Here is a 114313-nt window from a genome sequence, read left to right as displayed (position 1 = left end):
TCTCGGTGTGGAAGGGCTGGCCGTTCGCCTTCCTCATGCTGATGGCGGGCCTGCAGAACATCCCGCGTGAGCTGTACGAGGCCGCCTCGATCGACGGCGCCGGCGTCTGGCAGCAGATCCGCAAGATCACGCTGCCGTCGCTGCGCCCGGTCAACCAGGTGCTGGTCCTCGTGCTCTTCCTGTGGACGTTCAACGACTTCAACACGCCGTACGTCCTGTTCGGAAGATCGGCGCCGGAGAACGCGGACCTCATCTCGATCCATATCTACCAGTCCTCGTTCGTCACCTGGAACTTCGGCACCGGCTCGGCGATGTCCGTCCTGCTGCTGCTCTTCCTGCTGCTGGTGACGGCCGTCTACCTCATCCTCACCTCGCGCGGAAGGAAGGGCGCCGATGTCTAGCCTCACGCGGACCCCGGGCACGGCCCGCTCGCACTCCCGCTCCCCCATGGCCGCGCCGCAGTCCTTCCTGTGGACCCGCCGCATCGTCCTCACGCTGCTGGCCGGCTTCGTCCTGCTGCCGGTCTACGTCATGGTCAGCAGCTCGCTGAAGCCGCTCCAGGACGTGTCGGGGAAGTTCCAGTGGATCCCGTCGACCCTGACGGTCCAGCCGTACTTCGACATCTGGAAGACCGTTCCGCTCGCCAAGTACTTCGTCAACTCGCTGATCGTGGCGAGTTCGGCGACGGTGCTCTCGGTGACGATCGCGGTGTTCTCCGCCTATGCGGTGAGCCGCTACAAGTTCCAGGGCAAGCGGGTCTTCACCGTCACGGTGCTGTCCACGCAGATGTTCCCGGGCATCCTCTTCCTGCTGCCGCTGTTCCTCATCTTCGTCAACATCGGCAGCTCCACCGGCGTCGCCCTCTATGGTTCACGCGGCGGCCTGATACTCACCTATCTGACGTTCTCGCTGCCGTTCTCCATATGGATGCTAATCGGGTACTTCGACTCCATCCCTAAGGACCTCGACGAGGCCGCTCTGGTGGACGGCTGCGGACCGGTCGGCGCCCTCTTCCGGGTCGTCGTGCCGGCCGCCGTGCCGGGCATCGTCGCCGTCTCCGTCTACTCGTTCATGACGGCCTGGGGCGAAGTCCTTTTCGCCTCCGTCATGACCAACGACGCGACCCGGACCCTCTCCGTCGGCCTCCAGGGGTACGCGACGCAGAACGACGTCTACTGGAACCAGGTCATGGCCGCCTCGCTCGTCGTCAGCGTGCCGATCGTCGCCGGATTCCTCCTCCTCCAGCGCTACCTGGTCGCCGGACTCACCGCGGGAGCCGTCAAGTGACCTCCGCAGAAAGGCAGCACGTGACCGAGCTCAACGCCTTCCCGGCCGACTTCACCTGGGGCGTCGCCACCGCCGCGTACCAGATCGAGGGAGCGGTCACCGAGGACGGCCGCTCGCCGTCCATCTGGGACACGTTCTCGCACACGCCCGGCAAGGTGGACGGCGGTGACACGGGTGACACCGCCTGCGACCACTACCACCGGACCGGCGAGGACATCGGCCTGATCAAGCAGGTCGGCGCGGACGCCTACCGGTTCTCCATCGCCTGGCCGCGCGTCGTGCCGGGCGGCGACGGACCGGTCAACAAGGCGGGCCTGGACTTCTACGACCGGCTGGTGGACGGGCTCCTGGAGGCCGGGGTCACGCCGTTCGCCACGCTCTACCACTGGGACCTGCCGCAGGTGCTCCAGGACCGGGGCGGCTGGACGGTACGGGAGACCTCGGAGCACTTCGCCGCGTACGCCTCCCAGGTCGTCGAGCGGATCGGCGACCGGGTCAAGGACTGGGCGACGCTGAACGAGCCGCTCTGCTCGGCGTGGATCGGGCACCTGGAGGGCCGGATGGCCCCGGGCCTCACCGACCTCACCGCCGCCGTCCGCGCCTCGTACCACCTGCACCTGGGCCACGGTCTCGCCGTGCAGGCGATCCGCGCGGCCTCCTCGGACGCGCGCGTCGGCATCGTGAACAACCTCAGCCCGATCGAGCCGGCGAGCGCGAGCGAGGCCGACCTCGCCGCCGCGCGCCGCGCCGACGGGCACATCAACCGCTGGTGGCTGGACCCGGTCCTGGGCCGCGGCTACCCGCAGGACATGGTCGAGCTGTACGGAGTCGAGCTGCCGGTGCGGCCGGGCGACCTGGAGACCATCGCCGCGCCGCTGGACTGGCTGGGCCTGAATTACTACTTCCGCCAGATCGTCACGGCCGACCCGTCCGGGCCGGCACCGGGGTTCACGCAGGTCCCGGTGGCCGGCGCGCGCCACACGTACATGGACTGGGAGGTGTACGCGGACGGGCTGGAGCAGTTGCTGCTGCGGCTGACCGAGGAGTACGGCGTGGAGCGCGTCTACGTCACCGAGAACGGCTCGGCCTACCAGGACACCGTCGCGGCGGACGGCTCGGTCCACGACCCGGAGCGCGTCCGGTACCTGGAGGAGCACCTCGCCGCCTGCGCCTCCGCGGTCGCCAAGGGCGCGCCGCTGGCCGGGTACTTCGCCTGGTCGCTGCTGGACAACTTCGAGTGGGCGTACGGCTACGACAAGCGGTTCGGCCTGGTCCACGTGGACTACGCGACCCAGCGCCGTACGGTCAAGAGCAGCGGCCGCCGGTACGCGGAGCTGATCCGGGAGCACGCGGAGCGCCACGCGGGACTGGTCGTCTGAGCGCCTCCTCCTTGCCTACGGGCTCCCGGCCGTGGTGGTTCGCCACCACGGCCGGGAGCTTTCTCGTACGGGACGTGGAAAGTCCGCGGCGGCCACGGATGTCCGTGGCCGCCGCGGACCGTCCCGCCGCACCGGCAGCGGGGAGAAACGGTGCGGCAGGTCTCGCCGTGCGGCAGGTCAGCCGCGGTAGACGCCGAACTCGTGGAGCGAGTTGCCCCACGGAGTGCCGCGCTCGGAGATGTTCACCCGGACGTAGCGGCCGCGCCCGACGGCCTCGATGTCGTCGATGCCGCCGTTTCCGGCCGTCTCGGTGTGGACGGTGGTCCAGTCCTGGCCGGTCGTAGAGGTCTGGACCGTGTAGCTCTTGGCGTAGGCGGTCTCCCAGGCCAGTTGTACGTGGTCGAAGGAGGCGGTGGAGCCCAGGTCGACCTGGATCCACTCCTGGTCGGACCAGTCACTGGCCCAGCGGGTGTCGAAGGCCCCGTCGACGGCGTTGGCCGCCGGGCAGGGGCAGCCGACGCTGTCCGGCTGGAAGGACGAGGCCGTGGCGGTCCTCCCGAGCGCCAGGTTGGTTCCGTCGACAGGAGGCGGCACGACCTTGAAGGACGTGGTCTCGATGCCGACGTTGCCTTGTCCGTCGGTCGACTTGAGGTAGACCTTCCAGACGCCGAGCCGGTCCGGCGCGGTCACGTCGAAGGTGCCGTCGCCGCGGTCGGTGAACTCCGCCGCCGTCAGGCTGCCGTTGTCGTCGACGTACTTGGAGCTGAACAGCACCTGGTGGCTGAGCGCGTCGCCGTCCGGGTCCGTGACGGAGGCGCTGACCCGGAACGTGCGGCCGGCCGGCACGGCGGTGGCGTTGTCGGCGCTGAACTCGCTGATGACCGGCGGGGTGTTGTCACCGGAGGTGGAGGCGCCGAACGCCTCCTTCACCGCGTAGTACGAGAGCCGCTTCTGGCCCGCCGGAAGCAGGTTGAACCAGACGCCGCCGAAGTCGTCCTCGGTGCCGTAATGGAAGAGCGTCGCCCCGAGCGAGACTCCCGGGTGGCCCTGGACACAGTCCCAGGCACTCTTGTATCCGGCCGCCTTCGCCACGTCCGTGGGCTCCTCCGGTACGCCGTTGGCGTCGTCCGGCACCTCCCACTCACCGGCCGGCCCGCCCTCGGTGACGATGTACGGCTTGTCGTAACCGCCCTGCTCCCACGTGGAGCGGATGTCGCAGACGGCGTCGTAGGAGTTGACGGCGTACAGGTCGAGGTCCGGCGCGTTCTTCTTGTAGTACGGCCAGGCCCCGGTCCAGGCGTCGGTGGAGGTGACCGGGTGGTTCGGGTCGACCTCGTGGATCTTCCTGGCGATCTCGTTGACGAACGAGGTGTACGCGTCGCGCTGCTGCTCCAGGGCCTCGCCGCTGTAGCAGTTCTGCAGGCCGAGCACGGACTCGTTGCCGACGTTCCACATGAGGACGCCCTCATGGTCCTTGTAGGTCTCCACCCACTTCGGGAACTCGGCGAGCGTGTCGTTCTTGTACGCGGTGTCCGTCAGGTAGTTCACACAGCCGCCGCTGCCGGGGCCGCCGCCGGGCTGGAGCCAAAATCCGGCGATCACCTTGATGCCATTGGCCGCCGCGGTGTCCAGCAGAGGCTTCGTGGCGGCGTCGGTGCCCCACGTACGGATCGTGTTGACGCCCATCGACTTCACATCGGGCATGTACCGCTCGGCGTCCGCGACGGACGGGCCCCAGGTCAGGCCCTTCACGGTGTACGGCGCGCCGTCCACGGTCAGCTGCCAGTCGCCCTGGGATCCGGTCACCTCGACGACGCTGCCCGCCGCGTGAGCGGCGGGCACCGGGAGGACGGCCACCGCACCGGCGAGCAGCGCGGCGGCGGCGAGGCGTGCGGTGGCTCGACGCCTTGTGTGGGGTGAGCGTCGGAGAAGAGGGAGTTTCATGGGGGGAGGACTCCTCGGAGGGGTGGGGGGAGGAAGAGGATCAGGGAGAGCGCTCTCCCTCTTGGGCGGGGTGCGCCCAGGAGGGAGAGCGCTCCGGGTGGGTCAGGTCAGGCGGCCACGCCGGTCAGCGCCGCAGCCGGTAGTTCTCGTCCAGAACGGATCCCCGGCCCGGGTTGTTCTGGTCGTATCCGCGGGGGTCGCACTGGAGACCGCCGACGACACAGTGGTCGACCATGGCCTTCAGCGTGGCGTCGTCCCAGGCGTTGAAGAAGTCGTAGTGGAAGGAGTGGCCGGTCCCGCTGGCCAGTCTCACTTTCGACATGTCTCCGTTGACCGGCCACGCCATCTTGAACTCGATCATCGGCAGGGCGACCGGGTGGCTCGCCGGGCAGACGTCCTGGTTGGCGCCCATCACGATCGGATAGGCCATGTGGGCCTTGTGGTCCGGGGTGTCCAGGTACTTCCCGTCCCAGCAACTGGGCGCCTGCATCCGCAGGTTGAGCTGAGTGTCCCGGCTGGTGGGGCAGGTCGCCGGGATGTCGTAGTTGCGGAAGCTCTCACCGCACTCGTACCCCTCGACCGTGCCGGGGTGGTCGCGGAACTGCTCCTTGGTCTGGGTCGGGCTGCCGACGACGAACCGCAGCCCCTTGGGGAAGGGCCGGACCGTGCGGTAGTCGGTGACGCCGGCCTTGTAGTAGATGACCTGCGGTCCGGTCGGGCGGATCTCCTGGTTGCCGTTGTAGAGGGTCGGCATCCAGTACGCGGAGAGGTCACCCGGCGCCAGGCAGGCCGTGCCGCCCGCACCGAGCGAGGCGGTGGTGCTGCTCGCGTTCGTGGTGTCGTTCCCCATGAACGTGTGGTCGTGCGACGCACCGGCCCGGCCGGGATAGACGATCGGGTCGTCCGGAGCGGTGTGGGTGACCGAACAGTTCGCCTGGAACTCGTGGAAGTAGCGGTGCGGCGGGATCTCCTGGGACGGTGTCACACCGGTGACCGGCGGATTCGCGGGAATGTAGCCGTCGCCGTCGGGGTCGTCCCCGAAGGCCACGGGCTTGGCGGGCGCCATCTTGTGCCCCTGCATCACATGCGCCGCAGCGGCCGGGGCGGCCGCGGACCGAGGGGCGGCGGCCGTGGTGGCCCCGGCGTTCGTGATCGCGGTGAGTCCCAGAGCCACCAGGGCCAGGGCGGTCGCCACGATCAGCGCGGACACCAGGGTCGTTCTGCTGAATCTTGTCGTCATGCGGACCTCCATGCCGCTCTGCATCCATGCACGTCGGGTGCACGGTGGGGGGAGAGTTGAGCTGGGCGGTGCAGCCGGGGAGAGGCTCCGCCCCTGTGCGTCCAGGAGGCCGGGAAACCGCCGGAGACTGACTGGGAGAGCGCTCTCCAAGGCGGTGTCAGTGTTGCGTCGAGGCTGAGAGGGTGTCAATAGCTCGTGAACGATGGGCCGCGCAAAGGGCGTTGAGGTAACGGGCGGATGCCACGGTGGATACCGGATTGCCCGGGAAGGGAGACCGTGACGCGCAGGAGCAACTGGCACACAGAAGCGGCCCCGCCCGTGGGCGGAGCCGCTGACGCACCTGTCGTACGTGATCACCGTCGGGAGTCGGCCGCCCCGCCGGACGGCCGACTCCCGCGGATCACGCGGTGTGCAGCCTCAGCCCGTACCGGTTGAGGATCTCGTTGATCGGCTGGTACCAGGTCTCGCCGCCGCTGGAGCAGTTGCCCCAGCCGCCCGAGGTGACGCCCTGGGCCTGGTCGCCGCTGATGAATGAGCCGCCGGAGTCGCCGCCTTGGGCGCAGACGCTGGTCTTGGTCATCTGGTGCACGGCACCCTGGCTGTAGTTGACGGTCTCGTTCTTGGCGAGGACGCGGCCGCAGTGCCAGCGGGTGGTGGAGCCGGACCGGCAGATCGAGGCGCCGATCGGGGCCTCGTTCGAGCCACGGACCAGCTGGTCCGGGACGGTGCCCCAGCCGAGGACGACCGGGACGGTCCACCAGCCGCTGCCGACGTTTACCCAGGCGTAGTCGTCACCGGGGAAGGACGAGCCCTGGAAGTTGCCGATGTAGGAGTTGTCCCAGCCGCGGACCTGCTGGCCGGTCCCGCCGCAGTGCCCGGCGGTGACGAAGCCGCCGTGGACGGAGAAGCCGATCGAGCAGCGGACGTTGCCGGTGTAGTACGGGTCGCCGCCGACGGTCCCGGCGGCGAAGGTCTGCGGGGCCTTCGCCGTCCGCTCCACCGTGACGGGCCCGGCCTTGCGGGCCTTGGCCACGAAGGCGCGGACATCGTTGTCACCGTGTGCGGACCCGACGACGTTCACGACGACCCTGCTGGTGGCGGGGTCGACGCGCCAACTGGCCACACCGTCCGGGGCGGTCAGCGCGTCGATGCGCTTCATGGTGGCGTCGAGCTGAGCGGCCGAGTGCTCGACGATCCGGGCCTGCGCGCCGGCGGCCCGTACGGCACCGGCCTTGCCGGCGTCGGTGACCGCCACGGTCAGCCTGCCGGTCGCGGGGTCGAACCAGGACCCGCCGTAGGCGGAGCCCGCGGCGCGCTGCGCCTTCGGTTCCAGGGCCGTCGCCGCCTTCTCGTCGGCCAGCCGCGTACGGGCCTGGGCCTCGGTGAGGCCGAGGTCGCGCTGCATGGCGGAGAGGAGGGCCGCCGAGGCGGGGAGTTCCGCGGCGGAGGTGGCGGAGTCGGTCGGGGCGGCGGTGGCGGTCGCCGGGCCGACGGCGGTCCAGGCACCGACGACCAGAAGCGCGGACAGGGCGGTCCGCAGGGCGGTTGCGTGTCTCAAGGGAGTGACCCTTCCTGTTGTTCCAACGACGTGGGGGTGGAACGGGAGGCATCCGGGAGCACATCCGGATCGAGACTTTGAGAGCGCTCTCAGATGCGTCGTCCCGGACTGTAGCGGAGTTCCATAGTCAGGTCCATGCCAATGACGGGAGGTGTGCGGAGGCGGTTCCGGCCGGCCGCGGAGGCGTTCCGTACCGGGTTTGAGTAGGCGTACTCATCCGGCGGAGCGGCGGCCGGCCCTACTGTCACAGGAACGCGGTGGAGCACCAGATGGAGGAGCGGACCATGGCCGGATCACGACGCAGGCGGTTGCGGACCGCCGCCACCTGTGTGCTGGCGGGTTCGCTGGTGGCGCTGCTCGGCGCGTGCGGGGTGGTCACCACGAAGGAGGACCGCCGAGCGGCGGAGGAACTGGCTGGCAAGCACCTTCCCGGTCAGCTCGAGGCCATCGGCGCACGCACCCTCTTTCCCGGTACGGGAGGCTCCGAGGTCACCTTCGCGGTGGCCGACGACCCAGATGCCGTGGTCCGGCTGCGCATCGACGCGGACAAGGGCACCTGCGACCGGAAGCCGTGCGCCGGAGTGCTGACGGAGGCGCTGGCGCGCGGCCGGGCCGACGCGGCGGCGTTCCGTACGCTGCGGGACGCGTTCGACACATGCGGCTACGAGGTCATCGCCCTGGGCCGGCCCGGCACACCGCCGTACGTGGTGGCCGAACTGACGAACGGCACGGTGGAGAAGGTCCTCGGCGACATCGGAGGCTGTGTCCAGCGGTGGGTCACCGCGAGCCCGGCCGACAGCCCGCTCGCGCAGGCGAAGGCCTCGTACGTGAACATCGTCTCCCCCGCCGTCGCCGCCGAGCGCGACCGCGGCAAGGACGCCTGGCCCACCGTGATGCGCCTGACCCGCGGCAACCTGCTCGGCTCACTCACCAAGCACACCTACCACTCGGCCAGTTACGACATCGAGGCGGGCCGGGTCGACACGGCGGGCCGCGCCCGCGTGGTCCGCCCGTTCAAGCAGAGCCAGGAGTTCGGCAGGACGGTGCGGAAGGCGGTGGCGGACGAGCTCCGCGCCACGTACCCGGACGTGGTCGTGAGCTCCTACCAGTGGGTGTGGCGCCTGGAGCCGGGCCGGGTCGACCGGCAGACCGGCTATCTGCTCTTCTGCCCGGAGCCGGACGAACGGGGACGCTGCGTCAACAGCGACGACGCGGTCCTGGTGACGACGGACGGGCGTGGCAACCCGGTGGAGAGAATCCGGGTCGTGCACGACGTGCGCGACGGCACGGGGACGCTCCGGCTGCCGCCGTACTAGGGTCGGTCGCGCGGGCCAGGGCAGCAGGACGCCGACAGCAAGGCGGCGGCCCGACGGCACGTCACATCCCGGCCACACCTGGTGGGACGACCAGGAGTGCCGCTCGCCTCGCGTGCCACCCGGCGGCACACCAGCCTCAACTCCCCCGCCCGGAACGGCCGGATCGCCGCCTGTCGCACCCGACGCCCCTTACGGACCCTTGCACTCATGGGGGACGCAGAGAACACCTCACCCTGCTCCGACGACGGTCCCGACCACCTCGACGACATCTTCCACGCCCTCCAGGAGGGCGCCACCGCGCCACGTCCTCCCGAGCCGCCCGACTGCCCGTACTGCGATCTCCGGCAGGACCGGTACCCGACGGCGTACACCGGACACTGGATCCTCCTCGAACCCCGCATCCGCGTTCCCGCCCACACCGTCCCGCCGCGCCTGCGGTGGATCGTCACCTCCGACGGGACCGCGCTGAACCTGTGGGACGCGGAACCGCTCCCCGGCACGCTGTGCCGTGTCCCCCACCGCATCGCCTGCCCCACCCTCCGGCCGGAGGACCACTGGCCCTGGATGACCGCTCTGCGGCACCACAACGGGCAGCGGGCGCAACGGCTGTTCAGCCTGCCGGAGGAGGATCTCCCGAACACCGGATGACCGTCGGCGCCGCTTCGCTCATGGAGGCCTCAGGGGGACAGCAGAGGCAGGCCGGCCGCGCGCCACAGGTCGCGGAACGGTCCGGTCTCCCGAGGCTCCTCTCCGGTCGTACGCCACACCCGTACCGCCGCTCCGTCCTCCTCCCCGCCGCCGCCGCTCAGAGCCGCCCAGCCCGGGTCACCGTTCGTGGCGAAGTCGGCCCAGGCGCCGGCCATGCGATGCGACAGCTCGTGGTCGGCCGGACCGGGCGGGCCGCCGGTCAGGAAGTGGAGGTTCTCCTCGTGGAGGTTCCCGAAGGCGAAGGGGATGTCCGCGCAGTGCCAGGCCCGGACCCGCCCGCCGTCCGCGCCGCGTCGGCGGTCGAAGCGGGAGAGGAAGGTACGTCCGCCGGTCCGGGCGTGGGCCTCGGCGAGCCTGGTGCTGTATTCGGCGAAGAGGAGGTCTCCGTACAGGGCCAGGTAGACGTCGAGCACCCGCGCCTGCGGCAGGCGGCTGCGGCAGGCGTGGACGAGCTCCGGAGGCAGCCCGAAGTCCGCGGCGAACGTGGCGAGTTGTCGTTCGGTGGTGACCTTGGCGCTGCTGCCCACGGCGTCCAGGAGCCAGTACTCCTCCGTCGCATGGCAGACCAGCAGCTCCACCTCCGCGCCCGCTCCGGCAGCCGCCGCCTCCAGTGGGTCGGACGGCAGGAGAACGCCGTCGACGACCGGACCGTAGATCGCCGGATCGTAGTGGCGCTGCCCGGAGCCCGGGTCCTGTCGGTACCGGTCGACGACCTGGTCGGACGCGCGCACCAGTGTTTGCGGTGGTGCGGCGAGCAGCCCGGCGCGGGTGGCGGGCACTCCGGCCGCGGCCGCGACCTCGGCGGTGGTGCGGGCGGCTCCGTCGAGCGTGGCGCAGGCGTTGACGGCGCTGTGCACGATGGCGCGGCGCAGCAGCCCGCGCGCCCGGTCGCTCACCATCAGGCAGGCCACGGAGGTGGCGCCGGAGGACTGTCCGGCCACGGTGACGCGCTCGGGCGAGCCACCGAAGGCGGCGATGTTGTCCCGTACCCACTCCAGAGCGGCGACCTGGTCGAGGAGGCCCCGGTTGTCGGGACAGGCAGGCTCCTCACCGTCGTCGGGAACGTGGCCGAACCCCTCAAAACCCAGGCGGTAGTTGAGCGTGACGACGACGAGTCCCCGGGCGGCGAGCGCGGTGCCGTCGAAGTCGGGCTGGGCGGAGGAGCCGAAGACGTATGCGCCGCCATGGATCCAGACGAGCACAGGCAGGCCCCCGGGCCCGTCCGCCGGTGCCCAGATGTTCAGCGTGAGGATGTCCTCGTCGCCGGGCGACCAGACCGGTGAGCCGGGCAGTTCGGCGGACTGCGGCGCCACGGGACCGAACGCGGTGCACTCCCGTACGCCGTCCGAGGGCTCCGCAGGACGCGGCTCCCGGAACCGGTCGGCGCCGAACGGCGGTGCTGCGTAAGGCAGTCCGCGTACGGTGACGATCCCCGGATCCCGCTCGGAGCGCCGGCCCCGTACCTGACCCGCCTCCGTGCTGAACACCTCCACGCCTCCCGCTCCCTCGCCCGGCTCCGCCCGCCCGGCGATCGGGTGCGCGGCCGGCAGCATGCCAGCGGGACCGCGCCGCGCACCACCACGTTTCCGCAGGTGAGCGGGGAGGGGCGGACGGTCTACCGGGCGATCAGTTCGCGGACGGTGGCCATGTCGCTGAAGGGCAGCAGTTCGTCACCGACGATCTGGTGGGGCTCGCTGCCCTTGCCCGCGATGAGCACGATGTCGGCCGGTCCCGCCGAGGCGAGGGCGGAGGCGATGGCCGCGCGGCGGTCCGTGAACCGTTCGAACGGCGTTCCGGTCGCCGCGATGCCCGGCGCGATCTGGTCGAGGATCGCCTCCGGGTCCTCGTACCGGGGATTGTCCGAGGTGAGGACGCACAGGTCGGAGTGGGTGCCGGCGATGGTGCCCATCTCCACGCGCTTGGTGGTGTCGCGGTCGCCGCCGCAGCCGAAGACAGTGATGACCCGGCCCTTGGCGTAGCCGCGGATCGTGGTCAGGACCTTGTTGAGGGAGTCCGGCGAGTGCGCGTAGTCCACGATCACCGAGGTGCCGCCGGGCAGGTGGAGGCGCTCGAAGCGGCCGGGGATCTGCGGCATGCGCTCCAGCGCGTCGACGAGCCCGGCCAGGCCGTGGCCGAGGAGGTGACAGGCGGCCACCGTCGCCAAGGCGTTGGAGACCGAGAACCTCCCGGGCGACGGGATGGCCGCCGGGTACTTCCGGCCGCCGTGGTGCAGGGTGAACCGGGTCCCCGAGGCGTCCACCGTCAGGTCGGTGGCACGGTAGTCTGCCGGGCCGTCCAGCGCGTAGGTGGTCACCGCGTCGGGCATCAGCTCCCGGATGCCGGCGCCGACCGGGTCGTCCGCGTTGACGACCGCGCGCCGGCACAGCCCTTGGAAGAGGCGGAGTTTGGCGTCCCGGTAGTGCTCCATGGTGCCGTGGTCGTCGAGGTGGTCCTGCGACAGGTTGGTGAAGACGCCCACGTCGATGAAGGTTTGGTCCAGACGGTGGGTCAGCAGGCCCATCGAGGTGGCCTCCAGGACGACGCTGCCGGCCGCGCTGTCGCGCATGCGGCTCAGCAGGTACTGGAGGTCGGGTGATTCGGGGGTGGAGAGGGCCGAGGGCGGCATCGGGACCGGTTCGTCCCCGATCCGGCTCCCCGCCGTGCCGATCACCCCGACCCTGGCGCCCTCGGCGAGCCGCAGGACCGACTCGACCATGTACGAGACCGAGGTCTTGCCGTTGGTCCCGGTGATGGCGATCAGGTCCATCGCGCGGCCCGGCTCACCGAAGTAACGCGAGGCGATGACGGCCGCGGCCTTGCGGGTGTCCGGCACCCGGATCACGCACACGTCGCCCGCCGCCACAGAGAGGGGTGGAGCCTGGGCGTCCACGACGACGGCCGCCGCGCCGCGGGCGACGGCCGGTGCGACGGCCTCCGGACCGCCGGCCGCGTGGCCGGGTACCGCGACGAAGACGCAGCCGGGCGTGACCCGGTCCGCGTCGAACGTCGTGCCGGCCGTGATCCTGGTGCGCTCGGGGCTTCCCTGCAGCACGTGGTGGTCCTGCCCGGCCAGTAGGTCGCTCAGCTTCACGATGGTCCCTTCGAATGCGGCTCGGCCCGTCTCTGCGGCCGTCGCCGGGCGGCGGCACGGGCGGTGCGCCGTGTGCCGCGTGATGCGTGATGCGTGATGCGTGATGCGTGATGCGTGACGTGATCAGTTGTGGTGGGTGCGATCAGTCGTACGTGGTGGTGGGAGCCGGTGGCCGAGGCGCGGGTCAAGCGCGCGCCGGGGAGCGACAGCCCTTCCGGCACCGGGAGGCCGGAGTCGTTCGTTAGATGGGGCGGCGGACCGGGTAGTCCGGCCCAGGCTTGTGGACGCCGGAGGCCGCTAGCCGTGGCCGCGCAGCGCGGTACGGCCCGTTCCGGGCGCCGCGTCGGCGGGGGCCGGTGCGGCGGCGGGGGCCGCGACCGGGGGCAGCGCGGAGGAGGCCCGGTGCGGGCTCTTCCCCAGTTCGGCGCTACGACCCATGAGCCGAGTGTACGTCCCGCCCCGGCTCGCCCCGGCCCACCCGGAGCAGGCAGGGGCACGTCAGGGCCGGTGCGGCGCCGTTCCGGACGGCGTGCGCGCAGGTTCTTGCCGGAAGCCCTGTGTTCCGGCTCCCGCCCTCGTACGGCAGGGCCGTGACCTCCGCACAGACCCGTCGGCGCACCACGGCGGAGCGCCGGATTCCGATCTTCCCTTTGCGGCCGGAGCGGGACCGGAGTGGAATTGCGTACAGGGGACAGTGGTTCTCCCGAGGAAAGGATGCGCCATGAGCGACACCGACTGGGGGGACGACGTCTACCAACCCCAGGAGCCGGAGGCTTCCGACCCCGACGAACAGCTCGGTTCCGAGGACACGCTGCTCGACCCCTCCGGCACCGGCGACCCTCTGGACGAGGGCTACTCACCGCCGGACCGGCCCTGGGTGGTCGAGGGCCTCGGCACGACGGCCGCCGAAGGTCATACCGGTGAGTCACTGGAGACCCGGCTGACCAGGGAAGTTCCCGAGACGCCCGGTTTCACCGGCGACGGCGTGGGCGATCTGGTGGGCGGGGACGGCGAGCTGTGGGACGGCAAGGTCGGCGTCGCCCGCGCCGGCCGGCTGACCCAGCAGGCCGACGGCAGTGTCCCGGTAACGCTCACCGCCAGCGATGTGGGCATCGACGGCGCGGCGGCGTCGGCCGAGGAAGCGGCGATGCATGTGCTTCCCGAGGTCGGGGACGACGAGACGCTGCTGGACGGTTCGCTGCCGGACGGTGCGTCCGTCGACGGCGCTGCGGCTCGTGGATCGCGCTCCGACGGTGCTTCCGGCGGCCGTACGGCCGCCGACGGCTCGGCCGCCGACGACTCCTGAACGCCGCCGTCCCCCACCCCGTACTCCCCTGTCCGAACGAACACCCCGGAACCGCAGGAGCACAGATGAGCGGCACTGCCCAGATCGGCGTCACCGGACTCGCGGTGATGGGCCGCAACCTGGCCCGGAACTTCGCCCGCAACGGCTTCACCGTCGCCGTGCACAACCGCACGGGCTCACGGACGGACACGCTGGTGAAGGAGTTCGGCGACGAGGGCACGTTCGTCGCCGCGCACACGCCCGAGGAGTTCGTCGCCGCTCTGGAGCGGCCCCGGCGGCTGGTCATCATGGTGAAGGCCGGTGATCCCACGGACGCGGTGATCCAGGAGTTCGCACCGCTCCTGGAGGACGGCGACGTCATCATCGACGGCGGCAACGCCCACTTCGAGGACACCCGCCGCCGCGAGAAGGAGCTGCGGGAGCGTGGGATCCACTTCGTCGGCGCGGGCGTCTCCGGCGGCGAGGAGGGCGCGCTCCACGGTCCGAGCATCATGCCGGGCGGATCGGCGGAGTCCTACGAGTCGCTCGGCCCGATGCTGGAGAGGATCGCCGCCAAGGCGAAGGACGGCACGCCGTGCACCGCGCACATCGGTCCTGACGGGGCCGGGCACTTCGTGAAGATGGTGCACAACGGCATCGAGTACGCGGACATGCAGCTGATCGCCGAGGCGTACGACCTGCTGCGCAGGATCGCCGGGTACTCACCGGCGCAGATCGCCGACACCTTCCGGAGCTGGAACACCGGGCGGCTGGACTCGTACCTCATCGAGATCACCGCCGAGGTCCTGGCCCATACGGACGAGGCTTCCGGCAAGCCGTTCGTCGACGTCGTGCAGGACCGCGCGGAGCAGAAGGGCACCGGGCGGTGGACGGTGCAGATCGCGCTGGACCTGGGCGTTCCGGTCTCCGGGATCGCGGAGGCCGTCTTCGCCCGCTCGCTCTCGGGCCACGCGGACCTGCGCGAGGCGTCACGGGAGCTGCCGGGGCCGGTGGCGGAGCCGCTGGAGGGTGCGGAGGCGGCGGCGTTCGCGGACCGGGTCGAGCAGGCCCTGTATGCCTCGAAGATCGTCTCGTACACGCAGGGCTTCCACCAGATCCGGGCCGGCAGCGAGGCGTACGACTGGTCCATCGACCTCGGTTCGGTGGCGGCGATCTGGCGTGCGGGCTGCATCATCCGCGCGGCGTTCCTGGACCGCATCCGGGCCGCCTACGACGCGCAGCCGGAGCTGGTGAGCCTGCTGTCGGACGAGGAGTTCGGGCGCGAGATCGGAGCGGCGCAGGACGACTGGCGCGCGGTGGTGGCGGAGGCGGCGCGCCAGGGCGTGCCGACGCCTGGTTTCGCCGCCGCGCTGTCGTACTACGACGGCCTGCGCGCGGACCGGCTGCCGGCGGCGCTCACGCAGGGACAGCGGGACTTCTTCGGGGCGCACACCTACCGGCGTACGGACCGGGAGGGCTCGTTCCACACGTTGTGGGGCGGGGACCGGTCCGAGGTCGACGCGGGCTGAACCGGTTGATAGGTGACCTGGGCGGCCCTCCCTCGCCCGGGTCACCCCGGGTGCGGCCTCCCGGCGGGCGTGGCTGAGTGGGGTGCGAGCCCTGTTCACGTGGTCCCGGCGACCGCCGGAGTGTCACGTGGCGTCCCCGATGCCTGGAGCACGCGCATGCCCGACGCCGTCCCCGATCCCGTCGCGGTCCAGCCGGTCGTGGCTCCGCTGACCAGCGCGGCGCTCTTCCTGGTCGGCACGATCGAGCCGGGCGGCGAGGACGCCGTACGGGAGGTGCTGCCGGATCTGGCGGCCGTCGCCCGATCGCTCGGCTTCCGCTATCCGGACGCCGGTCTGGCCTGCGTGGCGGGTTTCGGCTCCGCCGCCTGGGACCGCCTGTTCGGCGGCGGGCGGCCCGCTCACCTCCATCCGTTCCAGGAGCTGCGCGGCCGGCTCCACCACGCTCCGGCGACGCCGGGCGATGTGCTGCTGCACATCCGGGCCGAGCGGATGGACGTCTGCTTCGCGTGGGCGGCACAGCTGCTCACCAAGCTCGGCGGTGCGCTGCGGATCGTGGACGAGACGCACGGCTTCCGCTACCTCGACCACCGGGACCTGCTCGGCTTCGTGGACGGTACGGAGAACCCGGTGGGCGACGACGCCCGCGCGGCCGCGATCGTCGGCGCGGAGGACCCGGAGTTCGAAGGCGGCAGCTATGTCGTCGTACAGAAGTACCTGCACGACCTGACCTCCTGGAACGCGCTCTCCGTGGAGGAGCAGGAACGGGTCATCGGGCGCACGAAGCTTGACGACGTGGAGTTCCCGGACGACCAGAAGCCCGCCGACTCGCACCTCGCGCTCAACACGATCACCGACCCGGACGGCACCGAGCGCGACATCCTGCGGGCGAACATGCCGTTCGGGAACTTCGGTCAGGGCGAGTTCGGCACGTACTTCATCGGGTACGCGGCCGATCCGGACGTGACCGAGCGCATGCTCCGCAACATGTTCCTCGGCGACCCGGCCGGTACGCACGACCGCATCCTCGACTTCTCCACGGCGGTCACCGGAAGCCTGTTCTTCGCTCCTCGCGCCGAGTTCCTCGACGACCCGCCGCCCCCGCCCGCCCTGATCCAGTCCGGGGACCGGCCGGAACCGGTGTCCGCACCGGTCCGGCAGGAGCCCGTCGCGGCCGGGCCGGACCATGGTTCGCTGCGCATCGGCAGCCTGCAGGAAAGCGCCCAGTGATGAACAATCTGCACCGCGAACTCGCACCGGTCACTCCTGCCGCCTGGGACGAGATCGAGGAGGAGGCCCGGCGGACGTTCCGCCGCCATGTCGCGGGCCGCCGCGTCGTCGACGTCTCCGATCCGGACGGCCCCACGCTGGCCGCGGTCGGTGACGGCCATCTGCGCGACATCGACCCGCCGACGCCGGACGTGGTGGCCCGCGCGCGTACGTCGATGCCGGTCATCGAGTGGCGGGTGCCGTTCACGGTGTCGCGGCAGGCGGTGGACGACGTGGAGCGCGGCTCGGCCGACAGCGACTGGCAGCCCGTCAAGGACGCGGCCCGTACCTGCGCGTACGCCGAGGACATGGCGGTCATCGACGGCTACGCGGCGGCCGGGATCACCGGTCTGCGCGACGGCTCCTCGCACGACCCGTTGCCGCTGCCCGCCGACGCGCGGGACTATCCGGTGGCGGTCAGCCAGGCGGTGACGCGGCTGCGGCTGGCCGGCGTCGACGGACCGTACCGGCTGCTGCTCGGCGCGGACGCGTTCACCGAGGCCGCCGAGACGTCCGACCACGGGTATCCGGTCAAGACCCACCTCAGCCGTATCGTGGACGACGAGATCCTCTGGGCGCCGGCGGTCAGGGGCGGGGTGCTGCTCTCGGCCCGTGGCGGCGACTTCGAACTCTGCCTGGGCCAGGATCTGTCGATCGGGTACGCGGACCATGACGCCACCGGCGTCCACCTCTACTTCCGGCAGGCGTTCACCTTCCGGATGCTGACGCCGGAGGCGGTGGTCGGACTCATCGCCTGAGCGGCGGAGCGCTCCCGAGCCGTCCGCCGAAAAGCCGAGGAACAGAGGAGCCGAGACCTGTGGGGGCAGCCATCACCGACTCCGGCCGTACGACACAGACATCCGCACCATCCTTCGCGCGCCCGGCCGTCCGCTTCGACGCGGCCCGTCCGGGCGGCCGTCGGGCAGGGGGTGCTCAGCGAGTCGCGGCCGGTGGCCGGGTTCGTCGACACGGACGGGGTGCGCTCGTCCGTCGCCGAGCTGCGGGAGGCGTTCGCCCACAGCCCCGGCGTGCTGCACACCTTCGCGGCCAAGGCCTCCTCGCTCGTGCCGGTCCTGCGGCTGCTCGCCGACTGCGGGATGGGGTGCGAGGTGGCGAGCCCGGGCGAGCTGCGGCTCGCCGTCGAGGCCGGTTTCGCACCGGCGACGATCGTCCTGGACTCCCCCGCCAAGACCCGTGAGGAGATCCGCCTGGCGCTCGCCCTCGGGGTGGCCGTCAACGCCGACAGCATCGCCGAGCTCCACCGTATCGACGCACTGCGGCACCGGGACGCTCCCTCCGTCCTCGGGCTGCGGGTCAATCCGCAGGTGGGCGGCGGGGCGATCGGCCCGATGTCCACGGCGACGGACACCTCGAAGTTCGGCGTCGCGCTGCGCGACCCGGGTGCCCGAGAGGCGGTCGTACAAGCCTTCCAGGCGCGTCCGTGGCTGACCCGTCTGCACGCCCATGTCGGCTCCCAGGGCTGCCCGTTGGAGCTGATCGCGGCGGGCGTGGCACGCACGTACGAGCTGGCCGAGGAGATCAACGAACGCCTCGGCACCCGCCAGGTGACCAGCCTGGACATCGGCGGCGGGCTCCCGGTCAACTTCACGGACGACACCACGCAACCGACCTACTCCGCGTACGTGGACGCGCTGACGGCGGCCGCTCCGGGCCTCTTCTCCGGCCGGTACGGACTCGTGACGGAGTTCGGCCGGTCGCTGCTGGCGAAGAACGGCTTCATCGGGGCGCGGGTGGAGTACACGAAGGACGCGGGCGGCCGCCGGATCGCGCTCACCCACGCAGGAGCGCAGACCGCCACCCGTACCGTCTTCATGCCCGACTCCTGGCCGCTGCGGATCGGAGCGTTCACCGCGGACGGCGCTCCCAGGGGAGGTCCGGAGCTGGCGCAGGACATCGCGGGGCCGTGCTGCTTCGCGGGCGATGTGGTGGCGCACGGCCGGAAGCTGCCGGAGCTGGCCGAGGGCGACTTCGTGGTGCTGTACGACACGGGGGCGTATTACTTCTCCACGCCGTGGGCGTACAACAGCCTGCCGCGCCCGGCGGTGTACGGGTTCCGCTCCTCGGCGCCGGACGGCGAGGTGGTGTTCGCGACGGTGCGGGAGGCGCAGACGATGGACGCGATCGCCGCGGAGAGCGGCCTGGCGTACGCGGACGCGCTGAGGACGCTGGGCTGAGTGGGGTCTCCGTACGTACGGAGACCCCACTGCCCCTTACGCCTCTACGACCCGGCGGGCTCGGGCTGCGGCTCCGGGTCCGGTACGGGGTCGGGGCCGGGCGCCGGCGGGATCGGGTCCGGGGCCGGGCCGGGCGGCACCGGCGCGGGACCCGGCGGCACGGGCGGCGGGCTCGGCACAGGTGTCGGCGGACCCGGCACGGGCGGAGGCGTCGGCGACGGCGGTACGGGGTCGGGGTACGGGTGGGTCATTTCGATCCTCCACAACGGCACGAAACGGACAGATGGAGCTTTCCTCCACCGTCTCCCGGTGCGGCTGCCCGCGCCTGTCGAGTCCACACGTGCGACGTGTGAGGGAGTACGGATTCCGGGTCGGCCGAGTCGGCCCACGCGGGTATCCTGCTGCGGCAGTTGCAGGTCACGGGGACGGGACAGACACGGGTGGACCCGGGGTGTGAGGCTCCGGCCCCACCGGACCGACAGGAAGGCGTCCACCATGTCCCTGCCGAGCGTGCTCGCCGTCCACGCCCACCCGGACGACGAGTCCCTCTTCTCGGGCGGCGTACTGGCCCGGCACGCGGCGGCCGGCGCGCGGACGGCGGTGGTCACCGCGACCTGGGTGGAGGGAAGCCACCGGGCCGCCGAGCTCACACGGGCCCTGGAGATCCTGGGCGCGGGAGCGCCCCGGCTCCTCGGCTACGCGGACGCGCGCGTACCGGAGTCGGCCCCTGGCCGGCCCCGGTTCATGGACGCGCCACTGGACGAGGCGGTAGGCGCCGTGGTGGCCCACATCCGCGCTGTCCGGCCGCAGGTGGTGGTCGCGCCGGACGCCTACGGAGGCATGACCGGCCACCCCGACCACGTACACGCCCACCGCGTCACCGCTCTGGCCGTCCGGGCGGCGGGACTGGCCCGGCTCTTCCCGGAGGCCGGTGAACCGTGGCAGCCGAGCGCCCTCTACCTGGCCACGCACCCGCGTTCGGCCGCCGAGGAGGTGGGCAGGCGTCTGGGCCGGCCGGGCACGCCCACCGACGCGTTCCACGTCTCGGACGACGCGTGGATCACCACGACGGTCGATGTCGCGCCCTGGCTCCCGCAGAAGCTCGCGGCGATCCTCGCCCACCGCAGCGAGGTGGAACGAGGCGCCGCACCGGGCCGGATCGCCGCTCTGCCGCCGGAGGTTCAGCACCAGGTGCTGAGCACCGAGTGGTACATCCGCCAGGACCTCTCACCCCGGGGCGCGGCGGACACGTCTTTGACCGCGTGAGGCGACGGGCGCCCGCCGCTCCTCAGAACAGCTCGGGATGGTCCTTGAGCTGCCGCCGCGCCTCCCGTACGAGCTCCTCCGGAGCCGCGGGCGCCTCGTCCGGATGGCGCCGCGCCCACTTCGCCGCGTACGGGCACAGCGGCACGACGGGGACGCCCTCCTGCGCGGCGAGGCCGTAGAACTTCCGGACGAGCGCACCGGCGATGCCCTGGCCCTCGTGCTCGGGCCGGACCACCGTATGGACGGCCACGAGCGCGCCCGGAGCGGGCTCCATGACGAAGTAGGCGATCGTCCCGGCGACCTTCCCGTCCACCTGGGCCGTGAGCGTGCCGCGCTCCCGGTCGTCGCTGATCTCTACAGCAGCGTTCTCCGTCATGGGCCTCTGCTCTCCTCGTTCCGTGGGACTCGTTCCGTGGGACTCGTTCCGTGGGACTCGTTCCGTGGGACTCGTTCCGTACGGATCGTTCCGTGGGACTCGTTCCGTTGGGTGCGGACGGCCGTGTCAGCCGCCCGCGACCACCGCCTGCGGGCTCCGCTCCGCACGGCTCCTGGGCACCGGCGCCGACGCGTCGCTGCCGAGCGCCACGATCCGGTTGTCCGCGTCGACGTGGACGACCTTCGGCGTGAGCGCGCGGGCCTCCGCGTCCTCGACCTGGGCGTAACTGATCAGGATGACCAAGTCACCGGGGTGCACGAGGTGTGCGGCGGCGCCGTTGATCCCGATGACACCGGAGCCGCGCTCGCCTTCGATGACGTACGTCTCCAAGCGGGCGCCGTTGTCGATGTCAACGATATGGACCAGCTCGCCGGGCAGCAGGTCGGCGGCGTCCATCATGTCGGCGTCGATCGTCACGGAACCGACGTAATGCAGGTCGGCCTGGGTGACGGTGGCTCGGTGGATCTTGGACTTGAACATGGTGCGCAGCATTCAGGACTCCTCCGAGATGGCTCCCTGCCTGCTTTGTGCAGGTCAAGGGCGGCCTCGACCTTACACCGGCACACGCCGAACGATGTTTGTGAAGAACATCGCTACGGTCCACGGAACGCGGCCCCTCTGGATCCGGTGCCGCACGCCGCGGATCTCCTCGTCCACCCGGTCTCGATCCCCGAACCGGCCGGGGGTCAGCTCTGAACCGGGAGCCCACCCCGCTCCTGGCCGCATGATCCCGTGGCTCCTCCGCCCCGGCGAGGTGTGCGAATCCAGGCGGTCCACACAGCCAGTCTCCTCACTTGCCGCATTCGTCACTCGTGACACATCGAAAAGAAGTCAGCAGCGACTGCCGTACGGAGTTTTCCAGCCAATATTGTGCTGCACACCGGGACGAACCGGGCACATAACCGCCGAAACGGGTTGCTGAATAGAGGGCAATCCATCGCCACTGATCAGACCCGGTCAGGATGTCTGGGTTTCCCGCGATCAATTGACCGGGCCGGGGCGGAGCCATCATCGACTGGACCCCCACTTTCGAGCCTAGGAGTCGCTATCAGGCCATCGATCACCTCACCGGCGCCCTGTTTCGCCAACGGATGTTTGGGGCGTTGCCCAATCCTCGACCGGCGATATACCGATACACCTGCGCTCGCATACCTGTTCCAAACCGCATGACGAGATTCTAGGAAACTGCCATTCCTGATGAGGGAGATGTCATGGAGTCTGCAATCACGCGAGCCGTCGTTCAAGTGATCGCCAACATGCATCACAACTTCAGAGAAGATCTGACGATCGATGGCATAGCCCAGGCGGCCGGCTTCAGCAGGTTCCACTTGTCGCGGGAGTTCACCCACCTGATCGGGGTCTCCCCCAGACGCTTCCTCAGAGCGCTCCGCTTCGAGGAAGCGAAGCGGCTTCTCTCCGAAGGCCGGCTCAACGTCGCGGAGATCAGCCACGTGGTCGGATACAGCAGCGTCGGCACCTTCAGCACCTGTTTCAAGTCCTGCACGGGCCTCACCCCGTCCGCGTACCGACTGCTCCGCTCGGCGACCCCCCTTGCCGCGACCGGGGACCGGTTGAGCACGGTCGACCCGACCGCGCCGACACAGCTCCACGGAAACGTGCAGGCACCCGCCGACGATCAGTCCGGAGTGGTATTCGTAGGCCTCTTCCCCGCCCCCTTCCCCCAGGGGCACCCCGTGCGCTGCACGGTGCTGAACCGCCCAGGGGCATTCGCTCTCGACAATGTCCCCACGGGACGTTGGCACGTGCTGGCCCGCTCCGTCATGCACCGGACGGACGGCGGGCGTCGGGGCCGTCACACCCCCATGGTGGGCGGCTTCGGACCGATCACCACCTCGACGGACCACGCGCTGGAACCGGTCGTGATTCACCTCTCCCGGGAGAACCTGGCCACCCTCCGTCTCATCGCGACGGCTCCTGCGCCCTGAGGCCGGGCTCCCGAAACCGTCCCCGGAAGTACAACAGAGCGTCCTCGGTGGCCTCGTCCCTCCCGGACTCCGGATCCAGCCCCGGCGACCGACTCCAGCCGACCACCCCACCGACGAGGATCGTGTGATCGCCGCCGTCGTAAGCGCGCCACTTCTCGCATTCGAAGCGCGCCAACGCTCCATCGATGAGAGGCACGGAGGTGGCCGCGCCGGGGGACCAGCCGACTGCGTCGAACTGCTGCAGGCCCACGGGGCGGGAATTGTCGGCGAAGTGCCGGGCCACAGCCTCCTGCCCGGCACTGAGCACCGACACCCCGAAGTGCCGCGCCGGGTGGAGAGCCCGGCGCATGACGGCGTCGTTGTGGACGCAGACGAGCAGCAGCGGCGGGCTCAGGGAGACCGAGGAGAAGGAATTCGCCGTCATTCCGCGCGCAAAGGGTCCGCCCACGGTCACCACGGTGACCCCCGTGGCGAATTCCGCGAACGCACGACGCAGATCCTTCCCGTCCGTCTCCCCCGGTACAGGCAGCGGGCGGGCGGTCTCGCGGGGGCCGGTCACACGCTCGACCGGGGCCGGGGCGATGGGGCATAAGCCTCCAGGGCACGAACCAAGGCTTCGGGCACGGGAGTCGGGACCGTGGCCGTGTTCGGGCCTCGCATGAACGCGACCCGCTGCCTGCCCCGGGCCACCAGCCGCTCCGCCCCCCCGGCGTCGAGGCGGACATAGTCGAAGGTGAACTCCAGTTGCGTCTGGCGGAGTTCGGCCAGCCTCATTCTGACGGACAGCTCGTCGAAGACACTGATCTCGGCGAAGAACTCGCAGTCGACCTTCAAAGTGAACAGCTTGAGATCCCCGAGGACGTCGGCGAGCACCTCCGGGGCATGGGCTCTCAGGAACAACTCACGGCACCTCCCCTGCCAGCGGAGGTAGTTGACGTAGTACACATTGCCGACGAGGTTGGTCTCCTCGAACCCGACGATATGCCGGTACTCGAAGTGGTCCGCCACGGTCCTCTCCCTTCCTTCGGAACGGTGCGGAGCCTGCCGCGGGCCTGCGGCAGGTGCGTGTGGGTCCGGGGTGGCCGTCACGGGCGTGGTTCCGCCGTGACGAGTACCGCTGCCGCCACCGGATCCGGCAGGCCCTTGAGCCGGGTCACCAGAACCGCCACGCGCACGCCGCCCGAGGCGAACACCGTCCAGTCGTCGACGGTGCGCGGTGTCAGCGAAAGCGGGGCGTGCGTGGTGAGCCCGGCCTTCTGCATGCACTCGAGGGCGGTCCACACGACCGTGGCCGCGGTGTCGAAGCCGGCTCCCGTCTGACTCGCGATCGACGCGGCCAGCGGGGCGTGATCGCCGAGCAGCCCTTCCCATGCGGCTGTCGGCCTGGCCACGACGGGTTCGATGTCACAACCCACGGCGGCCGCGTCAGCCACCGCGCACAGCGTCCAGCCGGCCGTGTGCGAGGCCGACATGACCAGGTCTTCCGCAACAAGCTCCGGCCGGCCGTCCGGCCGATAGGTGACGGCCGCGGGAGCGCCCAGAGCACGACCCGCGGCCCGCGCCGTCAGCGAACGCCGCGCAGCGGCTCCCGCCGATGCCTCGGCCGGTGGGTGCTCGTCGGGCGGTTCCACCGCCAGGGCGACCCGTCGCCCGGTCAGTTCCTCCACGGTCCGCTCCATGTGGGACGCGAGCAGCGGTCCGGCCCACGGACCGCTGCGCGCCCCTCGGCGCACCGCTGTCAGGCGCAGCCCCTCCCAACGTTCCACAACGCGTCCGTCGGGGGCGCGGGCGGCGACGTCGTAGACGTACGTCCGGCCGTCGCGCTCCCGCTCGACCGCCACGTAGCGGAGCTCCTTGGGGACATCGGCCCCCGCAGCGAGCGGGTACAGCCGGTCGATGCCCGACGGCAGCAGAGTGGCGTCGGGGACGCATACCTGATTACCGTGCATCAGCGCGTCCCGCATACCGGGATCGGCCAGAAGCAGCCCGCCCGGGAGGTAGGCAGCGAACCAGTCCGCCACCTCGTCCACCGACAGCTCCGCGTCCACGTGCCGAGCCGAGACGCGGTGGAAACGGCGCAACCGCCGGAAGCGGTCGCCCTGGAAGAGCACGTCGCCGTACAGGTCCGCCACCGGGTCCAGCGGGACGTCCCCGAGGCCCGGCCCGCCGGCTACGGGAGGACCTTCGGGCACCGGCAGGCCGGAGAACACCAGCCGTGCCCGGAAGTGTTCGGCGACGAATCCGGACTCCTCCGCGTGCAGGACGACCTCCACCGTGTCGGCGGCCGTGACGGTGGCGGCGATCCGCACCCGGGCCGAGCCGTCGGGAGGCACCACGACGGGGCGGAGGAAGCGGATGTCCTCCAGCACGGGGACACTGTCGCGCCCGGTGACCGCGGCGGCCACCTGGCACATCGCCTCCATTCCGATCACCGCGGGGAGCAGCAGGTTTCCGTCGAGCAGGTGGTCGGCGAGGTACGGGTCGGTGCCGACGTTCAGCTCCACCTCGGTGACCAGTTCGGCCCCGTGGTAATGGACGAGCGGGGCGACGGTGAACCGGTGCAGGGGAAGCGTTGGCCGCTCGCGGCGCAGCGTGTCCATCTCACCCGTGCGGCCGGTGACGACGGTGACCGGCGGGGCGTCGGGATCGGCGATCAGGCGCAGCAGTACCTCGACGCCCTGGTCCGGCGAGATCGGTGTGATGCCCTCGCGGGCCAGGGACTCGACGACGGACAGCTTCTCGCCCATGCCGACACCGGACCACACGGACCATTCCAGACACCGAACACGGCAGTGCGGAGAGTCGGCGGCGAACCGCTGGGCGAGGTCGGCGAGCCGTTCGTTGGCGGTGGCGTAGTGCGCTTCGCCGCGCAGTCCGGTGCGTCCGATCACGCTGCCGAAGCAGACCAGCAGCTTGAGGACGCTCCGGTCGACCGCGGCGAGGACGGCCCGCAGGCCGTCGACCTTCGGCGCGAGGGTGCGCTCGAAGTCCTCCTCGGTGAGATCGGCGAGTGCGGCGGGTTCGTTCTGTCCGGCACCGTGCAGCACCGCGGTGACGGGCCCGAGTTCGGCGGTCAGTTCAGCGACCGCCGCGCGCACCCGCTCGGGGTCGGTGACGTCCGCGCGGGCGTAGCCCACCCGGAGACCCCGGCCGGCCATCCTCCGCAGGTTCGCGGACAGGACCTCGTCCCCGGTCGGGTCGGAGCGGCCCACGATCGCCACGGCGGCCCCGCTGCGCCCGGCCACCGCGAGCGCGCACTCCGCTGTGATTCCCTTGCCGCCCCCGGTGACCAGGAGGACGTCGGTGGAGTCCAGCAGTTCGTCGGTGCGCTCACCGCGCACCGGCAAGACCCGCAGCACGGGCACCCTGCGGGTTCCGTCGATGTCGTAACTCACCTCCGTGAACCGGGTGGTCGCCGACACCTCTGCCACGATCCGGTCCACGACACCATCGGCTGCCGGGGTGTCCACGACGGTGGTCCGCAAGTGCGGAGCCTCCAGGTGAAGGGACTTCGCGAGGCCTGCCGCGCCCAGACCCTCCTGCACCAGAACGAACCGCTGCCCGGCACCGCCCGCGAGAACGCGCCGTGCACCCTCCAGTGCCGGAGTCAGCCGGTCGGGGGGACACCGCGGAGGCAGGCACACCAGAACACCGGGCCCCACTCGGGCGTTGCGCAGCGCGCTCCGCAACTCCTCGGCGTACGGGTGTGCCGGCGCGGCGAACAACTCCCAGTCGCCTTCGGACTCCTCCGCTCGGACCGCTGCGGGCAGCTCCTCGTCCAGGTCCACGACGAAGGCCCGGACCCAGGGGGCAGCGCCCAGCACGGCCGGTACCGCCCCGGCACCACCGTCCGGGCCGGAGCCGGCCAACGACTCCAGGGCCTCGCCGAGTTCGGCCAGGGTGGCGGTGGCGAAGTTGGCGGGGGCGTGGGCGGTGGCGAGGCCGAGGCGGGTGGCCGCCTGGTTGACGATCTGTCCCACGGTGATGGAGCTCATGTGCAGGTCGTCCAGCAGGCTGCTGTCGTCCCGCACCAGGTCCACCGGGAGTTCGGCCCGCTCGGCCACAAGGGTGCGCAGCACCTCGACGGCGGACTGCTCCTCGTCGCCCACCGGTTCGCCGGCGTTGTCCGCCCGCGGCCCGGCGCCGGTCGCGTACGGCTCCGCGTCGACGGTGGGCCCTGCTCCGTCCAGGTGCCGCTCCCCCTCGGGCGGCACGGCCGGCAGCCCGTCGGGCGCGACGCTCTCGCAGGGGCTCGCCAGGAAGTGGAACTCGGCGTCGAGGTCCAGGGGCCGGGTGAGCCGGTCGCTGAACAAGCGCTCGTGCATCAGCGGGGCACCGATCACGTACGCGGCTCCGGCAACCCGGAGCAGACCGCGCAGCGACGTCTCGTCGGTGTCCAACGCGACGGACGGAACGCCGGTCGCCCCCGTGGCCAGGGAGCTCAGCACCTGGCCCGGTCCGACCTCCACGAACAGGTCGACGTCCGCAGCGGCCTCCTGGACCGCCCGGGTGAAGAGAACCGGCTCGGTGATCTGCCGGTGCAGCAGTTTACGGAGGTCGGCGTCAACGGCCAGTTCCTGCCCGGTCACGGTGGACAGCACCCGGCCCCGCACCGGCCCGAACCGGACATCGTCCAGCCAGGTACCGAAGACGTCGGCGGCCGGTGCCACCAGCGGGGAGTGGAAGGCGTGGGACACGGCGAGCGGCGTACAGCCGACTTCATGCGCGGTGGCCCGCTCCGTCACGGCGGCCACGGCGTCGGCCGTTCCGGCGACGACCGTCCGCTCGGGGCCGTTGTACCCGGCGATGACCGCGTCGACGCCGTACATCAGCGTCTTCACCCGCTCGGGGGCCGCCGCGAGGGACGCCATGGTGCCGGGCTCGCCGTGCCTGGCCATGGCATCGCCCCGTACCCGGACCGCCTCCAACAGCCGCGCTTCGTCCAGGGCTCCCGCCCAGTGCAGCGCGACGAGTTCGCCCAGGCTGTGCCCGACCGCCGCCTCGGCCTCCACCCCCAGCCAGTCGAGCACGCGCAGTCCGGCGGTGGCGGCGGTGACGATCCGTGGCTGCGCCACCTCGGTGGCCACCGGGTCCCCGGTGGCGGGCAGCCCGGCCCGTTCGTAGACCTCGGCGGCCTGGGCGAAGCGCCGACGGAGTGCGCCGCCGTCGGTACCGCGGCCGGAGCCCTGGCCGGGGAAGAGGAAGCCGATGCTGCCGGCCTCCGCTCGTACGCACCCGATGAAGGCGCGGTCGTCGACGGCGACCAGACCGGCCGGGTCCTGTTCCAACGCGTCGATCAAGCGCCGCAGTCGGCGTTCCGCGTCGTCCGGAGACGTGACCACCACGGCCGCTCGCCACGGCAGTTCCCGCAGATCCCGTTGGAGGGTGTGGGCCAGGTCGGCGAGCTGGGCATAGGAGAGCTTGGGTGCGAGGTCGGCCGCCTTCGTCAGGCGCTCGCGCAGTTCGGCGGGCGACTCGCCGTCCAGGAGGAGCAGTTCGCAGTCCTGGAGCGAGCCGGCGAGTGTGAGGTGGCGTCGATGAGGCGCCCGGTGGCGCGGAGGCGCCTCCTTGTCGATGACGACATGGGTGTTGATACCTCCGAAACCCATCGCGGTGACCCCGGCGCGCAGCGGCATGTCCTGGGGCCAGGGCTCCGCGGTGCGCAGCGCGCGCAGGCCCGCTCCGGGTCCGGTGAGCAGTTCGTGCGGCTCCCGGCAGCCGATGGTGGGGGGCAGCAGGCGCGCGTCCACCGCCATCACGGCCTTGATCAGTCCGGCGACCCCGGCGGCGGCCTTGGTGTGGCCGATCATCGCCTTGGCGGAGCTGATCGCGGCGGCCGGTGCGCCGGGGGCGGCCTCCGCGCGAGCGGCGGTGAGCGCGCCGAGTTCATTGGCGTCGCCCACCGGGGTGCCGGTGCCGTGCCCCTCGAAGAAGGGCACGGTCTCGATGCCGAACCCGGCCCGTTCGTAGGCACGTGCCAGGGCCAGTCGGTAGCCGCCCGCTTCGGGGCGGGTGATGCTCCCCTGCCCGTCCGACGAGACACCCCATCCGGCGATCGTCGCGTATTGGCGCAGGCCGGCCGCGCGGGCGTCCTCCGCACGCATCAGAACGACCATGCCGCAGCCTTCGCCGGGCCAGAATCCGTTGGATCCCCGGTCGTACACGCGCATCTCGGACCGGGCGAGGGCGCCGGTCTTGGCGAAGCCCACGATCTCGAACGGGTCGATGGACAGGTCGACACCGCCGGCGACCGCGACGTCGAGGTCCCCGCTCAGCAGGGATCCGGCCGCGGAGGTGACGGAGAGGAGCGAGGAGGAGCACGCGCCGTCAACGGTGTAGCCGCCGCCACCAAGGCCGAAGTGGTTGCAGATGCGGCCGGCGATGGTGTTCGACAGGGCTCCGGCGAGCGAGTCCTCGTCGATCGCGGGGAACGGCTGCTTGTAGGTCTTCTCGACGCCGTCGAGGAACACGGCGAGCCGGTCGTCGTCCCAGCCCTGGCCTCGCAAGGCTCCCGCGAGCACCCGGCGTACGTACGGCCACCGCAGGCGCATTCCATTCGCCCGCGTGAACTCTCCCGTGAGGGTGTTACCGACGACGACCCCGGTCCGCGCTCGCGGCAGTCCCCCGCCCTCGGGGAACCCGGCGTCGGCCAGCGCCCGGCCGGCGGTCTCCAGGGCGAGCCAGTGGGTGAGGTCCGTCGAACGGTAGGTGCTGCCGGTGACCCGGTGCGCCACGCGGTCGAAGGCGTAGCCCTCCAGCACGGCGGCCGTACGCGCGTAGAACCGGTCGGGAGCGGCCGGATCCGGATCCCAGTAGTCGTCCAGGCGCATGCGTACGTCGGGGATGCGGCGGAAGGCGCGCCGGCCGGCCACCGCGTTCTCCCACAGCTCGCGGGGCGACGCGGCGTCCGGGAAGCGGCAGGCCATGCCGACGATGGATATCCGGGTCATGCCGCCACCGATGCCTTCCCGGTCTCCGACGGAACGCCCCGGGCCTCGACGGTCCGCGCGGGGGCAGGGGCGGTCGTCCCGGTCTGCTCGGTGCGCAGGTGGACCAGCCAGAGGTAGCCGCCGCGGACCAGGCAGACCACGGCGGTGGCGAAGAACAGGCCGTACGCGATGCCCAGCCCGGTCATGATCCCGTACGTCACGGCGACGCCGCCGCCGAAGGCGACCTGCGCGACCGGCCGCGACGGAGTGGTGCCGGGATCCGTGACCATGTAGTTGGTGAACAGGACGAAGGCCACCCCGGTCATCATGCCCAGGGCCGGCGGGATCGCCGTGTCGAAGAGCACTCCCCGCAGCACGGCCTGGAGCACGAAGACCACCAGCCAGCCGCCGATCAGCCACATGCGTCCGGTGAGCTTCGCGTTGAGCAGGGTCCCCAGGGTGACGATCACCGCGGGGATGATCCAGTCGACCGCGCCGTCGGTGTACTCGGTGAACTGGTACGGGGGCGCGATGCTGGCCCAGGGGAACAGCAGCAGCACCACCGCGATGCCGAAGTTCGACGGGTTCATGAAGTGTCGCGGCTTGCCCCGTACCGGTGCGCGCAGGACCCACTTGGCGGAGACCGCGACGACGACCCCGAGGACCATCACCCACAGCCGGTCGTTCACGTAGAGCAGCATGTTGACGGCGAGCGCGGTGATGTGGCTGGGGTACAGGAACTCCAGGACCCCCTTCGTCCCGCCTCCGGCGTAGCGCGGCCGGCGCTCCTCGACCCGGGCTCCGATGAACTCCAGGACCGTTTCGACGCAGTAGGCGACGGCGACCGCGATGAAGGGCCACAGCCAGGGCTGTTCGAAGCCGAGCACGGTGTAGCCGGCGATGTTGAGCACGGTGATCGAGATGGCGAACCGACGCAGCGCGGTCACGATCTTCGGGTCGTGCCGTGGGGGTGTGGTGGATTTTTCGGCCATCGCGGTCACTTCTCCTTGACGTCGGACGCAAGCTGGAGGTCATGCCGGCCGGGAGCCAGCCGCAGGTCCTTCTCGTGGACCGCGCCGGAGCGGTCGCGCCACTTCAGGCGCACCGGCAGGGAGGTGCCGCTCTGCTCGCCGAGACCGATGTGCACCTCATGGCTGCGCTTGCCGGAATGTCCACCGCCGCCGTCGACGCGGCTGACGCGCCGGGTGCCGTCGGGCAGGGTCACGGTCACCTGGGCGTCGACGACCGGGGATCCGGAGGGGTGGGTCAGCTTCAGTCCGAGGAAGTCGCCGGCGGTCGGGCTCTCGTTCAGGTAGAAACCGGGTTCTCCCCACTGCCGTGCCACCGCCAGGTCAAGCCTGCCGTCGCCGTTGGAGTCCCCGACGGCCATGCCTCGGGTGGGGATGGGCACGGCCAGGCCGAGGCGGTCCGACAGGTTCGCGTAGTCGCCGTCAGGTGTTCTGGCGAAGAATCGCATGGTCTGGTCTCCGGCCAGGTCGTCGCCCTTTCTGACGTGGGGCCACCAGCCGGGGTGAGCGACCAGGCCGTCGTTGGCGGTGGCCAGTTCCTGCAGCTGGGCCCAGCGGTTGTTCCGGCCCTTGACGAAGCCGGTGGCCTGGGTGATCTCCAGCTGACTGTCGTTGTCGAAGTCGCCCATCTTCACGTCCCAGCCCCATCCCGACCAGGCGAGGTTGAGCGGGCCGCTGCGGTCCACGTACGGCGCCTCGCCCCGGCTCATGCGGGCGCGCACGTCATCCGTGTCGTCGGCGGTGCTCATGAACGAGAAGTTGCTCTCCTGAAGACCGAAGGAAGTGGTGATGTTGGAGACGAACATGTCGTACAGCCCGTCCTGGTTCAGGTCCCCGAAGTCGATTCCCATGCCCTTGAAGGAACTGGCGCCGATCCGTTTGGACTTGGGCACCATCGGGTTGTGCGCGCCCTTCACCTCGGCGAACCGGATGCGGCCGGGCTCGGACCGGTTGTGCAGCAGGCGTGACGTGCCGAAGTCGTGGGCGACGTACAGCTCGGGCAGGTGGTCGCCGTCCAGGTCGGTGGCGGCCGCACCCAGCGTCCAGCCGATCCGCATCTCCCGGGGCATGACGTCCTCGGCCTGGACGAAGCCGTCCGGGGTCCACCGCAGGATGTGGTCCTCACCGCCGTTGAACGCGTTGGACAGCGAGTCGTTCATGACCACACCGCCTCGGACGGTGGGGTCGAGGACGGGGCTGTCCGGGAAGTAGTTTCCGATGAAGACGTCCTCGTGGCCGTCCCCGTCGAAGTCGGCGATCGTGACCGCGTTGCTGTGCCAGCGGGGCCCGGTGTACTGCGCCGAGCCGACGTCGGGAATCAGTTCGACGGGTTCGAAGGAGGCGGCGCTCATGGAGTTCTGCTCGGGGCGGGCCTGGAAGATGACGGGGGTACGGCCCCAGTAGTAGACGAGCAGGTCGCTGTGACCGTCCTCGTCGAAGTCACCGGCGACGCAGCCCATCGGCGCCATCACGTCGTCCATGGGGAGCGGGGCGGGGTCGAGGACGAACGGCGCGTACCGGTCTCCGCGTTCGTCGGGTGCGGGGGTGACCACGACCTGGTCGATCCGGGGGTCGGTGACGCAGAGGTCGTTGGAGAACCCGTCGCCGTCGACGTCGTTCATGGCGACGGCGGCACCCACCGAGGAGATCCACGCCTCGATGTGCTTGTACGCCTTGTTGACCTCGCGGATCTCCTGCTGCTCGTAGCCCGCGGGCATGGCGATGGTCTGGGGAGTGAAGGCGAAGGAGCTCGCCAGCTCGCCGGTCTGCGCCGCGGACGGTGTCGCCGGGCGGACGGCGACGTAGGTCACCACCATCATCAGGACGGCGACGATTCCGGGAAGTCTGAGGTAGAGGCGGGATCGCACGGTGGACACGTGGCTAGCTCCTTCCCTCGGAAACGAGTGCTCCGGCTATGTGCTGACGCCATGTCTCGTACGCGGGCGCGTCCACCCGGTCGGACGCGCCCGGTCGCAGTTCCCGGCAGATGCCTGCCGCCTCGTGCGGCTTCATCCCGCACAGCACCTCGGTGGCGAGCTGGGTGTGCGGCACCGTCAGCCCGGCCTGCTCGCGCGCCTCCGCGGCGAACGCCGACCCCTGGAGGAGCTGCGGCCGGTACACGCCGGCGCTGTCCCGCAGGCGCAGCAGTTCGTCCGGACCGGCGCCGCCCGCGTAGGTCGCGGCCAGTCCGACTCCGCTGTACAGGTCACCACGCCGGTCCGGCGGGAAGGCATCGGCGAGTGTCAGGACGGCGTCGACGTCGGTGCCGCCGACGAACCACAGCGCCCGGCCGATGCCCTGGTCCACCGCGCGTTGCGCGTAGGAGGCCTGGTGCTGCGGCCAGGGCAGCTTCTGCTCGCGGTGCTGCCCGTGGACATAGCGCGCGGTCCGGAAGTAGGCCTGGTGGAAGCCGTATCCGTCCAGAATCAGCCACCTCAGGAGCGGATCCGTCTTCTCGATGTCGGGGTGCAGCATCCGCGGCAGACGTGCCATGGCCCAGCCGATGCCGACGTAGGCCATGTAGGTGTGCGCGCCCCCTCGTCCGGCCAGCAGGCCGCTGAGGCGCTGCCCCTTGCTGCCGGGCAGCGCGTCCATGATGGAGCACGCCATGGCCGCACCCTCATAGGCGAATCCCCGGAACTCCCTGGGAATCGCTTCCAGTCGTGGCTCCGCGGCTCGCGAGTCCGGCGCTTCGACGATCCGCCCGTAGCCTTCGAGAAAGCTTCGGCCCACGGTTTCCAGCAGTTGCTGGGACGTCGGGTTCTTTTTCCGGAATCCTCGTACGTCCAGACTGGTGCTGGACAGTGCGGGGGTCAATATTCTGCGCCGGAGCGCACGTAATCCAGCCGTCACTGTGCGGTACCCCCTCGTTTGGGTGCCTACAAGCCGGTGCGGAAAAACCATGCCGAATGTACCCGGCACTTCCGGCCCGCTGTCTACTCGAAAAGTGCGCTCCCTTTTTCTGGTGCCGCGCGCCGGCTCGTGGAGCGCGGTTTCGAAGCCTGGTCGGGCACACGAATGCACACCGTGCCGCCATAGGCGGCCGAACGCTGCGGCCGCTGCTCTTCCGGTAGGGTTCGCTCTGCTGGTAAAGCACGAAGAAGGCGAGGCCCGGGATGGACAGTCCGGCGATTGTGACGCGGGAAGAATGGCTGGCGGCCCGGAAGGAACTGCTGGCACGGGAGAAGCAGTTCGACCGGGAACGGGACGCGCTCAGTGCCCAGCGCCGCGCCCTGCCGATGGTCGAGATCACCGAGCCGTACGTCTTCGAAGGGCCGAGCGGCTCGGCGTCCCTCATCGATCTGTTCGAAGGCCGCAGTCAACTCATCGTCTACCACTTCATGCTGGCGCCCGACTGGGACGCCGGCTGTACCGGCTGTTCACTCCTTGCCGACAACATCGGACACTTGGCGCATCTGCACGCGGCCGGGACATCCTTCGCCGCGATCTCCCGTGCGCCTCTCGCGAACATCACGAAATTTCGCGAGCGCATGGGGTGGAATTTCCCTTGGTTCTCCTCCCACGGAACGTCGTTCAACTACGATTTCCACGTCACGATGGATGAATCCGTCGCACCCGTTCTTTTCAACTTCCGTACGAAGGATGAACTGCGGGACGCCGGAATCGGATCCTGGGCCCTGACCGGCGAGCAGCACGGCCTGAGCGTCTTCCTGCGCGAGGACGACCGCGTCTTCCACACCTACTCGACGTACTCGCGCGGCACCGACCTGCTCAACGGCACCTTCAACTACCTGGACCTGACCCCCTTCGGGCGCCAGGAGGAGGCCGGGATCATGAACTGGGTCCGTCACCACGACGACTACGGCGACCGGACCACCGAGGACGGCTGCGGCCACTGCGACTCCTGACACCGCCGCTGCCGGGGTCGCGGGTGAGAGGATCCTGACGGTCCCACCCGCGCCCCCGAGGTCATCGGCCCGGACGCAAGCGCAGGAGCTGCCCGTTCGCCTCACCGAGCGAGGTCGTTCGGTTGGTCAGGTAGATGTCGCCGTTCGGAGCGACGGTGACCCCGCCGGGGTGCTCCAGCCCTTCGCGTGCCAGCACCGTACGGCGTCCGTCCCTCTCGACGCGTACGAGTCGCCCGGTGCGGTCGGGCGAGTCGAAGCCCTTCTCGGCCAGTTCGAGCACCAGCATCCGTCCCTGGCGGTCGAAGGCCAGGTCGATGACGCCGGTGAACCCGCTCGTCACGACGACCGGTTTCCGACCAGGCGCCATGCGCCAGATCCGCGCCTTGCCCAGCTGGGTCGGTTCGCCGCTGTACTCACTGATGTAGAAGGCGCCGTCGGGTCCTTTCGCGATGGCCGACGGCACGGACTCCAGCGGTCTGCCGTCGACGATCTGGTCGGGCATCAGGGCCACCATGCGGACCGATCCGCCATCGGTGACCGACAGGATGTTGTTGCCGCCCGCCTCGGCCACCAGGGTCCCGCCCGGCACCCTGACGATGCCGTACGCGTTGGCGTTGACGTCCGCGCGATGCGGGTTGTGGCGCTGCTCGAACGCGAGGAGGTCCCCGACCGGGTGGAGCCGGCCCTTCCGATCGATGGTGCCGGTCTGCGCGAGTCCCCGCGCGGCCGGACCCAGCCCGTCGCGTGTGGCCATCTCGCCGCCCATGCCGAAGACGACGGAGATCCGACCGTGGCTCGCGTCGACGTCGTGCAGTCCCAGCACACTGAATTCGTTGATCACCGAGGGGAGACCGGTGGCGATGCGCTCGGCCCCGCGCTTCTTGCCCGGTGTGTACGAGGTGATGGCCCCGGTTGCGCCGAAGCAGGCGGGATAACCGCCTACGCCGGGCGCGCACGGACTGGGGCCGCCCCGACCGGCCTCGGTGACCAGGACGCGCCCGGCGTGGGCGTCCCAGGTGAGGCCGCGCGGAGTCACCAGGTTCTCGGCGACCACGTCGAGCCGTCCGCCGGCTCCGGCCTGGGCGGCAGTGCCGGTCATCAGACCGCAGAACATGGCGGTGGCGAGCGTGGCGGTGCACAAACGGCGCAACATCTTCAGCCCCCTGGGCGTCATCGTGGTATGGAGCCGGTCGTGCGGCGGGCGCTCCAGGACTCCCGCCGGGTGGTGTCGGTCGCGTCGCTGTCGGTGTAGTTGTCCGAGACGGCGATGTCGGTGAAGCCGGTGGCGCGCAGCGCGTTCCGGACCTCGTCACGGGTGAAGTGGCGCTGCGCATGCTGCTCGACGGATCTCCGGAACAGCTCTCCTTCGGGCACGAAGAGCGATACGAGATACTCGTACGCGGGTGTGTCCGGCTCGTGCCGGGTGTTCCAGATGTAGGCGAAGTCGCCGAAGTCCTCACCGAACTCGCCGAGGGCCGCGATCTCCTCGAAGGTGCGCCGGGTACTCAGATCGAACACCAGCACCCCGCCGGGCCGGAGCGCCTGGGCGAGCTGACGCAGCGTGGTGGCCAGGGCGTCCTCACCCGTCAGGTAGTTCGCCCCGTCGAAGCAGACGAGAGCCGCGTCGAAAGGACCCAGGTCCGCGAGCCGTTGATCGGGCACCGCGAAGCAGAGCAGCTCGGTGCCGGGTGTGGTGCGGGTACGGGCGACGTCCAGCATCGAGGCGGAGGCGTCGACCCCGGTCACCTCGTAGCCGTGGTCCTGGAGGGCCTTCATCGTCATACCGGTACCGCAGCAGACGTCGAGGACGGTCCGCACCTCGAGACCGCTTTCGACGAATCGTTTCCCCGCGAAGCTGAGCCATTGGTCGTAGGGGATGCGGTCGGCGGCCATCCACCGGTCGTAGATCTGCGCGAGGGCGCTGTACGGTTCCCCGTACCCGTGGTCGCCCTCCGGCCCGGCGCTCACCGGACGTCCCACGGGCCGGCCTGTGCCAGGTACCGCCGACCGGAGACCTCGGGGGACGATGTCCCGGCAAGCCACTTCCAGAACGGCAGCGTCACATCCGGGGTCGGCACGCCTGACAGATCGAAGCCCGGCTCCGCCTCGGCGTACCCGCGGGTGCGAATGCCGCCCGGGTCGACGGAGGTGACTCCCACACCGGTGTCGGCGAGTTCCGCCGCGATGATGCGCGAGGCCTGGTCGAGGGCGGCCTTGCTGGCCCCGTAGATGCCCGCGCACGGGAACACGTCCACGGCCGCTTCGCTGGACAGGTTGACCACCAGCCCGCCGGTCTCCCGCAGCAGCGGCAGGGCGAGTTGCGCCAGTGCCACGGGAGCCACCACATTGGTGCGGAGTACCTTCTCGAAGACGTCCACCGGGTGGTCGAGCAGCGGTCTGATCGGACTGACCCCCATCTGGGAGGCGTTGTTCACGAGCCAGTCAAGACGTCCGAGCGAGCCGGCCTCGGCGATCAGCCGCTCCCGGTGCGCGGCCTCCCCCACGTCCCCCGCCACCGCCACGACGGTGGTGCCCCGGTCGGTGAGTCGCTTGGCGACGGCCGTCAGGTCGGACTCGGTGCGGGCGGTGAGCACCAACCGCCAGCCGGCGCCGCCGAGGAACTCGGCGACGGTCTCGCCGAGCCCCGTGCTGGCGCCGGTGACCAGGGCGACGCGCGATGGTGTGCGGGGGTCTGTCATGAACATCAGCTCCTGTGTCGGCGGGGGCGGTGCCCGCTCAGGTGGACAGGCGGATTCCGTGTTCGGCGTAGCAGCGGACGAGCGTGAGGGCCTCTCCCCATCCGGGAGCGCACTCCCCGTACCGCGCGAGACCGGCCGCGGTCTGCGGCAGGCCCGTCTCCACCACCGTGAGCCAGGTGCCGTCCGGGTGCTCGGCGGTGGTGAAGGTGACCAGCGAGGGCGGAGTTCCCCAGGTGATCGCGAAGCGTTCGTTCGGCACGCACTCCATGACCACACCGTCGTCGGTGGTATCGCTGCCGTCGTCGGTCCACCCGCGCCAGACCAGGTGCACCGGGCTGCCCACGGCCGGACCGAAGGTCGAGCCGTTGGTGAACCACTTGTCCCAGCCGGTGCCACTGGACAGCAGGTCGAACACGGCTTCGGGGGCCGCGCGGACCAGCGTCGAATGCAGGATGTCGGGAACCTGAACGGCTTCCTGGGGGCTGCCGCTCTCGTCCGTGGTGCTCATGTCGTGCTCTCTCCTTGTTCTGTTTCTGTTCTGCGGACTCAGTCGGCGGATGCCGCCGCGTAGACGGGCATCAGTTCCATCCAGCGCGCGTCGGAGTCCACCACGCCGGGGGTGCCGGCGAGGTGTGCTTCCAAGTTGTCGGTGTACATGTGCCAGCCGGCCGCGTAGTCGACCGGGTCCGCCTCGGGGCCGAACCCCACGTGCTCCAGGAGCAGTCGGGTACCGCCGTCGTCGGTGGGCGTCAGGTCGAGCCGCAGCTCGGACTCGGTCTCGCCGGTGTAGCGCCACGTCACCCGCAGCCGGGTGGACGGCTCCCAGGTGAGAACCCGGCAGACGATGGTGTCGCCGTGCGCGCCGCGGCCCTCGAGTACGTACTCCACGTCGGGCCCCGGTATGCCCCCCAGGACCGGACCGAACCAGCGGGGCAGCCGGTCCGGTTCGGTCCAGGCCCGCCACACCTCGTCGGGCGCCGCCGGGAGGATCCGGTCCAGCGTCGCCGTGCGTGCCGTACGCGATGCCGTTCCGAGGGCGCTGAGTGATCCGCTCATCATGAACTCCGCTTCTGTGCGTGGGCCGGGCGGGGTGAAGTGGTGCGGCGGGACGCGGCGGAGCCGGTCAGGTCTGGGCGGTGAGCGTGGAGTCCCCGGACTCGGCGGGTGCGGCCGCCCGGTCGGCCTCGGCGATCGGACGGCTCAGGGCGAGCACACCGACCCCGACGCCCGCGGCCACGACGAGCACCATGGCGGTGTTGAGGGAGGTGGCATCGGAGAGCCAGCCGTAGGCGGTCGGCGTCGCGATGAACGCGGCGTACGCGGGCACCATCATGGCCGCCGCGACGATGTTGACGCGGCTCGGTGCCACCCGGGCCGCGGCGCTGAGGCAGGTGGGCTGTACGCCGGCGATGGCGATGCCCATGAGCAGGAAGGCGAAGACGGAGAGCCACAGGTCGAAGGCTGCCATCAGCAGTCCCCCGGACAGGGCGGTCCCCACAGCGGAGATCAGGAAGGACCTGCGGATACCGAGGGCGGCCACCAGCCATGCGTTGATCATGCGGCCGATCATCATCGTGAGGCTGAAGAGGGCGAAGGCCGCGCCACCGTAGACGATGGGGGCGTCGAGGAGCTGGTCGACGTAGATGACCGACCAGACCTGCACGATGCTTTCGACCGCGATGCCGAGGACGGTCATCACGAAGACCACGCGGAACAGCGGATTGCGCATCAGCTTGAGGAGGCCGACGTCGCCCTCGGCCTCCGCGGCGCCCGATGCCTCCTCCGGCTCGTCCTGGTTCACCGGCGGGTACATGATCACGAAGGACGCGACGAGCACCGGCGCCATGATCACGGCGAACAGCACGGCGACCCAGCGGTAGTCCATGCCCATGCTGATCAGCGCGCCGGCGCCGAGGGCGCTGACGACCGTACCGCCGCTGTTGATCGCGTACATCATGTTCATCACTTCGCGGCCGCCGCGCGCCTGGATCTCCATGAACACGCTGTTGGTGGCGGTGTCGACCAGCGCGGACCCGAGACCGGCGAGGACGAAGGCGATCAGCAGGCCCACGAAGTGGTCGCTCACCGCCAGCATCACGAGCAGTCCGATGAGGGCGAGTTGGCCGTAGATGCCGATCCAGCGGTGGTCCAGGTAGCGGTAGATCCGCTTGGCGGCGAGCAGCGTCACCAGCCCGACGACGGGAAGGAGCAGGTGCGCGGTGCCGAAGAACCCGTCACTCAGGTCGAGTGAGCGGATGACCTCCGCCCAGGCGACCGTCATCACGCCGATGGCGATGCCGAACATGAAGAACTGGGTGCCGGACAACCAGGTGACGGCCCTCAGGTTCCACGAGGGTTCGGCTAACGCCGCGTCGGACTCGTCCTGGTGTTCTGTCGTCACGCTGTCTCCTGGTGTGCCGGATGCCAATGCCTGTGCGGAGTGCGCCGGTACTTGGCGTGCTCCTCGGTGTTGATGAGCTCGAATACCGTGCTCATCTCGCTGCGGAGAATTCTTGAGATATCGACTGTTTCCACGAGCTTGTCGTAGAGCTCCGCCAACTCGGGGTCGGCGTCGACCTTCGGCATGACCTCGTCGTAGTGCGCCCGGTCGTGGAAGTAGGTGAGTTCGGCGTAGACCACCTCGTCGGATGCCACGTCGACAGCCGAGGCGATGTCCGAGCAGCCGTATTTCGCCTCGGGGTCACTCACCTCCATCACGGTGCCGCCGATGGCACCGTGCCGCCGGAACACTTCTACGGCGTCGTGGACGACAGTGCGGAAATCCTCTTCGCGCGACCTGGGAACCCTGTGCAGGAACCAGATGAGATACACGGAATCCACCACCCAGCGAGATCTGAGCCCCGGGAAATGAGGGCCTGTGAATCGAGCTGTCCGGCAGGAGGCTATACGAATACGTAGTGAGTGGCAAGGATCACTTCGGGGGCCCCGAGGCGCTCACGATCACGTGTCCCCGCCCGGCCCACGGCCGGACGCGCATGCCGCCGCCACATGCCCCCGTCACGGCGGGCCGACCGGACGCCGCCGCCCCCGGCGCGCCTGCGGCGCGGTGGGGACATGACGCCCGGCGCTCCTGACCAGCATCCGGGAACCGCCTTGCTCAGCAGCGGCGATGGGGCCGGGAACGCTGTCGGATCCAACATGGCGACGAGGCCCCCTTCCTGCCGCGCGGCGACTCGACACCCCGCCGCGTCCGCCCGTTCGGCCCCCGCCGCGGAGTACGTCCCGCGGCCCCGGCGGGCCGATCCCCGGCCTGCCCACCTGCCTCTTCCCACTCCCTTGCAAAGAGCACGAATGTTACTATCGAGAAAGAGAGTGAAGGAGGCCGCCGTGAAGCGAGACTACGGACAGTTCTGCGGTCTGGCCGCCGGGCTGGACGTCATCGGCGAGCGGTGGACCCTCCTCATCGTGCGGGAGTTGCTGATCGGCCCCGCCCGCTTCAAGGGCCTGCTGGAGAACCTCCCCGGGATCGGCCCCAATCTGCTCACCGACCGGCTGCGGATGCTCGGCGACCACGGCCTGGTGGAGCAGGTGTCCGTGGCCGACGACGGGCGCGCCCGTCTCTACCGGCTCACCGCCTCCGGGCAGGAGCTGCGGGAGCCCGTCCTCGCGCTCGCGCGTTGGGGCCTGCAGTTCCTCGACGCGTCGGATGCCGATGGGGCGACCCGCGCCGAGTGGGGCTTCCTCGCCGTGCAGGCGATGATCGTCGACGACGCCGTTCCTCAGGTGGACGAGGTCTACGAGTTCAGGGTCAGCGAGCAGACCTTCCAGATCCTGGTGCGCGACGGCCGGGTCTCCTTCGAGCGCGGCGCGGTGGCCGAGCCCTCGCTGACCATCGAGTGCGACGCCGGTACGTTCGTCCGGGTGGGCGCTCGGCTGCTGTCCCCGTTCCAGGCGCTCGCCACCGGGGACGTCCGGATCAAGGGCGACCCGGAGGCCGTGCTCCGCTGTACCTTGATGCTCGGCCTGGACTGATCTCCCGGACGTCGGAGCGTCGGCAGGTGCCGGCCCCTGCCGACGGTCCGACGTCCGGGCCGGGCCACGACGCAACGGTGCACCCCCACTTCGCGTGGGGGTGCACCGTCATGTCACACCACAGGTCACTCGGCGGCCAGCTCGGCACCGCCCTGGACCACGTCGATCTTGCCGTCGGGACGGCCGTGGCACTTGATCGAGTTGAGCGTGTAGCGGCCCGCGCCGGTGTAGTCGCCCGTCTTGCCGCGGAACGTGCCGTACAGCTTGGCGTTGGTCATCGGGCCCGCGATCGGGTCCGTCGGGTTCGACAGCTGCACGTCGCCGGCGCCGACGGTGCCACGGTCGAAGGTGCGGTCCAGGTTGACCGCGGCCCAGCCGTAGTACCGGCCGCGCACGCTCTCCACGAAAGGCATGTCGGCGTCGCGCAGGCGCTGCGCACGCGGACCGTCGCCCTGGATGGCCACGTCGCCCTTGCGGGCGAGCGAGGTGAGCGCGATACGGCCGAGCGACACGGGCACCTCGACCATCTCACCCTTGCCGACGAAGCCGCTCGGGTAGAACGGACGCAGCGTCTCGGAGAGGTAGTTGTGCTCCAGGTTGTTCCCGTCGTACTCGACGCTCAGCCCGCGGAACGGGAAGATCTCGTAGTGGCACGAGCCGTCCTCGTTCAGCCCCTTGAGCTCCTTCTCGACCGTGAGGTCGGTCCGGATCGTCTCGACGTTGGTGCTCGCGAGCACACGGCCGAGGATGGAGTCGAACCACAGCGGCGAGAGCACCGCACGGACCGCGCCGACGCCGGGCGTCATGATGACGACCCGGCCGCCGATGATGAGCGGCACCGTCTGGTCGAAGTACCCGGTCTCCTCGACCTCGGCCTCGTTGTACACCCGCTGCTGCTTGACGCCGGTGATGTCGCCGGTGAGCACGCGCGCCCAGTCGGCCACCTCGGGATCGTCGTCCGTGGCGTACTTCTCGAAGACGCCCAGAGCCCTCGGACCGGCCGAACGCAGGGCCAGCCACAGCGCGCCCGAGCGGACCAGGCGGTCCTTCTCCGTGGCGATGGTGTCGGAGATGAACGCCAGGCTCTCCTCCGGGTTGCGGTCGGCGAACTCCCACAGTGCGCGCTCGCGCTCCAGGGGGCTCTCGTGCCCTTCGGTGACCTCTCGGAGCTCGCTGTCGCTACGGGTGTCGTACGGCAGGAACTTCTCGGTGATCGGCCGGGCGAAGTCCAGGTACTCCGCGGGGTCGTTGTACCGGGCGGCCGGCGGCGGCGTCAGGGCCACCAGGCCTTCCTGCATCCGGGATTCGATCGATTGGGTCATGTTTCCTCCGCAGTTAGGTAGTGCACCCCATGCGAGGTAGTTATATGAAAACTAAGTAATCTCGACCTGTCAAGGACGGTGTATCCCCGGATCACTTGGTCGATACTGGGATCCGTAGATCATCAACTTAAGGAACGTGTGGCCATATGGAACGAGCTGAACGTCCTGATCTGCCCTCCGTGACCACCGCCGCGGCCCTGCTGCGTCTCGGCCGGATCCTGTCGACCGTCTCCGCCGGCACCGCCCGCCACCTGGCACGTCACTCCTTGCGGCGGCTGAGGGGACGGCCCACCACCGCGGAGGACTGGCCGCAGGAGCTCTCCCGGATCGTCGAGCGGCTGGGCCCGGCCTTCATCAAATTCGCCCAGATCGCCAGCACCCGCGAAGATGTCCTGCCGCCCCGCGCCTGCGCGGCGCTGGGGCGCCTACACGACAACGTCGAACCCATGCGGGCCCGGGACGTCCACCGGGCGCTGGCGGCGCACCTCGGCCCAGGGAGAGCCGAGCTGCTCACGGACTTCCGGCCCGAGCCCCTGGGCTCGGGCAGCATCGCCTGCGTCTACCCGGCCCGGCTGAGCGACGGGACCCAGGTGGCGGTCAAGCTCCGTCGGCCCGGCCTCACCGACACGGTCCGCCGCGACGTCGCCATCCTCAGCACCGTCTTCGCGCTCGCGGGACGGCTCCCGGGGCTGCGCGGAGCCCCGCTCTCCGACATGGCGCGCGCCGTCGGGGCGAGCGTGCTGCGCCAGCTCGATCTCGCCGCCGAGGCACGCAACCTCGCCCTGCTCCGCGACGACCTCTCCACCCTGGAATTCATCGCCGTGCCCGCGCCCGTGACCGCGCTGTGCGGAGAGGCCTGCGTGGTCATGGACTTCGTGCCCGGGGTACGCGAGCACGTCGAGGTGGCCCAGTTGAGCCAGGAGCGTCGCCGGGCGCTCGCCGACCAGACGCTGCGGGCCGTCTTCGAGATGCTGTTCTGCACGGGCCTGGTCCACTGCGACCTGCACCCCGGCAACCTGCGTCTGACCCGCACCGGCTCCGTGGTCGTCCTCGACGCCGGATTCGTCTACCGCGTCCCCGAGGTCGTACGGGAGAATCTGGCTCTGTTCTTCCTCAACCTCGGGTTCCGTAACGGCCCCCGGTGCGCCGAAGCGGTCCTGGCCAGCGCCGGACAGGTCGACCCGCGCAGCGACACCGCCGCCTTCACCGCGGACATGACCCGCCTCGTCGACCGGTACGGTGGCACCACCGCCCGCGACTTCGACCTGATCGCCTTCTCCACCGAACTGTTCGCCAGCCAACGGCGCAACGGCATCTACGCCTCGTCGGAGTTCGTGTTCCCCCTCCTCGCGCTCCTCATGGTGGAGCAGACGGTCCGCCGCCTCGACCCCGACGTGGACTTCCAGGCCATCGCCCGCCCCATCGTGTTCCGCGCCGCGTCCGGCCGCCCCGCCGGCGAGCGCCGCCGACGGCTGGAGAGCGTGGACTGAGCGTTGGCCCACGGGTCCACGGGCTCCGGTGGTCGTCGCCACCCGGCGTTCCGGGTGGCGACGACCATCAGGTGCCGGAGTGCCGGTCCGGTCCCATGGGGGTGGGCGCCGCCTCCTCGACCGCGCGCGTCGGCGGTGTGAAGGGGCCCCACGTGAACGCGGGCAGCCACGATGCCGGCGGGGTGCTCCAGGACAGCTCACCGATCTGACGGACCGTGCGCCGTCCCGTCAGAGCGCGGAAGACCTCCAGGCTGCCGCCGCCCAGCGTGGCGGCCGGTTCGCCCTCCCCGGCCGTCCACTCCCGGTCGGGCGTCCGGACGCGCAGCGCCGGCAGACCGTGTCCGTGCAGCGACAGGGTGAAGCCCATCACGGCGAGATCCAGCGCGTCGGCGAGGGCGGGAGAACCATCGGGCGGGGGCAGACCGAGTGCCGTACGGAGGTCGAGCTCGTGCGAGAGCGCGTCCAGCGGAAGGATGCGGCGACGCAGCCACTCCGCGCGCGGCAGAACTCCCGGCAGCTGCTCCTCCAACGCGGCCCAGGTGATGACGAGTTCGTGGACAGGAATACCTGGAGGCGGGGGTGGGGGTTCACTGATCTCGGCCGGATCCTCGTCGACGGCCATCCGGCAGACCAGGACGAGGTGGCCGACGAGATCACGCACGCTCCAGCCGGGACAGGCCGGCACGGGGAGCTCCGCGACCGACAGGTCCGAGGTGACGAGCCGGGTGATGTTCTCCCGACAGGCACGGTAGGCCAGGTGATGAGCCGGGTCGGGTACCGGACCGCGGGTCGTGTCGGTCATACGGCAGCCTCCTGCCTCCCAGGAGGAGTGGCGTCAGTCACCCTGGACGATCCCGGCCCGGTAGCCGTCCGTCACGATCCGCCGGGTGGCGTGCTCGTAGTACTCGTCATCCTTGGGCAGCTCGGTCGCGAGGCCGCTGACGTAGCGGTTGTACATGCAGAACGCCGCGGCGATCAGGATGGTGTCGTGCAGGTCCGTGTCGTCAGCGCCCTCGGCGCGGGCCGCCGCGATCGCTCGATCGGAGACCGGACGCGCGGCGCTGCGGACCTCTGCGGCCACGCCCAGCAGCGCACGGAGCCGCCCGCTGATCGGCGCGGTGCCGGGATCGGCCAGCACGTCCCGGACCAGTTCCCGGCCCCCCGCCAGTTGCGAGGCCGCGAAAGCCCCGTGCGAGGAGGCACAGAACTCGGTGTCGTTGAGCCGCGAGACGTACGCCGCGATCAGCTCGCGTTCGCCCGGTTTGAGCGAGGACGGTGCCCTCAGCAGAGCATTCGCCAGGTCACCCAGCGGTCCGCCGGTGTCGGGCCGGTGGACCATCAAACCGATGATTCCGGGGAGATCGTTGTTCAGCGCGATGTGGGGCACGGCTCGTCCTCCAGGAGAAGGGGGAGACAGATGTGCGGTGAGAATCGCGTGGCCGCGGAACGGCAGGGCCTTCGCGTTGCGAGGAAGTTAGTGAACCCTCCGGTCGGTGGCAACCGTGCGTCGAGGAGTGGAAGCTCCCGCTGTCGCGGCCGAGCCTGCGACCGGCCATGAGCACAGAACGACCGGGCCCTTCCGCGATCATGTCCCTGAGCAGCGGCATCTGCTCGGCGCGCACCGGGAAGGCCGGCGCCGCGCACGCCGGGAGCGTGCACCGGACCGTGCGCCGGCCTGCGGGCGTCCGCGAACAGGTCCCCGAAGGAGAGCACTTCGGAAGAAGCCGTCCCGTGTGCGGTGCTGGTGTAATGGGCCACCGTTCCCCGACCGTGGAGGTTCAGGCATGGCCATCAGCACGGGAGCGTCACCCCACGCCCTGCGGGGCGGACTCGACTCGCTCAACGGCCGACACCATCAACTCGGCCTGCGGTTATTCCTGTTCATCGTCGTAGCGCACTGGGCAGAGCACCTGGTCCAGGCCTACCAGATCTATGTCATGGGCTGGCCGATCCCGGAGGCGCGCGGTGTCCTCGGAATTCCGTTCCCGTGGCTCGTCACGTCGGAATGGATGCACTACGGCTACGCCCTGGTGATGATGGTCGGCCTGTTCCTTTTGCGTCCGGGTTTCACCGGCCGCTCGGGGACCTGGTGGAACGTGTCGCTCGGGATCCAGGTGTGGCACCACTTGGAGCACCTGCTGCTCCTGGTCCAGGCGCTCGCGGGCGCGAATCTGCTGGGCAAGGCCGCTCCGACAAGCCTGATCCAGCTGATCATGCCCCGGGTGGAACTGCACCTCTTCTACAACACCCTCGTGACGGTCCCCATGGTGGTGGCGATGTACCTGCACACCCGCGCGAACCGGCCGGACAACGCCGCCGCACGGTGCTCTTGCGCGCCGCGGGAATGAGCGTATGGCCACCGGCGGGAGAAGGCCCTCCGGGTTCGTCTCCCTCCTGCTTCTGCTGGCTGGAATCCTGCTCTTCTGGATGACGGTGCCGAATCTCGGCACCGCCGCCCGAGCCGCAACCGCGGACGGGCCGCGGGGCACCTTCACCGCCGCCCATCTCGTGTGCGTGGGTCACTCCGGGCACACCTCATGTGAATGGTCGGGAACGTTTCGCTCCGACGACGCCACCGTGGAACTCACGGGCGTCAAGCTCTACGGGAGCGGCCGGGACACGTTCGAGGCCGGGCAGACAGCGCCGGCCGTGGACGTGGGCAACGTGGGGCGGGTCTACGCCCCGACCGGTTCGCGGTCGTGGATCATCACGGTCGTCCTGGTGGTGGTCGCCTATGTACTACTTGTGGCCGTGGCTCGTCGGCATCTGATGCCTCCGGCCTCCCCTGGAGAGAAGGGCCCGCTCCATCACGACGCGTTGTAGGTAGCAGGTCAGCAAGCGGGGACACGTCCGGGACGCGTGTCCCCGCTTGCTGACCTGAGGGGGCACCTGATGCCCCTGACCTGCGGCGGCGCCACATAGTCAGCTCTCGGACTTGAACATGGTTCGCAGCATCGAGGTACTCCTGGACGTAGGCTCCCTGCCTACGTTTTTGCAGGTCAAGGGCTGTTTTCTCACCCTTCGACGAGTCACGCGCCCAGGCCGCGTTCCGCAGATCCTCCAGGAACCATGCTGACCACTTGCCGACTCTTCTCGTGCTTCGCCAGGTGGCACGGAGAGGACACACTCCCCCCTCCGAGCTCCACCACGACGGCGCCGCAAGCGTACGCGGCTGTGGCTCGCGGGTATCCGTGATCACCGTCACCCCGGCCGCCGCTGTGCACCATCACGAGGTCCTCGGCATGGTCCGCGACGACCGTGTCGATACGGCCCTCGTGCACTGCTCCGGCCCAGCCCTCGATGAGCGCTCGGATCTGCTCGGCGTTGTCCCGCATGGTTCTTCAGTCCTCTCGGTCTCCGTCTGCGTGTGCGCAGGGAAGGTGCGGCATCGGTGGTGCAGCCTCTTCCACAGGAGACGTCGAAGCTGATGGCGTTCGCTCGACATACGGCGGCGCGTCACGGCGCGAGGGCCCGCGCAGAACTCTCACCGAGGACCATTCGGTGAGAAGCGCCTTGCCGTCACCACCGCCCGGCGCCGCGCCCCGTCCCTCGATGTCGCGTGCCGGTCAGTTCTGGGTGAGCATCTCCTTGCGGAGCTTGGTGAGCAGCCGGGCCAGCAGCCGGGAGACGTGCATCTGCGAGATGCCGAGGTGTTCGCCGATCTGAGCCTGTGTCATCTCCTGGCCGAAGCGCATCGCGACGAGCTCCCGGTCCCGGTCGTCCAGCCGGTCCAGCAGCGGCGCCAGGACGTGCAGGTCTTCGACCAGTTCCATGGCTGGGTCGACGTCACCCTTGATGTCTCCGTAGGTGACCGTCTCGGCGCTGTTCTGCTCGGCGCCGATGGGCAGATCGAGGGAGCCCGCGGTGTAGCCGTTGGCGGCTATGAGTCCCTCGATGACCTCCTCCTCGCTCATGTTCAGGTGCTCGGCGAGTTCGGCGACGCCGGGGTCACGGCCCAGGACGGAGGTGAGACTCTCCTTGGCCTTGGCCAGGGCCACGCGCAGTTCCTGCAGACGGCGCGGTACGTGGACGGCCCACGTCGAGTCGCGGAAGAACCGCTTGATCTCGCCGACGATGTACGGGATCGCGAAGGAGGTGAACTCGACCTCGCGCGACAGCTCGAAGCGGTCGATCGCCTTGATCAGCCCGATCGTGCCGACCTGGACGATGTCCTCCATCTCGCCGCTGCCACGGTTGCGGAAGCGCTTCGCCGCGAAATGCACCAGCGACAGGTTCATCTCGATCAGCGTGTTGCGGGCGTACTGGTACTCGTGGGTGCCTTCTTCGAGCACCTGCAACTGCTCGAAGAACAACGACCCCAGCGCCCGTGCGTCCTTCGGAGCGATCTTCCCGGGGTCCTCGATCCGCGGAAGCGCCGCAGGAGTGGCGGTGGCGGTTGCACCGTGGTCCAAGGCGGCGGAGAGCGGAAGGCGTTGGGATGTGGTGGACATGCGCGTCTCCCGATGACTGCTGTTCATGGACAACACGGGAGGGCACCGACAAGGAACACCTCACGGCGGCCGGATGCCGCTCCCGCGAGTGTGTGCCTGTCTGCCCAAGCACGTCGAGCCGACGTATGTCCCCGATCGACGTTCTCAAACACGGCCGCCTGTCCGCTCTGCGCGTCGGAGGCCGGCAGACCGCCCGAAGGCAGTGACGGAACAGTGGGCAGGATGTGCGACGCGGTGGGCGTGTGCCCTTGCCGCCGAGGCAACGAGCCGTGGCGGCAAGGGCACACACACGGTCAGTGTCCGGCGACGACACCCGACAGCTCGTTGGTGCTCTTCGGCAGGGTGACCGAGGTGATCTTCTTCCCCGTTTCGAGGTCGATGGCGTGCAGCGCCTTCTTGCCGGGCTCGGAGACGTACGCGACGTGTCCGCGCACGAACAGCGTGGGCCTGGCCTGCTGCCAGTCCAGCGGCTCCTGCCACTCGCCCACCGCAGGGATCCTCTTCTCGATCCTGCCGGTGGCCGGGTCGATCACGTGGAGGGCGCCGTCGGTGCCGAGGACCAGGGCCTCGCCGTACGGGCCGCGGGCCAGCGAGCGGAAGGAGTAGCTGGTGCCCAGGTCGACGAGGCGCACCTTCTTCTTCTCGGTGTCGATGAGGGAGACGCGCGTGGGACGTTCCAGCTCGGCCTCGGGGTCGGTCTTGTAGTCGCCCAGCAGCACGGGCGAGGCGTCGCTGCCGGCCTGGTTGCCGATGCGGCCGTAGTCGTCGGGAGAGTCGATCTTGGTGAACTCGCCGTTCTGGTAGATCAGGATGCCGTCCTCGCAGCCGACGCCGACGGCCTCGTTCTCGGCGGCGGCCTCGCCGTGAACGCCGGGGCAGTCCTCGTTCCGGGCGATCTCCTTGTTGTTCCGGTCCAGCACCAGCGCACCGGTGCGCTTCTCCTCGGTGCCCAGGGTGCTCACGAGCTTGCCGTCGGCCAGTTCGATGGCGACGCCGTGGTGCGGCTCGGCGGAGGTGTAGGTGCGCCCCGCCGGCTTCTTGCCGCTGCTGAGTGCGGTGGGGTCGAAGACGTTGACCTCTCCGGTGCCGTCCGTGAAGAGCACGGTCTTCGCGGCGTGGCGGACGACGTGGCCGGGCTTGGCACCCTGGTACTCGATACCGGTGAGAGCCTGGTCGGTGGCGTCCAGGACGCGGAATCCGCTGTCGGTGGAGACCACGACATGGTCCTTGTCGCCTGCGGGGTTGACCCGGTTGAAGCCAGGCAGGTCGATGGTCCTGGCGAGCTTCAGGCTCTGGCCGTCGAGGATGTACAGGCCGCCGTCGAAGGTGGCGACCAGCGGCTCCTTGACCGCCACCGCGGGCGTGGCGCTCGCGGTTCCGTCGGACGTGGCGTCGGTGGAGGAGGAGCTCTCTCCTCCGCAGGCGGTCAGGACCGTGGAGATGGCCAGGGCCATGGCCGTGCCCGTGAGAGCTCTGCCGCGTATCGACTTGTTCATCACGATGTTCCTTTCTGCACCGCGCGGTGGCGGCATGGGGGTACGAGGAGTCGGCGCCCGATGGGCGGGTGTTCCGGGAGGCTCGGAGGATCAGGTGCCGGTCAGGCCGGTGACCATGGCGGTGGTGTTGGCGCGCATCATCCGCAGATAGGTGTCGGCGCCCGCGCCCTTGGCGGTCAGGGACTCCGAGTGGAGTTCGACGACACGGATCCCGCCGCCCATCTCCGTTCGCAGTACCTCGGCGAGCCGTCCGGGCCGGGAGGAGTCGGCGAAGACGGTGCGTACGCCTCCTCTCTCCATCGCCTCGGTGAGGGAGCGCAGGTCCGAGGAGCTGGGTGAGGCCAGCGTGGTGCCGCTGGGGATGACCGCGCCGATCACCGCGAAGCCGAAGCGGTCGGCGAGGTAGCCGAAGACGTGGTGGTTGGTGACCAGAGCTCGGTGGTCCGCGGGGACTCGGCCGAAGGACTTCTCCATCCAGGTGGTGAGGTCGGCGAGGCGCTTCGCGTAGCGGTCGGCGTTGGCGCGTATCGTGCCGGGGTCCACACCGTCGACGTGCTCGATGACCTGGTCGGCCATCAGCCCGGTGACCTTGCGCATCCGGTCGGGGTCGGTCCAGAAGTGCGGGTCGGGCTGCCCTTCCTCGCCCTCGGGGCCGCCGTCGTCGGCGGTGTGGAAGGTGAGCGGGTCGGCCGCCTCGCCGGCCGCGAAGGTGGCGACACCGGACGCGCGGGCGGCGTCCACGTGCCGCAGGACGTTCTCCTCCAGGCCCAGGCCGTTGTGGACGACCAGGTCGGCCTGTTCCAGCTCGGCGGCCTGCACCGCTGACAGCCCGAAGGAGTGCGGGTCGGCGTCGGGCTTCATCAGGACGGTGACGTCGGCCTCGCCGCCGACGATCTCGCGGGTGACGTCGCCGAGGATGTTGGTCGTGACGACGATGCTGGGCCGGTCGTCGCCGGTGGTGCAGGAGGTGACGGTCACGGCCGTCACGAGAGCGAGCAGACTCGCGATCAGACGGCGCAGGCGAGCGGTGCCGGCCCGTCCACGATGCTGCTCCTCGGTTCGGCTCATCGCCCGGCCTCCACCATGAGGACCGGTTTGACGTCCAGGTCGAAGGAGCGCGCGATACGCAGGCCGTCGTTGTAGTCGATCTCGAACACCTTTCTGCCCTCGGGGTCGTTGACGTAGGCGCGGCTGCGGTCGACCTCGATGACGGCGGCGCCGCCGCCGGAGTCGTCCTGCTTCTCTCCTGTCAGCAGCGGCCTGGTCCGTGCGGTCTGCTTTCCGGTCGCGATGTCATAACCGTGCACCGAGCCGTCCGTCTGCAGAACGAGCAGCGGGGAGCCCTCGCCGGCCGTGTTGACCGCGACGACGGGCCCGGTGGCCACCCGCTTCCAGGCCCGCTCGGTCACGTCGAGAACCCAGACCGCGTCGTCTCCGGCCTTGGCGGTGAGCGTGTCGCTGCCGGGCCGGTGGTGGAAGGCGGTGGCTCGTTCCTGCGCCGGGACGTGCTTTCCGTACGGGATCTTCTCGGCGGTGAAGGCGCCGTCCTGCCTGCCCACGAGCAGGGCGCCGTCGGCGCAGCCGAGGATCACGCCGCGCCGGGTGACGGCGTCTCCACGGGGCGCGTCGCACGTCACGTCCGGGGAGGCCAGGCGTTCGCCTTCGCGGTCGAGGACGACGAGTTCGGTGGCGTCGCCCTCTTTCGCGAGGGCGAGCAGGTGTTCCTCGTACGGCACGACGGCGCCGGAGTACGTGCCGCTCAGCGTACGGGACGTCGCGATCTGCCCTCTCTCCAGCTTGCCGCGGTCGTAAAGGACGGTGCGGCCGTTCTCGTCGGTCACCGCGGTCACGGCGACATCGCTGCGTATCTGCGCCTGGCTGCCCACAGGAAGCTCACCGACGTCCCGCGTCGACGCGCTGTAGTAGTGGACGTGGTCTCCGTGGTCCACCATCCAGGCGCCACTGTCGAGCACATGGGTGCCACCGGGCGCGTGGAGATAGCCGAACCTGCCGTCCGTGCCCAGCCGAACGGCGTCCTTCACCTCGGCCGTCCTGCGCACCTTGCCGGTGACGAGGTCGAGAACCCTGGTGTCGCCGCTGGCGGGGTCGTTCAGGAGGAGCCGGGACTGCTGCTCGGCGGCCTCCTGGGCTCCCTCGACGTACCCGTGCGGAGTGGCGGACGAGGGGCGCGCGTCGGGCTGTGCGGCGTCGCGCTTCTCCCCCGCGCAACTCGTGGTGAGCAGCGCGGTGACCACCAATGCGGCCGATGCCCATGGAGTGACGTTTCTGCGGATCATCATGATGGTCGCCTCTGGCTTCTTTCAGTCGACTTGGAGCAGGGGTGCCGTGGAGCGGGCCTGGCGCGTACGCCGGTCGCGCAGGCCGGACAGCACGTGGGACAGGAAGAACAGGCTCACCGCGAGGGCCGCGACCGTCGCGCCGGCCGCGGTGCTCAGGTGCCAGGACAGCAGCAGCCCGCCGAAGGTGGCCAAGGCGCCGAGCAGGGCGGCGAGCACCATGACTCCGCACACGGAACGAACCCAGGGCAGAGCGGCCGCCGGTGGCGCGATGAGCAGTCCGAGGACGAGCAGCGTTCCCACGATGTGGAACGAGGCGACGATCGCCAGGCCGAGGAGGCCGAGGAGAACCGCGTGGGCCAGGCGCGGCCGCAGCCCCAGGGTGTGGGCCTTGCGTGAGTCGAACGCCAGGGCCAGGAAGGCCCGGTGGCCGAGGACCGACACCGCCAGCGCCGCGAGCAACGCCGCCGCGAGCACGAGGAGATCCCTCTGCCTGACGGCGAGGACGTCCCCGAAGAGAAAGCCGGTCAGGTCGACCGCGAAGGACTGTGAGCGCGACACGATGATCACGCCGAGCGAGAGCATGCCGACGAACAGCAGCCCGATGCCGGTGTCCTGCGACAGCCTCGGCGTACGGCTCAGTGCGGTGACACCGGCCGTCATGACGGCGGCACTGACCACCGCACCCACCATCAGGTTGCCCCCGAGGAGCGCGGCGACCGCGACGCCCGGCAGCAGCCCGTGGGACATGGCGTCACCGAGGAAGGCCATTCCCCTCAGCACCACCCAGGCGCCCGCCGGCGCACAGATGGCGGATACCAGCATCCCGCCCCACAGGGCCCGCTGCACAAAGGTCACCTCGAACGGGACCGTCAACCATTCCATGCGCCGGACACTACAATGAAAATCATGTTCAACAAACCACGCCTCTCGCCCGTCCCGCCTCTCGATCGGACCGTTCCGCTCCGCTTCTCGGAGCTGTGCGCCGGCTATCCAGGGCGCCCGGTACTCCATCAAGTCAGCGGAGAAATAACCGGGTTGACCACGACGGCGCTCGTCGGCCCGAACGGCAGCGGCAAGTCGACCCTGCTCGGCGTGCTCGCCGGTGTGATCAAGCCGACATCCGGCGACCTCTTCCGCACCGGTGACCGACCGCCCGCCTTCGTGCCGCAGCGCGGGGCGGTCGGCGACACGCTTCCCCTCACCGTTCGGCAGACCGTGGAGATGGGGCGCTGGGTCGAGCGCGGCCCGTGGCGCCGGCTGACCGCACGGGACCACGCGACCGTGGACGCGGCCCTCGACCGGCTCGGCATCGGCGACCTCGCCTCACGCCAACTGGGCGAGCTGTCGGGCGGGCAGCGTCAACGCGCGCTCATCGCCCAGGGGCTGGCGCAGGAGTCGGACCTCCTGCTCCTCGACGAGCCGACCACCGGCCTGGATCCGGAGGCCAGGGACCGGATCGGGGTGCTGCTGGCGGCGCTCGTCACCGACGGGGTGACGATCGTCCAGGCCACGCATGATCTCGCGGCGGCACGCGCGGCGGACGCCTGTCTCCTGCTTCAGGACGGCCGCCTCGCCGGGCAGGGGCGACCGGACCAGGTCCTCACGACGTCGTCGCTGACCCAGATCTGGCAAGCGCTCTGAGGAGCGCGGCACACGCAGCCGCGAAGGCCAGGACGACATGCCGAGCGGCGCGTAGGACTCCGCGCCTTCCCGATGAGGCGGCCGATGACCGGGCCGTACACGTCGGAGGCTCGCAGGGACTCACCGCCGGGCGGGAACAAGCATTCCTGCGTCCACACCCGTCCGCAGGTAGTTCGCTACGGCCCGGTCGAAGCCACAGGGATTCCGGGCGGACAGAAGCGGCCAGGAAGAGCAGCAACGCCGGTCGTGGCGGGGCCAGGCGCAGCGGATGCGGACGGTGAGCCGCAGCGTTCCGGCTCCGTCACGCCGCTCTTCGCGGACCGCGATCCGGTCCGTGTGCCCAAGTTCCACTCGTGTGCTGTCGGCCGATCAGGGCACTTCCGACATTTCCTCGTGTCTTATCTGACTTTTGCGACGATTCATGGCATCACTTAGGCGATCAGGTGATCAGTACGACAATCATCTCGCCTTGAAGGAGCCTTCATGCGCATCTCCCGTTCCGTCCGCTCCCGCAGTGTCCGCACGGGCGCCAAGGTGACCGTCGCAGTCGCGGTCGCCGGCGCCACCCTGGCCGGAGCACCGGCCGCCTACGCGGCCCCCGGCGACAGCGGTGACATCGACATCAGTTCGGTCAGCTGGCACTCGCGCGGCGACCGCGACGGGGTCCAGGTCTGCAAGTTCGTGCTGTCGGCGAGCAACTTCGAGTCGTTCCCCTCGGTCCCCTGGACGATCACCGAGCAGCCCCCGACCGTGCCGCCGGGCACCACCCTGCTGGACACCCTTCCGCTCATCAACGGCAGTGCGCGCAGTGAGACGTACCGGCTGCCGGAGGGCACGTACCAGCTGGTGTGGGTCGTCCCGGCGGGCCCGAAGCAGAAGAGCTTCAAGGTCGAGTGCCCCGACCGCGGTCACGGCGGCGGCAAGCCTCACAAGCCGCAGCAGCCCATCGGCGGGGTCCCCGCGGGCGGCGGCGGTGTCCCGGACATGGAGCCCATCAGCTCCGACAGCGGCTCGAACGCCGGAGCCGCGGCCGCGCTGGTCGCCGGGGCCGCAGGAGCCGCGGGCCTGATCATGATGCGTCGGTCCGCTCGTCGCCGTGCCCGTGGCGAGGCGTGACGTCCGCTGCCGACGGCGACGACGACGAGGACCGACACGCGCGTGCCGTCTCACCATGACGCTGTGCGTGACGTTCTCTCTGGTGGCCGGCATCGTCTGGGTGTCCTCGGACTCCTCCGAGGACACCCGGACGGTCACCGCCGCCCGCGGCAGCGACGCCGCGGGCGGCGGGTCGGAGCCGTTCCGGCGGGCACCGCACACACCGGAGAAGCACGTGCCCGCCTCGCACGCGCCCCTGGTGCCCTCCCGCCCCCTGAAGGTCGCCATTCCCGCCATCTTCATCGAGGCGCCGGTCACCGGACTCGGCCTCGACACAAAGGGCCGGCTCGGAGCTCCACCGTTGAGCAAACCGAAGCTGACGGGCTGGTACGAGAAGGGGCCGTCGCCCGGTGAGGACGGCACGGCCCTGCTCGTGGGCCACCGGGACACCAGGACCGGCCCCGCCATCTTCCTCAACCTCAACGCGCTACGCCGGGGCGACAAGGTCAACGTGGTGCGCGCGGACCGCAAGACCGCGGTGTTCACGGTGGACGCGGTGAAGACGTACACGAAGGACAAGTTCCCCGACGACAAGGTGTACGGGGACACCGGGCGCCCCGAACTCCGGCTGCTGACCTGCGGCGGGCGTTTCGACGAGAAGGCGGGCTACTCGGCGAATGTGGTGGTCTTCGCCCACCTGACATCACTGAAGAAGGCGGCCTGAACGCCGCCTCAGGCTCGGCCGGTACCTTGAGGGCGAGGTACCGGCCGCCTGCACGACCGAGGACGGGGGCCGGCGCGCTCAGACGTACACGCCGTCCCGAACAGCCGGCCCGCACGGCCGTGTCGAGCGCTGTGAAGGCCGACTTGCCGTGTTCCGTACCGAGCCGGGATACCGCTCGCGGGGGTCAGCCGCCGAACCTTCACACAGTCCGTTCGGGAATCGTCGGCAGAATCGTCTCGGCGATGTCGAGGAGCGCGCTGTCGGCCGGCAGGGCTCCGGACTCGCTCCACACCGTGATGTCGCAGTAGCCGCCCGGTCTTTCCCGTCGAGGGCCACGGACAGCGTTCTGGCCAAGGGGCCTTGCCCGACGGGTCCGCCGGCTCCACTGCTCCCGAGATCGATCTCGATCGCCATGGTGTGATCCGAGGAGAGGACCGCGGGCCGGTCGAGGACCGAGAGCGTCTTGACGTCCGTCGACCGCCCGAATTCCATCAGGTTCACGTACTGGTCGATCGACAGCTCGTTGTACGTGACCGAGACGTTCACGGTGTAGGTGTCGAACTGGACCTCGGCCTCCGGTTGGGCGACCTTTCCGTCGGTCAGCGGTGCGGTGTCGCTGGTGCCGGATGCCACGGTCGCGGTCTCCGTGGGTGTGCCGAGGAGCCGGGCCAGATCCGGTCTGTTGAGCGCCTCGCACAGCTCGTCACCGGTGACGGCCCGGGGCGTCTTCTCGTACGCGCTCGGCAGCGCCTCGCCTTCCTCGCGCGAACACGAGGCGGCCTGCGGTGTGCTGTCCTCCTCGGAGGGCAGCAGTTGCGGGCCCAACCACAGCGCCGCCCCGAGTACCGCGAACAAGGGCACGGCCGCGACGGCCTGACCCCACGCGTTGGGCTCCTTCCTCGGAACGGCCGAGGCGACACGCCGCCCCGCTGAAGGCCGCGGCTGCGGCTGAACAACAGCGTCGGGCGCCGCGCCGTCCGCGAGCGCTGCCGTCCTCGCGTCCCGGCGGAGGCGGAGCGCCCGGATCACCATGTGGACACGCACCGCGGTGAACACCAGGAACACCACGCCGATCCCGGCTGCCGGCCATTCGCCGTCGCGGACGGCGAGATACAGGATGCGTACGCCGAAAACCGACCCGACCACGATGAACAGAGGCTCACGGACCCAGAAGGGCAGGAGCCGGAGGAGGAGACCAAGCACCCGGCGATCTCACCAGGACAAGACCGCCTCGGCTGTAACGGAAGACCCGTGATGAACGAAGGCTTTCGATGCGATCGGTGCAGCAGATCGCGCTGTACGCCGTGTCGGCTGTCCAGACAGCGTCGCCGGATTGCCGTGCAGGGTCGCCGCAAGGAGGGTGAGGCCGTGAGACGAACGGTAAGCGCCGTGGGTTCGGCGAGCGCGGAGAGGGTCTGGCAGCGGTACGTGCGGACGGCTTGCTGGCCGGTGTGGGCTCCGCAGATCCGGGCCGTGAAGGCGGAGGTGGAGCTGAGGGCCGGGATGCGCGGGCGGGTGGTGCCGCTGGTGGGGCCGGGCGTCGACTTTCTCGTCGAAGCCGTCGACCACGAGGCGCGCACCTGGTCCTGGCGGGTTCGGGTGGGGCCGGTGCGGATGCGGCTGTGGCATGCCGTACGGGATCGGGCACCGTTCGGAGCGGAGACCGAGCTGCGCATCGATGGGCCGGCGGCGGTGGTCCTGGTGTACGCGCCGTTGGCTCGTCTCGCTCTGCGCCGGCTGGTGTCACCTGGGAACGGCGAGCGGTCCTGCTGACGGAGCGATGTGCTGCCCGGGCGTTCCGCGGGCGGCCTTTCGGGGCGGATGGGACACTCGCCGCATGACCGGAGACGGGCAGCAGAAGGACCAGCGGCTCGAACAGGCCATCCTGGAGTTGCTGGACGGGCGCGCGCCCGACGCCACCATCTGCCCGTCCGACGCCGCGCGAGCGGTGTACGACGGCGACGACGACGGCTGGCGCGCGCTCATGGAGCCGGTTCGCCAGGCGGCGCGGCGGCTGGTGGCGGCCGGGGAGGTGGAGATCACCCAAGGTGGTCGGGCCGTCGATCCGGATGAGGCGCGTGGGCCGATCCGCCTGCGGCGTCTGCGCTGAGGCGGGCGGACGGCGAAGCCGTTATGCCGCCCGGTGGATGGGCTCCGCCCCGCCCGTCAGCGGCAGGCCAGTGCCTCCACGCCTCGCCGCGACGATCTCCGCGGCGATGGACAGGGCCGTCTCCTCCGGCGTACGGGCTCCGAGGTCCAGGCCGATGGGTGATCGCAGCCGCACCAGCTCGTCCTCGTTCAGCCCCGCCTCGCGCAGCCGCCGCAGCCGGTCCTCATGGGTCCGGCGTGAGCCCATCGCGCCGACGAACGCGGCCGGCCTCCGCAGCGCCTCCGTGAGCAGCGGCACGTCGAACCGCGCCTCGTGCGTGAGCACGCACACCACCGTCCGCCCATCCGTACGGGTGCCGCGCAGATAGCGGTGCGGCCAGTCGATGACGACCTCGTCCGCCTCCGGGAAACGGTCGCGGGTCGCGAAGACGGGCCGGGCGTCGCACACCGTGACGTGGTGGCCCAGGAACTTGCCGGCCCGGACCAGGGCCGCCGCGAAGTCGACGGCACCGAACACGATCATGCGCGGCGGCTCCACGCTGCACTCGACGAGCAGCGTGAGCCCGCCGGGACAGTGCGAGCCGTCCTCGGAGACGGTGACGGTGGCGGTGGCGGTCCGACCGGTGTCCAGGAGCGCCTGGGCCTCGGCCGCCGCCGTACGGTCCAGGTCGGCGTGGCCGCCGAGCCCGCCGGTGCGACTGCCGTCCGGGCGGACCAGCAAGGCCCTCCCGAGCAGCTCCGCCGGGCCGTGTACCACTCGGGCCAGAGCCGCGGCCTCGCCGGAGGTGGCGGCGGAGAGCGCGGTCCTCAGTACCGCCCGCTCCGGTGAGTCCGTACGGACCGGCGTGACCAGGATGTCCAGGACTCCACCGCAGGTCAGGCCGACCGCGAAGGCGTCCTCGTCGCTGTAGCCGAAGCTCTCGCGGACGGACCTCCCGTCCTCCAGGGCCTGTTGGCACAGCTCGTACACCGCACCCTCCACACAGCCGCCGGAGACCGAGCCGATCGCCGTGCCCCCGCTGTCGACGGCCAGCGCGGCGCCGGGACCGCGCGGAGCGCTGCCGCCGACGGAGACGACGGTGGCGACCGCGAATTCCCGGTCCTCGGCCAGCCAGCGGTGGAGGTCGTCGGCGATGTCAAGCATCCGCCGCTCCCCCGCTCTCGGCGGGAGCCGCCGATGCCGTCAGGATGCGGTCCGGGCGGATCGGCAGGTTCCGATGACGTACGCCGGTGGCGTGCCAGACCGCGTTGGCGACGGCCGCCGCCGCACCGACGATCCCTATCTCGCCGACGCCCTTGATCCCGACCGGGTCGTCCGGGTCGTGGTCGTCCACCCAGTCCGCCTCGATGTCCGGCACATCGGCGTGCGTGGCCACGTGGTAGCCGGCCAGGTCCGGACTGTAGTGGCGGCCGGTGTTCCGGTCGCGGACCGCCTCCTCGTGCAGGGCCATGGAGATGCCCCACGTCATGCCGCCGACCAGCTGGTTGCGGGCGGTGAGCGGGTTGACGATCCGGCCGGCGGCGAAGATGCCGAGCATGCGGCGGACCCGGATCTCACCGGTGGCGGTGTCCACGGCGACCTCCGCGAACTGGGCGCCGAAGGAGTGCCGTTCCTTCTGTGCGAGAGCGCGGAGAGCCTCGGTGGTGTCGGAGCGTACGGTGATCCCTTCCGGCGGAATGTCCGGGCGCCGCCGCGAGCCGCTCCCTGAGTTCGGTGGCGGCCGCCGTGATCGCCCAGGCCCAGGAGCGGGTGCCCATCGAACCGCCGGCGATCATCGCGGGGCCGAAGTCGCTGTCACCGATGCGGACGTGGACCCGCTCCGGCGTGGTCTCCAGCGCGTCGGCGGCGATCGAGGTCAGCGCGGTGCGGGCTCCGGTGCCGATGTCGGCGGCGGCGATCCGTACGGTGAAGGAGCCGTCCGCCTCCGCCGTGACAAGGGCCGTGGAGGGCATGGCTCCGGCGCCGAAGGAGGCCGCGGCCGTTCCGGTGCCCAGCAGCCAGCGGCCGTCGCGGCGGATGCCGGGGCACGGGTCGCGGTCGGCCCAGCCGAACCTGCGCGCGCCTTCGTGAAAGCAGGCGGCCAGGTTGCGGCTGCTGAAGGGAAGGCCGGAGACGGGGCCCACCTCGGGCTCGTTGCGCAGCCGCAGTTCGATCGGGTCGAGACCGGCGCGTTCGGCGAGTTCGTCGAGGGCCGCCTCGATCGCGAACGAACCGGGCGCCTCGCCCGGTGCCCGCATCCAGGTCGGGGACGGCACGTCGAGCCGTACGACGTGGTTGGCCGTGCGGTGGGCGTCGGCGTCGTACATGACCCGCGCGACGCCCGCGCTCGGCTCGACGAACTCGTACACGGTGGAGGTCTGGTTGAGCGAGCGGTGTTCCAGAGCGCGGAGCCTGCCGTCGGCGTCGGCGCCGAGCCTGACCCGCTGGGCGGTGGGGCTCCGGTAACCGGCCAGTGAGAACGTCTGACGTCTCGTCATGACCACGCGCACCGGCCGTTGTAGCGCTGTGGCGGCCATGACGGCGGACACCTGGTGGGCGCGCAGGCCCTTGCTGCCGAAGCCGCCGCCGATGTGTTCGGAGCGCACCCGCACCGAGGACGCGTCGAGCGAGAACATCGTGGCCAGTTCGGACTGGACCCAGGTGGTGCCCTGGTTGGAGTCGACGACCTCCAGCCGTCCGCCGTCCCACATCGCGGTCGCCGCGTGCGGCTCCATCATGCTGTGCTGTTCCTCAGGAGTGGTGTACTCCTCGTCCAGCACGACTGCGCAGGAGGCGAGTTGGGCCTCCAGGTCGCCCTTCTCGGTCTCCGCCGGCATGTGACCGGCGGCGGCGTAGGCGGCGGGGTCGTCGGCGGTCAGTACGGTGGTGTGCGGCTCCTCGTCGTACGTCACCACCAGCGCCTCCGCCGCATCCCGGGCCTGTTCGGGCGTCTCGGCGACGACCAGGGCGACGGGCCAGCCGGCGAACGGCACCTTGTCGTCCTGGAAGACGGCGGCGGCCGGGTCCGGCGCAGTGTTGAGCATGCCGACGTAATCGGTGTGCAGGCGTGGGGCGTTGGCGTGGTGGAGCACGGTGAGGACGCCCGGCAGGGAGAGGACCGGGGCGGTGTCGATCGCGACGATGCGGCCTCGGGTGACGGTGGAGAGCACCAGCCAGCCGTGGGCCAGATCGGCGAAGGGGACCTCTCCGGCGTAACGCGCTGCGCCGGTGACCTTGTCGCGGCCCTCGACGCGGGTACGGGCCGTGCCGACGGCCGCCGCGCGCAGCGCCCTGGGGCCCGGTGTGGTGGTGGTCATCGGACGCCTCCTTCGGCCAGTTCGGTGAGGACGGAGACCACGAGGTTGCGCATGAGGGTCACCTTGTATCCGTTGTCGGGCAGCGGCCTGGCGGCGGCGAGTTCGGCGTCCGCGGCGGCGGCGAAGGTGTCGCCGGTGGCCGGTGCGCCCGCGAGGACGGCTTCGGCGGTACGGGCACGCCAGGGCCGGGAGGCCACGGCACCGAGCGCGAGCCGGGCCTCGCGTACGCGCCCGTCCTCGATGGCGAGCGCGGCGGCGACGGAGCCGATAGCGAAGGCGTACGAGGCGCGTTCACGCACCTTGCGGTAGCGGGAGTTGGTAGCGACCGGTGCTGAGGGCAGCGTGATGTGGGTGATCAACGCGCCGGGCGGCAGAACGGTTTCGCGGTGCGGGGTGTCGCCGACGGGGAGGTAGAGATCGGTGAGCGGCACCTCGTCCGGCCCGTCGAGGGTCTCGTACGCGACCTGCGCGTCGAACGCCGTCAGGGCAACGCCCATGTCGGACGGGTGGACGGCCACGCAGTGGTCGGAGGCGCCGAGGACCGCGTGGTTGTGGTGCTCACCGGCGACGGCCGGGCAACCACTGCCCGGGACACGCTTGTTGCAGGGCCCGCTGGCGTCGGAGAAGTAGCCGCAGCGGGTGCGCTGGAGCAGATTGCCTCCGACGGTGGCCATGTTGCGCAGCTGTCCGGAGGCGCCGGCCAGGACGGCCTGGGCCAACGCCGGGTAGCGGCGGCGGATTTCGGGATGGGCCGCGAGGTCGCTGTTGGTGACGGTGGCACCGATACGCAGACCGCCGTCCGCCGTGGACTCGACGCGGTCCAGCGGCAGTTCACGTACGTCGACGAGCAGAGCCGGTCGTTCGACGCCGGTCTTCATCAGGTCGACGAGGTTGGTGCCGCCGCCGAGGAACCGAGCCTCCGGGTCGGCCGCGAGCAGCGCGACCGCGCCGCTGACGTCGTGTGCGCGCTGGTAGCCGAATTCCTTCACGCGGCTGCCTCCTCGACCTCTGTCGTACGGGCCTGTTCATGGGCCTGGGCGCCACGGGCGACGGCCTGGACGATGGAGACGTACGCGCCGCAGCGGCACAGGTTGCCGCTCATCCGTTCGCGGATCTCGTCCGGCGTCAGGGGTGGTGGCGCGGACTCGGGCCGTACGTCGTCGGTGGCGGCGCTCGGCCAGCCCGCCGCGTGCTCCTCGATGACGGCGATGGCCGAGCAGATCTGGCCGGGCGTGCAGTAGCCGCACTGGTAGCCGTCGAGGTCGAGGAAGGCCTGCTGGACGGGGTGCAGGTCGTCGCCGTCCGCGACACCTTCGATGGTGGTGATCTCGCGTCCCTCGGCCGCGACGGCGAGGTTGAGGCAGGCGACGGCGCGACGCCGGTCGATCAGGACGGTGCAGGCGCCGCACTGTCCCTGGTCGCAGCCCTTCTTGGTGCCGGTGAGATCGAGGTGCTCGCGCAGTGCGTCGAGCAGTGTGGTGCGGTGGTCGACGGACAGGTGGTGCTTCTCGCCGTTGATGTTCAGGGTGATCGCGCTGGTGGTCGACGAGGATGCTGGGGCCATGATCAGCCTTCTTCGGTGTCCGGTGACAGGAGATCGGCGTCGCGGCAGCGGTCCGGGGCCGCCCTGGGGTTCGGGCCCGGGAGCCGCCACCGGGTGCACACCTGTGGCGGGCCGCGCTAAGGTGGCCCTAACCGGACTACTGTCCGCTTCACCATTCAACGTAACGGACAGCTGTCCGCTTAACAAGCACGGGATTCGGCCACGAACCCGTGGAGGAGGATGCGTGTCCCAGCCGAGGAAGGACGCGTCCGCGCGTTCGGACGCGCCGGCACGTTCGGACGCGGTGCGCAACCGCGAGCGCATCCTGCACGTCGCCATGGCCGAACTGACGGTGCGTCCGGACGTCCCGCTGAGCACCATCGCCAAGAAGGCGGGCGTCGGGCAGGGCACCTTCTACCGCAACTTCCCGCACCGCGAAGCGCTCGTGCTGGAGATCTACCGCTACGAGATGCAGCAAGTGGCCGACGCCGCACCCGAGTTGCTCTCCAGCCGCGAGCCCGAGGCGGCTCTGCGTGAGTGGATGGACCGGCTCGCAGGGTTCGCCATGACCAAGGCGGGCCTGGCGGACGCGATCCGGCTGGTCACCAGCGCGCCCGGCGGTCCGGCCAAGCCCGGACCCGCGCCGGTGCTGGAGGCCGCCGGAACGCTGCTCCGCGCCAACGAGGAGGCCGGCACCATACGCGCGGGTGTGACGCCGGACGACTTCTTCCTGGCCATCGCCGGCCTCTGGCAGCTCGATCCGCGAGAGGACTGGCAGCCGCGGGCAGCCCGGCTGCTGGACTTCGTGATGGACGGGCTGCGCGCGGGTGCGCCGGGCCGCTGAGTGGTGCGGTGCCGATGGCTCACCTGCGGCCGACCGCAGTCGGCGGCTCCGGGTCCTCGTCGGTGAGCTCGGGTTCCAGGCCCTCCGCCACACTCGTGGGGCGGCGGCCGGAATCCGTCCGCCACGCCTCGAAGGCCCAGCCGGTCAGGACCACGACGGCGGCGCCCAGCAGCCATCCGCCGATGACGTCGCTGAACCAGTGCACGCCGAGCGCGATCCGGGTGAAGCCCACGCCCAGGACCGACACCGCCGCCACACCCCAGCAGAGCGCACGCCAGGGTCGCGGGACCATCGGCAGCAGCACCAGGAGCAGCACGGCGCACGAGGTGGTCGCCGTCATCGCGTGGCCGGAAGGGAAGGAGTAGCCGGGCGCCTGCGCGACCGGATCCTCCAGCGACGGCCTCGCCCGCTCCACGACCACCTTGACGAGCACACCGGTCAGCGCGCCGCCGGTCGCCGTCACCGCGGCCCAGGCGGCGAGGCGCCAGGCCCGCCGGTACAGAAGCCAGAGCGTGAGCAGCGCGACGGCGATGCGCAGGGTCGCCGGGTCCCACACCCAGTCGGACAGGATCCGCAACGTACCGGTCCACGCCGGGTGTTCGATCGCGAACTCGTGCAGCCGACGAGCCGCTCCCGCGTCGACGCGCCGCAGTGGCGGCCAGCTCGCCTCGACGAGGACGAGGACCAGCGCGAAGGGGATCGCGGCGGTGGCCGCGGCGGCCACGGCTCCCAGCAGGCGGACGCCGAACCGGCGGTCGGCGCGGCGCGTGCGCTGCTCTGCGGCGGGCGTGGTGGTGGTGCGTGTCGGCATGTCAGGTTCCTGGATCGGCGGTGATCGGGCCGGGCTTTCCCGCGCGTACGGCTTCGAGCTGCGCGGCGAAGGACAGTCCGAGGAAGAGGGAGAGGGAGGTGAGGTAGGACCACAGGAGCAGGGCCATGAAGAGGCTCAGCGGGCCGTAGACCGTGTCGAAGGAGCCGCTGAGCTGGAGGTAGAGGCTGAGCAGCCAGGTCAGCAGGGTCCAGAGCACCAGGTAGACGGCGGCGCCGAAGGCGAGCCAGGTGTATCCGGGCTGCCGGCGGCGCGGCGAACGCCGGAAGATCGCGCTGGCGGAGATCAGGGCGAGCAGCAGGCCGAGCGGGATGCGGAGCAGGTCCCAGGCCGTCCGGGCACCGTCGCCGAGTCCGTAGACGCTGGTGGCGGCTCTCACGAAGTCCCCGCCGGCCACGATCATGATCGAGGCGATGCCGAGCGGTATTCCGGCGCTCAGCGACATGACCAGGCCGCGCAGGTACTTGCGGTGGAAGACCCGGTCCCGCTCCACGCCGTAGATCCGGTTGGCGCCGCGCTCGATCTGGCACATCGCCGTCGTGACGTTGACCAGGGAGAAGAGGAGTCCGAACCAGAGGGCGATCTCGGCTCCGTCGCCGTCGCCGCGCCGGTTGCGGTCCAGCGCCTGGTCCACCACGGAGGCGCTCGGCCCCTCGCTCATGCTGCGGATCGTCAGCTCGGCGAGTCTGCCGACGTTCTCGGTGTGCAGCGCGGTGGAGAGGCCGACGAACGCGATGACCAGCGGGACGATCGCCAGGATCGTCTGGAGGGCCAGCGCACGGGAGTGGCTGAAGCCGTCGGCGTAACGGAAGCGTACGAAGGCGTCGCGCAGCAGGGGCCAGCGGCCGTACCGGCGCAGCGCCACGAGGGCTTCGTCGGCGGAGAGTTCGTCGCCGGTCATGTCGTGGGTGACCGGCACCCGGGTCGCGGTTCCCATCACTTCTCCCCGGCGGGCGGTGGGACGGTGGTCTTCTTCGTTTCCTGGCTGGTTGCCTGCGCTTCTCGCCAGGTTCTCTGCGTTCCTCGCCGGGTTCCCTTCGCTTCTCGCCGGGCGAGCGGCAGGACGGCGGGTCCCTTCGTTTCCCGTCCGGCGGGCAGCAGGACGGTGAGGGCGCCGGGTCTGACCTCAGCGGTGATCCGCCGGCCGGGAGCCACGGGGTCGCCGTCGACTTCGCGGGGCTGGGGCCGGCTGAAGGTCAGTTCGGCTCGGCGGAAGGTGAAGAACTCGACCGGGCCGCGATGTGCCGCGGGCGCGGACCCGGTTGCGGTGGGCCGCGATCCGCGCAGGAGCACGCCCGCCGCCCGTAGCCAGCCGCCCGCGCCTCGGGGGTCGAAGAGCGCGAGGTCCAGCAGTCCGTCGTCGGGCCGGGCGCCGGGGACGAGGGCCGTGCCGCCCTGGACGGTGCCGATGTTGGCGATGAGGACCATGCGGGCGGTGCGGTGCAGCGCCGGTCCGCCGTCGAGCGTGACCGCCAGCCGCATCCGGGGTCCCCGCAGTTCACCGAGCCCGGCCAGGACGTAGGCGGGCCAGCCGAGCGCCGACTTGGCGCGGTCGGAGGTGGACTCCATCACCGCCGCGTCGAGTCCGGCTCCCGACATGGCCGTGAAGTGCGTGCGGGCGATGCCGTCGCCGCTGATGGCGCCGAGGTCGAGCGCGCGGGGCTCGCCGGTGAGTCCGGCGGCCAGCGCGTCGACCGGGTCGAGGGGCAGGCCGAGGTTCCGGGCCAGCAGGTTGCCCGTACCGCAGGGCACGACGGCCAGCGTGACACCGGTACCGGCCAAGGCGTCGGCGACCGCGCGGATGGTGCCGTCGCCGCCGCACGCCACCACGAGGCCCGCTCCGCCACGGATGGCGTCAGCTGCCTGGCCGCCGCCGGTGTCGTGCTCGGTGGTCTCGACGAACGTCACGCTGGTATGGCCCCGTTGCGCGAGGACGAGCCGCAGCCGGTCGCGGGTCGCGGCGTCGGTGACGGTCGGATTGACGATGACCACGGCGGGCTCGCGCCGCGGACCCGGCCGGCTCTCGGCGGCCGCCACGGCGATGTCCATCGCGTCGGCCGGCGGCCGTGCGGCCCAGGCGTCGTCGGCCAGAACGGCACGACCGACGACGAACAGCGAGAGCGCGCCGTTCAGCAGCCCCGCCACCACATCGCTGGGATGGTGCATGCCACGGTAGAGCCGGGCCAGCCCCACCAGGAGCGGGATCAGCAGCAGGAGGACGGCGACCAGCCTGCCCCAGCGGCCACGGACCCGGGACAGCACCAGGACGGCGAGACCGGCGTAGAGCGCGGTGGCCGCTCCGGTGTGCCCGGAGGTGTAACTCGACGTCGGCGGCGAGGCGTCCAGGCGCTCCGCATCCGGACGCGTCCGGTCCACGGCCTCCGTGACGAGCAGGAAGACCAGGGACTGGAGCCACACGGCCAGGGCCAGGAAGAGCGCCGCACGCCACCGGGGAAGCGGAGGCACCACGAGGAGGGCCAGGCAGCACAGGGCGGTGACGCCGACGACGGTGGCGGTGTCCCCGGCCCCGGAGGCGATCGCCGATGCGGTGGTCAGTGAGTCCGTACGTACGCGTTCGAAGGCGTCGGTCAGCGCGTCCTCGGCCGAGAGCGGCCACAGGTTCCGCGCCGGCCCGGTGATCAGCAGACCGAGGCCGGCGATCATCGCCGCCTGGCAGACCGCGAACGCCGCGATCCGCGCCACGGCGCGGCCGGCGCCGCTGCGCAGGGCCGGCGAGTCGCCGAGGGGCGGCGGAGCTGGAGCTCCGGACAGGTCGGCGGCTCTCGCGGGCGTGGTGGTCTCCATCGGATCCCCCGGGTCCTCCGCCGGACGGCGGGCCGGGGAAGCCTGTTCTTCCCGGCGTTACGCCGTCTTCCCTGACGGTGGCCGGACAGACCTGCGGGATGGCGGCGGCCGCCGTCGGACGCCCGTGGGGCGGATGAGGCACCGCGAAGTGGAAGGGTTTCCTCTGCAATGTCCAGCCTTTGCCTGGCGTGCGAACCGCCGCCACGGCCGACGGCTTCGACGCCGACTCCGGCCCGACCTGCCAGTACTGGAGCACGTACGGCCACCAGGGCGACGGCGGGTACGAGACGCTCCGCGTCAAGGCCGGCACCTACGGACCGAGCTTCGAGCAGGTCCGCTGAGGCCTGGCCGCACTACCAGCGCACTTCCAGCCGTCGTGGGCTGCGTGAGGTCGTGCCGGTGCGCCAGATGACGGCGTCCACGGGCTCCGCCAGGCGCAGGCCCGGGAAACGGGCGGCCAGACGGTGCAGGGCGAGCTGGAGTTCCGTGCGGGCCAGCCAGGCGCCCAGGCAGTAGTGGGCGCCGGCTCCGAAGGACAGGGTGGGGGCCTCCAGCGGGGCGAAAAGGTCGTCGCGGGTGTGGCGAGGGAAGACCTCCGGGTCGCGGTTGGCGGCGCCGCAGTCCGCCAGGACGACCGCGCCGGCCGGGATCACCACTCCACCGACCTCGACGTCCGCCGCGGCATGGCGTGCCGTTCCGCGGTCGTCGCCGAGCGGGACGAGGTGGATGAGCCGGTCCGCCACCCGGCCGGCCGCCTCCTCGTCCGCGCCGATGCGGGGCCAGCTCTCCCGGCGTTCGCCGAGGAGGTAGAGCAGCGCGTTGCCCAGCATCGTCATCGTGCTGTCGTGGCCGCCGACGACGAGCCCGCACACCAGGCTCACCAACTGCGCCTCGGGCAGCCCTCCTTCCTCGTCGGCGGCCCGCACCAGGCTGCTGATCAGGTCGTCGCAGGGGCCGCGCCGCCGCTCGGCGAGGAGCTCCGCGCCGAACGCGCTGAACTCCTTCAGTACGGCCTCCACCTCCTCGCCGTCGTGCGAGCCGTCCGAGAAGGCATGTTCGCTCCAGTGGCGCATCCGGTCGCGGGCGGACGCGTCCAGGCCCATGAGCCGGCTGATCACCGCCACCGGAAGCGGAAGGGTGAACTCCTCGACCACGTCCGCCGGTTGTCCGCGTTCCTCCAGCCGGTCCAGGCGCTCGTCCACGATCGCGGCGATCCACGGCCGCCACCGGGCCACGGCCCTCGGCGTGAACGCGCGGCGCAGGGTCCGGCGCAGCCTCAGGTGGTCGGGGCCGTCCTGGTTGAACATCAGGTCGGGGTTGTTCACGAGGTCCGGTACGTCGGAGAGGGCGGGTGCGTCCGCCGCGTACAGCCGGGACCGGCCGAAGCGCGGGTCGGAGAGCACCTGGCGGACGTCCGCGTACCGGCTGACCAGCCAGGCCGGAGCTCCGCCGGGCAGCTCGCCCGGCCGGGGCGGGCCCGGCTCTTCGAAGCTCAGGCGGTGCAGAGGGATCAGGGACGGATCGGCGGTGGTCATCGTGAACTCCTCAGGTAAGAGGCGGCGGTTGAGGCTCGGCGGTCCTCAGAGCGCGACCAGCACCTTGCCCCGGTGATCCGACCGGTCGCGGTAGAGGCTCTCGTAGGCGGCCGGGATGGCGTCGAAGCCGTGGTGGAGCGTGTGATCGCAGACGACCTCGCCGCGCCGGACCCGGCCGCCCAGCTCCGCGTGGAGGTCCTTCCAGTTCTGCTCGGTGAACCACTCCAGCGAGAAGATCCCACGGACCGTCGCGCGCGGGAACATCAGGTACGGCAGCAGGCGCGGGCCGGTGTCCTCGTTGCCGACCTGGGTCGCCCACTGCCAGCACACCGCCACCTGGCTGCCGACGTTGAGCATGGAGAACACCACGTCGGTGACCGTGCCGCCGAGGTTGTCGAAGTAGCGGTCGACGCCGTCCGGAGCCGCCCGGGCCAGCGCCTCGCGGACGGTGGCGGCGCTGTCGGTGTGCCGGTAGACGACGACCGTGTCGAAACCGAGTCCGCGGAGGTACTCCGCCTTCTCCGGCGACGAGGTGGTGCCGACGACCCGGGCTCCGGCGAGCGCGGCGAGCTGGCCGACGAGCGCGCCGACGGCGCCGGAGGCCCCGCTGACTACGAACGTGTCGCCGGCCGTCACCGTCATGTACTTGGCGAGGGTGCCCCACGCCGTCATGCCCGGCCCGCCCATCACGCTCAGCGCGGTCGGAAGCGGCAGGGCCTCGTCGTACCAGCCGGGATCCAGCCTGCGGTAGGCCGGGAAGACCATGGGGAACGTGCCGGTCTGCCACCGCTCGGCCGCGCCCGTGGAGACGACATGGGAGCGCCAGCCGCCGAAGCCCTGGACGAGGTCGCCGACGCCGTGGGCGGCGCGCGGTCCGGCCTCCACCACCTCCATGATCGAATCGGCGCCCATATGCGTTCCGAGCGGCGTGTCGAGCGCGATGCCCTGGAGGTAGGGGTCGACGGAGACGTACAGCGTGCGCAGGAGCATCTCGTCCGGAGCCAGGGACACGTCGACGTTCTCGACGACCTTCGCGTAGATCCGGTCCACGTCGGGCACGCCTTCGACGTGCTCGCGGACCACCCATTTCTCGATCTTCATGTGCTCTTCCCTGTCGTCGGTACGGCGATGACGCGGTGGGTCGGCAAAGGCGCGGTGAGGTCGACCGACGCGGTGAAGGGTCTGCCGTCGTCGCGGCAGATGAACTGGGTGACGTGCCGTCCGGCGGCGGCGGCCCGGATCAGCCCGCCGGTGGTGGCCCAGACGCCGGACTGGTAGAAGTTCGCGAGGCCCGGCAGTCCCGGACCGTGCTTCTTGACCAGCTCTTCGAGCCTCTCGCCGCTCTCCACGAACGGCTGCCAGCCCAGCACCGTACCGTCGTAGTTGCCGGTGTAGCGGACCTGCGTGAGCGGGCTGGAGACGTCGCGTACGACGATGGCGTCGCGCAGGCCCGGGAAGCGCTGCTCCAGGAAGTCCACGAGCGCCTCACGTGCGCGCCGTTTGGCCACGTAATAGCCGCGGCCGTGGCGGACGGGCAGGGTGTGCAGCTCCTGGCCGCCACGGGAGCGGGTGACCTGTTCGGGTCCTTCGTCCAGGGCCCGCCACGGGGCGATGTCGCAGAAGTACGTGGCGTAGACGACGGTGGTTCCGTCCGGTGAGAGTTCGGGGTAATGGCGGTTGCGGAACTGGACGTTGATGCTGGCGTGGCGGATGCCGGTCAGCTCGGCGGCGGTGGCGTCGTCGAGCAGGTAGGTCGTGCAGGGGTCGCCGGCCGGGAAGGGTCGGGAGAGGCCGAGGAAGAGCGTGAAGTAGCCGGGAAAGACCATGCCGGGCTCGTGGATGGTCCGGGTGTAGAGCTTGCGGTACTCCTCACCCAGGTACTTGCCGCCCAGGAACTTCATGGTGGTGGTGTATCCGTCGCAGGCCGACACCACGATGTCGGCGCGCAGTTCACTGCCGTCGCTGAGCCGGACGCCGACCGCGCGGTCGTCCTCGACGATCACCGTCTCGACCTTCGTGTTGTACGAGATCTCTCCACCGAGCCGGCGGTAGCGGGCCTCGATCGACCGCGCGAGGCCGAGCGAGCCGCCTTCGGGCACACCTGCCGACAGGTTGGCGTGGGAGGCGAGTTGGAAGTGGAACGGCAGAACAGGGAAGTTCGGGTGCTTCTCGTACAGGATGAAGTTGAACGCCTGCCGCAGGAGCGGGTCCTTGAACTTCGCCGAGTACTCCGTCATCAGGACCGTGATCGTCGTGCGCACGGCGTTGACGTACGGGACGAACGAGGCGAGCATCCGCCACCGCTCCAACCGGCCCATGAGGCCGACGGGTTTGAGGAACGGGTAGACGGCGAGCGCCTTGCGGAAGCTGCGGAGCTGGGCGCAGAACTTCCGTACGGTACGGGCGTCGGCCGGCGAGATCGCGATGAGGTGGGCCTCCAGCCGGTCGGGGTCGGAGTAGAAGTGGACGGCCCGCCCGTCCTGTCCGCGCACGATGTTGAACACGTCGAAGTGCCGGATCTCCTTGCCTTGCAAGGCGCCCAGCTCCAGCCAGATCTGGTGCATCTCGTTGCCGGGACCGCTGCCGAGGAGCCAGCTGACGCAGGCGTCCAGCGTGAAGCCGCCGCGCTCCCAGGCGGTGCAGCAGCCGCCGGGCAGTTCGTGCATCTCCAGGATGTGGGTGCGGTAGCCGTTCATGCGCGCGTAGCAGCCGGTGGAGAGGCCACCGAGACCACCGCCGATGATGATCATCGACTCGCGGGTCCGCCGGGTCCTGCCGGTCGTGGACGTGGTCATGAGCTGGTGTCCTCCCGTGCCGACCACCGGTCCAGCTGAGGCAGCCGGCCCAGCTTTCCGGGGTGCCAGGGCTCGGTGGCCTCGCTCTGCGACGCCCGGAATTGCAGACCGAGTTCGCGGCAGAGGTACTGGACGGCGAAGCGGCCGGTGGAGGCTGCGCGGATCAGACCGCCCATGCCGACCCACTGACCGGCCATGGAGAAGCCGCTGAGGCCGGGCAGCCGCATCCGGTCCCGTCCGACCAGACGGGCGGCGACGTCATCGGCGTCGGAGAAGGCCTTCCAGGCGAGGATGGAGCCGTTGTGGTTGCCGGTGTAGCGGTGCGTGGTGGCGGGCGAGGCGATGTCGACGAGGTCGATGCGGTCGTTGATGCCCGGGTGGCGGCGCTCCAGGAAGGTGCGGACGAAGTCGGCCACCTCCTCCTTGCGTTGGCGGTACTCCTTGCGGTTCCTGGTGCGCAACTCCTTCCAGTACGCGTAGTCGCTGAAGTAGGTGCAGTGCAGGACGGAGCGGCCCGGAGGTGCGAAGCCGTGGGAGTAGCGGGAGCGCGCCTGGACGACCAGGCTGTTCTGCAGGGCGCCGGGAAGGCTTTCGCCGTCCTCGTCGGACAGGAGGTGGGTGGTGCTGTGGGCCTCGCCCGGGTCGAAGTCGCCGCGCAGGCCGACGAAGGCGGAGACGACGGCGGGGAAGAGCGTGCCGGGGCGGTGGAGGAGGTCGGTGTAGAGCTTGTCGATCCTGGGTCCGGTGTACCGGCCGCCGAGCAGTTCATGGACGGTGGTGTGGCCGTCGGCGGCCGACACGATGTGCTCGGCGAAGTACCTCGCGCCGTTGCGGAGTTCGACGCCGACCGCGCGGTCGTTCTCGACCAGGATCCTCTCCGTACGGGCCCGGTAGGTGACCTGTCCGCCGAGGCCCAAATAGCGTTCCTCGATCGAGCGCGAGAGGCCGAGCGAACCACCTTGCGGGAAACCGGCGTTGAGGTGGTACGCGGCCGCCATGTTGAACAGGTACGGCAGGAGCGGGAAGCCCTCCGGATCCTGGAAGAAGATGTTGCGGAAGGCTCGGCGCAGCAACGGGTCCTGGAACTTGTCGGCGAAGACGTGCATCGGCGTGGCGGCCGTCCGCCAGAACAGCCGGAAGGCCGGCAGCACCGTGCGCAGGGTCGCCGCCCGCTCCCGTACGGTCCGCAGCGCGGGTGCGGTCAGGAACGGGTACAGCTCGATGGCGATGAACCGGCGCAGATCGCGGGTGAAGGCGCGGATCAGAGGTGCGTCGGCGGGTGAGATCGCCAGCAGGTGGGCCTCCAGGCGGTCCGGGTCGTTGTAGAAGATGACCGAACGGCCGCTCTCGTCCTCGACCTTGTTGAACAGCTCGAAGTTGGTGACGGTCTTGCCGTCGAGCGCGCCCAGCTCCCGCCACACCTGATGCGCGTCGTTGCCGGGCGCGGTGCCGATCAGCCACTCGATGCAGTAGTCGAAGAGGTAGCCGTCGCGCGACCAGGCGGTGCAGCAGCCGCCGGGCAGGACGTGCTTCTCGAGGATGCGGGTCCTGGCGCCGCTCATCTGGGCGTAGCAGCCGGTGGAGAGGCCGGCCACGCCCGCGCCGATGACGATGACGCGTGGCGGTGTGCCGGGAGTGCGCCGGCGGCTGGTCCAGTCGTCGGGTGCGTCGCGCAGGGTGCTCGGGTCATCCGCCATGGGCCGTGTCTCCCGTCAGTACGGTCCGGACCAGGGCGGCGTTACGGGCCAGGTGCTTGGGGTCGAGCATGTCGGCGTGGACGCCGGAGCCGCGCAGGACGACGGTGGTGGCGGTGGAGCTGCCGTGCCAGGTGCCGTGCCGGCCGATGGCGTACAGGGCGGTCTTCTCCTCGTCGGTGATCACGCTGACCGGCGCGGCGACCGTTCCGGTGTTAGGGGTGCGGCCGCAGAAGGTGAGGTATTCGGCGGCGTGCGCGAGGGTCTCGCGGGTGACGGCTTCGGAGCCGGTGTGTTTGCGCAGGTGGTCGGCGAGTTCGGCTTCGAAGGCACGGATCCCCTCGTCCCCGGGCTCGTAACGCTCCATGATGCGGCGGGAGTCGAGAATGACCACATGGCCCACCCGCCGACCGCGCCGCTCCAACTCCTTCGCCGTCTCGAAGGCGAGGTTGCCGCCGAGGGAGTAGCCGAGGAGCAGGCAGTCACCTGCGGGCCGGGCGGCCTCGACCAGGTCCGCGTATCGGGCCACCTTGTCGTCGCCCGGCAGGTAGTTGAAGCCGATGACGGCGTACTCCGGAAGCTGGGCGGCGAGGCCTCGGTAGACGAGGCCGTGGCCGCCGGCTGGCGGGAGGCAGAAGAGGTGTGGCGACTGGCCGGAGTTGAAGGTGAGGTAGGGCAGTTCGTCGGCGCTGGTGCTGTGCAGGACCTCCTGGACGGTGGCGGCCATGCCGTGGAGGGTGGTCACCTGGTAGAGGCGGCTGACGGGGACGCTGACGCCGAACTCGGTGCGCAGGTGGTGGAGAAGCTCGATGAGCTTGATGGAGGAGCCGCCGATCTCGAAGAAGTCGTCCTCCAGACCCACCTGTTGGAGGCCGAGCAGCGCTTTCCAGTGCCGGGCCACGCCGACTTCGTAGAGCGTCACCGGCTCCTCGTGAGGCCGCTCACCGGTCTCGGCCCGGGGTGCGGGCAGAGCGGCGGTGTCGATCTTGCCGTTGGTGGTGAGCGGGAGCGCGGGCAGCTCGACGACGTACGACGGGATCATGTACGAGGGCAGCGCGCCGGCCAGGTGGCGGCGCAGGGCCCGGCGGTCGAGCGCGGCGCCCGGTGTCGCCGGTACGCAGTAGGCGACGAGCGCGGCCTCTCCTCCGGTGTCCGTGGCGACGGTGACGACGGCGCGGGCGAGCGGCGGCCACTGGGCGAGGAGGGCCTCGATCTCGCCGATCTCGATGCGGTGGCCGCGCAGTTTGACCTGGCCGTCGGCGCGGCCGAGCAGGTGGACGCGGCCGTGGGCGTCCCAGCGGGCGATGTCACCGGTGCGGTAGAGCCGTTCCGGTCGGGCGCCCGGCGCCTTGCTGAGCGTACGGGTGACGAAGCGGTCCGCCGTCTGCTCGGGATCTCCGGCGTAGCCGAGCGCCACACCGTCACCGCCGATCCACAGCTCACCGGGGACTCCGGGCGGCACGGGTTCGCCGTGGGCGTCCAGGACGTGGAGGGTGCTGTTGGGCAGAGGCCGGCCGATCGGGACCATGAGGCCCGGTTCCAGGTCCTCGACCGGTCCTTCGAAGGAGGCGCTGTCGATGGTCGCCTCGGTGAGGCCGTAGGAGTTGACGAGCCGCGTCGCCGGGCCGCACAGCTCGCTCAGCCTCTCGTACTCCGCCACCTTCCAGGCGTCCGAGCCGACCACCAGCAGCCGCAGGAAGTCCAGCCGCAGCCGCTCCCGTACACAGTGGTCCATCAGGCCACGCACCACCGCCGGTACGAACTCCGCGGAGTCGACACGCTCCTGACGCATCGTCCGGTACAGGCGTGCGGTGTCGAAGAGCAGATCGCGGTCGGCCAGAACGAGGTTGCCGCCCGAGCAGAGCGCGCGGATCAGGTCGCCGGTGAACACGTCGAACGACGGCTCGGCCATTTGGAGGTGCACCCGGACATCGGTCTCCAGCCGGTACTCCTGGCGCCATGCCTCGTACGCGGAGGCGAGGTTGCGGTGGCTGACCCGGACGGCCTTGGGGCGGCCGGTGGAGCCGGAGGTGGTGATGACGTACGCGGTCGAGTCCGGGTCCGTGTCCCGGCGGAGGTCGTCCGGGTGCGGCTCGGTCGCGTGGAGCGCGTCGAGGGTCACGGTGATGACCGGCAGTGCGGCGGTTCCCTGGCGCGCGGGCTCGCCGGAGACGATGACGAGAGCCGCTCCGGTGGCCCGGACGAGGTGCGCGATGCGGTCGGCGGGCTGGCCGGGCCGCAGCGGCAGGTAGGCGCCGCCGGTCTTGAGGACGGCGAGCAGAGTGACGATCAACTCCGGCGACTTGTCCAGGCAGACGACGACCACCGAGCCGTCCCCGACACCCAGGGTCCGCAGCCGGGAGGCCGCGTCGGCGGCCCGTCGTTCCAGCTCCGCGTAGGTCAGCCGGCGGGCGCCGCCGCCCGGCAGCGGCAGGGTCACCGCGATGGACGCGGGGTGAGCGGCAGCGACCTCGCTCACCAGCTCGTGGACCGGGATGAACGGCGAGTCACCGGTGACCGCGGGCAGAGCAGGCCGGCTCCACTCCCCCACCAGCTGCTCCCGCTCCTCCTCGTCCAGCATCTCCAGCCGGGATGCCGGGTGTTCGCCGGAGGTCCGGGTCATGTGGTCGAGCAGGTGGGTGTAGTGAGCGGCCATGCGGCGCATGGTCTGCGGGAGGAAGAGGTCGGTGTTGTACTTGAGGACGCAGTGGAAGCGGTGGTCCGCCTCGTCCTCGTAGGCGGAGAGCGTGATGTCGAACTGACCTTCCTCCTCCGGCAGTTCGATGTACTCCAGGCGGTAGCCGTACTGCTCGGTGGCGACCTTGTGGGTGAGGAGGATGAACATCGCCTGGAAGACGGCCGAGCGGCTCGGATCGTGCTGGAGGCCCAGTTCGTCGACGAGCAGGACGAACGGGTACTCCTGGTTGTCCAGGCCGCCGAGGACCGTCCGGCGCACCTGTTCCAGGAGTTCGGCGACCGTGGGGTCGCCGCTGAGGTCGGCGTGGAGCGGGAGCGGGTTGACGAAGTAGCCGTAGACGGAGGCGAAGTCCTGGCGGGTCCGGCCGGTCACCGGTGAGCCGACGACGATGTGGTCCTGGCCCGAGTAGCGGTGGAGCAGCAGGTAGTAGGCGCTCAGCAGCACCATGAACGGCGTGACGTCGTACGCGCGGGCCAAGGCATGGACGCGAGCGCTGAGTTCGGTGTCGAGCACGAAGAACTCGGAGGCACCGTTGTGCGTCTGGACCGCCGGGCGCGGCTTGTCGGTGGGAAGGTCCAGGAGCGGGACCTCGGCGGGCAGGTGCGAGCGCCAGTAGTCGAGCATTCCGGCGGCCGCGCGGCCGGCGAGGAAGGTGTTCTGCTGGTTGAGGAAGTCCAGGTAGCGGGCTTCGACGGGCGGCAGTTGGGGTTCGTGACCCTGCCGCAGGGCTTCGTAGACCTGGAAGAGCTCCTCGATGAAGGTGAACGTGGAGATGGCGTCCGAGACGATGTGGTGGACGGCCTTCATGATGATCCAGCGGTCATGACCGCGCTTGAAGAGGCGGAAGCGGACCAGCGGATCGCGCGCGAGGTCGTAGGGCTTGCGGTACTCGGCGACGATGGTGGCGTGGATGGTCTCCCACTCCTCGCCCTGGACGTCGAAGAGAGCGAGGTCGGGCCGGACGTCCTCGGAGACCCGCTGCACGGCCTGTCCGTCCTCCAGCAGGAAGTTGGTGCGGAGAGCGGGGTGGCGGGCGATGAGGCGGCGGACGGCTTCGAACATGAGGTCCGGTTCGAGAGCGACGTTCACTTCGACGGCTCCGCCGATGTTGTACGCGTAACCGTCGGGGTTGAGGTGCTTGAGGAACCAGAGCGCCTTCTGGTTCTGGGTCAGCGGGTAGCGCGTGGGGTCGTCGTGGAGTTCGACGGGCCGGGCCGTGGTGTCGGAGTCCTCGGCCGAGGCCAGCTCCGCCAGGCCGTCGTGGAGCTGTGCGGCCAGTTCGCCGGCCGGGGTTCCGCTGAGGAGGGCGACCACAGGGAGGGCGACGCCGAGTTCGGCGTGGATGCGGGCGCGCAGCTCCATGGCGAGCAGCGAGTCGAGTCCGAGCCGGCCGAGGCCTTCGGCCGGGTCGATGCGGTCGGTGCCGGTGCGCAGGACGGCGGCGGAGAGAGCGGCGAAGCGGTCGGCCACCAGGGAGCGGCGGGTCTCCTCGTCGGCGGTACGGAAGGTGTCGAGGAAGCCGTTGCCCTGGGCGGCGGTCGGTGGCGGGGCTGCGGCCGCGGCCAGGGCGGCGACCAGTGGAGGTGGTGAGGGGTACCAGGCCAGGAAGGTGGGCCAGTTGACGACGGTGGCGACGACCAGTTGGGCGTGGTCCTGGCCGATGACGCGTTCCAGGACGGCCATGCCGGCGTCGGGTGCGAGGGAGCTCATGCCGCGGCTGTGCAGGTAGTGGTCGACCAGGCCGAGCTCCTCGATCATGCCGGTGGTCCAAGGGCCCCAGTCCAGGCTGAGCGCGGGCAGGCCCTGGGCCCGGCGGTGGTGGGCCAGCGCGTCCAGGAAGGCGTTGCCCGCCGCGTAGTTGGTCTGGCCGGCGGTGGTGAGCAGGGAGGCGATGGAGGCGAAAAGGACGAAGTGGTCGAGAGGCTCGTCCCGCAGGTGCCGGTGGAGGAGGTAGGCGCCGATGGTCTTGGGGTCGTGGACGGCGTCGAAGGCCGGCCGGTCCAGGTCGGTGACCAGCGTGTCGCGGACCTGTCCGGCGAGGTGGAACACTCCGCGTACGGGCGGCGAGCCGGTACGCCGGTAGGCGTCGAGCCAGCCGGTCAGGGCGTCCTCGTCGGTGATGTCGAGAGAAGCCAGAACCGCCTGGGCGCCGAGCGCCTCCAGTTCGCGGAGCAGGGCCACCGCGCGGCCCTCGGCGGTGGCGGGGTCGGTGGAGGCCCACTTCTCACGGGCGGGCACCGGCGTACGCCCCACCAGGATGAGCCTGCGAGCGCCACGCCGGACGAGGGTGCGGCACAGCAGCCGGCCGAGTGCGCCGAAGGCGCCGGTCACCAGGTAGCTGCCGTCGGCCCGCAGGCGCAGCGGCAGCGGCCGGGTGAGGCCGTCGGCGGGGCGGAGGCGGCTGGTGCGGCGTACGCCGTCGCGCAGGGCGATCTCCTCCTCGTCGTCGGTCAGCACCTCGCGCAGGAGCGCCTCGGCCTCGGCGGCGGCTCCTTCCGGACCTGGCCGCCGCTCGGGATCGAGGTCGATCAACTTGCCGGGATGGTCGGCGAGCTCCTGGTGGCGCAGGACGCGACCGACACCCCAGGCCGGAGCACCGAGCGGTTCGACGGGTTCGTCGGGCAGGACGGGCTGGGCGCCGCGAGTCACGATGTGCAGCCGGCCGCTTCCGCTTCCGCTTCGGGCGAGGAGGGTCCGGGCCAGCGCGATCAGGGAGTACGAGCCCGGGCCCGCGTGGTCGCGTACGGTCTGCCGGTCGCAGGCGGCCAGCGAAGGGCGGTCGAGGTTCCACAGATGCACGACGGCCCCGCGGAACGGCTCGCCGTCCCGGTCCAGGTCGGCGAGGACGCGCTGCAGGTCGGCGTCGGACTCCGGGTCCACGGTGTACGAACCGTCCGGCCCCGCTCCGGCGTACGCCTCGCCTCGGTGCACCAGGCGGCAGCGTTCACCTCGGGCTGCGGCGAGCGCGGCGAAGGCGTCGGCGATGCCCTGGGTGTCGGCGAGGACCAGCCAGCCGTGGTCCCGGGCGGCTATGACGGCGGGCGCGAGCGGGTCCTCCTCCGCCGGCTCCGGGCACTCCGTCCAGACCGTCTCCGCGAGCCAGGAGTCGATGGTGGTGCGGGCGACGGTGGTGGCCGCCTTCTCCACGTCGGCGGCCCGGAACCCTTCGATCCGGCCGAGCGGCGTGCCGTCGTCGGCGTACAGCGCGATGTCGCCGAGCGTGGTGTCGGCGTCCGAGGGCCGCACCGTGGCGTGCACCCAGAGCGGCCGGTCGCCGACCGGTTCGACGGCGACCTCGGCCAGCGAGAGCGGCAGCTTGATCCCGGCTCCCGGTACCGGCTCCTGGAGGAGCTGCGGAGTCAGCAGCGCCTGGAAGCAGGCGTCGAGCAGGACCGGGTGGAGGTGGTGGCCGGAGGCGTCGACGCCCTCGGGCGGACGGATCCGGGCGAGGACCTCGCCGGCGCCGATCCACACCTCCTCGATGGCCCGGAAGGCGGGGCCGTAGTGGTAGCCGAGCCCGGCCAGCGCGGAGTAGCAGTCAAGGCCGGTGAGGCGGCGTACGGTACGGGCCCGGATGGCGGCGGCGTCGAGCGGGGCGCCGGTCCTGCGGCGCTGCCCGGTGCGGACGATCCCGCTCGCGTGGACGGTCCGCTCGCCGTCGTCGCCGGTCGCGGGCGAGGCGATCGTGAAGGCCGCGTCCTCCAGCGAGAGCGACACCTCCACGGTCCGGTCCTCGCCGTCCGGCAGGAAGAGCGCCTTGCGCAGGTCGATGTCGGCCAGGACGGCGGTGGTCCCACCGGTGAGCCGCCGGACGGCCTGGGTCGCCATCTCGATGTAGCCGGCAGCCGGAAAGACCACGGTGTCCTGGATGCGGTGATCGGCCAGATAGGGCAGCGACTCGGTGTCCAGGCGGGCCTGCCAGGCCGGTTCGGTGCGGTCGGTGCGGCGGCCGAGGAGCGGGTGGTCGATCCGGCCGAGGCGGACCTGGGCGACGGACGGTGGTTCGGTCCAGTGCCGGTCGCGGCGGAACGGGTGAGGGGGCAGGGTGACCGGGCGGCCGGTGGGCTCAAGGACGTTCCAGTCGATGTCGGCGCCGAGGTTGTGGAGTGAGGCGAGCGAGAGCGCGAACCGCTCGCTCTCGTCCTCCTGGCGGCGGATCGAGGGCAGCGTCAGTCCGGAAGCACCGGTGGCTTCCAGGCACTCGCGGATGGCGTGGCCGAGGACCGGATGCGGGCCGATCTCCAGGAACACCTGGTGGCCGTCGCCTGCGAGCCGGTCGACGGCGGCCCTGAACCGTACCCGCTCGCGTACGTTCGTCCACCAATAGCCGGCGTCCAGCTCACCACCCCGCGCAACCCCTTCGGATCCGGTGAGATGGAGCGGGAGTTGGGCAGGTCGTGGCTCCAGAGGGGCCAGAGAGCCGAGCAGTTCGTCCTTGATCCGCTCCATGCCGACGCTGTGGTACGGAACTTGCACGGTGAGGAACTTCGCGAACTGCCGCTCGGCCCGCAGCTCCTCGGCCAGCAGCGCCAGGGCCTCCGCCTCGCCGGCCAGCGTGATGGAGGTGGGACTGTTGACGGCGGCGATCGAGACCCGGTCGCGGTACGGGCGCACGCGGCGCTCCGCCTCGTCCTCCGTCAGGCTCACCGCGAGCATGGTGCCGGTGCCCGCGAGGGTCTGCTGGAGGCGGCTGCGGTGCACCGCGATCCGGGCCGCGTCACGGAGGGAGTAGACGCCCGCCTCGTAGAAGGCGGCGATCTCGCCGGTGCTGTGTCCGACGACGGCGTCCGGACGCACACCGTACGACCGCCAGAGCGCCGCGAGACCGACCTGGAGGGCGAAGTTCGCGGGCTGCGCGAGCCAGGTCTCGGCCATGCGGGAGGCGGACGCGTCGGCGGTCAGCTCCTCGATGAGCGACCAGTCGGCGAACTCCGCCAGGGCGTGGCCGCATGCGGTGACCGCTTCTCGGAACACCGGCTCCTCGCGGAGGAGTTGGCGGCCCATGCCCCACCACTGCGGACCCATACCGGTGAAGACCCAGACCAGGCGCCGCGCTTCGGCGTCCCGCGCGCGGTCCTGGACGATCCGTGGGTGGGTCTCGCCGCGCTGGTGGGCGGCGAGCGCCTCGTCGAGGGAGGCGCGCGAGGAGTGGACGACGGAGAGCCGGTACGGGAGGTGCTGGCGGCGGTGGGCCAAGGTGTGGCCGAGGTCGGACAGGGCCACGGCCGGGCCGTGCTCGCCGGCCAGTTCGGCGCGGATTCCGGTGGCCAGCTCCGGGAGGGCGTCGGGGTGGCGGGCGCTCAGCGGCAGGACGCTCCAGGTCCGTTCGGCCGGGGCGGCGGTGTCCTGTGCGGGTACCGGAGCCTCCTCCAGGACGACATGGGCGTTGGTGCCGCCGAATCCGAACGAGTTCACACCGGCCCGGGCGGGTCCGTCGTGCTCGGGCCAGGGGGTCGGCCGGGTCGGGATCTCGTACGGCAGCGCGGCCTGGTCGATGGCGGGGTTGAGGCGCTCCAGGTTGATGTGGGGCGGGATCTGGCGGTGTGTGAGGCAGAGGACCGTCTTGATCAGCCCGGCGATCCCGGCGGCGGACTCCGTGTGCCCGATGTTGGTCTTCACGGACCCGACGTACGCGCGAGCGCCCGGCGTACGCCCGATGGCCAGGGCGCGAGCCAGCGCGCCGGCCTCGATCGGGTCGCCGACCGGCGTGGAGGTGCCGTGCGCCTCCATGTACTGGAGGTCGCCGGGCGCGATGCCGGCCTCGGCGCAGACGCGGCGGATGAGGGAGACCTGTGCGTCGGGGTTGGGCACGGTGATGCCGTTGGTGTGGCCGTCCTGGTTGACCCCGCTGCCGAGGATGACGGCGTGGATCCGGTCTCCGTCGCGTACGGCGTCCTCCAGCCGCTTCAGCGCGACCAAGCCGACGCCTTCGGCCCGTACATAGCCGTCGGCGGCGGCATCGAACGTACGGGAACGGCCCTCCGGCGACAGGAAGCCGCCCTTCGTCTCGGCGATCGTGTACTGCGGGGCCAGGTTCAGCAGAGTGCCGCCGGCCAGCGCGAGATCGGTCTCGCCCCTGCTCAGGGCCTGGCAGGCGAGGTGGACGGCGACCAGGGAGGAGCTGCAGGCGGTGTCGATGGAGAGGCTGGGGCCACGGAAGTCGAAGCAGTACGAGATCCGGTTCGACACCATCGTCATCATGGTCCCGGTCGCGGTGTGCGCGGCCAGCGAGGTGAAGCCGAGGTCGGCGAACTGGAGGATTTTGTAGTCCAGGGTGAACGCGCCGACGTAGACGGCGACGTTCTCACCGGCCAGGTCGGCGGGCCGCTGGCCGCCGTCCTCCAGCGTCTCCCAGGCCACCTCCAGCAGCTTTCGCTGCTGCGGGTCCATGTGGTCGGCCTCGCGCGGGCTGATGCCGAAGAACGCGGGGTCGAACGTGTCGAAGCCGTCGATGTATCCGCCGCGGCCGCCGACGAAGCGGCCGGGTTTGTCGCGGAAGCGGCTGCCGAGAGTGGTCACGTCGTACCGGTCGGGCGGTGTGGGTGTGATGCAGTCCTTGCCCGCCATCAGGTTCCGCCAGAACGTCCGGTGGTCCGAGGCGCCGCCGGGGAAGCGGCAGCCCATGCCGATGATCGCCACCTTGTCGCGTAACGCCCGGTTGTTCGCGTCGGCCATGGTCGAGAACTCCTCAAGTCGTTGTGGTGCGTTAGTGGTTGGCGGCAGGGCCAGGGCGAGCCAGGCGTCGCGGAACCGGCTCTGATCCGCCGGAGACGCCCTAGGGGCCTGGTTTCGGCCGTCGCCGCCAGGGGTGCAGCAGGCCGGCGAGGATCTCTCCGGTGGCGGGGAAGGAGGCCGGGTCGTGGAGGCCGACGGCGGCGGGTTCGCGGCCGGGTCGCCAGGTGAAGCTGCCGAAGAGGTGGTCCCAGCACGAGAGGTCGGAGCCGTAGTGGCCGGCTTCGGACAGGTCGGTGCTGTGGTGCAGGCGGTGCTGTTCGGGACTGGCCAGCAGATGGTTGAACCTGCCGATGCGGACATCGATGTTGGCGTGGACGAAGTAGCCCTGGGCGACGACGAAAAGCCCGGTCACCAGCACGGCCGAGCGGGAGAATCCGGCCAGGGCCAGGGTCAGCTGGACGAGGCTCTGGGCGAGCACGATGTCCAGCACGTGGTTGACGCCGTTGTTGGCGACGTTGACCTTCTGCGGCACGTGGTGCACTCCGTGCAGGCGCCAGAGGATGGCGCTGGTATGGCCCAGCCGGTGAACCAGGTAGCTGACGAGCGATCCGGCCAGCAGGGCGCCGGGGATCTCGGCCCAGAGGTGGTGGCTCCGCTCCTCGGCCGAGATCCACCCCACCGCGGACGTGACCAGAAGTTGCGCCAGTGCGCTTCCGGCCATGGTGAGCAGAAAGTAGATGCCGTACCAGCGCCACTCGTCCTTTCCCGGGTGCCAGGTGCGGTCATAGGGAATCAGCTGTTCGAGAATGGCCAGATACGTCAGGGTCCCGACCAGGAAAAGCGGACTCACGATGGCCGGATCCCAGCGCAGAACCAGTGCGGACGCACCGACAAGGACGACAGCCAGCAAGAGGAGCGGATAGGCGGTCACCCGGAGCACAGACGCCGGCGAGATTCCGGCCGCGCTCGTCCCACTGCCCGAATGGCCGACCGTAAGGCCGACTCCATAGTCAATCGAATCGATCTCGCCATCGGCGGACCGTTCGCACTCGTCCATCCGTGACCCTCCACGGGAGATGGGATCTAGGAGAGAACATCGCGTCGGCGCAGTTCAAAGGCGCCTAAGACGTTGCCCGAGAGGTCGCCCGAGGGGTTGGTGGTCACCTCGCGGCGCGAGCAGCCGTAATGTACCGATCGATTCCGGACACCCGGCTCCACCGAAACGGGCCGTGGCGTGAACCGATGCCCCCCAGCTCCATCGGCCCAGATCATTCATTTCCGATTCCCACGGCTTTAACCACCACCTCGTCACCGAATTGCCGAGCCCTTCGCGAGCGTTCGTCGAACGCCATCCGTGAAGGCGATTTCGGCACAGAGGAATGCCGGATCCTTTCACGGCGTCCGAGCAATTTCTGGGTGAGTCAATTTGTACGAGGAATTCCCTCATAGGATCATCCCTGTGCCGTGTGACGGGCGCACGCGAATGCGCTGCGATGTGCGTACGTACGCGGTGGCGCGCTCCCGGCCTCCGGCGGTGCGCCCGCGTACCGGTCGGCGCGAGGCGCGCTTCCACGGGTGCGGGCGCCCTGCGATGATCGGCGGCGGACCGCGCACCCGCCCCACGGCGGAGCCGCGGCGAAGGACTGTCGGCGCGCCACGACCGTGACCCGGCCTGGGCGCCCACAAGCGAGGGAGTCTCCTTGAGTTACGACGTCAGCGCGGTGCGCGCGCAGTTTCCCGCACTCCGGGCCGGTACGGCACACTTCGACGGACCCGGCGGCACACAGACCCCGGCGCCCGTCATCGCGGCCTTCACCGAGGCGCTGAGCAGGCCGCTGTCGATCCGGGGCGCCAATCTGCCCGGCGAGATCCACGCGGAGACGATCGTCGGCGACTTCCGGCAGGCGCTGGCGGATCTGCTGGGCGCGGACCCGGGCGGGATCGTCCACGGACGCAGCGCGACCCAGCTCACGTACGACATCTCCCGTGTACTGTCCGGGAGTTGGGCGCCGGGAGACGAGGTGGTGGTGAGTCGGCTGGACCACGACGCCAACATCCGGCCGTGGGTGCGGGCGGCCGAGCGGGTGGGTGCGGTGGTGCGGTGGGCGGAGTTCGACCCGGCCACCGGCGAGCTGCCCGCCGAGGCGATCGGCGCGCTGCTGACCGAGCGGACCCGGCTGGTCGCGGTGACCGGGGCATCCAACCTGATCGGCACCCGGCCGGACCTGCCCGCCATCGCCGAACTGGTCCACCGGGCCGGTGCGCTGTTCCACGTCGACGGCGTGCACCTGACGGCGCACGAATTCGTCGATGTGGAGCGGCTCGGCGCGGACTTCTTCGTCTGCTCGCCGTACAAGTTCTTCGGCCCTCACCACGGCGTGCTCGCCGCCCGCCCGAAGCTGCTGGAAACCCTCCGTCCCGACAAGCTGATGCCGTCCAGCGACGCCGTCCCCGAGCGCTTCGAGCTCGGCACCTTGCCGTACGAGTCCTTGGCGGCCACCCGCGCCGCCGTCGACTTCATCGCGGACCTGGGCACCGGCGGTACGGCAGGCGGACGGCGGGAACGGCTGCGCTCGGCCTTCGCGGCGGTCGGCGCCCACGAGAGCGCGCTGCGGGAGGTGGCCGAGAAGGCGCTGGGCGAGCTGGGCGGAGTGACGGTGCATTCGCGGGCGGCCGAGCGGACGCCCACGCTGCTGCTCACCTTCGAGGGCCGGGACGCCTCGGACGCGTACCGCTTCCTCGCCCGCTCCGGCGTGCACGCCCCGGCCGGTTCCTTCTACGCCCTGGAAGCCTCCCGCCATCTGGGCCTCGGCGACGACGGTGGTCTGCGGGTGGGGCTGTCTCCGTACAACGACACGGACGACGTGGAGCGGCTGCTGGCGGGGCTGGCGGAGTTCCTGGGCTGAGGAGCGGGTGCGGAGTCCGCTCGGTGAGGTGGGAGGCGGCGGGGGCGGTGCCGGGGCACGTACTTCTTCTGCGGGGAGGGTGGGGAGGAACGTCCGGTCCGCTGTTCGCCCGCCGCCCGGCTACGTGAACAGTTCCACGGTGATGTGCGGGGACAGCGCCCGGAGGAAGTCGGGCGCGTCGAACATCCTGCCGGCCGAGGCGACGCCGACCGCGCGGGTGCGTCCCGTCAGGACGCGTTCGGCCGCTTCCACCACCAGAGGCGCGGTGACGGCGTAGATGTCCTGGCCCCGGGCGACGGCCCGCCGTTCGGCTCCGCCCGAGCGGACAGTCACGTCGACGAGGAACGTCTGGTCGGAGCGCCCTCGCTCGTCGGCCGCCGCCGGTGCCGGCGTGTCCGGGGAGGCGAGGTCGCGGGCCGCATCGGCCGTCATGTAGGTGCGGACCTCGGGGACGGTCAGATGGCTCGGTACGGTCACGACGTCGGCCATCGTGAACTCCCCGATCACCGCGCGCGGGCCCAGCGGTTCGGGGAAGGGCCACTCCATGGTGGGCGGGGCGTCGTCGCGGTGTTCCAGCCGCCCTTCGGTGTAGCGGATGCGCCGGCCGGCGCCCCGCCGCTCCCGGGAGACCGCGCCCGCCGTACGGGTCCCGGCGGTGGGGTGCCAGCTGCTGAGCCCGTACGCGATGTGTACCTCGTCGGCCGCTGTCCAGTCACCCATCGCCGCGGTGGCCAGCAGGTCCCCGAAGCCGCCGAAGAAGGCCATCGCCGGGACGATCAACGCCTCTGCTTCCCGGGCCCGTTCGGCGTAGTGCGCGAAGGTGTCGAGGTTGGCCTCGATCTCGGCCGCCACGTCCAGATAGGGGATGCCCGCGCGCAGGGCCGCCTCGATCACGGGGGCCGCCGTCGTGGCGAAGGGGCCGGCGCAGTTGATGACGGCCGCCGCGCCGGTGAGGGCCCGGTCGACCGAGGCGGGGTCGTGGGCCGATGCCGTACGGATGTCCGGCGCGGTTCCGTACGCTCCGGCTGCGCGGTCGCCGGTTCCGTACGCTCCGGCCCCGTGCATCTCCGAGCCGTACGCCAGTGCCTTCAGCTTGTCGGGGTCGCGGCCGACGAGAACCGGGCGGAATCCGCGCGCCCTCAACTCCGCCACCACGAACCGCCCGGTGTGTCCGTAGGCGCCGAAGACCGCCACCATCCGGTCCGAACCCATGAGTTGTCCCCTTGCCGTCGTCCGTGGATGATCCACAGCCGAGGCTCTGCCACCCCGGCTTCCCGCCACGGACATCCTGGCCGGAGGCGGTCGTCCACCGCGACGGTCCGGAACGCCATGGCCCGTACACTTTCGGACATGACCGCTGTCGCGCTCGCCGTCACCGACGGCATGCTGCACTTCGAACTGGCCCTGGCCTGCGAGGTCTTCGGCTCCCACGCACCCGAGGGGGCGGACTCCTGGTACCGGCTCTCGCTCTGCGGGCCGGACGCCGTACGGGCCGGGCGGTTCCGGCTGGAGCCCGACCTGGGGCTTGAGGGGCTCGTGGGCGCCCACACCGTGATCGTCCCCGGCTGGGCCGACATCGATCAGGCCCCGCCGGCCGACCTGGTCGACGCCGTCCGCGCGGCCCATGAGGCGGGAGCCCGGGTGGCCTCCCTCTGTTCGGGCGCCTTCGTGCTGGCCGCGGCCGGTCTGCTGGACGGCAGGCGGGCGACCACGCACTGGGCGCACACCCGGGTGCTGGCCGAGCGCCACCCTCGGGTGATGGTCGACCCGGATGTCCTCTACGTGGACGACGGCAGCGTTCTCACCTCCGCGGGCAAGGCCGCCGCGATGGACCTGTGCCTCCACCTCGTCCGGCTCGACCACGGCTCGGCGGTCGCCAACACCCTCGCCCGCCGCCTGGTCGTGCCGCCTCACCGGGACGGCGGACAGGCACAGTTCGTCACGACCCCGGTGCCCGCGCCGGGCGGCCATCCACTCGCCGATCTCTTCCCGTGGGCGATGCGCCGGCTGGAGCGGCCGCTCACCGTGGAGGACCTGGCGCGGCAGGCGCGGATGAGTTCACGGCACCTGGGCCGTCACTTCAAGTCGGCCACCGGCACGACCCCGTTGCAGTGGCTGCTCGTCCAACGGATCCGCCGCGCACAGGAGTTGCTGGAGACCACCGACGACACCGTCGACGCCATCGCGGCGGCCACGGGCATGGGCACCGCCACCACCTTGCGCCGCCATTTCCACCGGACGGTCGGTGTCCCGCCGGACGCCTACCGCCGCACCTTCCGCGCCCGGTCCCGCACCGGGCCGGAGGCCCGACTCGGAGCCGTAAGAGGGCTCATCGGCGGCTGATCACCGCGAGCGCCTCCAACGCCTCGGCCAGGCCGGACGGATGGCGGACTCCCGGTGGCAACTGCCCGGCCCAGCCCGGTCCGGCGACCAGGACGGCCGGCCGGCGCCGAGCGCCCCGTACGCCCCACTCGATGGACTCCACCCGTGCCGCCAGTGCCCGGCTCGCGGTGGACCGGGACTGGGCCCAGAGCACCACGGCGGCGGGGCCGGTGCGACGTACCGCCTCCTCCATCGCCAATACCGGCAGCGCCGCGCCGAACATCCTGACGGGCAGGCCCTGTTGGGCCAGTCCGGCGGCGAGTGCCTCCAGTGCCAGCGTATGGCTCTCGCCCGGTGTGCAGGCCAGGAGCGAGACCCCGGAACCGGCCATCGGCGCGCGCTGCGCGGCGACCCGGCGCAGCGCGCAGGAGACGTGCCAGGACAGCAGGTGCTCGACCTCGATGTACCGCTCCCCCGCGGTCTCCCACTTACGGCCGACGGCGTGCAGCGTCGGCATGATGACCGACTCCCAGGCGGCGAGCAGTCCGTACCGCTCGATCGCGGCGGCCAGCAGGTCGTCCATGGCCCGCGCGTCCAGCCGGACCGCCGCCCTGGCCAGCCCGCGGCACTCCTGGCGGGCCCGGCCGAGCGGGAGTGCGCCGGGGGCGTGGGAGGCCGGACTCTCGGCGCGGTCCTCCTGTTCGTCCGGCCGAGCGGCATCCTCCGGGGAGGCGGCCGCCAGGGCCGCGCGGGCGGCCTCGGCCGGGGGCATGCCGGCGCTCGTCAGTCCGCACATGCACTCCAACAGCCCAATGTCGGCCGACGTCCAGCGGCGGTGCCGGCCGCCCTCGCGGGAGGCCGGGCCGATCCCGTAGCGGCGGTCCCAGGAGCGCAGGGTCGTCGGCGCCACTCCCAGCAGCCGGGCCACCGCCCCGGTGGTCAGGCCACCGGTGGTAACCCCTTTGGTGAGCACGGAGACCGCATCGTCCATACCGTCCACCATACGACGCAGAAACGATGCATGTTGCCCGGGAGGGCGCCGCACGGTTGCCTGGCGACCAGCGGGGCGACGGGCATGCCCGGACGGCGTTCGTCCGGAGCGGGACAGCGCAGGGACGACCCGCCGGTGCCGGCGAACGGGGCCGTGACGGAACGGAGAGGACGGACCGACATGACGGCGTTCCTGAGCCCGGCAGGCACGGTGGACATGGCGGCCACGCTGCCTGCTCCGGCCTTGGGCCGAGCCCCGGACCGGGCTGAGGACCGGGCCGAGTCGGAGCGGCTCGCCGCCGGGTTCGTACGCGGCGACGAGGACAGCTTCACGTTGGTGTACCGGCGGTGGGGCGCGCTCGTGTACACGCTGGCGGCCCGGTCCCTGGGGGACGCGCGGGAGGCCGAGGACGTGGCGCAGCAGACGTTCCTCGCCGCCTGGCGGGGCCGTCACGGCTACCACGCGGTGCGCGGACCGCTGCCGGGCTGGCTGGTCGGCATCGCCCGCCGCAAGATCGCCGACGCCCACGCGGCCCGTTCCCGGCGTGCGGAGCTGGCCGCCGCCCACGCGGCGCGCGAGGAGGCCGACGCGCCCGGAACGGCCGAACGGCCGGAGGCGGCGCTGGACCGCGTGCTGGTGACCCAGGAGCTGCGCAAGCTGCCGCCGGTACAGCGGCACATCCTCCGTCTGGCGTTCTTCGACGACCTCACCCACGTCCAGATCGCCGAGCGGACCGGCCTGCCGCTCGGCACAGTGAAGAGTCACGCCCGGCGCGCGATATTGCGCATCCGGCGCTCCGTCGCGGAGGGCTCCCCTGCGGAGGGCTCCACCGCGAGGGAGTGACGTGCGGGGCACAGCAGAAGAAGAGGGGGGTCTCGGATCAGCCATTGACAGGAGACGGCCATGAAACTGAGCGACGAACTCCCCGTGGACCACCGGCTCGCGGCCGTGTACCGGATCGGAGCGGGACTGTGCGGGGCCACCCTGCTGGCCTTCGGCATCCTCGGCTTCACCAACCAGCTGGCCTTCTTCGACACCAGCGGCGCTCAGGTGGCGGGGCTGTCGACGAACGGCCTCCTGAGCCTGATCTCGGTCGTCGTCGGACTGGTCCTGGTGGCCGGAGCGGTGATCGGCGGAAACGTCGCGTCGATGGTGAACATGACGGTCGGCACGCTCTTCCTGCTCAGCGGGTTCGTCCACATCTTCATCCTGGACAAGGGTGCGAACATTCTGGACTTCGGTATGTCCAACGTGATCTTCAGCTTCGTGATGGGGCTGCTGATCCTGACGTTCGGCATGTACGGGCGGGTCACCGGCGGGCTGCCGCACGACAACCCGTACTGGCGCAGCCGCCACCCGGAGGAGGCCTCACGCGAGGACGCGGCGCGCCACCGGGGCGCGGCGGCCGGCGGGCCGCCGCGGCCGGCCGGCGGCGCGGGTGCGCGTGCGGTCACCCGGGAGACCGGGCCCCGGCTGCCCGGGGCCTGACGGCGGAACGCCGACGGGTCGGTACGGAGCCGTTGGGGCTCGGTACCGACCCGTCGGCGTTCCGCCGTCAGGCCGGCGTGTCGCGACGTTCAGGCCTTGCGTGTCGTCGTCGCTCAGACCTTGCGGTAGCGGGCGTTGGCCCAGGAGAAGAGGCCGAAGGCGACCAGGCCGAGCGCGATGACCACCAGGAGCCACGGGCCGACGGGTGTGTCGGTGAAGGAGCGCAGGGTGTCGTCCATCCCCTTGGACTGATCCGGGTTGTGCTTGACCGCGGCGGCGATGGCGAAGCCACCGGCGGTGGCGAAGACGGCACCACGCGCCGTGCCGCCGAAGACGCCGACGAAGTCGACCGCGCGGCGCACCCGCTGCGACATCTCCGACATCTTCAGGTGCTTGTGGTACTTCCGCATGATGGCGCGGACCGCGATCCAGATACCGGCACCCGCGACCGCCGCGCCTCCGATGGCGACGATCCACTGGCCCCCGGGCCAGCCCAGCGCCTTGGCGGTGACGTCCTGCGACTGCTGGTCGGACGAGCCGCCACCACTGCCGGAGTCGCCCGCGGCGAAGGACAGGACCGAGAAGGCGACGAAGCTGTAGAAGACGAAGCGGCCCGCGGCCATGGCTCGCTTGGACGGCTTGCCGCCGTCGGGTCCTACCTGTCCGAAGAGGGCCTCGGACAGCCGCCAGAGGGCCATACCCACCAAGCCTATGCCCAGCAGCCACAGCAGGACCTTGCCGAAGGGCTTCTCGGCTATCTCGGCGATCGCGCCGCCCCGGTCCGCCTGCTTGCCGCCTCCGCCACCGGAGAACGCGATCTGCAGGGCGAGGGCGCCTACGAGGATGTAGATCACCCCACGGGCCCCGAACCCGGCACGGGCTCCGGCCTTCATCGCGGTGCTGTTGGCGGCTCGCTCGGCCTGGCCGCGCCCCTGTGCTGCTACTGAACCGGTATTCATGTCATGCCGGTTGCCCCGGCCTGGCGGATCAACTCCTGCCGGGGTGAGGACGGGCCTGGGGGGGACGGCGGTGGTCTCACTCCCGCGTCCTCCACAGCGCAGCGGCGAGCTCGCGCCTGCGCCCTCCGGAATGACTACCGGAATACAAGGGCGGCCAGCGAAATGAGTCCGTACGCATTCTCCGTAAAGGCGCAGGACGTATGTCCCACAGGTTTATCGGGCGGCAGGCATTTCACCGTGCGGGCCGACCCTGTCTCCACGATGCGGCACACCAACCCGACTCGCCCCCCGCGTCGTTTCTGCGTCGAAGCCGAGGAGTATCCGCACGTCGGACCGGGTCTTCGGGCGCCAGGCGGCCCACTTCCGGACACCTTCACCGCCCGATGGAAATCAGCGTAAGAATTCTTTTCCCGAGGACCCCGCATTTGACCCGGACCTTTTTCTGTGTGCTACTGGATTTCATGGCCCATCTCGGCCGTACGGCGTGCATATCACCCCCACCCGCCGGAGGAGACATCATGACCACCATCACTCGCTGGCAGCGCACCGCCGCGGCCGCCGCGGCTCTCGCCCTTCCCGCCTCCATGGCGTTCTTCGCGCCGCAGGCGCAGGCAACGACTCCGGCGGAACCGTTCGGTCCGGCCTGCGCCTCCGTCCCCAAGGAGGGCGCGGGCAGCCTGGAGGGCATGGCGAAGGACCCGGTCGCCACCGCCGCCTCCAACAACCCCGAACTCTCCACCCTGGTCAGCGCCGTGCAGAAGGCCGGCCTGGTGGACACGCTCAACAACGCCGAGAACATCACGGTGTTCGCGCCGACGAACGCCGCCTTCGAGAAGATCCCGCAGGCGGATCTCAACGCGCTCCTCAACGACAAGGAGGAGCTGACCAAGGTGCTGACGTACCACGTGGTGGGCGAGAAGCTGACCACGAAGCAACTCGAGGACGGCACCTACAAGACCCTGCAGGGCACCGATCTCACCGTGAAGGGGTCCGGTTCGAACTTCACGGTGAACGACTCCTCGAAGATCGTCTGTGGCAATGTGCCGACGGCCAACGCCACGGTCAACCTGGTCGACACGGTGCTCATGCCGACCTCGTGACAGTGACCCGGCGGCCGTCCTGACGGCAGCCACGCGTCATGGCCGGTGCCCGGACCGAGTGACGGTCCGGGCACCGGCGATGGGCAGCCGTTCTATACGCTGAGTACGTGACCAGCGCTGACAGCCGACAGAGCCGGGGCGGCGCCTCGGAGCCCGGGGCGGCCCCGGAACCCGGAGCCGCTGCCGGCCTTCAGGCGTTCGCGGTCGAGCTCCGCCGGATGAACGGCGAGATCAACCGGATGACCCACGGTTTCGCCGCGCACCAGCAGCTGCACCCCACGGACGTGTCCGCACTCGCGGCCATCCTCGACGCGCCCGCGCCTCTCACACCTGGCGCGCTGCGCGAGCACCTGGGGCTCACCTCGGGCGCGGTGACCGCCTGCCTCGACCGCCTGGAACGGGCCGGCCACATCCGGCGCGCCCGCGAGAGCGCCGACCGCCGGGTGGTGCACGTCTACTACGAGGCGAGCGCCCGGCTGGCCGCGCGTGACTACTTCATGCCGCTCGCCGAGGCCACGGACCGGGCGAGGGCACGTTTCAGCGAGGCGGAGCTCACGACCGTCCTGCGCTTCCTCGCCGCCATGAACGAGGAGCTGTCCGAGGCTCCGTAGGCGCGCTGAGGTCCGTTCCGGCGCGTCGCCGACTTTTTCCGCCGCCGGGTGCATCCATGAGGGCATGACCCGCCGAAGCACTCCCCGTACACCCTCGTACGCACCCTCGCACACCCCGTACGCTCCCCGCCCGGCGTCCCGCGACGCGAAGCCTCTCGAAGCCGCGAAGGGGCCCGGGCGACTCCCGACGCGAGCTCTCCGCTAATGTATTTCAATCATTGAGATTGTTCGTCATTGAGATACTCCTCGCACCCCGGGAGAGGCATGTTCACCCCTGCACGGTCGGCCCGCTGGCTGATCCCTGTCGTCCTGCTGATCGCCTGGCTCGGTATCGGCGGCGGACTCGGTCCGTACGCGGGCAAGCTCGGCGAGGTCGCCACCAACGACCAGGCGTCCTTCCTGCCCCAGAACGCCGAATCCACTCAAGTCGTCGACGCCCAGAAGGCGTTCCAGCAGAACGAGACCCTTCCCGTCATCCTCGTATGGACCTCGAAGGACGAGGGTGAGCCGGTCAGCGAGGCCCAGCGGGAAGCCGCCACCGGCGCTCTCGCCTCGCTCACGGACACCGAAGGTGTCGTCGGGAAGGCCTCTCCCGCGCTGCCGTCGAAGGACGGTCTCGCGCTCCAGGGCATCGTGCAGCTGAGCCCCGACCTCGGGGAGGAGCTGCCGACGGTGCTGGAGGAGGTCGAGAAGGCCGGTGCGGAAGTCCCGGACGCGAACGTGCAGTTGGCGGGTCCGGCCGCGAGCCAAGCCGATCTGTCCGACGCCTTCGCGGGCATCGACGGACTGCTCCTCGCGGTGGCGCTGATCACCGTTCTGGTGATCCTGCTGCTCGTGTACCGCAGTGTGCTGCTGCCGTTCCTCATCATCCTCGGTGCGGTGTTCGCGCTGGGGCTGGCCTGCGCGATCGTCTACGTGCTCGCCGACCACGACATCGTGCGGGTGGACGGCCAGGTGCAGGGCATCCTGTCGATCCTGGTGATCGGTGCCGCGACGGACTACGCGCTGCTGCTCACCGCCCGGTTCCGCGAGGAGCTCGGCGTCCACGGCGACCGGTTCGCCGCGATGCGGGTGGCGCTGCGCGAGTCCTTCGGCCCGATCACGGCCAGCGCCGCGACCGTGGCCGCGGGCCTGCTCGCGCTGCTGCTCAGCGACCTCACCAACAACCGGGCGCTCGGTCCGGTCGGCGCGATCGGCATCGTCTGCTCGGTCCTCAGCGCGCTCACCTTCCTGCCTGCCGCTCTGGTACTGCTCGGCCGCAAGGCGTACTGGCCGGCGAAGCCCAAGGCCGTCCAGGACGGGACCGGCGGCCACGGCGTCTGGAGCAAGGTCGCCGCCTTGGTCGACCGGGCTCCGCGCAAGGTCTGGGCGATCACTCTCGCCGCGCTGATCGCCTGTGCCGCCTTCGCGCCGACTCTCACCTCCAAGGGCGTACCGCTCGACGAGATCTTCGTCAACGACACCCCGTCCGTGGCCGCCCAGCAGACGCTCGGCGAGCACTTCCCCGGCGGCTCCGGCAACCCTGCGGTGATCATCGCGGCGGCGGACAAGCTCAAGGAGGTGAGCGAGGCCGCGACCCGTACCGACGGGGTGGCCTCGGTCGCACCGGTGAGCGAAGGCGGCCGGCCCGGCGGTCAGCCGCTGATCGTGGACGGCAAGGTCCGGATCGACGCGACCCTGGAGGACGCGGCCGACAGCGACGACGCCAAGGAGACGGTGGCCGCGCTGCGCGAGGCAGTGCACGCGGTGCCGGACTCGGACGCTCTGGTCGGCGGCTACACGGCCCAGCAGTACGACACCCAGCGCACGGCCGAGGACGACCGCATGCTGATCGTTCCGGTGGTGCTGGCGATCATCCTGGTGATCCTGGTCTTCCTGCTCCGGTCGCTGCTGATGCCGGTGCTGCTGGTGACCACGGTCGCGCTGAACTTCCTGGCCACGCTGGGCATTTCCTCGCTGGTGTTCACCCATGTGTTCGGCTTCAGCGGTACGGATTCCTCGGTGCCGCTGTACGGGTTCGTGTTCCTGGTGGCACTCGGTGTCGACTACAACATCTTCCTCATGTCCCGGGTCCGCGAGGAGTCGCTACGTCACGGCACCCGGGAAGGCATCCTGCGCGGGCTGACCACGACCGGCGGGGTCATCACCTCGGCGGGTGTGGTCCTGGCGGCCACTTTCGCGGCGCTGGGCGTCATCCCGCTGGCGTTCCTCGTACAGATCGCCTTCATCGTCGCCTTCGGTGTCCTGCTCGACACCCTGGTCGTCCGCTCGCTCCTCGTCCCGGCGCTGGTGCGGGACATCGGGCCGAAGGCGTGGTGGCCGGGTGCGCTGAGCCGCGAGGGAACGGACGGCGGTCAGCGCGGAACGACGCCGGCGGCCGAGGGCCGGTAAGCGGACAGGGCCCAGATCACGAAGATGTCCAGCCCGATCATGAGCACCGACCAGACCGGTGCGTACGGCAGGAAGAGGAACTGCGCGAACAGCGCGAGGGAGGCGAGGACGATGCCGGTCACCCGGGCCCAGCCGGCGCCTTTGAGCAGCCCGGCGCCGGTGATCACCGCGCAGACGCCAAGCGCCAGGTGGATCCAGCCCCAGCTGGTGAGGCTGAACCGGTAGAGGTACTCGCCGACGGTGCCGTACACGTCGCCGTCGGCCAGGGCCGCGATGCCTTGCAGGGCCGCCACCACGCCCTGGCACAGCATCAGCACTCCGGCGAACAGCACTCCTCCGGTGACCCAGGCGCTCTCCGGGTCGGGCACCGGAGGAGGGCCGGAGGTGCCGTCGTACAGGCGCGGGTCCTCGCTCACCGGCCCGCCTCCCGCTCCTCGGCGGCCTGGCCCTTGGCGCGCTTGCCGACCACCACGGCGGCCGCCGCCGCACTGCCGGCGAAGGCGAGAGCGACCATCCAGGGCCGGTCGAAGAAGTGGCAGGTGACGTGGTCCACGGAGTAGCGGCCGGGGCCGGCCAGCCCGATGGCGGCGGCGGTGAAGCCGAGGAACGCCGGGTACTCGTAGCCGCCGCCCTGCGCGAAGAAGCCCGCCGGGGCATGCACGGCCACCGCGCCGGCCATCGCTCCGGCGGCCGCGGCACCGGCGGCGGGCGTGGCAAGACCGAGGGCCAGCAGTACACCGCCGCCCGCCTCACCGAGTCCGGCGGCCACGGCGCTGTGCTTGGGCGGATGGAAGCCCATCGCCTCCATCGCGGCCGTGGTGCCCTGGATGCCTCCGCCGCCGAACCAGCCCGCCAGCTTCTGGCTGCCGTGGGCCGCGAGCACCGCGCCGGTGCCGACGCGCAGGGCGAGCAGGCCGAGATCACGCCGGTTGACGCTGACCATGGGGACTCCCGGGGTGAGGGGTTTCGCTGTGGATCCCACTCTGGTCGGCCGGTGCAGTGCGGGCCCGGCCGAGTACGCCGTACGTGGCACGGGCCGGGCGCCGCAAGGGCGGGCATGCGACGCAGATCATTGTGCAACTTGTTGCATAAGCGGCTCGCGGTGGTCTACAACTGACGCGACGACCCTGTGCGGAGGAGACCCGGATGAGCCTGTACCCGACCTTGCTGAGCCCGCTGGACCTCGGGTTCACGACTCTCCCCAACCGCGTCCTCATGGGCTCGATGCACATCGGCCTGGAGGAGGCCGAGCGCGGCTTCGAGCGGATGGCGGCCTTCTACGCCGAGCGTGCGCGGGGCGGCGTCGGCCTCATCGTCACCGGCGGCATCGCGCCCAGCGAGCGGGCGTGCTCCTTTCCCGGCGGAGCCAAGATGACGACGGAGGCGGAGGCGGAGCAGCACCGCGAGATCACCTCGGCGGTGCACGCGGCGGGTGGCCGGATCGCGATGCAGATCCTTCACTTCGGCCGGTACGCGCACCACGCGGACCTGGTCGCACCGAGCGCGCTTAAGGCCCCCATCAGCGGATTCACGCCGAACGCCCTGACCGACGCCGAGGTCGAGGAGACCATCGAGGAGTTCGTCCGGGCCGCCGAGCTGGCACGGCGCGCGGGCTACGACGGCGTCGAGATCATGGGCTCCGAGGGCTACCTGATCAACGAGTTCATCGTCTCCGCCACCAACCACCGCACCGACCGCTGGGGCGGCTCGTACGAGAACCGCATCCGGTTCCCCGTCGAGATCGTGCGCCGGGTCCGTGAGCGGGTCGGCAGCGACTTCATCCTGATCTACCGGCTCTCCATGCTGGACCTGGTGCCCGGTGGCTCGACGCTGGAGGAGGTCGTGGCGCTGGCCAAGGAGGTCGAGGCGGCGGGCGCGACGATCATCAACACCGGCATCGGCTGGCACGAGGCGCGCATCCCGACCATCGCCACCTCCGTGCCGCGCGCCGCCTTCACCTGGGTGACCGAGCGGGTGCGCGGAGCCGTCTCCGTACCGCTGGTGACGAGCAACCGCATCAACACGCCTGAGGTCGCCGAGGACGTCCTCGCCTCGGGCCGGGCGGACATGGTCTCGATGGCCAGGCCCTTCCTGGCCGACCCGGAGTTCGTCGCCAAGGCGGCGGCGGGCCGGGCGGACGCGATCAACACCTGCATCGGCTGCAACCAGGCGTGCCTGGACCACATCTTCAGCCTCCAGATCACCTCCTGCCTGGTCAATCCGCGCGCCTGCCACGAGACCGAGCTGGTGCTCTCGCCCACGCGGACCCGTAAACGCGTCGCCGTGGTCGGTGCCGGTCCGGCGGGTCTCGCCTGCTCGGTCACGGCGGCCGAACGCGGCCACGCGGTGACGCTGTTCGACTCGGCGGACGAGATCGGCGGCCAGCTGAACGTGGCCCGCCGGGTGCCGGGCAAGGAAGAGTTCGACGAGACGCTGCGCTACTTCCGTACGCGGCTGGCGGAGCTGGACGTCGAGGTGCGCCTCTCCACCCGGGCCGACGCCGGGACGCTGGACGGCTTCGACGAGATCGTGCTCGCCACCGGCGTCGAGCCGCGTACGCCCGCGATCCCCGGCACGGACCACCCGAACGTCGTCAGCTACCTGGACGTGCTGCGCGACGGTGCTCCGGTCGGTGACCGGGTCGCGATCGTGGGCGCGGGCGGCATCGGCTTCGACGTGGCGGAGTTCCTCACCGACGGCGGCGACGCGGCGAGCCTGGACGCGGAGACGTTCTTCCGGCAGTGGGGCGTGGACACGGCCTACGCGGACCGGGGCGGGCTGTGCGCTCCCGAGCGCCCCAAGACTCCCCGTACCGTCCACCTCGTCCAGCGCAAGACCACCAAGGTCGGCGCGGGCCTCGGCAAGACGACCGGCTGGATCCACCGCACCGAACTGCGGCACCGGGGCGTCGAGATGATCGCCGGCGCCTCCTACGACCTCATCGACGACGAGGGCCTCCACCTCACCGTCGACGGCGAGCGGCGGGTGCTGCCGGTGGACACGGTGGTGCTCTGCGCGGGCCAGGAACCGCGCCGCGAGCTGTACGAGGAGCTGCGCGCGGCGGGCGGCCCGGTCCACCTGATCGGCGGCGCGGACGTGGCGGCCGAGCTGGACGCGAAGCGCGCGATCCGCCAGGGCACGGAGCTGGCGGCGGCGCTGTAGGACCGTCGCACGTCGCCGTGAACGCCCGTCCTTAGGATGCACGTCATGTCACTGCCGCACGCGATCCTCACCGCTCTGCTGGAGAAGCCGTCCTCGGGCCTGGAGCTGACCCGCAGGTTCGACCGGTCGATCGGCTACTTCTGGTCCTCCACGCACCAGCAGATCTACCGCGAGCTGGGAAAGCTGGAGCAGGCGGGACGGATCCGGGCGCTGCCCACGGCGGCGCCGGCCCGGGGACAGAAGAAGGAGTACGAGGTGCTGCCCGCCGGCCGCGAGGAGTTGGCGGCCTGGGTGGCGCTCCCCGAGGACCCGCGCCCGGTCCGCGATCCGCTGCTCCTGCGGATGCGGGCGGCGGCGGTCGTCGGGATGAACGGGATGGGAGCGGAGCTGCGCCGCCATCTGGCCCTGCACGAGCGGCAGTTGGCGGAGTACCGCGAGATCGAGGAACGGGACTTCACCCCGGAGCCGGAGGCCGACGCGGACCGGCTGCGCCATCTGGTGCTGCGGGGCGGCATCGACCTGGAGACGTTCTGGACCGGCTGGCTGACCCGCGCGATCGGTGACCTGGGAGACGGCTGAGTGTTACGGGTGGGGCTCCGGCGGCTGACGTTACGGGTGGGTCCTGATGGCCGACCGTTACGGGTGGGGGCGCGCTCCCGCCTGTACGGCGACGGGTTCCGCGCCGTACGGCGTTCCGTCCGCGCGCCGAGGGCTGCCGATCACGACCCGGGAAGGCGCCGGACTCAAGGGGCCAGGGGCCGCTGCCGCCGCGACCGGGTCCGTACCGCCGCGCGCCTGGGCCCGGCTGAGCAGGATCACGCCGCGTACGGCGGCCGCCGTGCCGACCAGCGCCAGGACCAGGCTCACCGGTCCGCCCTGGAGGCGTTCGCCGAGGAGGGCCAGGCCGATCGCGGCGGCGGCCACCGGGTTGGCCAGCGTGACGACGGCGAGCGGTGCGCCGAGGCCGCCCCGGTAGGCGGTCTGGGACAGCAGCAGGCCGCCCATCGCGAAGGCGGAGACGAGCAGCGCCACCGTCAGTAGCCGCCAGCTGAACAGCGGCCCGCCGGAGTGGTCGGTGACGGCGACCGTGAGGGTCTGGGTCAGCGCGGAGGCGACGCCGGAGGTGATGCCGGAGGCCGCCGCGTGCCGCAGCCCCGGGCGGGCGCCGGGCCGGCTGAGTCCGGCGACGACCGCCATGGTGGCCGCGCCGACGCCGAGCGCCTCGGGCAGGGTGAGGGTCTCGTGCGGGGCCGAGCCGCCGGCCGTCAGGAGCAGCGCGCCGAGGCCGAGCAGGGTCAGGACCGTGCCGCGCCACTCGACGCGCCCGACCCGGCGTCCGGCGGCGCGCGCGCCGAGCGGTACGGCGGCGACGAGCGTCAGTGCGCCGAGCGGCTGGACCAGGGTGAGCGGGCCGTAGTTGAGCGCGGCGACATGGAGGAGCGCACCGCCGGCGTTGAGGCCGACCGCCGACCACCAGGCGCCCCGGCCGAGGAGCCGCAGCACTCCGGTGGAGGGTTCGGTACGCCCGGCCAGTCGGGACTGGGCCACGGCGGCGGCCGCGTAGGCGCCGGCGGAGACGAGGGAGAGCGCGACGGCGATCAGCGTGGCGTTCATCGGCCGGCTCCGGTTCCGGCAGGGGTCCGTGCGGGGTGCGCGGCGCCGACGACGTACGCGTCCACGACCGCCTCCGCACCGGAGACGGCGTACGCCGGTACGTCCGCACGCCCGCCGGGCACCGCGCCACCATCCGCCATCCACGGCAGGTGCGCCGGTACGTCACGGGCCGGGCGCGGCAGGCGGAGCGCGGCGAGCGCCACCGCCAGCAGCGCCACGACCACCATCGCGTCGAGCCAGTAGTGGTTGGCCGTGCCCACGACGACGAACAGCGTGATCGCCGGGTGCAGCAGCCAGAGCCAGCGCCACCGCGAGCGGGTGGCGACGATCAGGCCGACGGCCACCATCACGGCCCAGCCGACGTGCAGTGAGGGCATCGCGGCGAACTGGTTGGCCATCGTGTCGGTCGCGGGCGTCGCTCCGTACACCGTCGGCCCGTAGACCTGGCCGGTGTCGACCAGTCCGGCGGCCGGGAGCATCCGCGGCGGGGCGAGCGGGAAGAGCAGGTGGAGCGCGAGGGCACCGCCGGTGAGGACGGCGAGGATGCGCCGTGACCAGAGGTAGTGGAGCGGGCGGCGCCAGTAGAGCCAGACCAGGAAGAGAGCCGTGGCGGGGAAGTGCACGGTGGCGTAATAGGTGTTCGCCGCGTGGGTCAGGGTCTGGCTGTGCAGCAGCATGCCTTGGAGAGCTCCCTCGCCCGGGAGGTGCCAGGCACGTTCGAGATCCCAGACGTTCCCGGCGTTGCGGAACGCCTCCTCGACATGGCCGTTGGCCGCCTGGCGGCCGAATTTGTAGGCCAGGAAGAGTCCGGCCACGAGAAGGAACTCGCGGACGAGGGGCGGTCGGGCACGTATGTCCGGCTCCTGGTCCGTGGGCTCGGTGCGGGCGTACGTCACCCGGTGCCCCCTTGGATGCGAAGCGGTGTCAGGACGGCACGGTTCGCTCCGTGCCGAATCGATACGCCAGTGTACCGATACGTTGGCGTATCGGTACACACGCGTATCGGTACACTGGCGTATCGAGAACCTCGCCGCACCGCCGCAGGAGGGACCGTCCATGCCGTCGCCCGATTCCGTACAGGAGTCAGCCCTCGCTTCCCGCCGCTCGAAGATCACACCGGAACGCGCGCAGGAGCTCTACACGGCGGTGCTGGACCTGTTGCGGGAGAGCGGTTACGAGTCGCTGACCATGGAAGGCGTCGCCGCCCGCACGCGCTGCGGCAAGTCGACGCTGTACCGGCAGTGGGGCTCCAAGCCGGAGCTGGTCGTCGCCGCGCTGCACGGCACGCGGCGGATGCTGCTCTCGCACATCGACACCGGTTCGCTCGCCGGTGACCTGCGTGAGGCGGCACGGGCGATCGGCGCGGGCTCGGGGCGCGACACCCCGCTGATGCACGCGCTCAGCCACGCGGCACTCCAGAGCCCCGAGCTGTTGTGCGCGCTGCGCGAGGCGCTGATCCTGCCGGAGATCGCGGCGATCGACGCGATGGTCCGGCGGGCCCAGGCGCGCGGCGAGATCGCGGCGGACCTGCCGGGCGCGGAGTACGTGGCGGCCCAGCTGCTCGGCGTGATGCGCGCGCGGCCGCTGCTGGAAGGGCGGTACGCGGACGCGGCGTACCTCTGCAGGTTCGTCGAGAAGGCGATCCTGCCCGGACTCGGACTCACGGCGGAGGCGCCGGAGTCCTGACAGCCAGTTGGACTCGGGTGCGCCCGGGTCCTGACCACCGTGGGACTCGGGTGCACCCGGTTCCCGTCCGACGTGGACCGTCCGTCCCAGCGGATGGGGACGGTCCACCCGGCGCCGCACCGTGGGGACGGGGGCGGCGCAACGCCCGGCCGGCCGGTGAGCTCTTCGGAGCTCACCGGCCGACTGTGTTCACCGGTCATCCGCGACGCCTCTGTCACACCTAACAAGCAATTGGTAGATTCGGCACACACCGAAGCGCCACCGGCGAGGGGCGGACGCATGGAGCTGAGCAACCCGATCGACTTCACCGGACGGGCGGTGATCGTCACCGGCGGCACCAAGGGCATCGGCGCCACCATCGCGGAGGCTTTCCTGGCGGCGGGCGCGGAGGTCATGGTCTGCGGCCGCACCGCACCCGCCGCACCGCCGTCGTCGGCCGGCCGGACCGCCGCCTTCCGCTGCACGGACGTCCGGGATCCGACGGAGGCGGCCCACCTGGTGGCGGCAGCCGCCGAGCGGTTCGGCCGTCTCGACGTCCTCGTCAACAACGCGGGCGGCTCCCCCGACGCCGACGCCGCCACCGTCTCGCCCCGCTTCGTCGAGAAGGTCGTCGCCCTCAACCTCCTCGCTCCCTTCTACCTGGCGCAGGCCGCCAACCTGGTCATGCGGGAGCAGCCGGCGGGCGGCGCGGTGATCAACATCGGCAGCGTCTCGGCGTACGACCCGCAGCCAGGCACCGCCGCCTACTCCGCGGCGAAGGCGGGACTTCTCGGCCTGACCCGGGCGCTGGCACTGGAATGGGCACCGAAGGTCCGGGTGAACCACATCACCGCCGGGCCCGTCCGCACCGCGAGCGCCCCCGCGCTCCACGGCGCGGACGAGGGCGCCGCGGTCGCAAGCGTCATCCCGATGGGCCGGCCGGCGGCCCCGGCGGACGTGGCCCACGCCTGCCTCTGGCTCGCCGGGCCGCATTCCTCGTACGTCAACGGCGCCGATCTGGCCGTCCACGGAGGCGGCGAGATACCGGCCAGAGACCTGGTCCGCAGGAACACCGACCGAGCCCCTTCTCGTCACCTTGACCATATAGGCCATCACCCTTTATCGTCGCAGTGACGAGATCGCGTACGAGTCCGAGTACGAATCCAAGGGGGACCCATGGCCGACATCACCCGCCGCTTCGGCTGGCGGCATCTGCGCTCCGCGCCGACCGCACACATCCGCCACCACAAGCGCGGCAAGCTGACCCATGACGGGCGCGGGCTGAGCTTCTGGTACCGGTCGCTGTCGGCGGCGCTCTCCGAGGTACCGGTCGACGACCGGGAGCTGGCCATGGCGTTCCACGCCCGTACGGCGGACTTCCAGGACGTCACCGTGCAGGCCACCGTCACCTACCGGGTCAGCGATCCGGCGCTGGCGGCCGACCGGCTGGACTTCTCCGTGGACCCGGACACCGGGAGCTGGCGCAGCGCGCCGCTGGAGCAGATCGCCACGCTGCTCACCGAGACCGCGCAGCAGCACACGCTGGACGTCCTGGCCCGCACTCCGCTGGCGGCGGCTCTGGTGGACGGGGTCGCTTCCGTACGGGAACGGGTCGCCACCGGTCTCGCCGCCGAGCCGAGGCTTCCGGCCACCGGGATCGACGTGGTGGCCGTACGCGTCGTCGCGATCCGGCCCGAGGCCGAGGTCGAACGCGCCCTGCGCACGCCGGCGCGCGAACAGATCCAGCAGGAGGCGGACCGGGCCACCTACGAGCGGCGCGCGGTGGCCGTCGAGCGCGAGCGCACCATCGCCGAGAACGAGCTGGCCAGCCAGATCGAACTGGCCCGGCGCGAGGAGCAGCTGGTCGACCAGCGCGGCACCAACGCCCGCCGCGAGGCCGAGGAGAAGGCCGCTGCCGACGGCGTACGGACAGAGGCCGAGGCAACGCGCAAGGTACGCCTGGCGCGCGCGGAGGCGGAAGCGGCACGCGAGACGGGTGCGGCGCGCGCCGAGGCGCAGGCCGCCTGGCTGCGGGTGCACGGCGAGGTCGACCCGGCCACGCTGCACGCGCTGGCGGCGACCCGGCTCGCGGAGAACGTGCCGCGCATCGAGAGCCTCACCCTCTCCCCCGACGTCCTCACCGGCCTCCTCGCCAAGCTCGGCCGCGCGGACGGCGGTGCGGGAGCGTGAGCCTGGCGCCGCGGGCGGTGCTCGTCCATCGCAGGACGGAGTACGAGGAGCTGCTCGCCCGGCACGGAACGCACGGCCAGGCCGCGTTCTTCCTCTCCAGCCGGGGCCGCTCGATCGAGGAGGTGGCCCGGCGCCACCACCGTACGCGGGAGGCCTTGCGGGACGTGGCGGCGGCCGTGCCGCTCACCTGGCGCTCCAGCCGGGTGGAGCGGGCCGACCTGGACCGGTTCCTGTTCGCGCCGGAGGACGTGGTGGTCGTGGTCGGCCAGGACGGGCTGGTCGCCAACGCGGCGAAGTACCTGTCCGGGCAGCCGGTGGTGGGCATCGACACCGATCCCGGCCGCAACCCCGGTGTCCTGGTCCGCCACCGCCGTACCGACGCGGCCGCCCTGCTGCGCGCGGCGACGGCGGCCGGCCGCACGGTGGAGGCGCTGACGATGGTCGAGGCGGTCGCCGACGACACCCAGCGGCTGGTCGCACTCAACGAGATCTACCTAGGCCCGCCCGGCCACCAGACGGCCCGCTACCGCCTGGGACCCGACGGAAGGACGGACCCTGGCGAGGCACAGGCCTCCTCCGGGGTCCTCGTCGGCACCGGCACGGGCGCCACCGGCTGGCTGCGCTCGCTCTGGCTGGAACGCGGCAGCACCACTCCGCTGCCCGCGCCGGGCGACCCGCGCCTCCTCTGGTTCGTCCGCGAGGCCTGGCCCTCCCCCGCCACCGGCACGTCGCTGGTCTCCGGCGAACTGAACCGGGGCCAGGGCCTGCGGCTCACCGTGGAGTCGGACCGGATCGTGGTCTTCGGGGACGGGATGGAGTCCGACGCGCTGGAGCTGACCTGGGGTCAGAGCGTACGGCTGGGCATCTCGGCGACGGCGCTGCGCCTGGTGGTCTGAGCGGGACCGGTGCCTCGGTGTCGTTACGGTGTTCCGTACCCACCGGCCCGTAAGAGGCCCCGGAGAGCGGAGACCGACCACCATGGCCACCGAGACCACCGACCCCCTCACCGGTCCCTCCCGCAACAGCCGGCCGCCCACGGCGCAGGCGGCCCTCGGGGTCGGCGTGATCGTGGAGGACGGGCAGGGACGGGTGCTCCTGGGCCGGCACCACAGCGGTACGTGGGAGCTGCCGGGCGGCAAGGTCGACCCGACGCACGAGTCGGTCGCGGCGGCCGCCGCCCGTGAGCTGCGCGAGGAGACCGGTCTCACCGTGGAGGAGAGCGCGGTGGACGTCTTCGCGATGCTCCACGACGTGACCGGCGGGATCAACCGGATCAGCATGGCGGCCCTCGTACGCCTGCACTCCGGCATCCCCGAGGTCACCGAGCCGCACCTGATCAGCGCGTGGCGGTGGACCGCACCCGGGGAACTGCCCACGCCGCTGTTCGACCCGTCGGCGCAGATCCTGGCGGCCTGGCGCCCGGACCTCGGCCTCATCCATCCGCCCGCGCACCTCCTGCGGATCACGGGGGTCGGAGACCAGCGCTGATCAGGATCCCGATGATCAGGCTACAGATGCGGAGAAAGGGGACCAGGCGTATGAATGAGGCACCATCCGCGCGAACGGAGTTGGCCTCATGGACGATTACCCGCTCCTGAACCTCTTCCTGACCATGCTGTATCTGTTCCTCTGGGTCATGTGGTTCTTCCTGCTGTTCAAAGTGATCACGGACCTCTTCCGCGACCACACGCTGAACGGCTGGGCCAAGGCGGGCTGGCTGATCTTCGTCATTCTGCTGCCCTACCTGGGCGTCCTGATCTACCTGATCGTGCGGGGCCGCAGCATGCACGAGCGCGACGCCAAGGCGGTCAAGGATTCGGAGGCGGCCTTCCGGCAGTACGTGCGCGAGGCCGCGGGCAGCGAGGGCTCCTCCGGCTCCACCACCCATGGCTCCACCAGCCATGTGAGCGATCTGGCGAAGCTCGCCGAGCTCAAGGACAAGGGTGCGCTCAACGCGGAGGAGTACGAGCGGGCGAAGGCCAAGCTCCTGGCCTGAGGTGGCCTCGGAATCATCCTTCCGGGAGCGTGGTTTCCTTGTGGAGCAGGGGCATGAGGAAAGTGGGCGGTTCGGTGGCAGCAGGTCTGGATTTCGGCGCGGGTATCCGCGCGGACGGTCTTCCGGCTGCACTGTCGGATCCGGCCCGACTGGCCGCGGTGGCCGCGACCGGGCTGCTGGACACCGGCCCCGAGGAGGTCTTCGAGGACCTCGCCTCGCTGGCCGCGCGGGTCACCGGCTCCGGCCGGGCCTTCGTGACGCTGGTCGACGAGGACCGCTCCTTCTGGAAGTCGTGCGTGGGCGTGGATGCCACCGAGATCGCCGCCCGCCAGAATCCCGTACGCGAAAGCTTCTGCTACTTCCTGATCGGCCTGGCCGGCGACCCGTTCATCGTGGACGACGCGGCGACCGACCCCCGGACCCGCGATCACCCTTCGGTCGGGCCGATGAACATCGGCGCCTGGGCCGGCTTTCCTCTGCTGGCGCCCGGCGGCGAGGTGCTGGGGAGCTTCTGCGTCATCGACGACTCGCCGCGCACTTGGTCGGCCGCCGACCTGACGACGCTGGAGACCCTGGCCCGCTCGGTCTCCGCCGAGATACACCTGCGCCAGTCGCTGGAGGCGGCCCGACAGGCCCACCGGCTCTCCGCCGATCTCGCCCGCTCTCTTCAGCAGGGGCTCCTCCCGCCGTCCCTCCACCCGATCCCGGGTCTGGAGGTGGCCGCCTCCTACCATCCGGCCTCCGCCAGCGGCAGCTCCGGGGTCGAGGTGGGCGGCGACTTCTACGACCTCTTCGCCACCCGGGGGTCCTCGTACGCCGCCGTCCTCGGCGATGTGTGCGGCAAGGGCGTGGAAGCCGCCAAGGTCACCGCCATGGCGCGCTACACCGTACGGGCCACCGCCTCCCGGATCCTCTCTCCGGCGGCCCTCCTGGACGGGCTGAACACCGCCATGCTCGCCCAGCGCGCACCCCGGTTCCTGACCGCCGTCTACGCCGCGTTCCGCCTCACACCGGGCGGGCTCGCGGGCCGCGTCAGCCTCGCCGGGCACCCGCCGGCCCTCGTCCGCCGGGCCGACGGACGCGTGCACCAGGTCGGCACACCCGGGACCCTTCTCGGCGTCGTGGACCACGTCAGCCTGACCGACGTCCGGTTTCGGCTGGCCCCCGGCGATCTGCTGCTGCTCTACACCGACGGCGCCTGCGAGGCACGCCCCCGGCCGGGCACACCGTCCGGCGAGCGGCAGCAGGTGTTCGGCGACGCCGAGCTGGCCGCCGTCCTGTCGGACACCCGTGGACTGGACGCGGAAGCGACGGTGAAGGGCATCGGCGCGGCTCTGGCCGACCACCACGACGGCTGGGCCAGCGACGACACCGCCCTGCTCGCCCTGCGCGTACCTCCGTCCTCCTGACCACCGGGCTCCGTGCGGTCCGCCCGCGCCATCAGGTGTAGCACCGCGATCCAGGGGCACCCAGAAGCGCGGGCCGCCGGAAACAGTGATCGTGGAAGCTCACCCAGGGCCCGACCACCTCAGGGGCGGTGGCCCCTGGCAGCCGATGGCCGGCGAGCGATGGAGCAAGGAGTGCCGCCGATGCATGATGCAGTTCCTCAGCCGACAGACGCCGAGACGTCCGACGGCGAAGGTCCGGGCAGCCTCGCGGTCCGCCGCGTGGCGGAGGGGTTCACCGGCTTCGTCGACGCCGTGACGGCGGGCACCATCGAGGCACCGCTGCCGGGCGGCGGTCGGACCGCCACCCGGTTCGACGTACTGTCCGCGGTGGCGGAGGACGATCTGTGCGTCGCCAGGCTGGCGGAGGGCCACCTCGACGCCGTGGCGATCCTGGCCGAACTGGACGGCGACCCGGTGGCGCCCGGTCAGCGCTGGGGCGTGTGGGCCGCCGAACCTCCCGGCTCCGGGCTGACCGCGACCCGTGGCCCGGACGGCTGGGTGCTCAACGGTCTCAAGCGGTACTGCTCCGGGGCGCACAGCTGCACCCACGCCCTGGTCACCGCCACGGCGGAGGACGGCCGACGCCTCTTCGCCGTCCGTACCGGCAGCCCGGAAGCCGAGCCGGGTGCAAGAGGATGCCGACCGGTGCCGGGCACCTGGCAGGCGATCGGCATGGCCGGCAGCGACAGTCCCGACGTCCGCTTCACCGACGTTCCCGCCACCGCGGTCGGCGGGGTGGAGGCGTACGTGCGCCGCCCCGGCTTCCACCACGGCGGGGTCGGTGTGGCCGCGTGCTGGTACGGCGGGGCGCGGGCGGTGGCCCGCGTGCTGTTCACCCGGGCGGAGCAGCGCGCCGATCCGTTCACCGATGCCCACGCCGGTGCGGTGGACCTGAGGCTGTACACGGCCGGTACGGTGCTGCGCCGGGCGGCCGAGGAGATCGACCTCGATCCGCTGGACAAGGCGGAAGCGGCCGGGCTGCGTGCGCTGCGGGTACGGGCCCTGGTGGCTCAGGTGTGCTCCGAGGTGCTGGACCAGGTGGGCCGGGCGACCGGCGCGGGGCCGCTGTGCCACGACGAGCGGCACGCCCGGGCCGTGGCCGACCTGTCCGTCTACGTGCGTCAGCACCACGCGGAACGGGACCTGGAGGCGCTCGGCCGGCTGGTCGCACGCGGGCCGGAGGAGAGCCGATGAGCGCCTGGAGTCCCGAGGGCCACGCCGATCCGATCCAGGCTCCGGGCACCGACGAGGCGCTCTGGCGTGCTTGGCACGGCTGGGACCGGCTGCCGGACCACACGCTTCCGGAGGAGGGGCGGGTGGTGGTGGTCGCCGCCCATCCCGATGACGAGGTGCTGGGCGTGGGCGGAACCATCGCCCGGCTGGCGGCGGCCGGTCTCGCCGTGACCGTGGTGTCGGTCACCGACGGCGAGGGCTCCCACCCGGACTCGCTCGTCCTCTCTCCCGCCGAGCTCGCCGAGCTGCGGGCCCGGGAGCTGGAGGAGGCACTGGCCGAGCTGGGTGCGGCCGGAGCCGAGATCGTACGGCTGAGGCTGCCCGACACGGGAGTGGGCGAGCACGAGGAGGCGCTGGCCCGCGAGCTGGCCGTCCTGATGTCCGGCGCGGCACTCTGCCTGGCGCCCTGGACCGAGGACGTGCACAGCGACCACGAGGCGGCCGGCCGCGCCGCTCTGGCCGCCTCACGGGCGACGGCCGTGCCGTGCGCGCTGTATCCGGTCTGGATGTGGCACTGGGCCGAACCCGGTGACAGCCGCGTCCCGTGGGAGCGGGCCGCCCGGATCGTCCTGCCGTCGGTGGCACAGGCCCTCAAGCGTGCCGCCGTCAGCCGGTTCGTCACGCAGATCCAGCCGCTCGGCCCCGCTCCGCAGGACGCGGCCGTACTGCCTCCGGAGGAGCTGACGCACCATCTGCGCGGCTGGGAGGTGGTCTTCGTATGAGCCGTCCCGGCACACCGGCCGCGTACTTTGACGCCATGTACGGCTCCGCGGAGGATCCGTGGAGCCTGGCCGAGCGGTGGTACGAGCGCCGCAAGTACGACCTGACCGTCGCGGCCCTGCCGCTACCGCGCTACCGCCGGGCCTTCGAACCCGGCTGCTCCGTCGGAGAGCTCACCCGCCGGCTGGCGGACCGCTGCGACTCCGTACTCGCCTGCGACCGGGTGGCATCCGCCGTCGAGACCGCACGTCGGCGCACCGCCGAACTCCCGCAGGTCTCGGTCCGGCACATGCTGCTGCCCGAGGAGTGGCCCGAGGGCTCCTTCGACCTGATCGTCCTCTCCGAACTCCTCTACTACCTGGACGAGATGACGCTCGGCACGGTGCTGGAACGGACGGTGTCGTCGCTGGAACCGGAAGGCACCCTGGTCACCGTCCACTGGAACCATCCGGTGGAGGAGCATCTGACCACCGGCGCCGGAATCGCGCGACACGTCGCCGGCCGGCCCGGCCTCGTCCTGGTCGCCGACCACCGTGAGGAGGACTTCGTCCTCCAGATCCACCGGCGCACCACGGCGGACGGCGAACGGCCCGCCGGGATCGCCGCCCGCGAGGGACTGGTGTGAGCGCGCGAACCGTCGTCGTGGTCGTCCCCGCCCACGACGAGGAGGCGTTGCTGCCGGCGGCGCTCGCCGCGATCGGCCGGGCGGCCCGCCATCCCCGGCTCGCCGGGACGCGGGTCCTGACGGTCGTGGTGGCGGACGACTGCCGCGACCGTACGTCGGCGGTGGCCCGCGACGCCGGGGCGCTCGTCGTCGGCACCGGCTTCCGCAATCCCGGCCGGGCCAGGGCCGCCGGCGTCCGCCACGCTCTGGCCCGAGCCGGCGTCGCGGCGCCTGTCACCTGGATCGCGACGACCGACGCCGACAGTGTGGTCCCGCACGACTGGCTGGCCCACCAGCTGGCGAGGGCCCGGGAAGGGTGGGAGGCGGTCGTCGGCACCGTCGTCCTGCCGTCCACCTCACCGCTGGCCGCGCCGCACCGGATCCGTTACGAAGCCACCCGGCCGCCGGCCGGGACCCCTTGGGCGCACCCTCACGTCCACGGCGCCAACCTCGGCGTCGCCACCGCCGCCTACCTGGACGTCGGCGGCTTCCCCGGCCTGGCCACCGGCGAGGACCACGCCTTGGTGAAGGCGCTCGAACGCGGGGGCCACCGCGTGCTGCGCACCGCCCGCTGTCCTGTCCTCACCTCGCCCCGGCTCCAGGCCCGCGCCCGGGACGGTTTCGGCGACTACCTCGCCGCGATGCCGCGTCCCGCCGAGGCGTAGGAGCCACAACGCGTCAGGGCCGGTTTCGGATTGCTCCGAAACCGGCCCTGATCTGCGACTGTCTCCAGTCGGGACGACAGGATTTGAACCTGCGACCCCTGACCCCCAGGAGTAAGGGTCAGGGGCATTTTCCGGACATAGGAGACTTAATCCGGCCGTGAGTTGTGCGTGTAGGCATGCACCGTGCACCACCGCGCGTAGCGTGTGGTCCCCAACTGGTCCCCACACACCCCCTTCCCATTGTCCGGCCGACGCCTCGCGCGAGCACCTCAAGCTCCTTCCAGATCCAACCCTCCGACCACCTACGGGGCCATCAGGGTGGCCCCGGGGCCGGGTCATAGGGTTGAGGACCTCCGCTGCCGTTCCCACGCAACAGCCAAGACTGCGCTCGCTCGGTCACGCAGCGGTCCACGCCAGCCGCGATCTCGGCCCTCGACCCTGAGAGGTCATCTCATTTGGCGAGTCTGCGGTAGCAGATGAGGGTGCAGGCGATGCAGGTGAAGGCGAGGAAGTGGTCGGCTTTGCGTTCGTAGCGGCGGTGGAGGCGGCGGCAGCCGACGAGCCAGGCCATGGTGCGTTCGACGGTCCAGCGGTGGCGGCCCAGCCGTTGCGAGGACTCAGCTCCCTCGCGGGCGATGCGGTGGGTGATGCCTCGCTCGCGTAACCATCGCCGCAGGCGGGCGTAGTCGTAGCCTTTGTCGGCGTGGAGTTTGCCGGGCCTGCGCCGTCGTCGTCCGCGGCGTGAGCGGATGGGCGGGACGCCCTTCACGAGGGGGATCAGGGCCTGGCTGTCGTGCAGGTTGGCTCCGGAGATGCCGACGGATATGGGCAGACCCGATCATTCCGTGATCAGGTGGATCTTCGAGCCGTACTTGCCCCGGTCGACAGGATTCGGACCTGTCATGCCCCCCCTTTTTCAGGGCCCGCATGTTCACCGAGTCGATCGCGCACCGCGACCAGTCCAGCTCGCCGCGGGCACCGAGTTCGTCGAGGACCAGGCGGTGGAGCTTGGCCCACACCCTGGCCTTCGACCACTCCGAGAACCGCCGGTGGGCAGTTGCTCCGGACGGGCCGAACGACGCCGAAGGCAGCTGCTGCCAGGTGCAACCGGACGTGGCCACGAAGACGATCGCGGCCAGCACCTCCCGGTCACCGTGCCGACGCCGGCCACCGCCCTGCGGCCGCGACGGCGCCTCCGGCACCACCCGCTGGAACAGCTCCCACAACTCGTCCGGCACCAGCCGCTCAACGATCCCCACCATGGCGCACAGAATACCGAGTTACCCAAATGAGATGACCTCCTAAGGTCCGGGGTTCGGTCGTACAGCAGGGTTACGCGGACGAGGGTCACGGCGGTGTATGGCCGTGCCTGACGCCAGGCGCGACGCCCCGGACCCATCAAGCGTCGGCGAAGCGGATGTCAGGCCAGGGCGCGAGGGACATCAGGGTGAGAGGCCACCCGGCCCCTTCGGTGAGGTCGTCGCGCACGACGACCTCACCGAGAGCAGCACCGGTCGGCTTGACGGCTCGCGGGTGCTCCTGCGGTAAGGCGGATACAGGCACCCGAGACGGGATCACATGAATTGATGGGGTCCCGTACCGATTGTTTGCCCACAAAGGGGTTACTCGTCGGTCTGGATACACCGCATCAACCGATTCTGGAGGAGCCTTGAGCAACTTCGAACGCCCTGGGACCCACGACGCGAACGGCGCATCGGAAGTAGCGCATACCGTTCAGGAAAAAGCAGCTGAGGGAGCCGACCTGGTCACTTCCAACGCGACGGACGTCGTCGGCACCGCCAAGGACCAAGCGGCCAACACCGTGAACGAGGCCACCGCTCAAGCACGGGATGTGCTGAGCGAACTGCGGGATCAATTGCAGGAGCAGTCTCGGGCCCAGGCCGGGCAGCTCGCGAGCAACGTCCGCCGTCTGGCGGACGAGTTGCACGACATGAGTAACAGCGGTAAGCCCGATTCGACTGCTACCGCCGCAGTGCGGCAGGTTGCCGACGGCGGCCGGAAGGTGGCATCCCGCCTGGAGAACCGGGGCCCCGAGGGCATCGTCGAGGATCTGCGCGGTTTCGCTCGCCGCAAGCCCGGCCTGTTCCTGGCGGGGGCGGCGCTCGCGGGCTTCGCCGCCGCTCGCCTCGGCAAGGGGATGGCGGCTGCAGAATCCTCAGGAGGGCCCGCGTCGGGATCGAAGTCAACTCCTTCGGGTGGCCGCACGCACGTAGGGATCGGCGACGCAGTCGGGGCCCACGACGCGTCCACTCCGACCGGGGTGCACGAGGCTGCCGATCTTCCGGGTACTGCGGGTGGCCCCGGCCTCCGGGAGACGCCGGATGTTTCACCGAGGGCCATGGAACCGATTCAACCGCCCACCACGCCGCAGGGCGGGAGCGTCGGCCAGCGGCACGAGAGGAACTGAGCGATGGCCCTGTCTTCCTCGGAGCAACACCCGCCGGCCGCAGGACCGGAAGCAGGGTCGGCCGAGCCGTCCCTGGGCGACCTGATCAGCGACATCAGCAGTGACCTGTCGCAACTGGTGCGCAGTGAGATCGAGTTGGCGAAGGCCGAGCTCAAGCAGGAATCGGTGAAGGCGGGCAAGGCGGGAGGCATGCTCGCCGGGGCCGGATACGCGGGACACCTCGTGGTTCTGCTGGCCAGCCTGACCCTGATCTTCGCGCTGAGTAACGTCATGGACATGGCCTGGGCCGCGCTGATCGTCACCGTGCTCTGGGCGGCCGTCGCCGCGGTCCTGTATGCCAACGGCCGCAAGCGCCTGCGCGCGGTAAAGCTGAAGCCCGAACAGACCGTGGAAACACTGAAGGAGGATGCCCGATGGGCACGGAACCCGACGAGCTGAGGCGCGACGTCGAGGACACACGGGCCGAGCTGGCTCGTAACGTCAATCTTCTCGCTGACCGAGTCATACCCGGCAAGGTGGCCCGCCGCAAGATCGACGCCACCCAGAACCGACTGAATGGAATCAAGGAGCGGGTCATGGGGACAGTGCACGACAGCAGCAGTGCCACGACCGGTGCCGCACACAGTGTGTCCGACCACATCGGCCAGGCCGCCGGACGAGCCGGAGATGTCGTGTCCGACGCCTCTTCCACCGTGCATGACGCGGCACAGCAGGCCCCGGCGAAAATCAGGCAGCAGACCCAGGGCAGCCCGCTGGCAGCGGGTGTCATCGCTTTCGGTGCCGGCATGCTCGCCGCAGCGCTTCTTCCCACCACGGACGCGGAAGAGCGTGTGGGAGGTCAGCTGCGGGAGCACGCCGAGGAGTTCATCGAGCCCGTGAAGCAGACCGCCCTGGACGCGGCGCAGGAGGTACGCGAAGAAATGCGCGAACCGGTCGCCCAGGCCACACAGTCGGTGAAGGACACCGCCACCGAAGCCGCCCGGACCACCGGCGATCACGCACGTCAGACCGGGCAGGAGACCGTGGACGGTTTGCGCTCGACTGCCCAGGACGGCATCGGCGAAGTCCGCGGCCCCGCATCGCGCCGCGCCACCTGAGTCCATCTCACCAGTCCTGTGACACAACACCTCGACTCAGCCACGATGTGATTCGGGGACGAAGAGGGCCGTTGGCGCGCTAACAGCCTCAACGCGCGGGGCGGAAGCCGCTGCGGAAGAGCAACTGGCCAGGCCGTCAGGTACGCCCGCCGGACGCGGCACTCACACAGGACCCACCAGCACGACGAGCACATCGACCAAGGCGTCCCCGCGGTGCGGGTACGGACACAACGTCGACGATCACGACTCCCCCTTGGTGACGCGGGCGGGGGCGGGAACCCGACGGGGTGGGGGCCCCCCCCCCCCCCGCGGGGGAAACAGGCGGACAGGGGCAACACCCCGCCCCCCCCCGACAA

Annotated in this window: 96 protein-coding genes and 4 pseudogenes (1 of these 100 cut by a window edge); 47 read left to right on the top strand and 53 right to left on the bottom strand. The window is 71.0% G+C overall.

Annotated features, from left to right (window positions below):
• The 3 genes in view from ABZ267_RS10475 to ABZ267_RS10465 are tightly spaced (at most 20 nt apart) and all read left to right on the top strand, a layout consistent with a single transcriptional unit that may run on beyond the window.
• Positions 1 to 401: the final stretch of a sugar ABC transporter permease gene (locus tag ABZ267_RS10475; protein ID WP_356753576.1), read on the top strand. Its footprint begins 610 nt before the window's first position; 401 of the gene's 1011 nt are visible here — the last part of the coding sequence; the start codon falls outside the window, past its left edge; it ends in the stop codon at positions 399 to 401.
• Complete coding sequence (locus ABZ267_RS10470; RefSeq protein WP_356753574.1) at positions 394 to 1287, top strand: carbohydrate ABC transporter permease; 894 nt, start codon at positions 394 to 396, stop codon at positions 1285 to 1287. Before ABZ267_RS10475 ends, ABZ267_RS10470 begins: the two co-directional genes overlap by 8 nt.
• A 20-nt stretch (positions 1288 to 1307) precedes the next feature.
• Positions 1308 to 2666 carry a GH1 family beta-glucosidase gene (locus ABZ267_RS10465; RefSeq protein ID WP_356753572.1) on the top strand — a complete coding sequence of 453 codons (1359 nt, stop codon included), beginning with the start codon at positions 1308 to 1310 and terminating at the stop codon, positions 2664 to 2666.
• 177 nt (positions 2667 to 2843) lie between these two features.
• On the opposite strand, the gene ABZ267_RS10460 is transcribed toward ABZ267_RS10465, so the two are convergent.
• The 3 genes from ABZ267_RS10460 to ABZ267_RS10450 all read right to left on the bottom strand — a co-directional run bounded on the left by ABZ267_RS10460 (position 2844) and on the right by ABZ267_RS10450 (position 7408).
• Entirely contained in the window at positions 2844 to 4610 is a 1767-nt protein-coding gene (locus ABZ267_RS10460; protein WP_356753570.1) for a discoidin domain-containing protein, read from the bottom strand.
• A gap of 124 nt (positions 4611 to 4734) precedes the next feature.
• Positions 4735 to 5850 (bottom strand): DUF1996 domain-containing protein, encoded by a 1116-nt coding sequence (locus ABZ267_RS10455; protein ID WP_356753569.1) that lies wholly within the window; start codon positions 5848 to 5850, stop codon positions 4735 to 4737.
• 400 nt (positions 5851 to 6250) lie between these two features.
• Positions 6251 to 7408 (bottom strand): S1 family peptidase, encoded by a 1158-nt coding sequence (locus tag ABZ267_RS10450; protein WP_356753567.1) that lies wholly within the window; start codon positions 7406 to 7408, stop codon positions 6251 to 6253.
• Between the two features lie 284 nt (positions 7409 to 7692).
• On the opposite strand from ABZ267_RS10450, the gene ABZ267_RS10445 reads away from it, so the two are divergent.
• A complete protein-coding gene (locus ABZ267_RS10445) occupies positions 7693 to 8724 on the top strand; it encodes a hypothetical protein (RefSeq protein WP_356753565.1) in 1032 nt (343 codons plus the stop codon).
• Between the two features lie 207 nt (positions 8725 to 8931).
• Complete coding sequence (locus ABZ267_RS10440; protein ID WP_356753563.1) at positions 8932 to 9372, top strand: DUF6083 domain-containing protein; 441 nt, start codon at positions 8932 to 8934, stop codon at positions 9370 to 9372.
• Between the two features lie 29 nt (positions 9373 to 9401).
• On the opposite strand, the gene ABZ267_RS10435 is transcribed toward ABZ267_RS10440, so the two are convergent.
• The 3 genes from ABZ267_RS10435 to ABZ267_RS10425 all read right to left on the bottom strand — a co-directional run bounded on the left by ABZ267_RS10435 (position 9402) and on the right by ABZ267_RS10425 (position 12961).
• Positions 9402 to 10925: a carboxylesterase family protein gene (locus tag ABZ267_RS10435; protein ID WP_356753561.1), complete on the bottom strand. Its 1524-nt coding sequence runs from the start codon at positions 10923 to 10925 to the stop codon at positions 9402 to 9404.
• A gap of 122 nt (positions 10926 to 11047) precedes the next feature.
• Complete coding sequence (locus ABZ267_RS10430) at positions 11048 to 12523, bottom strand: UDP-N-acetylmuramoyl-L-alanyl-D-glutamate--2,6-diaminopimelate ligase (protein ID WP_356753559.1); 1476 nt, start codon at positions 12521 to 12523, stop codon at positions 11048 to 11050.
• A 297-nt stretch (positions 12524 to 12820) separates the two neighbouring features.
• On the bottom strand, positions 12821 to 12961 hold the full coding sequence (locus ABZ267_RS10425; RefSeq protein ID WP_356753557.1) for a hypothetical protein: 141 nt from the start codon (positions 12959 to 12961) through the stop codon (positions 12821 to 12823).
• 283 nt (positions 12962 to 13244) lie between these two features.
• Here ABZ267_RS10425 and ABZ267_RS10420 point away from each other — a divergent pair, with 283 nt between their 5' ends.
• From ABZ267_RS10420 to ABZ267_RS10400, 5 genes are all read left to right on the top strand, one after another.
• Entirely contained in the window at positions 13245 to 13829 is a 585-nt protein-coding gene (locus ABZ267_RS10420) for a DUF5709 domain-containing protein (RefSeq protein ID WP_356753555.1), read from the top strand.
• A 65-nt stretch (positions 13830 to 13894) separates the two neighbouring features.
• A complete protein-coding gene (gene gndA, locus ABZ267_RS10415; RefSeq protein WP_356753553.1) occupies positions 13895 to 15337 on the top strand; it encodes an NADP-dependent phosphogluconate dehydrogenase in 1443 nt (480 codons plus the stop codon).
• Between the two features lie 156 nt (positions 15338 to 15493).
• On the top strand, positions 15494 to 16564 hold the full coding sequence (locus ABZ267_RS10410; RefSeq protein ID WP_356753551.1) for a Dyp-type peroxidase: 1071 nt from the start codon (positions 15494 to 15496) through the stop codon (positions 16562 to 16564).
• The gene (locus tag ABZ267_RS10405; RefSeq protein ID WP_356753549.1) at positions 16564 to 17361 is read left to right on the top strand and encodes a family 1 encapsulin nanocompartment shell protein; all 798 of its coding nucleotides are present in this window, start codon (positions 16564 to 16566) and stop codon (positions 17359 to 17361) included. Before ABZ267_RS10410 ends, ABZ267_RS10405 begins: the two co-directional genes overlap by 1 nt.
• Positions 17362 to 17418: 57 nt before the next feature.
• Positions 17419 to 18798 (top strand): diaminopimelate decarboxylase, encoded by a 1380-nt coding sequence (locus ABZ267_RS10400; protein ID WP_356753695.1) that lies wholly within the window; start codon positions 17419 to 17421, stop codon positions 18796 to 18798.
• Positions 18799 to 18842: 44 nt separating this feature from the next.
• On the opposite strand, the gene ABZ267_RS10395 is transcribed toward ABZ267_RS10400, so the two are convergent.
• Positions 18843 to 19049, bottom strand: coding sequence for a hypothetical protein (locus ABZ267_RS10395; RefSeq protein ID WP_356753547.1), 207 nt, complete (start codon positions 19047 to 19049; stop codon positions 18843 to 18845).
• 244 nt (positions 19050 to 19293) lie between these two features.
• Here ABZ267_RS10395 and ABZ267_RS10390 point away from each other — a divergent pair, with 244 nt between their 5' ends.
• The gene (locus ABZ267_RS10390; protein ID WP_356753545.1) at positions 19294 to 20064 is read left to right on the top strand and encodes a PIG-L family deacetylase; all 771 of its coding nucleotides are present in this window, start codon (positions 19294 to 19296) and stop codon (positions 20062 to 20064) included.
• A gap of 22 nt (positions 20065 to 20086) precedes the next feature.
• On the opposite strand, the gene ABZ267_RS10385 is transcribed toward ABZ267_RS10390, so the two are convergent.
• Positions 20087 to 20440, bottom strand: coding sequence for a GNAT family N-acetyltransferase (locus ABZ267_RS10385; RefSeq protein WP_356753543.1), 354 nt, complete (start codon positions 20438 to 20440; stop codon positions 20087 to 20089).
• A gap of 126 nt (positions 20441 to 20566) precedes the next feature.
• The gene (panD, locus tag ABZ267_RS10380) at positions 20567 to 20992 is read right to left on the bottom strand and encodes an aspartate 1-decarboxylase (RefSeq protein WP_356753541.1); all 426 of its coding nucleotides are present in this window, start codon (positions 20990 to 20992) and stop codon (positions 20567 to 20569) included.
• 719 nt (positions 20993 to 21711) lie between these two features.
• Here panD and ABZ267_RS10375 point away from each other — a divergent pair.
• On the top strand, positions 21712 to 22446 hold the full coding sequence (locus ABZ267_RS10375; protein ID WP_356753539.1) for an AraC family transcriptional regulator: 735 nt from the start codon (positions 21712 to 21714) through the stop codon (positions 22444 to 22446).
• Here the strand turns inward: ABZ267_RS10375 and ABZ267_RS10370 are convergent.
• The 6 genes from ABZ267_RS10370 to ABZ267_RS10345 form a co-directional block, all read right to left on the bottom strand.
• Positions 22421 to 23005: a flavin reductase family protein gene (locus ABZ267_RS10370; RefSeq protein ID WP_356753537.1), complete on the bottom strand. Its 585-nt coding sequence runs from the start codon at positions 23003 to 23005 to the stop codon at positions 22421 to 22423. The genes ABZ267_RS10375 and ABZ267_RS10370 overlap by 26 nt on opposite strands.
• A complete protein-coding gene (locus ABZ267_RS10365) occupies positions 23002 to 23454 on the bottom strand; it encodes an acyl-CoA thioesterase (RefSeq protein ID WP_356753535.1) in 453 nt (150 codons plus the stop codon). The genes ABZ267_RS10370 and ABZ267_RS10365 overlap by 4 nt, the downstream gene beginning before the upstream one ends.
• 77 nt (positions 23455 to 23531) lie before the next feature.
• A complete protein-coding gene (locus ABZ267_RS10360) occupies positions 23532 to 29396 on the bottom strand; it encodes an SDR family NAD(P)-dependent oxidoreductase (RefSeq protein ID WP_356753533.1) in 5865 nt (1954 codons plus the stop codon).
• Positions 29393 to 30367 carry an enediyne biosynthesis protein gene (locus ABZ267_RS10355; RefSeq protein ID WP_356753531.1) on the bottom strand — a complete coding sequence of 325 codons (975 nt, stop codon included), beginning with the start codon at positions 30365 to 30367 and terminating at the stop codon, positions 29393 to 29395. The genes ABZ267_RS10360 and ABZ267_RS10355 overlap by 4 nt, the downstream gene beginning before the upstream one ends.
• Before the next feature lie 5 nt (positions 30368 to 30372).
• Complete coding sequence (locus ABZ267_RS10350; RefSeq protein WP_356753693.1) at positions 30373 to 32220, bottom strand: CRTAC1 family protein; 1848 nt, start codon at positions 32218 to 32220, stop codon at positions 30373 to 30375.
• 64 nt (positions 32221 to 32284) lie between these two features.
• Positions 32285 to 33256 (bottom strand): DUF1702 family protein, encoded by a 972-nt coding sequence (locus ABZ267_RS10345; protein WP_356753529.1) that lies wholly within the window; start codon positions 33254 to 33256, stop codon positions 32285 to 32287.
• 263 nt (positions 33257 to 33519) lie between these two features.
• Here ABZ267_RS10345 and ABZ267_RS10340 point away from each other — a divergent pair, with 263 nt between their 5' ends.
• Positions 33520 to 34272, top strand: coding sequence for a DUF899 domain-containing protein (locus tag ABZ267_RS10340; RefSeq protein WP_356753527.1), 753 nt, complete (start codon positions 33520 to 33522; stop codon positions 34270 to 34272).
• Between the two features lie 61 nt (positions 34273 to 34333).
• Here ABZ267_RS10340 and ABZ267_RS10335 read toward each other — a convergent pair whose 3' ends face one another.
• From ABZ267_RS10335 to ABZ267_RS10305, 7 genes are all read right to left on the bottom strand, one after another.
• Positions 34334 to 35425 (bottom strand): ScyD/ScyE family protein, encoded by a 1092-nt coding sequence (locus tag ABZ267_RS10335; protein WP_356753525.1) that lies wholly within the window; start codon positions 35423 to 35425, stop codon positions 34334 to 34336.
• A gap of 17 nt (positions 35426 to 35442) precedes the next feature.
• Positions 35443 to 36240: a class I SAM-dependent methyltransferase gene (locus tag ABZ267_RS10330; protein WP_356753523.1), complete on the bottom strand. Its 798-nt coding sequence runs from the start codon at positions 36238 to 36240 to the stop codon at positions 35443 to 35445.
• On the bottom strand, positions 36237 to 36971 hold the full coding sequence (locus ABZ267_RS10325) for an SDR family oxidoreductase (RefSeq protein ID WP_356753521.1): 735 nt from the start codon (positions 36969 to 36971) through the stop codon (positions 36237 to 36239). The genes ABZ267_RS10330 and ABZ267_RS10325 overlap by 4 nt, the downstream gene beginning before the upstream one ends.
• A 37-nt stretch (positions 36972 to 37008) precedes the next feature.
• A complete protein-coding gene (locus tag ABZ267_RS10320) occupies positions 37009 to 37479 on the bottom strand; it encodes an SRPBCC domain-containing protein (protein WP_356753519.1) in 471 nt (156 codons plus the stop codon).
• 38 nt (positions 37480 to 37517) lie between these two features.
• Positions 37518 to 38027 carry an SRPBCC family protein gene (locus ABZ267_RS10315; protein ID WP_356753517.1) on the bottom strand — a complete coding sequence of 170 codons (510 nt, stop codon included), beginning with the start codon at positions 38025 to 38027 and terminating at the stop codon, positions 37518 to 37520.
• Positions 38028 to 38094: 67 nt separating this feature from the next.
• Positions 38095 to 39372 (bottom strand): MFS transporter, encoded by a 1278-nt coding sequence (locus tag ABZ267_RS10310; RefSeq protein ID WP_356753515.1) that lies wholly within the window; start codon positions 39370 to 39372, stop codon positions 38095 to 38097.
• Positions 39369 to 39803 carry a DUF1428 family protein gene (locus ABZ267_RS10305; RefSeq protein ID WP_356753513.1) on the bottom strand — a complete coding sequence of 145 codons (435 nt, stop codon included), beginning with the start codon at positions 39801 to 39803 and terminating at the stop codon, positions 39369 to 39371. Before ABZ267_RS10305 ends, ABZ267_RS10310 begins: the two co-directional genes overlap by 4 nt.
• A gap of 516 nt (positions 39804 to 40319) precedes the next feature.
• On the opposite strand from ABZ267_RS10305, the gene ABZ267_RS10300 reads away from it, so the two are divergent.
• A complete protein-coding gene (locus ABZ267_RS10300; RefSeq protein WP_356753511.1) occupies positions 40320 to 40964 on the top strand; it encodes a winged helix-turn-helix transcriptional regulator in 645 nt (214 codons plus the stop codon).
• Positions 40965 to 41089: 125 nt separating this feature from the next.
• Here the strand turns inward: ABZ267_RS10300 and ABZ267_RS10295 are convergent, their stop codons facing one another.
• Positions 41090 to 42286: a HEAT repeat domain-containing protein gene (locus tag ABZ267_RS10295; protein ID WP_073777727.1), complete on the bottom strand. Its 1197-nt coding sequence runs from the start codon at positions 42284 to 42286 to the stop codon at positions 41090 to 41092.
• A 146-nt stretch (positions 42287 to 42432) separates the two neighbouring features.
• On the opposite strand from ABZ267_RS10295, the gene ABZ267_RS10290 reads away from it, so the two are divergent.
• A complete protein-coding gene (locus tag ABZ267_RS10290) occupies positions 42433 to 43776 on the top strand; it encodes an AarF/UbiB family protein (protein WP_356753509.1) in 1344 nt (447 codons plus the stop codon).
• Between the two features lie 67 nt (positions 43777 to 43843).
• Here ABZ267_RS10290 and ABZ267_RS10285 read toward each other — a convergent pair whose 3' ends face one another.
• Together ABZ267_RS10285 and ABZ267_RS10280 are read right to left on the bottom strand one after the other, a co-directional pair.
• Positions 43844 to 44578: a maleylpyruvate isomerase family mycothiol-dependent enzyme gene (locus ABZ267_RS10285; protein ID WP_356753508.1), complete on the bottom strand. Its 735-nt coding sequence runs from the start codon at positions 44576 to 44578 to the stop codon at positions 43844 to 43846.
• Positions 44579 to 44611: 33 nt separating this feature from the next.
• The gene (locus ABZ267_RS10280; RefSeq protein ID WP_356753506.1) at positions 44612 to 45163 is read right to left on the bottom strand and encodes a carboxymuconolactone decarboxylase family protein; all 552 of its coding nucleotides are present in this window, start codon (positions 45161 to 45163) and stop codon (positions 44612 to 44614) included.
• Positions 45164 to 45560: 397 nt separating this feature from the next.
• Here ABZ267_RS10280 and ABZ267_RS10275 point away from each other — a divergent pair, with 397 nt between their 5' ends.
• Together ABZ267_RS10275 and ABZ267_RS10270 are read left to right on the top strand one after the other, a co-directional pair.
• Positions 45561 to 46124, top strand: coding sequence for a hypothetical protein (locus ABZ267_RS10275; protein WP_073777719.1), 564 nt, complete (start codon positions 45561 to 45563; stop codon positions 46122 to 46124).
• 4 nt (positions 46125 to 46128) lie between these two features.
• Complete coding sequence (locus tag ABZ267_RS10270) at positions 46129 to 46599, top strand: hypothetical protein (RefSeq protein WP_356753504.1); 471 nt, start codon at positions 46129 to 46131, stop codon at positions 46597 to 46599.
• Positions 46600 to 47000: 401 nt separating this feature from the next.
• Here the strand turns inward: ABZ267_RS10270 and ABZ267_RS10265 are convergent.
• From ABZ267_RS10265 to aztB, 6 genes and pseudogenes are all read right to left on the bottom strand, one after another.
• Positions 47001 to 47111 (bottom strand): annotated as a pseudogene (locus ABZ267_RS10265) (DUF4440 domain-containing protein); the annotation flags it as partial.
• 231 nt (positions 47112 to 47342) lie between these two features.
• Positions 47343 to 48227 carry a SigB/SigF/SigG family RNA polymerase sigma factor gene (locus tag ABZ267_RS10260; RefSeq protein WP_356753502.1) on the bottom strand — a complete coding sequence of 295 codons (885 nt, stop codon included), beginning with the start codon at positions 48225 to 48227 and terminating at the stop codon, positions 47343 to 47345.
• A 293-nt stretch (positions 48228 to 48520) separates the two neighbouring features.
• Positions 48521 to 49723, bottom strand: coding sequence for a zinc metallochaperone AztD (aztD, locus tag ABZ267_RS10255; protein ID WP_356753500.1), 1203 nt, complete (start codon positions 49721 to 49723; stop codon positions 48521 to 48523).
• A gap of 90 nt (positions 49724 to 49813) precedes the next feature.
• Positions 49814 to 50791, bottom strand: coding sequence for a zinc ABC transporter substrate-binding protein AztC (aztC, locus tag ABZ267_RS10250; RefSeq protein WP_356753498.1), 978 nt, complete (start codon positions 50789 to 50791; stop codon positions 49814 to 49816).
• A complete protein-coding gene (locus tag ABZ267_RS10245) occupies positions 50788 to 52023 on the bottom strand; it encodes a hypothetical protein (RefSeq protein WP_356753496.1) in 1236 nt (411 codons plus the stop codon). Before ABZ267_RS10245 ends, aztC begins: the two co-directional genes overlap by 4 nt.
• Before the next feature lie 21 nt (positions 52024 to 52044).
• On the bottom strand, positions 52045 to 52905 hold the full coding sequence (aztB, locus tag ABZ267_RS10240; RefSeq protein ID WP_356753494.1) for a zinc ABC transporter permease AztB: 861 nt from the start codon (positions 52903 to 52905) through the stop codon (positions 52045 to 52047).
• A 15-nt stretch (positions 52906 to 52920) separates the two neighbouring features.
• On the opposite strand from aztB, the gene aztA reads away from it, so the two are divergent.
• From aztA to ABZ267_RS10225, 3 genes are all read left to right on the top strand, one after another.
• Complete coding sequence (gene aztA, locus ABZ267_RS10235) at positions 52921 to 53664, top strand: zinc ABC transporter ATP-binding protein AztA (protein WP_356753492.1); 744 nt, start codon at positions 52921 to 52923, stop codon at positions 53662 to 53664.
• 483 nt (positions 53665 to 54147) lie between these two features.
• A complete protein-coding gene (locus tag ABZ267_RS10230) occupies positions 54148 to 54780 on the top strand; it encodes a hypothetical protein (RefSeq protein ID WP_356753490.1) in 633 nt (210 codons plus the stop codon).
• A gap of 55 nt (positions 54781 to 54835) precedes the next feature.
• The gene (locus ABZ267_RS10225; RefSeq protein WP_356753488.1) at positions 54836 to 55483 is read left to right on the top strand and encodes a class F sortase; all 648 of its coding nucleotides are present in this window, start codon (positions 54836 to 54838) and stop codon (positions 55481 to 55483) included.
• Positions 55484 to 55682: 199 nt separating this feature from the next.
• On the opposite strand, the pseudogene ABZ267_RS10220 reads toward ABZ267_RS10225, so the two are convergent.
• Positions 55683 to 56686 (bottom strand): annotated as a pseudogene (locus tag ABZ267_RS10220) (DUF6215 domain-containing protein).
• Between the two features lie 165 nt (positions 56687 to 56851).
• Here ABZ267_RS10220 and ABZ267_RS10215 point away from each other — a divergent pair.
• On the top strand, positions 56852 to 57256 hold the full coding sequence (locus tag ABZ267_RS10215; protein WP_356753486.1) for an SRPBCC family protein: 405 nt from the start codon (positions 56852 to 56854) through the stop codon (positions 57254 to 57256).
• Between the two features lie 64 nt (positions 57257 to 57320).
• Positions 57321 to 57593 carry a DUF3253 domain-containing protein gene (locus tag ABZ267_RS10210; protein WP_356753484.1) on the top strand — a complete coding sequence of 91 codons (273 nt, stop codon included), beginning with the start codon at positions 57321 to 57323 and terminating at the stop codon, positions 57591 to 57593.
• 21 nt (positions 57594 to 57614) lie between these two features.
• On the opposite strand, the gene ABZ267_RS10205 is transcribed toward ABZ267_RS10210, so the two are convergent.
• The 4 genes and pseudogenes from ABZ267_RS10205 to ABZ267_RS10190 form a co-directional block, all read right to left on the bottom strand.
• Positions 57615 to 58736: an XdhC/CoxI family protein gene (locus ABZ267_RS10205; RefSeq protein ID WP_356753482.1), complete on the bottom strand. Its 1122-nt coding sequence runs from the start codon at positions 58734 to 58736 to the stop codon at positions 57615 to 57617.
• Positions 58729 to 60889 (bottom strand): annotated as a pseudogene (locus tag ABZ267_RS10200) (xanthine dehydrogenase family protein molybdopterin-binding subunit). The gene ABZ267_RS10205 and the pseudogene ABZ267_RS10200 overlap by 8 nt, the downstream one beginning before the upstream one ends.
• Entirely contained in the window at positions 60886 to 61878 is a 993-nt protein-coding gene (locus ABZ267_RS10195) for a xanthine dehydrogenase family protein subunit M (RefSeq protein ID WP_356753480.1), read from the bottom strand. The pseudogene ABZ267_RS10200 and the gene ABZ267_RS10195 overlap by 4 nt, the downstream one beginning before the upstream one ends.
• Positions 61875 to 62453: a 2Fe-2S iron-sulfur cluster-binding protein gene (locus tag ABZ267_RS10190; protein ID WP_356753478.1), complete on the bottom strand. Its 579-nt coding sequence runs from the start codon at positions 62451 to 62453 to the stop codon at positions 61875 to 61877. The genes ABZ267_RS10195 and ABZ267_RS10190 overlap by 4 nt, the downstream gene beginning before the upstream one ends.
• Before the next feature lie 223 nt (positions 62454 to 62676).
• On the opposite strand from ABZ267_RS10190, the gene ABZ267_RS10185 reads away from it, so the two are divergent.
• Positions 62677 to 63276, top strand: a complete 600-nt coding sequence (locus tag ABZ267_RS10185) for a TetR/AcrR family transcriptional regulator (RefSeq protein ID WP_356753476.1) — start codon at positions 62677 to 62679, stop codon at positions 63274 to 63276.
• A gap of 19 nt (positions 63277 to 63295) precedes the next feature.
• Here the strand turns inward: ABZ267_RS10185 and ABZ267_RS10180 are convergent, their stop codons facing one another.
• From ABZ267_RS10180 to ABZ267_RS10170, 3 genes are read right to left on the bottom strand one after another with little or no spacing between them, the layout of a single operon-like run.
• Entirely contained in the window at positions 63296 to 64087 is a 792-nt protein-coding gene (locus tag ABZ267_RS10180; RefSeq protein ID WP_356753474.1) for a phosphatase PAP2 family protein, read from the bottom strand.
• A 1-nt stretch (position 64088) separates the two neighbouring features.
• Positions 64089 to 65042: a YhjD/YihY/BrkB family envelope integrity protein gene (locus tag ABZ267_RS10175; protein WP_356753472.1), complete on the bottom strand. Its 954-nt coding sequence runs from the start codon at positions 65040 to 65042 to the stop codon at positions 64089 to 64091.
• The gene (locus tag ABZ267_RS10170) at positions 65042 to 66910 is read right to left on the bottom strand and encodes a diacylglycerol kinase family protein (protein WP_356753470.1); all 1869 of its coding nucleotides are present in this window, start codon (positions 66908 to 66910) and stop codon (positions 65042 to 65044) included. The genes ABZ267_RS10175 and ABZ267_RS10170 overlap by 1 nt, the downstream gene beginning before the upstream one ends.
• 188 nt (positions 66911 to 67098) lie before the next feature.
• On the opposite strand from ABZ267_RS10170, the gene ABZ267_RS10165 reads away from it, so the two are divergent.
• Positions 67099 to 67251 carry a hypothetical protein gene (locus tag ABZ267_RS10165; protein WP_356753468.1) on the top strand — a complete coding sequence of 51 codons (153 nt, stop codon included), beginning with the start codon at positions 67099 to 67101 and terminating at the stop codon, positions 67249 to 67251.
• Positions 67252 to 67263: 12 nt separating this feature from the next.
• Here the strand turns inward: ABZ267_RS10165 and ABZ267_RS10160 are convergent, their stop codons facing one another.
• From ABZ267_RS10160 to ABZ267_RS10135, 6 genes are all read right to left on the bottom strand, one after another.
• Positions 67264 to 68445 (bottom strand): cytochrome P450, encoded by a 1182-nt coding sequence (locus ABZ267_RS10160; protein WP_356753466.1) that lies wholly within the window; start codon positions 68443 to 68445, stop codon positions 67264 to 67266.
• Between the two features lie 45 nt (positions 68446 to 68490).
• Entirely contained in the window at positions 68491 to 69546 is a 1056-nt protein-coding gene (locus tag ABZ267_RS10155) for an NADP-dependent oxidoreductase (protein ID WP_356753464.1), read from the bottom strand.
• Positions 69543 to 71240, bottom strand: a complete 1698-nt coding sequence (locus ABZ267_RS10150; RefSeq protein WP_356753462.1) for an NAD(P)/FAD-dependent oxidoreductase — start codon at positions 71238 to 71240, stop codon at positions 69543 to 69545. Before ABZ267_RS10150 ends, ABZ267_RS10155 begins: the two co-directional genes overlap by 4 nt.
• Positions 71237 to 72937 (bottom strand): NAD(P)/FAD-dependent oxidoreductase, encoded by a 1701-nt coding sequence (locus tag ABZ267_RS10145; protein WP_356753460.1) that lies wholly within the window; start codon positions 72935 to 72937, stop codon positions 71237 to 71239. The genes ABZ267_RS10150 and ABZ267_RS10145 overlap by 4 nt, the downstream gene beginning before the upstream one ends.
• Positions 72927 to 82307: an amino acid adenylation domain-containing protein gene (locus ABZ267_RS10140; RefSeq protein WP_356753457.1), complete on the bottom strand. Its 9381-nt coding sequence runs from the start codon at positions 82305 to 82307 to the stop codon at positions 72927 to 72929. Before ABZ267_RS10140 ends, ABZ267_RS10145 begins: the two co-directional genes overlap by 11 nt.
• Before the next feature lie 100 nt (positions 82308 to 82407).
• On the bottom strand, positions 82408 to 83364 hold the full coding sequence (locus ABZ267_RS10135) for a sterol desaturase family protein (protein ID WP_356753455.1): 957 nt from the start codon (positions 83362 to 83364) through the stop codon (positions 82408 to 82410).
• 643 nt (positions 83365 to 84007) lie between these two features.
• On the opposite strand from ABZ267_RS10135, the gene ABZ267_RS10130 reads away from it, so the two are divergent.
• Entirely contained in the window at positions 84008 to 85213 is a 1206-nt protein-coding gene (locus ABZ267_RS10130; RefSeq protein WP_356753453.1) for a cysteine desulfurase-like protein, read from the top strand.
• A gap of 120 nt (positions 85214 to 85333) precedes the next feature.
• Here ABZ267_RS10130 and ABZ267_RS10125 read toward each other — a convergent pair whose 3' ends face one another.
• Entirely contained in the window at positions 85334 to 86425 is a 1092-nt protein-coding gene (locus ABZ267_RS10125) for a saccharopine dehydrogenase NADP-binding domain-containing protein (protein ID WP_356753451.1), read from the bottom strand.
• Positions 86426 to 86563: 138 nt separating this feature from the next.
• Between ABZ267_RS10125 and ABZ267_RS10120 the strand changes: the two genes are divergently transcribed.
• On the top strand, positions 86564 to 87556 hold the full coding sequence (locus ABZ267_RS10120) for a helix-turn-helix domain-containing protein (RefSeq protein WP_356753449.1): 993 nt from the start codon (positions 86564 to 86566) through the stop codon (positions 87554 to 87556).
• Here the strand turns inward: ABZ267_RS10120 and ABZ267_RS10115 are convergent.
• Positions 87543 to 88526: a MerR family transcriptional regulator gene (locus ABZ267_RS10115; RefSeq protein ID WP_356753447.1), complete on the bottom strand. Its 984-nt coding sequence runs from the start codon at positions 88524 to 88526 to the stop codon at positions 87543 to 87545. The two genes, ABZ267_RS10120 and ABZ267_RS10115, sit on opposite strands and share 14 nt — an antisense overlap.
• Before the next feature lie 180 nt (positions 88527 to 88706).
• Here ABZ267_RS10115 and ABZ267_RS10110 point away from each other — a divergent pair, with 180 nt between their 5' ends.
• Both ABZ267_RS10110 and ABZ267_RS10105 read left to right on the top strand, forming a co-directional pair.
• Positions 88707 to 89369, top strand: coding sequence for a sigma-70 family RNA polymerase sigma factor (locus ABZ267_RS10110; protein WP_356753445.1), 663 nt, complete (start codon positions 88707 to 88709; stop codon positions 89367 to 89369).
• Positions 89370 to 89429: 60 nt separating this feature from the next.
• A complete protein-coding gene (locus ABZ267_RS10105) occupies positions 89430 to 90014 on the top strand; it encodes a DUF4383 domain-containing protein (RefSeq protein ID WP_356899714.1) in 585 nt (194 codons plus the stop codon).
• A gap of 113 nt (positions 90015 to 90127) precedes the next feature.
• Here ABZ267_RS10105 and ABZ267_RS10100 read toward each other — a convergent pair whose 3' ends face one another.
• Positions 90128 to 90973, bottom strand: coding sequence for a DUF1206 domain-containing protein (locus ABZ267_RS10100; RefSeq protein WP_356756894.1), 846 nt, complete (start codon positions 90971 to 90973; stop codon positions 90128 to 90130).
• 518 nt (positions 90974 to 91491) lie between these two features.
• On the opposite strand from ABZ267_RS10100, the gene ABZ267_RS10095 reads away from it, so the two are divergent.
• From ABZ267_RS10095 to ABZ267_RS10085, 3 genes are all read left to right on the top strand, one after another.
• On the top strand, positions 91492 to 92073 hold the full coding sequence (locus tag ABZ267_RS10095; protein WP_356756892.1) for a fasciclin domain-containing protein: 582 nt from the start codon (positions 91492 to 91494) through the stop codon (positions 92071 to 92073).
• A gap of 107 nt (positions 92074 to 92180) precedes the next feature.
• On the top strand, positions 92181 to 92684 hold the full coding sequence (locus ABZ267_RS10090; protein ID WP_356756890.1) for a MarR family winged helix-turn-helix transcriptional regulator: 504 nt from the start codon (positions 92181 to 92183) through the stop codon (positions 92682 to 92684).
• Between the two features lie 264 nt (positions 92685 to 92948).
• The gene (locus ABZ267_RS10085; protein ID WP_356756888.1) at positions 92949 to 95075 is read left to right on the top strand and encodes an MMPL family transporter; all 2127 of its coding nucleotides are present in this window, start codon (positions 92949 to 92951) and stop codon (positions 95073 to 95075) included.
• On the opposite strand, the gene ABZ267_RS10080 is transcribed toward ABZ267_RS10085, so the two are convergent.
• Together ABZ267_RS10080 and ABZ267_RS10075 are read right to left on the bottom strand one after the other, a co-directional pair.
• Entirely contained in the window at positions 95039 to 95491 is a 453-nt protein-coding gene (locus ABZ267_RS10080; RefSeq protein WP_356756886.1) for a hypothetical protein, read from the bottom strand. The genes ABZ267_RS10085 and ABZ267_RS10080 overlap by 37 nt on opposite strands.
• Positions 95488 to 96018 carry a DoxX family membrane protein gene (locus tag ABZ267_RS10075; protein ID WP_356756884.1) on the bottom strand — a complete coding sequence of 177 codons (531 nt, stop codon included), beginning with the start codon at positions 96016 to 96018 and terminating at the stop codon, positions 95488 to 95490. Before ABZ267_RS10075 ends, ABZ267_RS10080 begins: the two co-directional genes overlap by 4 nt.
• 203 nt (positions 96019 to 96221) lie before the next feature.
• On the opposite strand from ABZ267_RS10075, the gene ABZ267_RS10070 reads away from it, so the two are divergent.
• Together ABZ267_RS10070 and ABZ267_RS10065 are read left to right on the top strand one after the other, a co-directional pair.
• Positions 96222 to 98237, top strand: coding sequence for an NADPH-dependent 2,4-dienoyl-CoA reductase (locus tag ABZ267_RS10070; RefSeq protein ID WP_356756882.1), 2016 nt, complete (start codon positions 96222 to 96224; stop codon positions 98235 to 98237).
• A 45-nt stretch (positions 98238 to 98282) separates the two neighbouring features.
• Positions 98283 to 98816 carry a PadR family transcriptional regulator gene (locus tag ABZ267_RS10065; RefSeq protein ID WP_356756880.1) on the top strand — a complete coding sequence of 178 codons (534 nt, stop codon included), beginning with the start codon at positions 98283 to 98285 and terminating at the stop codon, positions 98814 to 98816.
• Positions 98817 to 98873: 57 nt separating this feature from the next.
• Here ABZ267_RS10065 and ABZ267_RS10060 read toward each other — a convergent pair whose 3' ends face one another.
• Entirely contained in the window at positions 98874 to 99851 is a 978-nt protein-coding gene (locus tag ABZ267_RS10060; protein WP_356756878.1) for a hypothetical protein, read from the bottom strand.
• A complete protein-coding gene (locus tag ABZ267_RS10055) occupies positions 99848 to 100747 on the bottom strand; it encodes a phosphatase PAP2 family protein (protein ID WP_356756877.1) in 900 nt (299 codons plus the stop codon). Before ABZ267_RS10055 ends, ABZ267_RS10060 begins: the two co-directional genes overlap by 4 nt.
• Before the next feature lie 160 nt (positions 100748 to 100907).
• Between ABZ267_RS10055 and ABZ267_RS10050 the strand changes: the two genes are divergently transcribed.
• From ABZ267_RS10050 to ABZ267_RS10000, 11 genes are all read left to right on the top strand, one after another.
• Positions 100908 to 101537 carry a TetR/AcrR family transcriptional regulator gene (locus tag ABZ267_RS10050; protein WP_356756875.1) on the top strand — a complete coding sequence of 210 codons (630 nt, stop codon included), beginning with the start codon at positions 100908 to 100910 and terminating at the stop codon, positions 101535 to 101537.
• A 279-nt stretch (positions 101538 to 101816) separates the two neighbouring features.
• Complete coding sequence (locus tag ABZ267_RS10045) at positions 101817 to 102650, top strand: SDR family oxidoreductase (protein ID WP_356756873.1); 834 nt, start codon at positions 101817 to 101819, stop codon at positions 102648 to 102650.
• A gap of 42 nt (positions 102651 to 102692) precedes the next feature.
• A complete protein-coding gene (locus tag ABZ267_RS10040) occupies positions 102693 to 103706 on the top strand; it encodes an SPFH domain-containing protein (protein ID WP_356756871.1) in 1014 nt (337 codons plus the stop codon).
• On the top strand, positions 103703 to 104602 hold the full coding sequence (locus tag ABZ267_RS10035; protein WP_356756869.1) for a hypothetical protein: 900 nt from the start codon (positions 103703 to 103705) through the stop codon (positions 104600 to 104602). Before ABZ267_RS10040 ends, ABZ267_RS10035 begins: the two co-directional genes overlap by 4 nt.
• Before the next feature lie 82 nt (positions 104603 to 104684).
• Positions 104685 to 105194, top strand: a complete 510-nt coding sequence (locus ABZ267_RS10030) for an NUDIX domain-containing protein (protein WP_356756868.1) — start codon at positions 104685 to 104687, stop codon at positions 105192 to 105194.
• Positions 105195 to 105282: 88 nt separating this feature from the next.
• On the top strand, positions 105283 to 105702 hold the full coding sequence (locus tag ABZ267_RS10025; RefSeq protein WP_356756866.1) for an SHOCT domain-containing protein: 420 nt from the start codon (positions 105283 to 105285) through the stop codon (positions 105700 to 105702).
• A gap of 53 nt (positions 105703 to 105755) precedes the next feature.
• Positions 105756 to 107111: a GAF domain-containing SpoIIE family protein phosphatase gene (locus ABZ267_RS10020; protein WP_356756864.1), complete on the top strand. Its 1356-nt coding sequence runs from the start codon at positions 105756 to 105758 to the stop codon at positions 107109 to 107111.
• A gap of 180 nt (positions 107112 to 107291) precedes the next feature.
• A complete protein-coding gene (locus tag ABZ267_RS10015; RefSeq protein ID WP_356756862.1) occupies positions 107292 to 108344 on the top strand; it encodes an acyl-CoA dehydrogenase in 1053 nt (350 codons plus the stop codon).
• On the top strand, positions 108341 to 109105 hold the full coding sequence (locus tag ABZ267_RS10010) for a PIG-L family deacetylase (protein ID WP_356756860.1): 765 nt from the start codon (positions 108341 to 108343) through the stop codon (positions 109103 to 109105). Before ABZ267_RS10015 ends, ABZ267_RS10010 begins: the two co-directional genes overlap by 4 nt.
• On the top strand, positions 109102 to 109728 hold the full coding sequence (locus ABZ267_RS10005) for an SAM-dependent methyltransferase (RefSeq protein ID WP_356756858.1): 627 nt from the start codon (positions 109102 to 109104) through the stop codon (positions 109726 to 109728). The genes ABZ267_RS10010 and ABZ267_RS10005 overlap by 4 nt, the downstream gene beginning before the upstream one ends.
• Positions 109725 to 110432: a glycosyltransferase gene (locus tag ABZ267_RS10000; RefSeq protein ID WP_356756856.1), complete on the top strand. Its 708-nt coding sequence runs from the start codon at positions 109725 to 109727 to the stop codon at positions 110430 to 110432. Before ABZ267_RS10005 ends, ABZ267_RS10000 begins: the two co-directional genes overlap by 4 nt.
• 451 nt (positions 110433 to 110883) lie before the next feature.
• On the opposite strand, the pseudogene ABZ267_RS09995 reads toward ABZ267_RS10000, so the two are convergent.
• Positions 110884 to 111694: pseudogene (locus tag ABZ267_RS09995) on the bottom strand (IS5 family transposase).
• Between the two features lie 407 nt (positions 111695 to 112101).
• Here ABZ267_RS09995 and ABZ267_RS09990 point away from each other — a divergent pair.
• The 3 genes from ABZ267_RS09990 to ABZ267_RS09980 are packed head-to-tail and all read left to right on the top strand — an operon-like array spanning position 112102 to position 113957.
• The gene (locus ABZ267_RS09990) at positions 112102 to 112860 is read left to right on the top strand and encodes a hypothetical protein (protein ID WP_356756854.1); all 759 of its coding nucleotides are present in this window, start codon (positions 112102 to 112104) and stop codon (positions 112858 to 112860) included.
• A 3-nt stretch (positions 112861 to 112863) separates the two neighbouring features.
• A complete protein-coding gene (locus ABZ267_RS09985; protein ID WP_356756852.1) occupies positions 112864 to 113298 on the top strand; it encodes a phage holin family protein in 435 nt (144 codons plus the stop codon).
• Positions 113274 to 113957: a DUF3618 domain-containing protein gene (locus tag ABZ267_RS09980; protein WP_356756850.1), complete on the top strand. Its 684-nt coding sequence runs from the start codon at positions 113274 to 113276 to the stop codon at positions 113955 to 113957. The genes ABZ267_RS09985 and ABZ267_RS09980 overlap by 25 nt, the downstream gene beginning before the upstream one ends.
• The last annotated feature ends 356 nt before the right edge of the window (positions 113958 to 114313 follow it).

Origin of the sequence: Streptomyces sp. NPDC006174 (assembly GCF_040614075.1) — a bacterium.
GTDB lineage: Bacteria > Actinomycetota > Actinomycetes > Streptomycetales > Streptomycetaceae > Streptomyces.
This window is presented reverse-complemented; position numbering and strand designations above follow the sequence as displayed.

Bases quoted from the DNA above. Each gene is read 5' to 3' on its own strand.
- ABZ267_RS10470 (WP_356753574.1), top strand. From the start codon at position 394: ATGTCTAGCCTCACGCGGACCCCGGGCACGGCCCGCTCGCACTCCCGC.
- ABZ267_RS10460 (WP_356753570.1), bottom strand. From the start codon at position 4,610: ATGAAACTCCCTCTTCTCCGACGCTCACCCCACACAAGGCGTCGAGCC.
- ABZ267_RS10455 (WP_356753569.1), bottom strand. From the start codon at position 5,850: ATGACGACAAGATTCAGCAGAACGACCCTGGTGTCCGCGCTGATCGTG.
- ABZ267_RS10445 (WP_356753565.1), top strand. From the start codon at position 7,693: ATGGCCGGATCACGACGCAGGCGGTTGCGGACCGCCGCCACCTGTGTG.
- ABZ267_RS10440 (WP_356753563.1), top strand. From the start codon at position 8,932: ATGGGGGACGCAGAGAACACCTCACCCTGCTCCGACGACGGTCCCGAC.
- ABZ267_RS10425 (WP_356753557.1), bottom strand. From the start codon at position 12,961: ATGGGTCGTAGCGCCGAACTGGGGAAGAGCCCGCACCGGGCCTCCTCC.
- ABZ267_RS10420 (WP_356753555.1), top strand. From the start codon at position 13,245: ATGAGCGACACCGACTGGGGGGACGACGTCTACCAACCCCAGGAGCCG.
- gndA (WP_356753553.1), top strand. From the start codon at position 13,895: ATGAGCGGCACTGCCCAGATCGGCGTCACCGGACTCGCGGTGATGGGC.
- ABZ267_RS10410 (WP_356753551.1), top strand. From the start codon at position 15,494: ATGCCCGACGCCGTCCCCGATCCCGTCGCGGTCCAGCCGGTCGTGGCT.
- ABZ267_RS10405 (WP_356753549.1), top strand. From the start codon at position 16,564: ATGAACAATCTGCACCGCGAACTCGCACCGGTCACTCCTGCCGCCTGG.
- ABZ267_RS10395 (WP_356753547.1), bottom strand. From the start codon at position 19,049: ATGACCCACCCGTACCCCGACCCCGTACCGCCGTCGCCGACGCCTCCG.
- ABZ267_RS10390 (WP_356753545.1), top strand. From the start codon at position 19,294: ATGTCCCTGCCGAGCGTGCTCGCCGTCCACGCCCACCCGGACGACGAG.
- ABZ267_RS10385 (WP_356753543.1), bottom strand. From the start codon at position 20,440: ATGACGGAGAACGCTGCTGTAGAGATCAGCGACGACCGGGAGCGCGGC.
- panD (WP_356753541.1), bottom strand. From the start codon at position 20,992: ATGCTGCGCACCATGTTCAAGTCCAAGATCCACCGAGCCACCGTCACC.
- ABZ267_RS10375 (WP_356753539.1), top strand. From the start codon at position 21,712: ATGGAGTCTGCAATCACGCGAGCCGTCGTTCAAGTGATCGCCAACATG.
- ABZ267_RS10360 (WP_356753533.1), bottom strand. From the start codon at position 29,396: ATGACCCGGATATCCATCGTCGGCATGGCCTGCCGCTTCCCGGACGCC.
- ABZ267_RS10355 (WP_356753531.1), bottom strand. From the start codon at position 30,367: ATGGCCGAAAAATCCACCACACCCCCACGGCACGACCCGAAGATCGTG.
- ABZ267_RS10350 (WP_356753693.1), bottom strand. From the start codon at position 32,220: ATGGTGGTGACCTACGTCGCCGTCCGCCCGGCGACACCGTCCGCGGCG.
- ABZ267_RS10340 (WP_356753527.1), top strand. From the start codon at position 33,520: ATGGACAGTCCGGCGATTGTGACGCGGGAAGAATGGCTGGCGGCCCGG.
- ABZ267_RS10335 (WP_356753525.1), bottom strand. From the start codon at position 35,425: ATGTTGCGCCGTTTGTGCACCGCCACGCTCGCCACCGCCATGTTCTGC.
- ABZ267_RS10325 (WP_356753521.1), bottom strand. From the start codon at position 36,971: ATGACAGACCCCCGCACACCATCGCGCGTCGCCCTGGTCACCGGCGCC.
- ABZ267_RS10320 (WP_356753519.1), bottom strand. From the start codon at position 37,479: ATGAGCACCACGGACGAGAGCGGCAGCCCCCAGGAAGCCGTTCAGGTT.
- ABZ267_RS10315 (WP_356753517.1), bottom strand. From the start codon at position 38,027: ATGAGCGGATCACTCAGCGCCCTCGGAACGGCATCGCGTACGGCACGC.
- ABZ267_RS10295 (WP_073777727.1), bottom strand. From the start codon at position 42,286: ATGACCCAATCGATCGAATCCCGGATGCAGGAAGGCCTGGTGGCCCTG.
- ABZ267_RS10290 (WP_356753509.1), top strand. From the start codon at position 42,433: ATGGAACGAGCTGAACGTCCTGATCTGCCCTCCGTGACCACCGCCGCG.
- ABZ267_RS10285 (WP_356753508.1), bottom strand. From the start codon at position 44,578: ATGACCGACACGACCCGCGGTCCGGTACCCGACCCGGCTCATCACCTG.
- ABZ267_RS10275 (WP_073777719.1), top strand. From the start codon at position 45,561: ATGGCCATCAGCACGGGAGCGTCACCCCACGCCCTGCGGGGCGGACTC.
- ABZ267_RS10270 (WP_356753504.1), top strand. From the start codon at position 46,129: ATGGCCACCGGCGGGAGAAGGCCCTCCGGGTTCGTCTCCCTCCTGCTT.
- ABZ267_RS10260 (WP_356753502.1), bottom strand. From the start codon at position 48,227: ATGTCCACCACATCCCAACGCCTTCCGCTCTCCGCCGCCTTGGACCAC.
- aztD (WP_356753500.1), bottom strand. From the start codon at position 49,723: ATGAACAAGTCGATACGCGGCAGAGCTCTCACGGGCACGGCCATGGCC.
- aztC (WP_356753498.1), bottom strand. From the start codon at position 50,791: ATGAGCCGAACCGAGGAGCAGCATCGTGGACGGGCCGGCACCGCTCGC.
- ABZ267_RS10245 (WP_356753496.1), bottom strand. From the start codon at position 52,023: ATGATGATCCGCAGAAACGTCACTCCATGGGCATCGGCCGCATTGGTG.
- aztB (WP_356753494.1), bottom strand. From the start codon at position 52,905: ATGGAATGGTTGACGGTCCCGTTCGAGGTGACCTTTGTGCAGCGGGCC.
- aztA (WP_356753492.1), top strand. From the start codon at position 52,921: ATGAAAATCATGTTCAACAAACCACGCCTCTCGCCCGTCCCGCCTCTC.
- ABZ267_RS10230 (WP_356753490.1), top strand. From the start codon at position 54,148: ATGCGCATCTCCCGTTCCGTCCGCTCCCGCAGTGTCCGCACGGGCGCC.
- ABZ267_RS10225 (WP_356753488.1), top strand. From the start codon at position 54,836: ATGACGCTGTGCGTGACGTTCTCTCTGGTGGCCGGCATCGTCTGGGTG.
- ABZ267_RS10210 (WP_356753484.1), top strand. From the start codon at position 57,321: ATGACCGGAGACGGGCAGCAGAAGGACCAGCGGCTCGAACAGGCCATC.
- ABZ267_RS10205 (WP_356753482.1), bottom strand. From the start codon at position 58,736: ATGCTTGACATCGCCGACGACCTCCACCGCTGGCTGGCCGAGGACCGG.
- ABZ267_RS10190 (WP_356753478.1), bottom strand. From the start codon at position 62,453: ATGGCCCCAGCATCCTCGTCGACCACCAGCGCGATCACCCTGAACATC.
- ABZ267_RS10180 (WP_356753474.1), bottom strand. From the start codon at position 64,087: ATGCCGACACGCACCACCACCACGCCCGCCGCAGAGCAGCGCACGCGC.
- ABZ267_RS10175 (WP_356753472.1), bottom strand. From the start codon at position 65,042: ATGGGAACCGCGACCCGGGTGCCGGTCACCCACGACATGACCGGCGAC.
- ABZ267_RS10170 (WP_356753470.1), bottom strand. From the start codon at position 66,910: ATGGAGACCACCACGCCCGCGAGAGCCGCCGACCTGTCCGGAGCTCCA.
- ABZ267_RS10160 (WP_356753466.1), bottom strand. From the start codon at position 68,445: ATGACCACCGCCGATCCGTCCCTGATCCCTCTGCACCGCCTGAGCTTC.
- ABZ267_RS10155 (WP_356753464.1), bottom strand. From the start codon at position 69,546: ATGAAGATCGAGAAATGGGTGGTCCGCGAGCACGTCGAAGGCGTGCCC.
- ABZ267_RS10150 (WP_356753462.1), bottom strand. From the start codon at position 71,240: ATGACCACGTCCACGACCGGCAGGACCCGGCGGACCCGCGAGTCGATG.
- ABZ267_RS10145 (WP_356753460.1), bottom strand. From the start codon at position 72,937: ATGGCGGATGACCCGAGCACCCTGCGCGACGCACCCGACGACTGGACC.
- ABZ267_RS10140 (WP_356753457.1), bottom strand. From the start codon at position 82,307: ATGGCCGACGCGAACAACCGGGCGTTACGCGACAAGGTGGCGATCATC.
- ABZ267_RS10135 (WP_356753455.1), bottom strand. From the start codon at position 83,364: ATGGACGAGTGCGAACGGTCCGCCGATGGCGAGATCGATTCGATTGAC.
- ABZ267_RS10125 (WP_356753451.1), bottom strand. From the start codon at position 86,425: ATGGGTTCGGACCGGATGGTGGCGGTCTTCGGCGCCTACGGACACACC.
- ABZ267_RS10120 (WP_356753449.1), top strand. From the start codon at position 86,564: ATGACCGCTGTCGCGCTCGCCGTCACCGACGGCATGCTGCACTTCGAA.
- ABZ267_RS10115 (WP_356753447.1), bottom strand. From the start codon at position 88,526: ATGGACGATGCGGTCTCCGTGCTCACCAAAGGGGTTACCACCGGTGGC.
- ABZ267_RS10110 (WP_356753445.1), top strand. From the start codon at position 88,707: ATGACGGCGTTCCTGAGCCCGGCAGGCACGGTGGACATGGCGGCCACG.
- ABZ267_RS10105 (WP_356899714.1), top strand. From the start codon at position 89,430: ATGAAACTGAGCGACGAACTCCCCGTGGACCACCGGCTCGCGGCCGTG.
- ABZ267_RS10100 (WP_356756894.1), bottom strand. From the start codon at position 90,973: ATGAATACCGGTTCAGTAGCAGCACAGGGGCGCGGCCAGGCCGAGCGA.
- ABZ267_RS10095 (WP_356756892.1), top strand. From the start codon at position 91,492: ATGACCACCATCACTCGCTGGCAGCGCACCGCCGCGGCCGCCGCGGCT.
- ABZ267_RS10085 (WP_356756888.1), top strand. From the start codon at position 92,949: ATGTTCACCCCTGCACGGTCGGCCCGCTGGCTGATCCCTGTCGTCCTG.
- ABZ267_RS10075 (WP_356756884.1), bottom strand. From the start codon at position 96,018: ATGGTCAGCGTCAACCGGCGTGATCTCGGCCTGCTCGCCCTGCGCGTC.
- ABZ267_RS10070 (WP_356756882.1), top strand. From the start codon at position 96,222: ATGAGCCTGTACCCGACCTTGCTGAGCCCGCTGGACCTCGGGTTCACG.
- ABZ267_RS10065 (WP_356756880.1), top strand. From the start codon at position 98,283: ATGTCACTGCCGCACGCGATCCTCACCGCTCTGCTGGAGAAGCCGTCC.
- ABZ267_RS10060 (WP_356756878.1), bottom strand. From the start codon at position 99,851: ATGAACGCCACGCTGATCGCCGTCGCGCTCTCCCTCGTCTCCGCCGGC.
- ABZ267_RS10050 (WP_356756875.1), top strand. From the start codon at position 100,908: ATGCCGTCGCCCGATTCCGTACAGGAGTCAGCCCTCGCTTCCCGCCGC.
- ABZ267_RS10045 (WP_356756873.1), top strand. From the start codon at position 101,817: ATGGAGCTGAGCAACCCGATCGACTTCACCGGACGGGCGGTGATCGTC.
- ABZ267_RS10040 (WP_356756871.1), top strand. From the start codon at position 102,693: ATGGCCGACATCACCCGCCGCTTCGGCTGGCGGCATCTGCGCTCCGCG.
- ABZ267_RS10030 (WP_356756868.1), top strand. From the start codon at position 104,685: ATGGCCACCGAGACCACCGACCCCCTCACCGGTCCCTCCCGCAACAGC.
- ABZ267_RS10025 (WP_356756866.1), top strand. From the start codon at position 105,283: ATGGACGATTACCCGCTCCTGAACCTCTTCCTGACCATGCTGTATCTG.
- ABZ267_RS10020 (WP_356756864.1), top strand. From the start codon at position 105,756: ATGAGGAAAGTGGGCGGTTCGGTGGCAGCAGGTCTGGATTTCGGCGCG.
- ABZ267_RS10015 (WP_356756862.1), top strand. From the start codon at position 107,292: ATGCATGATGCAGTTCCTCAGCCGACAGACGCCGAGACGTCCGACGGC.
- ABZ267_RS10010 (WP_356756860.1), top strand. From the start codon at position 108,341: ATGAGCGCCTGGAGTCCCGAGGGCCACGCCGATCCGATCCAGGCTCCG.
- ABZ267_RS10005 (WP_356756858.1), top strand. From the start codon at position 109,102: ATGAGCCGTCCCGGCACACCGGCCGCGTACTTTGACGCCATGTACGGC.
- ABZ267_RS09985 (WP_356756852.1), top strand. From the start codon at position 112,864: ATGGCCCTGTCTTCCTCGGAGCAACACCCGCCGGCCGCAGGACCGGAA.
- ABZ267_RS09980 (WP_356756850.1), top strand. From the start codon at position 113,274: ATGGGCACGGAACCCGACGAGCTGAGGCGCGACGTCGAGGACACACGG.